The sequence below is a fragment of the Rhizobium sp. BK316 genome (genome assembly GCF_014193695.1).
In the GTDB taxonomy this organism is placed as follows: Bacteria; Pseudomonadota; Alphaproteobacteria; order Rhizobiales; family Rhizobiaceae; genus Rhizobium.
In genome coordinates this window covers 394,370-508,516 of the sequence record NZ_JACHZR010000002.1, presented here as the reverse complement: position 1 = coordinate 508,516, position 114,147 = coordinate 394,370, and the positions used below count along the sequence as shown (strand labels likewise).

At 60.9% G+C, this 114,147-nt stretch carries 108 protein-coding genes, 2 tRNA genes, 3 pseudogenes and 1 riboswitch (2 of these 114 only partly in view); of the genes and pseudogenes, 55 read left to right on the top strand and 58 right to left on the bottom strand.

Annotated features, from left to right (window positions below):
* From FHT87_RS11040 to FHT87_RS11030, 3 genes are all read right to left on the bottom strand, one after another.
* A protein-coding gene (locus FHT87_RS11040; RefSeq protein WP_183801799.1) for a 3-hydroxyacyl-CoA dehydrogenase NAD-binding domain-containing protein crosses the window boundary here: on the bottom strand, positions 1-838 show its start. 1,376 nt of this gene lie to the left of the window's left edge; 838 of the gene's 2,214 nt are visible here — the first part of the coding sequence; the start codon lies at positions 836-838; its stop codon lies off the left edge, out of view.
* Positions 839-850: 12 nt separating this feature from the next.
* Entirely contained in the window at positions 851-2,059 is a 1,209-nt protein-coding gene (locus tag FHT87_RS11035; RefSeq protein WP_183801796.1) for an acetyl-CoA C-acetyltransferase, read from the bottom strand.
* A gap of 138 nt (positions 2,060-2,197) precedes the next feature.
* Positions 2,198-3,991: an acyl-CoA dehydrogenase C-terminal domain-containing protein gene (locus FHT87_RS11030; RefSeq protein ID WP_183801793.1), complete on the bottom strand. Its 1,794-nt coding sequence runs from the start codon at positions 3,989-3,991 to the stop codon at positions 2,198-2,200.
* A 222-nt stretch (positions 3,992-4,213) separates the two neighbouring features.
* On the opposite strand from FHT87_RS11030, the gene FHT87_RS11025 reads away from it, so the two are divergent.
* The 8 genes from FHT87_RS11025 (at position 4,214) to FHT87_RS10990 (ending at position 13,364) form a co-directional block, all read left to right on the top strand.
* Positions 4,214-4,603: a hypothetical protein gene (locus FHT87_RS11025; RefSeq protein ID WP_183728348.1), complete on the top strand. Its 390-nt coding sequence runs from the start codon at positions 4,214-4,216 to the stop codon at positions 4,601-4,603.
* Between the two features lie 72 nt (positions 4,604-4,675).
* Positions 4,676-5,359, top strand: coding sequence for a DNA-3-methyladenine glycosylase I (locus FHT87_RS11020; RefSeq protein ID WP_183801790.1), 684 nt, complete (start codon positions 4,676-4,678; stop codon positions 5,357-5,359).
* A 78-nt stretch (positions 5,360-5,437) separates the two neighbouring features.
* The gene (locus FHT87_RS11015; RefSeq protein WP_183801787.1) at positions 5,438-6,139 is read left to right on the top strand and encodes an SDR family NAD(P)-dependent oxidoreductase; all 702 of its coding nucleotides are present in this window, start codon (positions 5,438-5,440) and stop codon (positions 6,137-6,139) included.
* A gap of 88 nt (positions 6,140-6,227) precedes the next feature.
* A complete protein-coding gene (locus FHT87_RS11010) occupies positions 6,228-6,593 on the top strand; it encodes a VOC family protein (protein WP_183728339.1) in 366 nt (121 codons plus the stop codon).
* A 286-nt stretch (positions 6,594-6,879) separates the two neighbouring features.
* Entirely contained in the window at positions 6,880-10,617 is a 3,738-nt protein-coding gene (locus FHT87_RS11005; RefSeq protein ID WP_183801784.1) for a peptidoglycan-binding protein, read from the top strand.
* Positions 10,618-10,841: 224 nt separating this feature from the next.
* Positions 10,842-11,765 (top strand): sulfite exporter TauE/SafE family protein, encoded by a 924-nt coding sequence (locus tag FHT87_RS11000; protein ID WP_183728333.1) that lies wholly within the window; start codon positions 10,842-10,844, stop codon positions 11,763-11,765.
* Entirely contained in the window at positions 11,765-12,565 is an 801-nt protein-coding gene (locus tag FHT87_RS10995) for a TIGR02186 family protein (RefSeq protein ID WP_183801781.1), read from the top strand. Before FHT87_RS11000 ends, FHT87_RS10995 begins: the two co-directional genes overlap by 1 nt.
* Positions 12,566-12,803: 238 nt before the next feature.
* Positions 12,804-13,364, top strand: coding sequence for a dihydrofolate reductase family protein (locus FHT87_RS10990; protein WP_183801778.1), 561 nt, complete (start codon positions 12,804-12,806; stop codon positions 13,362-13,364).
* On the opposite strand, the pseudogene FHT87_RS31200 reads toward FHT87_RS10990, so the two are convergent.
* Positions 13,365-13,463, bottom strand: a pseudogene (locus tag FHT87_RS31200) (TetR family transcriptional regulator); the annotation flags it as partial.
* 1 nt (position 13,464) lies between these two features.
* Here FHT87_RS31200 and FHT87_RS31195 point away from each other — a divergent pair.
* A pseudogene (locus FHT87_RS31195) lies at positions 13,465-13,587 on the top strand (alpha/beta hydrolase); the annotation flags it as partial.
* A 57-nt stretch (positions 13,588-13,644) separates the two neighbouring features.
* Positions 13,645-14,226 carry a transglycosylase SLT domain-containing protein gene (locus FHT87_RS10985; RefSeq protein WP_183801775.1) on the top strand — a complete coding sequence of 194 codons (582 nt, stop codon included), beginning with the start codon at positions 13,645-13,647 and terminating at the stop codon, positions 14,224-14,226.
* Here FHT87_RS10985 and pdeM read toward each other — a convergent pair.
* Entirely contained in the window at positions 14,223-14,948 is a 726-nt protein-coding gene (gene pdeM / locus FHT87_RS10980) for a ligase-associated DNA damage response endonuclease PdeM (RefSeq protein WP_183802668.1), read from the bottom strand. The two genes, FHT87_RS10985 and pdeM, sit on opposite strands and share 4 nt — an antisense overlap.
* Positions 14,949-14,983: 35 nt before the next feature.
* The gene (locus FHT87_RS10975; RefSeq protein ID WP_183801772.1) at positions 14,984-17,494 is read right to left on the bottom strand and encodes a ligase-associated DNA damage response DEXH box helicase; all 2,511 of its coding nucleotides are present in this window, start codon (positions 17,492-17,494) and stop codon (positions 14,984-14,986) included.
* Between the two features lie 96 nt (positions 17,495-17,590).
* Here FHT87_RS10975 and FHT87_RS10970 point away from each other — a divergent pair, with 96 nt between their 5' ends.
* On the top strand, positions 17,591-18,091 hold the full coding sequence (locus FHT87_RS10970) for an Rrf2 family transcriptional regulator (protein ID WP_183728312.1): 501 nt from the start codon (positions 17,591-17,593) through the stop codon (positions 18,089-18,091).
* A gap of 49 nt (positions 18,092-18,140) precedes the next feature.
* Positions 18,141-18,602 (top strand): carboxymuconolactone decarboxylase family protein, encoded by a 462-nt coding sequence (locus tag FHT87_RS10965; RefSeq protein WP_183801769.1) that lies wholly within the window; start codon positions 18,141-18,143, stop codon positions 18,600-18,602.
* 64 nt (positions 18,603-18,666) lie between these two features.
* On the opposite strand, the gene FHT87_RS10960 is transcribed toward FHT87_RS10965, so the two are convergent.
* The 3 genes from FHT87_RS10960 to FHT87_RS10950 form a co-directional block, all read right to left on the bottom strand.
* The gene (locus FHT87_RS10960; RefSeq protein WP_183802735.1) at positions 18,667-18,837 is read right to left on the bottom strand and encodes a hypothetical protein; all 171 of its coding nucleotides are present in this window, start codon (positions 18,835-18,837) and stop codon (positions 18,667-18,669) included.
* A gap of 108 nt (positions 18,838-18,945) precedes the next feature.
* A complete protein-coding gene (locus FHT87_RS10955; RefSeq protein WP_183801766.1) occupies positions 18,946-19,581 on the bottom strand; it encodes a YitT family protein in 636 nt (211 codons plus the stop codon).
* 195 nt (positions 19,582-19,776) lie between these two features.
* Positions 19,777-20,709, bottom strand: a complete 933-nt coding sequence (locus FHT87_RS10950; protein ID WP_183801763.1) for a methyltransferase — start codon at positions 20,707-20,709, stop codon at positions 19,777-19,779.
* A 140-nt stretch (positions 20,710-20,849) separates the two neighbouring features.
* Here FHT87_RS10950 and FHT87_RS10945 point away from each other — a divergent pair, with 140 nt between their 5' ends.
* The 3 genes from FHT87_RS10945 to FHT87_RS10935 are packed head-to-tail and all read left to right on the top strand — an operon-like array spanning position 20,850 to position 22,993.
* Entirely contained in the window at positions 20,850-21,116 is a 267-nt protein-coding gene (locus FHT87_RS10945; protein ID WP_007821228.1) for a DUF6460 domain-containing protein, read from the top strand.
* 1 nt (position 21,117) lies between these two features.
* Positions 21,118-21,615 carry a CAP domain-containing protein gene (locus tag FHT87_RS10940; RefSeq protein ID WP_183801760.1) on the top strand — a complete coding sequence of 166 codons (498 nt, stop codon included), beginning with the start codon at positions 21,118-21,120 and terminating at the stop codon, positions 21,613-21,615.
* Positions 21,616-21,646: 31 nt separating this feature from the next.
* Positions 21,647-22,993, top strand: coding sequence for an MATE family efflux transporter (locus FHT87_RS10935; protein ID WP_183728300.1), 1,347 nt, complete (start codon positions 21,647-21,649; stop codon positions 22,991-22,993).
* Here FHT87_RS10935 and FHT87_RS10930 read toward each other — a convergent pair.
* Together FHT87_RS10930 and FHT87_RS10925 are read right to left on the bottom strand one after the other, a co-directional pair.
* The gene (locus tag FHT87_RS10930) at positions 22,969-24,057 is read right to left on the bottom strand and encodes a quinone-dependent dihydroorotate dehydrogenase (protein ID WP_183801756.1); all 1,089 of its coding nucleotides are present in this window, start codon (positions 24,055-24,057) and stop codon (positions 22,969-22,971) included. The two genes, FHT87_RS10935 and FHT87_RS10930, sit on opposite strands and share 25 nt — an antisense overlap.
* A complete protein-coding gene (locus FHT87_RS10925; protein ID WP_183801752.1) occupies positions 24,054-24,407 on the bottom strand; it encodes a DUF952 domain-containing protein in 354 nt (117 codons plus the stop codon). Before FHT87_RS10925 ends, FHT87_RS10930 begins: the two co-directional genes overlap by 4 nt.
* A 133-nt stretch (positions 24,408-24,540) precedes the next feature.
* Here FHT87_RS10925 and FHT87_RS10920 point away from each other — a divergent pair, with 133 nt between their 5' ends.
* The 5 genes from FHT87_RS10920 to FHT87_RS10900 all read left to right on the top strand — a co-directional run bounded on the left by FHT87_RS10920 (position 24,541) and on the right by FHT87_RS10900 (position 27,684).
* Positions 24,541-24,939 (top strand): hypothetical protein, encoded by a 399-nt coding sequence (locus FHT87_RS10920; RefSeq protein WP_183801749.1) that lies wholly within the window; start codon positions 24,541-24,543, stop codon positions 24,937-24,939.
* Between the two features lie 89 nt (positions 24,940-25,028).
* On the top strand, positions 25,029-25,676 hold the full coding sequence (locus FHT87_RS10915) for a response regulator transcription factor (protein WP_183801747.1): 648 nt from the start codon (positions 25,029-25,031) through the stop codon (positions 25,674-25,676).
* Between the two features lie 116 nt (positions 25,677-25,792).
* Positions 25,793-26,461 carry a helix-turn-helix transcriptional regulator gene (locus FHT87_RS10910; protein WP_183728284.1) on the top strand — a complete coding sequence of 223 codons (669 nt, stop codon included), beginning with the start codon at positions 25,793-25,795 and terminating at the stop codon, positions 26,459-26,461.
* 11 nt (positions 26,462-26,472) lie between these two features.
* Positions 26,473-27,222, top strand: a complete 750-nt coding sequence (locus FHT87_RS10905) for a thermonuclease family protein (RefSeq protein WP_183801744.1) — start codon at positions 26,473-26,475, stop codon at positions 27,220-27,222.
* A 48-nt stretch (positions 27,223-27,270) separates the two neighbouring features.
* Positions 27,271-27,684 carry a tellurite resistance TerB family protein gene (locus FHT87_RS10900; RefSeq protein ID WP_183801741.1) on the top strand — a complete coding sequence of 138 codons (414 nt, stop codon included), beginning with the start codon at positions 27,271-27,273 and terminating at the stop codon, positions 27,682-27,684.
* Between the two features lie 98 nt (positions 27,685-27,782).
* Here FHT87_RS10900 and FHT87_RS10895 read toward each other — a convergent pair whose 3' ends face one another.
* Entirely contained in the window at positions 27,783-28,658 is an 876-nt protein-coding gene (locus FHT87_RS10895; RefSeq protein WP_183728277.1) for a transporter substrate-binding domain-containing protein, read from the bottom strand.
* A 433-nt stretch (positions 28,659-29,091) separates the two neighbouring features.
* Here FHT87_RS10895 and FHT87_RS10890 point away from each other — a divergent pair, with 433 nt between their 5' ends.
* Both FHT87_RS10890 and FHT87_RS10885 read left to right on the top strand, forming a co-directional pair.
* Complete coding sequence (locus tag FHT87_RS10890) at positions 29,092-31,092, top strand: methyl-accepting chemotaxis protein (protein ID WP_183801738.1); 2,001 nt, start codon at positions 29,092-29,094, stop codon at positions 31,090-31,092.
* Positions 31,093-31,409: 317 nt separating this feature from the next.
* The gene (locus tag FHT87_RS10885) at positions 31,410-31,691 is read left to right on the top strand and encodes a hypothetical protein (protein ID WP_183728268.1); all 282 of its coding nucleotides are present in this window, start codon (positions 31,410-31,412) and stop codon (positions 31,689-31,691) included.
* A gap of 10 nt (positions 31,692-31,701) precedes the next feature.
* On the opposite strand, the gene FHT87_RS10880 is transcribed toward FHT87_RS10885, so the two are convergent.
* Positions 31,702-31,775, bottom strand: a tRNA-Gly gene (locus FHT87_RS10880).
* Positions 31,776-31,834: 59 nt separating this feature from the next.
* Entirely contained in the window at positions 31,835-32,929 is a 1,095-nt protein-coding gene (locus FHT87_RS10875) for a 2'-deoxycytidine 5'-triphosphate deaminase (protein ID WP_183801735.1), read from the bottom strand.
* 73 nt (positions 32,930-33,002) lie between these two features.
* Positions 33,003-33,081, top strand: a riboswitch (SAM riboswitch).
* A 46-nt stretch (positions 33,082-33,127) separates the two neighbouring features.
* On the opposite strand from FHT87_RS10875, the gene FHT87_RS10870 reads away from it, so the two are divergent.
* Positions 33,128-34,312, top strand: coding sequence for an O-succinylhomoserine sulfhydrylase (locus tag FHT87_RS10870; RefSeq protein ID WP_183801733.1), 1,185 nt, complete (start codon positions 33,128-33,130; stop codon positions 34,310-34,312).
* 187 nt (positions 34,313-34,499) lie between these two features.
* The gene (gene apaG / locus FHT87_RS10865) at positions 34,500-34,892 is read left to right on the top strand and encodes a Co2+/Mg2+ efflux protein ApaG (protein ID WP_183801730.1); all 393 of its coding nucleotides are present in this window, start codon (positions 34,500-34,502) and stop codon (positions 34,890-34,892) included.
* Here the strand turns inward: apaG and FHT87_RS10860 are convergent, their stop codons facing one another.
* From FHT87_RS10860 to FHT87_RS10850, 3 genes are all read right to left on the bottom strand, one after another.
* Complete coding sequence (locus FHT87_RS10860) at positions 34,893-35,885, bottom strand: Hsp33 family molecular chaperone (protein WP_183728251.1); 993 nt, start codon at positions 35,883-35,885, stop codon at positions 34,893-34,895.
* A 91-nt stretch (positions 35,886-35,976) separates the two neighbouring features.
* Positions 35,977-36,894: an ornithine carbamoyltransferase gene (argF, locus tag FHT87_RS10855; protein ID WP_183728248.1), complete on the bottom strand. Its 918-nt coding sequence runs from the start codon at positions 36,892-36,894 to the stop codon at positions 35,977-35,979.
* 45 nt (positions 36,895-36,939) lie between these two features.
* Entirely contained in the window at positions 36,940-38,139 is a 1,200-nt protein-coding gene (locus FHT87_RS10850) for an aspartate aminotransferase family protein (RefSeq protein ID WP_183801727.1), read from the bottom strand.
* Between the two features lie 424 nt (positions 38,140-38,563).
* Here FHT87_RS10850 and FHT87_RS10845 point away from each other — a divergent pair, with 424 nt between their 5' ends.
* Positions 38,564-39,094: a GcrA family cell cycle regulator gene (locus FHT87_RS10845; protein WP_183728242.1), complete on the top strand. Its 531-nt coding sequence runs from the start codon at positions 38,564-38,566 to the stop codon at positions 39,092-39,094.
* Positions 39,095-39,396: 302 nt separating this feature from the next.
* Positions 39,397-40,163, top strand: a pseudogene (locus FHT87_RS10840) (pyrroline-5-carboxylate reductase).
* 133 nt (positions 40,164-40,296) lie between these two features.
* On the opposite strand, the gene phoB reads toward FHT87_RS10840, so the two are convergent.
* The 7 genes from phoB to phoR all read right to left on the bottom strand — a co-directional run bounded on the left by phoB (position 40,297) and on the right by phoR (position 48,217).
* Positions 40,297-40,980, bottom strand: coding sequence for a phosphate regulon transcriptional regulator PhoB (gene phoB, locus FHT87_RS10835; RefSeq protein WP_004672768.1), 684 nt, complete (start codon positions 40,978-40,980; stop codon positions 40,297-40,299).
* A gap of 226 nt (positions 40,981-41,206) precedes the next feature.
* On the bottom strand, positions 41,207-41,920 hold the full coding sequence (phoU, locus tag FHT87_RS10830) for a phosphate signaling complex protein PhoU (protein ID WP_007821274.1): 714 nt from the start codon (positions 41,918-41,920) through the stop codon (positions 41,207-41,209).
* Between the two features lie 44 nt (positions 41,921-41,964).
* The gene (gene pstB, locus FHT87_RS10825) at positions 41,965-42,780 is read right to left on the bottom strand and encodes a phosphate ABC transporter ATP-binding protein PstB (protein WP_183728236.1); all 816 of its coding nucleotides are present in this window, start codon (positions 42,778-42,780) and stop codon (positions 41,965-41,967) included.
* 14 nt (positions 42,781-42,794) lie between these two features.
* Positions 42,795-44,117 (bottom strand): phosphate ABC transporter permease PstA, encoded by a 1,323-nt coding sequence (pstA, locus tag FHT87_RS10820; protein WP_183728233.1) that lies wholly within the window; start codon positions 44,115-44,117, stop codon positions 42,795-42,797.
* Positions 44,114-45,595 (bottom strand): phosphate ABC transporter permease subunit PstC, encoded by a 1,482-nt coding sequence (pstC, locus tag FHT87_RS10815; protein ID WP_183728230.1) that lies wholly within the window; start codon positions 45,593-45,595, stop codon positions 44,114-44,116. Before pstC ends, pstA begins: the two co-directional genes overlap by 4 nt.
* Positions 45,596-45,760: 165 nt before the next feature.
* The gene (locus tag FHT87_RS10810; protein WP_183801723.1) at positions 45,761-46,795 is read right to left on the bottom strand and encodes a substrate-binding domain-containing protein; all 1,035 of its coding nucleotides are present in this window, start codon (positions 46,793-46,795) and stop codon (positions 45,761-45,763) included.
* Positions 46,796-46,993: 198 nt separating this feature from the next.
* A complete protein-coding gene (gene phoR / locus FHT87_RS10805) occupies positions 46,994-48,217 on the bottom strand; it encodes a phosphate regulon sensor histidine kinase PhoR (protein ID WP_183802665.1) in 1,224 nt (407 codons plus the stop codon).
* A gap of 245 nt (positions 48,218-48,462) precedes the next feature.
* On the opposite strand from phoR, the gene ppk2 reads away from it, so the two are divergent.
* Positions 48,463-49,344: a polyphosphate kinase 2 gene (gene ppk2, locus FHT87_RS10800; RefSeq protein ID WP_183801720.1), complete on the top strand. Its 882-nt coding sequence runs from the start codon at positions 48,463-48,465 to the stop codon at positions 49,342-49,344.
* A 39-nt stretch (positions 49,345-49,383) separates the two neighbouring features.
* Here the strand turns inward: ppk2 and FHT87_RS10795 are convergent, their stop codons facing one another.
* On the bottom strand, positions 49,384-50,631 hold the full coding sequence (locus tag FHT87_RS10795; protein WP_183801717.1) for a hypothetical protein: 1,248 nt from the start codon (positions 50,629-50,631) through the stop codon (positions 49,384-49,386).
* A gap of 327 nt (positions 50,632-50,958) precedes the next feature.
* On the opposite strand from FHT87_RS10795, the gene FHT87_RS10790 reads away from it, so the two are divergent.
* Positions 50,959-51,918 (top strand): nitronate monooxygenase family protein, encoded by a 960-nt coding sequence (locus FHT87_RS10790; protein ID WP_183801714.1) that lies wholly within the window; start codon positions 50,959-50,961, stop codon positions 51,916-51,918.
* Positions 51,919-52,058: 140 nt separating this feature from the next.
* Positions 52,059-52,134 (top strand) — tRNA-Thr (locus tag FHT87_RS10785).
* A 513-nt stretch (positions 52,135-52,647) separates the two neighbouring features.
* Here the strand turns inward: FHT87_RS10785 and FHT87_RS10780 are convergent.
* Positions 52,648-53,109 (bottom strand): hypothetical protein, encoded by a 462-nt coding sequence (locus tag FHT87_RS10780; RefSeq protein ID WP_183801711.1) that lies wholly within the window; start codon positions 53,107-53,109, stop codon positions 52,648-52,650.
* Positions 53,110-53,345: 236 nt separating this feature from the next.
* Between FHT87_RS10780 and FHT87_RS10775 the strand changes: the two genes are divergently transcribed.
* Positions 53,346-53,933 carry a hypothetical protein gene (locus FHT87_RS10775; protein ID WP_183801708.1) on the top strand — a complete coding sequence of 196 codons (588 nt, stop codon included), beginning with the start codon at positions 53,346-53,348 and terminating at the stop codon, positions 53,931-53,933.
* Between the two features lie 94 nt (positions 53,934-54,027).
* Here FHT87_RS10775 and FHT87_RS10770 read toward each other — a convergent pair whose 3' ends face one another.
* From FHT87_RS10770 to FHT87_RS10750, 5 genes are all read right to left on the bottom strand, one after another.
* On the bottom strand, positions 54,028-54,408 hold the full coding sequence (locus FHT87_RS10770) for a DUF5615 family PIN-like protein (RefSeq protein ID WP_183801705.1): 381 nt from the start codon (positions 54,406-54,408) through the stop codon (positions 54,028-54,030).
* Between the two features lie 15 nt (positions 54,409-54,423).
* A complete protein-coding gene (locus FHT87_RS10765; RefSeq protein ID WP_246699600.1) occupies positions 54,424-55,203 on the bottom strand; it encodes a DUF433 domain-containing protein in 780 nt (259 codons plus the stop codon).
* Positions 55,204-55,546: 343 nt separating this feature from the next.
* Complete coding sequence (locus tag FHT87_RS10760) at positions 55,547-58,024, bottom strand: VapE domain-containing protein (RefSeq protein WP_183801700.1); 2,478 nt, start codon at positions 58,022-58,024, stop codon at positions 55,547-55,549.
* 266 nt (positions 58,025-58,290) lie between these two features.
* A complete protein-coding gene (locus FHT87_RS10755) occupies positions 58,291-58,470 on the bottom strand; it encodes a hypothetical protein (protein WP_183801697.1) in 180 nt (59 codons plus the stop codon).
* 23 nt (positions 58,471-58,493) lie between these two features.
* A complete protein-coding gene (locus tag FHT87_RS10750; protein WP_183802662.1) occupies positions 58,494-60,497 on the bottom strand; it encodes an EAL domain-containing protein in 2,004 nt (667 codons plus the stop codon).
* A gap of 260 nt (positions 60,498-60,757) precedes the next feature.
* On the opposite strand from FHT87_RS10750, the gene FHT87_RS10745 reads away from it, so the two are divergent.
* Complete coding sequence (locus FHT87_RS10745) at positions 60,758-61,798, top strand: class I SAM-dependent methyltransferase (RefSeq protein ID WP_183729197.1); 1,041 nt, start codon at positions 60,758-60,760, stop codon at positions 61,796-61,798.
* Between the two features lie 41 nt (positions 61,799-61,839).
* On the opposite strand, the gene FHT87_RS10740 is transcribed toward FHT87_RS10745, so the two are convergent.
* Positions 61,840-62,343, bottom strand: a complete 504-nt coding sequence (locus FHT87_RS10740; RefSeq protein WP_183728199.1) for a hypothetical protein — start codon at positions 62,341-62,343, stop codon at positions 61,840-61,842.
* A 77-nt stretch (positions 62,344-62,420) separates the two neighbouring features.
* Positions 62,421-63,263, bottom strand: coding sequence for a glycosyl transferase (locus FHT87_RS10735; RefSeq protein ID WP_183801694.1), 843 nt, complete (start codon positions 63,261-63,263; stop codon positions 62,421-62,423).
* A 376-nt stretch (positions 63,264-63,639) separates the two neighbouring features.
* Between FHT87_RS10735 and FHT87_RS10730 the strand changes: the two genes are divergently transcribed.
* Positions 63,640-65,133 (top strand): MDR family MFS transporter, encoded by a 1,494-nt coding sequence (locus tag FHT87_RS10730; RefSeq protein WP_183801691.1) that lies wholly within the window; start codon positions 63,640-63,642, stop codon positions 65,131-65,133.
* 240 nt (positions 65,134-65,373) lie between these two features.
* On the opposite strand, the gene FHT87_RS10725 is transcribed toward FHT87_RS10730, so the two are convergent.
* Positions 65,374-66,267, bottom strand: a complete 894-nt coding sequence (locus tag FHT87_RS10725; protein ID WP_183801688.1) for a GntR family transcriptional regulator — start codon at positions 66,265-66,267, stop codon at positions 65,374-65,376.
* A gap of 248 nt (positions 66,268-66,515) precedes the next feature.
* Between FHT87_RS10725 and FHT87_RS10720 the strand changes: the two genes are divergently transcribed.
* The 7 genes from FHT87_RS10720 (at position 66,516) to FHT87_RS10690 (ending at position 74,481) form a co-directional block, all read left to right on the top strand.
* A complete protein-coding gene (locus tag FHT87_RS10720) occupies positions 66,516-68,018 on the top strand; it encodes an altronate dehydratase family protein (protein WP_183728187.1) in 1,503 nt (500 codons plus the stop codon).
* A 40-nt stretch (positions 68,019-68,058) separates the two neighbouring features.
* A complete protein-coding gene (locus FHT87_RS10715; protein WP_183729194.1) occupies positions 68,059-69,078 on the top strand; it encodes an aldo/keto reductase in 1,020 nt (339 codons plus the stop codon).
* A 9-nt stretch (positions 69,079-69,087) separates the two neighbouring features.
* Positions 69,088-69,534, top strand: a complete 447-nt coding sequence (locus FHT87_RS10710; RefSeq protein WP_183801685.1) for an RbsD/FucU domain-containing protein — start codon at positions 69,088-69,090, stop codon at positions 69,532-69,534.
* Positions 69,535-69,745: 211 nt separating this feature from the next.
* Entirely contained in the window at positions 69,746-70,735 is a 990-nt protein-coding gene (locus tag FHT87_RS10705) for an ABC transporter substrate-binding protein (RefSeq protein WP_183728181.1), read from the top strand.
* A 104-nt stretch (positions 70,736-70,839) separates the two neighbouring features.
* Complete coding sequence (locus FHT87_RS10700) at positions 70,840-72,393, top strand: sugar ABC transporter ATP-binding protein (protein ID WP_183728178.1); 1,554 nt, start codon at positions 70,840-70,842, stop codon at positions 72,391-72,393.
* Between the two features lie 27 nt (positions 72,394-72,420).
* Positions 72,421-73,395, top strand: coding sequence for an ABC transporter permease (locus tag FHT87_RS10695; protein WP_183728175.1), 975 nt, complete (start codon positions 72,421-72,423; stop codon positions 73,393-73,395).
* Positions 73,396-73,461: 66 nt separating this feature from the next.
* Complete coding sequence (locus tag FHT87_RS10690) at positions 73,462-74,481, top strand: zinc-binding alcohol dehydrogenase family protein (protein ID WP_183728172.1); 1,020 nt, start codon at positions 73,462-73,464, stop codon at positions 74,479-74,481.
* On the opposite strand, the gene FHT87_RS10685 is transcribed toward FHT87_RS10690, so the two are convergent.
* Complete coding sequence (locus FHT87_RS10685; RefSeq protein WP_183801682.1) at positions 74,478-75,200, bottom strand: copper homeostasis protein CutC; 723 nt, start codon at positions 75,198-75,200, stop codon at positions 74,478-74,480. The genes FHT87_RS10690 and FHT87_RS10685 overlap by 4 nt on opposite strands.
* 32 nt (positions 75,201-75,232) lie before the next feature.
* Positions 75,233-76,447: a LysR family transcriptional regulator gene (locus FHT87_RS10680; RefSeq protein ID WP_183801680.1), complete on the bottom strand. Its 1,215-nt coding sequence runs from the start codon at positions 76,445-76,447 to the stop codon at positions 75,233-75,235.
* A 419-nt stretch (positions 76,448-76,866) separates the two neighbouring features.
* Here FHT87_RS10680 and FHT87_RS10675 point away from each other — a divergent pair, with 419 nt between their 5' ends.
* Genes FHT87_RS10675 through FHT87_RS10650 form a run of 6 tightly spaced genes read left to right on the top strand, consistent with a single transcriptional unit; the run spans position 76,867 to position 83,598 of the window.
* Positions 76,867-77,775, top strand: coding sequence for an ABC transporter substrate-binding protein (locus FHT87_RS10675; protein WP_183728164.1), 909 nt, complete (start codon positions 76,867-76,869; stop codon positions 77,773-77,775).
* A gap of 57 nt (positions 77,776-77,832) precedes the next feature.
* Complete coding sequence (locus tag FHT87_RS10670) at positions 77,833-78,999, top strand: ABC transporter permease (RefSeq protein ID WP_183801677.1); 1,167 nt, start codon at positions 77,833-77,835, stop codon at positions 78,997-78,999.
* Positions 78,996-79,940, top strand: coding sequence for an ABC transporter ATP-binding protein (locus tag FHT87_RS10665; protein WP_183801674.1), 945 nt, complete (start codon positions 78,996-78,998; stop codon positions 79,938-79,940). Before FHT87_RS10670 ends, FHT87_RS10665 begins: the two co-directional genes overlap by 4 nt.
* Positions 79,937-80,686 carry an ABC transporter permease gene (locus tag FHT87_RS10660; RefSeq protein WP_183801671.1) on the top strand — a complete coding sequence of 250 codons (750 nt, stop codon included), beginning with the start codon at positions 79,937-79,939 and terminating at the stop codon, positions 80,684-80,686. Before FHT87_RS10665 ends, FHT87_RS10660 begins: the two co-directional genes overlap by 4 nt.
* Before the next feature lie 49 nt (positions 80,687-80,735).
* Positions 80,736-81,131: a VOC family protein gene (locus FHT87_RS10655; RefSeq protein WP_183801668.1), complete on the top strand. Its 396-nt coding sequence runs from the start codon at positions 80,736-80,738 to the stop codon at positions 81,129-81,131.
* A gap of 16 nt (positions 81,132-81,147) precedes the next feature.
* Entirely contained in the window at positions 81,148-83,598 is a 2,451-nt protein-coding gene (locus FHT87_RS10650; protein WP_183801665.1) for a glycoside hydrolase family 2 protein, read from the top strand.
* A 49-nt stretch (positions 83,599-83,647) separates the two neighbouring features.
* On the opposite strand, the gene FHT87_RS10645 is transcribed toward FHT87_RS10650, so the two are convergent.
* Complete coding sequence (locus FHT87_RS10645; RefSeq protein ID WP_183801662.1) at positions 83,648-84,040, bottom strand: PRC-barrel domain-containing protein; 393 nt, start codon at positions 84,038-84,040, stop codon at positions 83,648-83,650.
* Positions 84,041-84,307: 267 nt separating this feature from the next.
* Between FHT87_RS10645 and FHT87_RS10640 the strand changes: the two genes are divergently transcribed.
* From FHT87_RS10640 to FHT87_RS10630, 3 genes are all read left to right on the top strand, one after another.
* A complete protein-coding gene (locus tag FHT87_RS10640; RefSeq protein WP_183801659.1) occupies positions 84,308-86,008 on the top strand; it encodes a long-chain fatty acid--CoA ligase in 1,701 nt (566 codons plus the stop codon).
* A 140-nt stretch (positions 86,009-86,148) separates the two neighbouring features.
* Entirely contained in the window at positions 86,149-87,774 is a 1,626-nt protein-coding gene (gene pgi / locus FHT87_RS10635; RefSeq protein ID WP_183728140.1) for a glucose-6-phosphate isomerase, read from the top strand.
* Between the two features lie 116 nt (positions 87,775-87,890).
* On the top strand, positions 87,891-88,694 hold the full coding sequence (locus FHT87_RS10630; RefSeq protein ID WP_183728137.1) for an alpha/beta hydrolase: 804 nt from the start codon (positions 87,891-87,893) through the stop codon (positions 88,692-88,694).
* Positions 88,695-88,697: 3 nt separating this feature from the next.
* On the opposite strand, the gene FHT87_RS10625 is transcribed toward FHT87_RS10630, so the two are convergent.
* Positions 88,698-89,651, bottom strand: coding sequence for an acyl-CoA desaturase (locus FHT87_RS10625; RefSeq protein WP_183728134.1), 954 nt, complete (start codon positions 89,649-89,651; stop codon positions 88,698-88,700).
* A gap of 165 nt (positions 89,652-89,816) precedes the next feature.
* Here FHT87_RS10625 and FHT87_RS10620 point away from each other — a divergent pair, with 165 nt between their 5' ends.
* A complete protein-coding gene (locus FHT87_RS10620; protein WP_183728131.1) occupies positions 89,817-90,182 on the top strand; it encodes a metalloregulator ArsR/SmtB family transcription factor in 366 nt (121 codons plus the stop codon).
* Positions 90,183-90,292: 110 nt separating this feature from the next.
* On the opposite strand, the gene FHT87_RS10615 is transcribed toward FHT87_RS10620, so the two are convergent.
* The 3 genes from FHT87_RS10615 to FHT87_RS10605 form a co-directional block, all read right to left on the bottom strand.
* On the bottom strand, positions 90,293-91,219 hold the full coding sequence (locus tag FHT87_RS10615) for a carbohydrate kinase (RefSeq protein ID WP_183801656.1): 927 nt from the start codon (positions 91,217-91,219) through the stop codon (positions 90,293-90,295).
* A gap of 62 nt (positions 91,220-91,281) precedes the next feature.
* A complete protein-coding gene (locus FHT87_RS10610; protein WP_183801653.1) occupies positions 91,282-91,977 on the bottom strand; it encodes an orotate phosphoribosyltransferase in 696 nt (231 codons plus the stop codon).
* 75 nt (positions 91,978-92,052) lie between these two features.
* Positions 92,053-92,706, bottom strand: a complete 654-nt coding sequence (locus tag FHT87_RS10605; protein WP_183801650.1) for a TetR/AcrR family transcriptional regulator — start codon at positions 92,704-92,706, stop codon at positions 92,053-92,055.
* 99 nt (positions 92,707-92,805) lie between these two features.
* Here FHT87_RS10605 and FHT87_RS10600 point away from each other — a divergent pair, with 99 nt between their 5' ends.
* Positions 92,806-93,630 (top strand): NmrA family transcriptional regulator, encoded by an 825-nt coding sequence (locus tag FHT87_RS10600; protein WP_183801646.1) that lies wholly within the window; start codon positions 92,806-92,808, stop codon positions 93,628-93,630.
* Between the two features lie 2 nt (positions 93,631-93,632).
* Complete coding sequence (locus FHT87_RS10595) at positions 93,633-94,115, top strand: anthrone oxygenase family protein (RefSeq protein WP_183801643.1); 483 nt, start codon at positions 93,633-93,635, stop codon at positions 94,113-94,115.
* A 35-nt stretch (positions 94,116-94,150) separates the two neighbouring features.
* Here the strand turns inward: FHT87_RS10595 and FHT87_RS10590 are convergent, their stop codons facing one another.
* The 7 genes from FHT87_RS10590 to FHT87_RS10560 all read right to left on the bottom strand — a co-directional run bounded on the left by FHT87_RS10590 (position 94,151) and on the right by FHT87_RS10560 (position 100,989).
* Entirely contained in the window at positions 94,151-94,687 is a 537-nt protein-coding gene (locus tag FHT87_RS10590) for a glyoxalase superfamily protein (protein ID WP_183801640.1), read from the bottom strand.
* A gap of 187 nt (positions 94,688-94,874) precedes the next feature.
* Positions 94,875-96,053, bottom strand: coding sequence for a GGDEF domain-containing protein (locus FHT87_RS10585; RefSeq protein WP_183801637.1), 1,179 nt, complete (start codon positions 96,051-96,053; stop codon positions 94,875-94,877).
* Positions 96,054-96,230: 177 nt separating this feature from the next.
* Positions 96,231-97,271: a dihydroorotase gene (pyrC, locus tag FHT87_RS10580; protein ID WP_183801634.1), complete on the bottom strand. Its 1,041-nt coding sequence runs from the start codon at positions 97,269-97,271 to the stop codon at positions 96,231-96,233.
* Positions 97,272-97,335: 64 nt separating this feature from the next.
* Positions 97,336-97,968, bottom strand: a complete 633-nt coding sequence (locus FHT87_RS10575; RefSeq protein WP_183801630.1) for a nucleoside triphosphate hydrolase — start codon at positions 97,966-97,968, stop codon at positions 97,336-97,338.
* Positions 97,965-98,747, bottom strand: coding sequence for an ATP-binding cassette domain-containing protein (locus FHT87_RS10570; protein WP_183728103.1), 783 nt, complete (start codon positions 98,745-98,747; stop codon positions 97,965-97,967). The genes FHT87_RS10575 and FHT87_RS10570 overlap by 4 nt, the downstream gene beginning before the upstream one ends.
* A 2-nt stretch (positions 98,748-98,749) precedes the next feature.
* Positions 98,750-99,814, bottom strand: a complete 1,065-nt coding sequence (locus FHT87_RS10565; RefSeq protein ID WP_183801627.1) for an ABC transporter permease — start codon at positions 99,812-99,814, stop codon at positions 98,750-98,752.
* Positions 99,815-99,969: 155 nt separating this feature from the next.
* On the bottom strand, positions 99,970-100,989 hold the full coding sequence (locus tag FHT87_RS10560) for a sugar ABC transporter substrate-binding protein (RefSeq protein ID WP_037071865.1): 1,020 nt from the start codon (positions 100,987-100,989) through the stop codon (positions 99,970-99,972).
* Positions 100,990-101,223: 234 nt separating this feature from the next.
* Here FHT87_RS10560 and FHT87_RS10555 point away from each other — a divergent pair, with 234 nt between their 5' ends.
* Both FHT87_RS10555 and FHT87_RS10550 read left to right on the top strand, forming a co-directional pair.
* On the top strand, positions 101,224-102,471 hold the full coding sequence (locus FHT87_RS10555) for an ROK family transcriptional regulator (RefSeq protein WP_183801625.1): 1,248 nt from the start codon (positions 101,224-101,226) through the stop codon (positions 102,469-102,471).
* The gene (locus tag FHT87_RS10550) at positions 102,455-102,931 is read left to right on the top strand and encodes an RbsD/FucU domain-containing protein (RefSeq protein ID WP_183801622.1); all 477 of its coding nucleotides are present in this window, start codon (positions 102,455-102,457) and stop codon (positions 102,929-102,931) included. Before FHT87_RS10555 ends, FHT87_RS10550 begins: the two co-directional genes overlap by 17 nt.
* A 9-nt stretch (positions 102,932-102,940) precedes the next feature.
* Here FHT87_RS10550 and FHT87_RS10545 read toward each other — a convergent pair whose 3' ends face one another.
* From FHT87_RS10545 to FHT87_RS10530, 4 genes are all read right to left on the bottom strand, one after another.
* Complete coding sequence (locus FHT87_RS10545) at positions 102,941-103,978, bottom strand: 4-hydroxyproline epimerase (RefSeq protein ID WP_183801619.1); 1,038 nt, start codon at positions 103,976-103,978, stop codon at positions 102,941-102,943.
* Between the two features lie 87 nt (positions 103,979-104,065).
* On the bottom strand, positions 104,066-105,316 hold the full coding sequence (locus FHT87_RS10540; RefSeq protein ID WP_183801616.1) for an FAD-binding oxidoreductase: 1,251 nt from the start codon (positions 105,314-105,316) through the stop codon (positions 104,066-104,068).
* A 77-nt stretch (positions 105,317-105,393) separates the two neighbouring features.
* Positions 105,394-106,671, bottom strand: coding sequence for an alpha/beta hydrolase (locus FHT87_RS10535; protein WP_183728092.1), 1,278 nt, complete (start codon positions 106,669-106,671; stop codon positions 105,394-105,396).
* A gap of 385 nt (positions 106,672-107,056) precedes the next feature.
* Positions 107,057-107,887, bottom strand: coding sequence for an SDR family oxidoreductase (locus tag FHT87_RS10530; RefSeq protein WP_183801613.1), 831 nt, complete (start codon positions 107,885-107,887; stop codon positions 107,057-107,059).
* A 106-nt stretch (positions 107,888-107,993) separates the two neighbouring features.
* Between FHT87_RS10530 and FHT87_RS10525 the strand changes: the two genes are divergently transcribed.
* Entirely contained in the window at positions 107,994-108,911 is a 918-nt protein-coding gene (locus FHT87_RS10525; RefSeq protein WP_183728090.1) for a LysR family transcriptional regulator, read from the top strand.
* Positions 108,912-108,945: 34 nt separating this feature from the next.
* Here the strand turns inward: FHT87_RS10525 and FHT87_RS10520 are convergent, their stop codons facing one another.
* Both FHT87_RS10520 and FHT87_RS10515 read right to left on the bottom strand, forming a co-directional pair.
* Complete coding sequence (locus FHT87_RS10520) at positions 108,946-109,827, bottom strand: aldo/keto reductase (RefSeq protein ID WP_183728089.1); 882 nt, start codon at positions 109,825-109,827, stop codon at positions 108,946-108,948.
* A gap of 27 nt (positions 109,828-109,854) precedes the next feature.
* The gene (locus tag FHT87_RS10515; RefSeq protein ID WP_183728086.1) at positions 109,855-110,694 is read right to left on the bottom strand and encodes an oxidoreductase; all 840 of its coding nucleotides are present in this window, start codon (positions 110,692-110,694) and stop codon (positions 109,855-109,857) included.
* A gap of 129 nt (positions 110,695-110,823) precedes the next feature.
* On the opposite strand from FHT87_RS10515, the gene FHT87_RS10510 reads away from it, so the two are divergent.
* Positions 110,824-111,753: a LysR family transcriptional regulator gene (locus FHT87_RS10510; protein WP_183801610.1), complete on the top strand. Its 930-nt coding sequence runs from the start codon at positions 110,824-110,826 to the stop codon at positions 111,751-111,753.
* 74 nt (positions 111,754-111,827) lie between these two features.
* Here FHT87_RS10510 and FHT87_RS10505 read toward each other — a convergent pair whose 3' ends face one another.
* From FHT87_RS10505 to FHT87_RS10490, 4 genes are all read right to left on the bottom strand, one after another.
* Positions 111,828-112,520 carry a TetR family transcriptional regulator gene (locus FHT87_RS10505; protein WP_183728080.1) on the bottom strand — a complete coding sequence of 231 codons (693 nt, stop codon included), beginning with the start codon at positions 112,518-112,520 and terminating at the stop codon, positions 111,828-111,830.
* Positions 112,521-112,536: 16 nt separating this feature from the next.
* Complete coding sequence (locus tag FHT87_RS10500) at positions 112,537-113,202, bottom strand: methyltransferase domain-containing protein (RefSeq protein WP_183801608.1); 666 nt, start codon at positions 113,200-113,202, stop codon at positions 112,537-112,539.
* A gap of 382 nt (positions 113,203-113,584) precedes the next feature.
* Positions 113,585-113,866, bottom strand: coding sequence for a hypothetical protein (locus tag FHT87_RS10495; RefSeq protein ID WP_183801605.1), 282 nt, complete (start codon positions 113,864-113,866; stop codon positions 113,585-113,587).
* A gap of 155 nt (positions 113,867-114,021) precedes the next feature.
* Positions 114,022-114,147, bottom strand: the 3' portion of a protein-coding gene (locus FHT87_RS10490; RefSeq protein ID WP_183801602.1) for a cell surface protein. It continues 246 nt past the right edge of the window; 126 of the gene's 372 nt are visible here — the last part of the coding sequence; the start codon falls outside the window, past its right edge — the gene reads right to left on this strand; it ends in the stop codon at positions 114,022-114,024.

Sequence of the window (114,147 nt, the reverse complement as noted above, 5' to 3'; positions counted from 1 at the left end):
CCGTATCGAAGGGCACCTGCAGGCCTTCATAGACGCATTTCAGGATGGCGAGCGCGCCCGGATAATTGCCTGATGTTTCACGCCGCAGGATCGCTGGAGCCGCCGGCCAGAGCTGGGCGGCAGCAGGCGTCCAGATGCCGCCGCCGGGAACCTTGAAGCCCTTTTCGTCCCAGGGGGCGACAGGCTTCAGTCCATCCTTGATCATCTGTTTGGCAACCGGGATCAGTTGATCCGGCTCGACCACCTGATGGACTAGATTCATCGCCTTGGCGCGCGAAGCGTTCAGCGACTGGCCTGTCGTCATCATCTGCAAAGCGGACTGGGCATCCGTCAGGCGCGAGATGCGCTGCGTGCCACCGGCACCGGGAAAGATGCCGACCTTGACTTCCGGAAGAGCGATCTTGACGCTCTTGGCATTGGAGGCGACGCGGCCGTGGCAGGCGAGCGACATTTCCAGCGCGCCGCCCATGCAGGTGCCGTTGATGGCCGAGACCCAGGGCTTTCCGCAGGTTTCGAGCTTGCGGAAAAGGCCGGTCATGCGGCCGACGAGATCGAAGAGTTTTTGCGCGGCCCCTTCCGGGTTTGCCGACTTCTCCTGCTGGTAGAGGGTGAACATGGATTTGATCATCGACAGATCAGCGCCGCCGGAAAAGGAGGACTTGCCCGAGGTGATGACGACGCCTTTGACGGCGCTGTCGGCGACAGTGGCATCGATGATCGCATCGAGTTCGTTCATCACCTCTTCGGTGAAGACGTTCATCGACTTGCCGGGCATGTCCCAGGTGACCAGGGCAATACCATCCGCATCGGTCTCGACGGTGAAGTTGGTGTAGCTCATCGTCTCTCTCCCTTAGACGCGTTCGATGACGGTTGCCGTGCCCATGCCGGCGCCGATGCAGAGGGTGACCAGCGCGGTGTTCAGATCACGGCGCTCCAGCTCGTCCAGCACAGTGCCGAGGATCATGGCGCCGGTGGCACCGAGCGGGTGGCCCATGGCGATCGCGCCGCCATTGACGTTGATCCGGTCGTGATCGATATCGAAAGCCTGCATGTAGCGCAGGACGACGGCGGCGAAAGCCTCGTTCAGCTCGAAAAGGTCGATATCGGCAAGCGTCATCCCCGTGCGCTTCAGGAGCTTTTCCGTGACGTCAACGGGGCCGGTCAGCATCAGGGCCGGGTCGGAGCCGATATTGGCGAAGGCCTTGATGCGGGCGCGCGGCTTCAGGCCCATGCTTGCGCCCCCGGCCTTCGAGCCGAGCAGGACAGCAGCGGCTCCATCGACGATGCCTGAGGAATTGCCGGCATGATGGACATAATTGACACGCTCGACTTCCGGATGTGCCTGGATGGCGACGGCTTCGAAGCCGCCCATTTCGCCGGGCATCTGGAAGGACGGATTGAGGGAGGCGAGTGCCTGCATGTCGGTGCCGGGTCGCATATGTTCGTCATGGGCAAGGATGGTCAGGCCGTTCTGGTCCTTGACCGGGATGACCGAGTTCTTGAACCAGCCCTTTTCCCAGGCGTTCGCTGCACGCTTCTGGCTTTCGACGGCATAGGCATCAACGTCGTCACGCGAGAAGCCATATTTGGTGGCGATGAGGTCAGCCGAGACACCCTGGGGCATGAAATAGGCCGGGAAATTCACCGAAGGGTCCATGAACCAGGCGCCGCCGGACATGCCGAGGCCGACACGGGACATGCTTTCGACGCCGCCGGCGATGACGATGTCATCGGCGCCCTGCGCAATCTTGCCGGCACCGAAATTCACGGCGTCGAGGCCTGAGGCGCAGAAGCGGGAGATCTGCATGCCGGGCGCCTTTGTCGAGTAGCCGGCTTCGAAGGCAGCGGCCTTGGGGATGACGGCACCGGCATCCATGACCGGATCGACACAGCCCATGATGATATCGTCGACCGTTTCCGTATTCAGTCCGTTGCGGTCGCGGATCGCCTCCAGCGTCTTTGCCGCGAGACGTACGGAGGGCACTTCGTGGAGTGAACCATCCTTCTTGCCGCGGCCGCGGGGCGTGCGGACGTGGTCGTAAATGAAAACCTCGGTCATTGTCTCATCTCCCTGGCGGCGCATGGGCGCCGGTGAATTTCGTTCTTCCGGCAAGGCCGAAGCGGAGAAACCTGCGTCTGCGGCCCCCTCATCCGGCCCTTCGGGCCACCTTCTCTCCTTGGGGAGAAGGGGTCGCAATCAAAAGGCTTCGGCGGCCAGTTCCATCATCGTGTCGGCGCCGGTTTCGATGCGGGCTTTGCGCAATGTGGTTTCAGGCATCACGCGCTCCATGAAGAACTTCGCCGTGATCAGCTTGTTCTTCAGATAATCTTCGCGCGCATCGCCGGCGGCAAGGCGTTCATTGGCGGCTTTCGCCATGCGCGCCCACATATAACCGATGATGACGAGGCCGAAGAGGTGCATGTAATCGGTGGAACCGGCGCCGGCATTGTCGGGCTTGGCCATGGCATTCTGCATGAACCACATGGTCGCGCCCTGCACGTCGTTCAAGCCCTTTTTCAGATGCTTGGCGAAGAAGCTCAGCTGCTCGTCATTGCGGTTTTCCTCGCAGAAATCGCCGATTTCCTTGAAGAGCGCCATGGCGGCGCGGCCGCCGTTCAGCGCCAGCTTGCGGCCGACGAGATCGAGCGCCTGGATGCCGTTCGCCCCTTCATAGATCATGGCGATACGGGCATCGCGCACATACTGGCTCATGCCATGCTCTTCGATATAGCCATGACCGCCGAAGACCTGCTGGGCCATGACGGCGTGATCGAAACCCTTGTCGGTCATCACGCCCTTGAGGATCGGCGTGACAAGGCCGAGAATGTCATCTGCCGTCTGACGCTCTTTCTCATCGCTGGCGCGGTGGGCAATATCGGATTTCAACGCAGTCCAGAGCAGGAAGGCGCGGCCGGCCTCGTTGAAGGCGCGGATGGTCATCAGCGAGCGGCGGATATCCGGATGGACGATGATCGGATCGGCCTTCTTGTCCGGCGCCTTCACGCCGGAAAGCGAGCGGCCCTGGATGCGGTCACGGGCGTAGCTGGCGGCGTTCTGATAGGCGATTTCGGAAATAGCGATGCCCTGCAGGCCGACCATCAGACGGGCTTCGTTCATCATTACGAACATGGCGTTGAGACCGCGATTCTCTGCGCCGATCAGGAAGCCCGTCGCCTCGTCGTAGTTCATGACGCAGGTGGCGTTGCCGTGGATACCCATCTTGTGTTCGATGGCGCCGCAGGAAACGCCGTTGCGGGCGCCGAGCGCACCGTCCTTGCCGACGAGGAATTTCGGGACGATGAAGAGCGAGATGCCCTTGGTGCCCTCAGGCGCACCTTCGATGCGAGCGAGGACCAAGTGGACGATGTTCTCGGTCAGGTCGTGCTCGCCGGCGGAGATGAAGATCTTCTGGCCGGAAATCCTGTAGCTGCCGTCGCCCTGCGGCACCGCCTTGGTGCGCAGCATGCCGAGATCGGTGCCGCAATGCGGCTCGGTGAGGTTCATGGTACCGGACCACGTGCCATCCACCATCTTCGGCAGATAGGTATTCTTCTGTTCATCGGTGCCGTGGACGACGATCGCGGCGATGGCACCCTGCGTCAGCCCCGGATACATCATCAGCGACATATTGGCGGCCGACGTATATTCGCCGACCGCGGTATGCAGCGTATAGGGCAGGCCCTGACCGCCGAACTCTTCCGGCACGGCAAGCCCGATCCAGCCACCTTCCCGATAGGCCTGATAGGCTTCTCTGAAGCCTTTCGGCGTCGACACCGTGCCGTTGTCGTGGCGCGTACAGCCTTCCTGATCTCCGGAATAATTCACGGGGAACACAACTTCCTCGGCCAACTTCGCCGCCTCGCCCAGAATAGCCTCCACCATATCAGGCGTGGCATCGGCAAAACCCGGGAGATTGTTGTAGCGCTCGAGACCCAGTACGTCGTTCAGCACGAAGAGCGTGTCGTTCACCGGGGCCTTGTAGACTGGCATGGTTCGAATTCCTCCAATTCGGCAACCGGATCGCTCCGGCCTTGAGACTCTCTTACAAAATATTGACGTTTGCGTAAACGTCAAATTCTCGGTGCGCGCAATTTTGTGAAGTGGATGAAAGCAGGCGCGTCAAACAGAATGCTAGTTGCCCCCGTTTTCTTCTCCGGCTAAGCGCGCTACATTCATCCAGACCTGCAGAAACAGCTTGGGAGGAGCTATTTCATGAGAAGAATGTGGCCTGCGGAGTTCAATTCCATTTTCGATGCGGCGGAGGAAGTGACGATCGAACCCGTGGTGGTCGAGCCGGTCAATGGCGAAAGGTTGGTTGCGCATGATGAGCCGCCGGCTCCGCGCAAGGCACTGAGAGTGCGCATTCCCATGGAAACCTATGAGCGCATCTGGCCGCTCGCCGAAATGCGCTTCCGGCCGGCCGAAGGCCCCTATGCCGGCAAGGCGATAACGCTGATCGCCACCAATCCGCACTATCACCCCTGGCACCCCGCCGATGGCGGCTCAGAAGAGAAGGTCGGCGACAGCGGTCGCCACTACAGGACCGATTATCTGGTCGTGCATTTTCTGCTCGACGACGTGCGCGAACCCGTCGCCGCCTGAGCATTGATCTTGAAGAAAAGGCAGTTCCCGGAATAGGTTTGCGCCAGCAACCTCTATTCCGGGAGCCGAGCCTTGAGCGATTTCGATATCATCCGTCAGCGCGCCGAGCAGAGAAAAGGCGGCGCCGATGCGCTGAAAGCGATGCTGCCGGCAATGCCGGACAACGAGGCGTTGCGCGCCCTGCCTGACGACCGCATACTGTCGCAGATGACCAGGCGCATTTTCTACAGCGGCTTCGTGCACAAGGTGATCGACAATAAATGGCCTGGCTTCGAAGAGGCCTTCGATGGCTTCGATCCCGCCGCGCTCAACATCGCTTCCGACGAATATTGGCATGATCTGACTGTTGATGACCGCATCGTCAAGAATGGCGCGAAGATCATGTCGGTACGTGCCAATGCGGCCTTCGTGCGCGCGCTGGCGAATGAGGCGGGCAGTGCCGGCGCCTTCTTCGCCGACTGGCCGCGCGAGGATCATATCGGCCTGCTCGAGGCACTCAGCAAACGCGGCAACCGGCTGGGCGGGGCCACCGGTCAATATTTCCTGCGCGGCATCGGTCGCGACAGCTTCATCATGACATCAGATGTTCTGGCCTGCCTGCGGGACGCGGGCGTGCCGCTTTCGGCATCCGGAACCAGCAAGAAGGACCAGCAGCTGATCCAGCAGACCTTCAACCGGTGGGCTCAAGAAACGGAACTGCCGCTCACCTATCTCTCGCGCATTTGCGGGCTTTCGATCGACGCCCCCAAGGAATGAAATATTTCAGGCCGGCTGTTTTTTGGAAGGCCGGGACTGCCTACCTCTCCGAAAGGTTCATCCGAAGGAGAAGATCTCATGGCCGAGTTTCCCTATCGCAGCGCGCTGATTGTCGGCGCCGGTTCCGGCATCAGCGGTTCGCTCGCCCGCGAGCTTTCAGAACGCGGTGTGAAGGTCGGCCTTGCGGCACGCAATATCGGCAAGCTCGGGCCGTTGCTCGATGAAACAGGAGCCAAGGCCTTTGCGACCGATGCCGCGCAGCCGGCGGCAGTTTCGGCGCTATTCGAACGTGTCGATGCCGAGATCGGCGAGCCCGATATCGTGATCTATAATGCCAGCGGCCGCGTGCGCGGGCCGATTGCCGATCTGGATCCTGCCGACGTGGAACAGGCGATTGCGACGAGTGCCTTCGGCGGCTTCCTCGTCACGCAACAGGCGGCAAAACGCATGATCCCGCAGGGGCGCGGCGCGATCCTGCTGACAGGGGCGACGGCCAGCATCAAGGGCTATGCACAATCGGCGCCTTTTGCCATGGGGAAATTCGCGTTGCGCGGACTGGCGCAAAGTGCCGCCAGCGAGCTTTGGCCGCTCGGGATCCATGTGGCGCATTTCATCATTGACGGCGCCGTTCGCTCCGCCACAAGGCCGGATAGGGAAGACAAGCCCGACGGTACGCTTTCACCCGATGCGATTGCGCAGTCCTATATCGACGTGCTGCTGCAGCACCGTAGCGCCTGGTCGCAGGAGGTGGAGTTGCGGCCGTGGACGGAGAACTTCTGATCCAGCCGGTCTCATTGAGCATACATGCTTTCCCGAAGGCGTCGAAACCGGTAGGATCGGATCGGCTTCGACAGCCTGGGAGGGAACGATGCTGCGTCTGGACCATGTGACGATCGATACACGCGATGCGCCTGCCATGATCGCTTTTTTCGAGAACATTCTTGGCGTGAAGGAAGGCTATCGGCCACCCTTTCCCTCGCGCGGCCATTGGCTTTATCTCGACGACAAGCCGGTGATCCATTTGAGCCTGACGGAGCGGGCAGGTGATTTTCCACCCGGCATCTTCAATCATGTGGCCTTCAGCCTCTTCGAATTCGAACCGGCGCTCGCTCGCATCAAAGCCGGCGGCTATCGCTACGAATATCGCGATATTCCGGATACCGATCTCGGACAGGTCTTCATCTACGGGCCTGAGGGCGTGAAGATCGAGTTGCAGTACAAGCGGCCGCTCTGAAGGTTTCGACGCCCGGAACAGGCCCGAAAAGGGCAAAAGTTAAAAAATTCTCATTCCGGTTAACGAGTTCTTTACCACGTTTCGTAAAAGGTGCGCGGTGAGCATTGGCGATCTGCACTCCTTTTCTTTGTCTCGCGTTTCAGGAGTGCCGCCAAAAAACTATCCAGCTTGAGGAAAGTCTAATTGACTATTTCCTTACGGATGGCGCTCTCCCGACGTGTGCCCGGGTACGCTTCGGAAAAGGCAATGATCGAGCCCTGACCGGGCAATCGAAGCGAGCAAGAACATGAACGGATCGCGATCACATTCTTCCCGGCATTCCGACAGGACCTCGCTCGACGCGTTGAACCGCACCATCGAGGGGCTCGAAGCGCGGATCGAAGGCCTGATGGGCAGCGGACGCGAACAGCGGACGCGCAGCACAACGCCCGAACGCGATCTCTATGCCAGTTCCTCCGCGCCGCGCGCAGCCGATCCACTTGCGGAAATCCGCCAGCGCCAGCGCGCGCTCGACGCCACTAGAGAAAACCGCGAGCGGGCCTACGCGCGCGAACCAGCGCCGACCCTGCTGCGTGAATCGGTCCCTGCCCCGCAGCGCGCTTCGGCGCCGCAGCCGGTAACACCGCCCTACCGCGCATCCGACGACACGATGACGGAAATCGCGCAGGCGCTCGTCAACCTGCGGCAGGACCTGAAGCGCGACATTTCCGAAGGCGTGACGCGCGAAATGAACGCGCTGCGCAGCGAGCTGCGCGAGATCAAGACCAGCGCACAGGACCGGCATTTCGCCGACGACATCCGCGCCGACATGGGCCGCTTGTCGCAAAGCATCGCACAGCTCACCAGCCGCTCGGTCGGGCCTGAAGCCGCTGGCCTGCGCAACGAATTCGAAGAACTGCGTTCGCTGATGGACGGGCTGGCGCGCGAGGATTCGCTGCGCCACATTGAACGGCGCTGGGACAATGTGGAAGGCCGCCTGGCAGAGCTCGATACGGTCGGGCTCCAGGAAGAGCTGGTTTCGCTCGCCTACCGGCTTGATGACATCAAGCGCCATCTCGGCGGCATGGGCGAAAGCCCGGCGGTGCGGGCGCTGGAAGACAAGCTCATCACGATTGCCTCTGCCGTCGAGCAGTTCGGCAACATGATCCAGCCACACGACCGGATAATGTCCGAACAATTCGCGGCCATGGACACGAGGCTCGACGAGATCAGCCGCGCGATCGCCGCCAGCGGGCGTGTTTCCGCCGGCACCGACCCGGCGCTGATGCAGCGGCTGGAAAATCGTCTCTCCGCACTCGGCGAACAGATCGAGCTGATGGGCCGGGCCGCCATGAGCCGCCCCAACCCCGCCGATGAGATGGCGAGCCGGCTGGAGGCGCTGACGGCACGTGTCGAAGACCTTGCCAAGACCGAGGCGACTTCGCGTCTCGATGAGCGGCTGGAGCATCTTTCCTACCTGCTCGAGCGTACGCAGAAGGCTGCGCCGCAACAGGACCTGACCGGCGCTCTCTCCGACATCTCCCGCAAGATCGACGCGCTGGAAAGCGGCTCGGTCAACGATGCGCTCGCCAAGCGGCTCGATTATCTCGCACGGCGCATCGACGAGATGGAAATCCGCCCTACCCCTGCAGTGGAAATCGACGACAGCGCCTTCCGCCGTCTCGAAGGTCGGCTGAGCGACATCGCCGCTCGGCTGGAGGAAAGCACGGCGGCTGCGCCAACCGACGCGCGCGCGCTGAAGAACCTCGAGGACCAGATTGCCAATCTCTCCGAGCTCTTGAGCACGCCGCGCGAAAACGCCGAGGTATCGAATCTCGACCGCCGCATGGGCGCGATCGAAGACTATATCGCGACGAACGACGAATATATCATCGAAGCCGCGCGACAGGCGGCGGAGGCCGTGGTCGACGCCTATTCGCGCAACGGCGGGGTACAGGGCACCGCTCCGGCGGCAGCCGATATGTCGGCGCTGGCCGCGCTCGCCGAAGATCTGCGGCATCTCGAAGACTTGAGCCGGGACGGCGAGGAGCGCACCCACAAGACCTTCCAGGCCCTGCACGAGACACTGGTGCATATTGCCGACCGGCTGGACACGATGGAAGAGCGGGTGCGCCCTGCCGCCAGGATGCCGGCTGCCGATGTCGATTTCGATTTCGATCCCGACGCGCTGGTCGATGCCGGCAGGGAGCCGGCCATAGCTCCGGTGATGCAGGCGCCGAAGGCTTCGCCGGTGTTGCATACGGCTGATATCGCCGAAGAGCCGACAGGCCGCATATCGGAAGCGGCATTGGCCGACAGCACCAGCGCGATCGCCATCGAAGCCATCATCCAGCCGGAAAAGCCGGCCGTTCCCGCCAAAGGCAGCCTGCTCGCAAGCCTCGGCCGCAAGCTGATGCCTGCCCGCAAAACAGAAACAAAGGCTGCCGAGCGCACGGTTATCGATCCGGCTCCATCGATCGATCCCGTCGATGTGGTGCCGGCCGAAGCGGCAAACGAGCTGCTGGAACCTGGCTCCGGCGCTCCCGACGTGAAGAAGATCCTGGAGCGCGTACGCGCCAGTCAGAATGCCCAGCGCGGCAAGCCGGCCACCGAGAACGATCGTGCGGACTATATCGCCGCCGCGCGCCGCGCCGCGCAGGCCGCCGCCACGGAAATCGACAGCAACGCAAAGCCGGTGACGCGCGCCGAACGCCGCGCCGCAAAGCCGGAAAAAGCCGGCAAGGGCGGCGCCTTTGCGCGCTTCCGCCGGCCGATCCTGCTGGCAGTCGGTGCCGTGCTGCTCGCCATCATGGCTTTCCCGCTCGCCCGCACGCTGACGACAGGCGAAAAGGCCCCGCCGCCGGCTGAAGTCTCGGCCCTGACCGGCGCCACCGAAACACCGCAGGCCAATATGGCAGCCCCAATGCCGGTTGCGCCGGAAGCATCGGCACCGGAAATGGCCGCCCAGCCGCCGGCAATCGCACCGGAGACAATTCCTCCCGAGGCGACTGCTCCCGCAGCGCCCGATCACCTGACCGACACCGCGCCGCTCGACGGCGAAGGTGCGGAAGGATTCGACCAGGCACCGGCACAGGATGCCTCCGGCTTCGTTCCGAATACGCCTGCCGCACCAGCAGCGACGCCGACCGCTCCTGCAGCTGCCTCGATCATCGTTCCCGACACGATCCAGCCGCAGCCGCTTGCCGATGCGGCACGCAACGGCGATGCACTGGCGCTCTTCGAGATCGGCGCGCGTTATACGGAGGGCCGCAACGGCCTCGCCGCCGATCAGAAGCAGGCAGCGAGCTGGTATCAGCTTTCGGCCGACAAGGGCTTCGCCCCGGCGCAATACCGCCTCGGCAGCCTGTATGAGAAGGGCAACGGCGTCGATCGCGACGTGCAGAAGGCCAAGGCTCTCTACGAGCAAGCCGCAAGCCAGGGCAATGCCGGCGCCATGCACAATCTCGCAGTGCTTTACGCCTCCGGCGCGCTCGGCCAACAGGATTATGCGACGGCGGCCTCCTGGTTCCAGAAGGCGGCCGATCTCGGCATCACCGACAGCCAGTTCAATCTTGCCATCCTCTGCGCTCGCGGCAATGGCGTTCCGGCCGATCTGGAAGAATCCTACAAATGGTTCGCGATCGCTGCCAAAGCCGGCGACAAGGACGCCGCCCAGAAGCGCGACGAAGTGGCCAATGCCATGAAGCCGGACCAGCTCGAACGCGCCCGCGCCAAGGCCGACCTCTGGAAGCCGCAGCCGCTCGATAACAAGGCGAACGGCATCGAAATCCCGGACACTTGGGCAAGCGGCGCTGCCCCGAAGACGGCAACCGTCGACATGAAGAAGGCGATCCGCAACATCCAGGCGATCCTCAACAATAACGGCTTCGACGCCGGCCCGCCCGACGGCGAGATGGGCGCCAAGACGGTGACCGCCATCAAGAACTTCCAGAAGTCGATCGGCCAGGAACCGACCGGCAAGGTCAACGACGATACCGTGAAGGCGCTTCTGGAACGCAACAAACCGGGCGCCAAGGCCATCTAAGACACCCTGGCGACACACCGCCACAGGGCTTCCGGCTTTTGGAGCCGGCTGTCACAAAACCTGAAAAAAGCCGGATTATGCGGGACATATCGGGGCCTGCATCCGGCTGGTCGCGCTTTTTTCCTTCGAAAGCCTCTGGCAACGATTTCACAGTAGGATGCGCCATTCGAACGGGAACGTGATACAGGCCGCCGCGGCGGGCGCGGCGATAATCGGGGTCGGCTTTGACAATCTATCTGCCCATCGCAGAATTGTCGGTGAACATCTTCATCATTCTCGGCATGGGGGCTGCCGTCGGCTTCCTGTCCGGCATGTTCGGCGTCGGCGGCGGCTTTCTGATCACCCCTCTCCTGATCTTCTACAATATTCCGCCGGTCGTCGCCGTCGCGACAGGCGCCAACCAGGTGGTGGCTTCCTCGATATCGGGGGCGATCACGCATTTCCGGCGCGGGACGCTGGACATGAAGCTCGGCTCGGTGCTTCTCGTCGGCGGTCTGTCGGGGGCGACAGTCGGCATCTGGATTTTCTCGCTGCTGCGTGCAATCGGCCAGCTCGACCTCTTCATCTCGCTTCTCTACGTCGTCTTCCTCGGCACGGTCGGCGGGCTGATGCTGTGGGAGAGCGTCAACGCCATGCGCCGCGCCGCCCGCAACGAGCCACCAGTTCCGCGCCGGCCCGGCCATCAGCACTGGGTGCACAAGCTGCCGCTCAAGGTGCGCTTCAAGAAATCGAAGATCTTTCTGTCGGTCATCCCGATCGTGACGCTCGGATTTGCGATCGGCATCCTCACCTCGGTCATGGGTGTCGGCGGCGGCTTCATCATGGTGCCGGCGATGATCTACCTGCTGCGCATCCCGACCAATGTGGTCGTCGGAACCTCGCTCTTCCAGATCATCTTCGTGACCGCCTATACGACGATCGTGCAGGCGGCGACCAACTATTCGGTCGATATCGTGCTCGCCTTCTTCCTGATGCTCGCCGGTGTCATCGGCGCGCAATATGGCGTGCGCGTCGGGCAGCGGCTGCGCGGCGAACAGCTGCGCGCGCTGCTCGGTCTCCTGGTTCTTGCGGTGGGCTTACGGCTCGCCGTCGCACTGGTCGTGACGCCTGAAGATATCTATTCGGTGGTCATGGGAGTGGGGAACTGATGCCCAGGCGCGTTCTGTCCTTGCTGCTTGCTCTTCTGCTGCCATCGCTGGCGGCGGCGCAGATGCTGCCTGGACAGGGGACGCAGGCCGAGCGCGAGGGGCTGGAAATCGGCACCTCTACCAGCGAAATCGCCATCACCTCCGATTTCCGCGGTGCGGATCTGACGATTTTCGGCGCTGTGACGAACACAGACGACCTGCTGCTCGCCATCGGCCAGTATGACGTTGTCGTGGTTCTGGAAGGTCCACGCGAAGACGCCACTGTGCGCAGGAAAGAGCGGGTTTTCGGCATCTGGATCAATGCCTCGTCGATGACCTTCGCCGACGTGCCGCATTCCTATTCAATGTCGAGTTCGCGCTCCATCGACGATATCACGACGCCGCTCGACCTGACAGGAGAGGGTATCGGCATCGATCATATTCCGCTGCGGCCGATCGATTTTGCCGGCAACTTCAACAGTCTCAACGAATTCCGCACTGCCTTCCGGCGCCTGCAGCAGGTAGGCGGGCTTTACGAGCGTGACCCGAGCGGCGTTCGCTTCGTCTCCTCCAATCTCTTCAAGGCAAGCCTGCGGTTGCCGGCGAACATTCCGAACGGCGTGCACACCGTACGCGCCTATCTGTTCAAGAGCGGGAAGTTCGTGACGCAGAAGTCGCAGCCATTGCGCGTCATCAAGACGGGTATCGAGCAGACGATCACCGATGCGGCACATGAGCAGCCAATCTTTTATGGCTGCTTTGCGGTGCTGCTGGCCGTGCTGACGGGATGGGGCGCCAGCCTGATCTTCCGCAAGGATTGATCGGGCGGGTTTCCGTCGTCCGGCGACGATTTCAGACAGGCTTCAATCAAACATCCGAGCACGAATGGCCTGCCCGGCGGCAGAAGCTTGTCCAGATACTCTGGTGCAGCTCGACGTAAGGCTTTTCCACCTTCCTTCTCCGATACCGCTTGCATTTCACCATCAGTCGAGTTAGCTTCAAAACCAGTTTCTGATAGCAACTGGTTTTGAAGAAGGCACGGCCTGGAAGGAGGATGAGATGAGGAAGCTTGTTGTCTGGAACCTGATGACACTGGACGGCTATTTCGAAGGGACGAAGCCGTGGGACATCGAATTCCACAATCTGGCCTGGGGGCCGGAACTCGAAAAATATGCCGAGCAGTTCGGCGAAGAAGGCGATCTGCTGGTCTTCGGCCGCAAGACCTATGAGGGCATGGCGGCCTATTGGCCGAGCGCCGAGAGTGAAGACAAGATCAAGGCCTATATGAACGGTATCGCCAAGATCGCCGTCTCGCGGAGCATGGAAAAGGCGGACTGGAACAATACGCGCGTCGTCAACGATCCGGTGTCCGAACTCAAGGGACTGAAGGAGCAGGACGGCAAGACGATCTTCATCTTCGGCAGCGCCGAGCTTGCCGATACCCTGCTGAAGGCGGGGCTGGTGGATGAAATCCGCATCTGCCTCGTTCCCGTTATTCTCGGCAGCGGCAATCCGCACTTCAAGCCGGCGGACGCGCAGCAACCCCTGAAACTGCTCGACTCGTCTGTGACGAAGAGCGGCGCGGTGATCCTGCGCTACGAGCCCGTCAGGGCAGCTTGATCATCTGTTTTTACCGGCTGCAGCCGCCAGGGCTGTGGCCGCTTCACCCGCCGTTTCCATATAGGTGGGATCGCGATGCAGGAGCACGGCAGCAAAGGAGCATTTCGATCTTTTCCACGCGCGTCACGCCGCCGGCTTCTGGCTCGATACTGTGCTCTGGCTGCGGGACGGCACCAATCCCTGGCCTGGTAAAAAGCCGCCGGAACATCTCGTATTCGCATAAAAACCGCTCTTTAACGTTTACGAGTTAGTAATCTCTCGGAAACGAGAGGTTTGTATCATGCGTACTCGTATCGTGCTTGCGGTCATCGGGCTGGCCCTCCTTGCCGGCTGCGCGACAGCGCCCCGCCAGACGAGAAATATCTGCGCCGTCTTCGACCAGAAGGACGGGCTCTTCACAAGCTGGCAAGGGGCTGCGGAGCGTGCCGAGAAGAAATACGGCGTGCCGGTACCGATCCTGATGGCGACCATGTATGTCGAGTCCGGCTTCCAGCCCTATGCGCGGCCGCCGCGCACGAAACTCTTCGGCTTCATCCCCTGGACGCGGCCTTCGACGGCTTACGGCTATTCGCAGGCGCTGAACGGGACCTGGGACCACTACCAGTCCGAAACCGGCAACTGGTCCGCGCGTCGCACGAACTTTGCCGACGCGATCGATTTCATCGGCTGGTACCACTACAGCAACGGCCAGGCGACGGGCATTCCGCTCAACGATGCCTACAATCTCTACCTCGCCTATTATTCCGGCCCGACCGGATACAAACGCGGCGACTGGCGCAGCAATGGTCAACTGCAGCAGACGGCGCGGAAGTTTGCGCGGATGGCAGGGACCTATCAGCAGCAATTGCAGGGATGTAATTAGCCCCGCAGATTGGCGTAGCGCACCGAATAGATCCGGTCGCGGCCAAGCAGATGGGCGATGAGTGAGGCCTTGTCGAAAAGGCCCTTCATTGCGTTGTGGCCGAGATCCAGGCCACCGCTCATAACGCCGAAGGCGGGCATCAGCAGGCGGCCGCCATCTGTCGCGAAACACGGACGGCGGACGGATTTCTCGCGGCGGCGGACGGTAGCAGCAGGATGCAGATGGCCAGCGATCTCGCCTTTCTGCAAGCCGTCGCGCGGCTCATGGCGGAAGGTCAGGCCGGCATAATAGAGCTCGTCCGAACAGGTGCCGGGCAGGTCGACGGTGCCATCGGGATCATGGTTGCCGTTGATCCAGATCCATTCGCGGCCACGGGCCATTTCGACGATCAGCGTGCGGAAGGCATCCGGGAGATGTTCGGAGCCGACGCGATCGTGAAAGTTGTCGCCGAGCGAAATGACGATCTGAGGGTCGTAGCGGGAGACGACGGCGGCAAGCACTGTCAGTGTCGCCAGCGTATCATAGGGCGGCAGCATCATGCCTCGGCGGGCAAAAGCGGCGCTTTTTTCCAGATGCAGGTCGGAAACGACGAGAATGCCGGCATCCGGCAGATAGAGCGCGCCCAAGGGATCACAGACGGCAGCGACACCGTGAACGGCGGTTTCGACGCCCGGTATTGCGGCAAGACCAGTCACGTCGCGCGCGAGCGCCAGGCGGTTCATCACTCTCGTATTCCCAATAATTCAGGCCCGATTTCTCAGGACATGGCCTCGGCGATCAGATCGTCCGCGGCTTCGGCAAGCAGCGCATCGTGGGCCTGACCCGGCACCGATTCCCGGCCGATTTCCAGCATGACCGGGACGGCGAGCGGCGAAATATGGTCCAGCGCCCGGTGGGTGATATGGCCCTTGATTCGCTTCAGCATATCGCCAAGACGGGAAATATCCAAAAGGCCGGTCGAGGCATCCTGCCGCGTTGCCTGCAGCAGGATATGGTCGGGCTCGTGGCTTCGGAGCACATCGTAGATCAGATCGGCGGAGACGGTAATCTGCCGGCCGGTCTTTTCCTTTCCCGGATGACGCCGCTCGATCAATCCCGCAATCACGGCGCAATTGCGGAAGGTGCGCTTCAAAAGGAAGGATTCGTTCAGCCAGGATTCCAGATCGTCACCCAGCATATCCTCGTCGAAGAGGTCGGAGAGGCTGAGGTGGCCATTGGCGATCCTGAGGCCTAGATCCTCCAGGCCCCATATGGCGAGGGAATAATCGGTTGCGACGAAACCGAGCGGTTTTGCCCCTACCCTGTCCAGCCGGCGTGTGAGCAGCATGCCGAGCGTCTGGTGCGCCAGCCGCCCCTCGAAGGGATAGATGACCATGTAGCCGCGGCTACCGCGCGGGAATGTCTCGATCAGCAGCTCGTCGCGCTTCGGCAGCAAGGATTTTTCCTTCTGCAGCGAGAGCCAGTCGCGCACCTGATCCGGCAGGCGGCGCCAGCGGTCGGGATCATCCAGCATCGAGCGGACCTGATCGGCGAGATAGGTCGAGAGCGGGAACTTTCCACCGGCATAGGAGGGGATTTTCGGATCGAAGGAATAGGCCTGGCTGACCAGAGCCTCGTTTTCCCGGATGCCTTCGAAGCGCAGAACCTTGCCGGAGAAGATGAACGTATCGCCAGGGGCGAGCTGTTCGAGGAAATATTCCTCGACCTTGCCGAGCACGGCGCCTGGACGGCCGAGCCTGCCGCCCTCGCCGCGCTTGGCCATACGAATGTTCAGCATCGGATCCTCGACGATGGTGCCGAGGTTCAGTCGATATTGCTGGGCGACCTGCGGATTGGAGACGCGCCAGCGGCCTTCCTTGGTCTTGCGGATGCGGGCATAGCGCTCATAGGTGCGCAGGGCGTAGCCGCCGGTCGCGACGAAATCGACAACGCGCTCGAATGTCTCCCAGGCAAGATCGGCATAGGGCGAGGCGCTGGTGATCTCGTCATAGAGCTCCAGCATGTCGAAGGGTTCGGCACAGGCCATGCCGAGCACGTGCTGGGCGAGCACATCGAGCCCACCTCGGCCAACGGGCGGCGTATCCTGTGCGCCGATATAATTCGCATCGAGCGCTGCCTGGCACTCCATGACCTCGAAACGGTTGGCGGGAACGAGGATCGCCTTCGATGGTTCGTCCATGCGGTGGTTGGCGCGGCCAATGCGCTGCGCAAGGCGCGAGGCGCCCTTGGGAGCGCCGACATGGATGACGAGATCGACATCGCCCCAGTCGATGCCGAGATCGAGGGTCGATGTGGCGACGACGGCCCGCAGCCGGTTGGCGGCCATGGCGGCTTCGACCTTGCGACGCTGGGCAACATCCAGCGAACCATGATGGAGCGCGATTGGCAGGTTTTCCTCGTTGACCGTCCAGAGTTCCTGAAAGAGCATTTCCGCCTGCGAACGTGTATTGACGAAGAGCAGCGTCGTCTGGTGGTCGATGAGCTGGCGGTAGACATCGGGGATCGCGTATCTGGCGGCATGGCCGGACCAGGGGATGTGCTCCTCGGTATCGAGAATGGAAATGTTGGGCTTGGCGCCGCCTTCGACAAGGATGAGGCCGGCATGGTTTTCCTTGCCCTCCTCCTGTGCCACCAGCCATCTCTGCAAATCCAGGGGTTCGGCAACGGTAGCGGACAGCCCGATGGTCTTCAGATCGGGTGCCAGCCGGCGCAGGCGGGCAAGGCCGAGCGAGAGCATATGGCCGCGCTTGGAGGTGACGAGCGAGTGGAGTTCGTCGAAGATGACATATTTCAAATCCCCAAAGAAGCGTTCGGCTTCCCGGTTTGCCAATAGCAGGGCGACCTGCTCCGGCGTCGTCAGCAGGATATCGGGCGGGTTCAGCTTCTGGCGCTGGCGCTTGGCGTTCGGCGTATCGCCAGTGCGGTTCTCGATCGATATCGGCAAGCCCATCTCGGTAACGGGCTTCATGAGGTTGCGCTCGATGTCGACGGCGAGTGCCTTCAGCGGCGAGACGTAGAGCGTGTGGATGCCGGTAAAGGCCGAGCCCGGCGGGATCTTGCCGCGTCGCGTGAGGTCGGTCAGCGACGGCAGGAAACCGGCAAGTGTCTTGCCGGCGCCGGTCGGCGCAATCAGCAGCGTGCTCTCGCCGGCTTCGGCGCGCGACAGGAGCTCGAGCTGGTGGGCGCGGGGACGCCAGCCCTTTTCCGCAAACCAGCGGAGGAAGGGAGCGGGCAAGGCAAGGCTGAGGTCGGTTTCAATCTGATCCACGGAGCAAATGTAGTTCAAACGCCGACGAATAGAAGCGCTATTGACTCCTCGCGATAATCATAGATAAATAATATCCACGATTAAAGGAGATCGGCTGTGAAACTTGGTGACGGCGTCGAACAGAGCATTCATTGCACGGCGGTCCTATCAGGGCTTTCGACTGGCGGCGTGCTTTCGGCTGCTGCGCTTGCCGAATATCACGGCGTGTCGACGAGCTATCTCTTGAAGCACCTGCAGGCGCTTTCGGGAGCCGGAATTTTGGAGACAGTGCCGGGGCCGAAGGGCGGTTACCGGCTGGCGAAGAAGCCGGAAGACATTTCGCTGCTCGATATCGTGCTCGCAGTCGAGGGACCGGCACCGGCTTTCCGCTGTTCGGAGATCCGCCAGCGCGGACCGAACCCGCTGCCGCAGCGCTATTTCACCAAGCCCTGCCAGATCACGGCGGCAATGCTGAGGGCCGAGCGTGCCTATCGCGCCGAACTTGCAAACACCAGTATCGCCGACATCCTGGCCGAACTTTCCGCAGATGATGACGGCGGGATCGCCGCCAGAGGCTGCGCCTTCATGGAAATACACGAGAGAAAAGCGGCTCGCTGAGCCGCGATACAAACCCCAACCCCCAATTCCAAACCTAAGGAGACATATCATGCAAGCACGTTTCAACTTCGGCAAAGCCGCTCCGGATGCCTACAAGGCCGTCGCCGCACTGGAGCAATATGTTCAGGAATCCGGACTGGATAAGCGCTTCATTCACCTGATCAAGCTTCGCGCTTCGCAGATCAACGGCTGCGCCTATTGCGTCGATATGCATTCGAAGGAAGCACGCCATCACGGCCTTTCCGAACAGTGGATCAACCTGATGTGCGTCTGGCGGGAATCTCCTGTCTACGACGCCCGCGAACGCGCCCTGCTCGGCTGGGTCGATGCGGTGACGAAGATTGCGGAGACCGGTGCACCGGATGCCGATTACGAAGCCTTGAAGGCGCATTTTTCCGAAGAAGAAATGACCAAGATCACGGTTGCGATCGGCACGATCAATATCTGGAACCGGCTTGCCGTCGGCTTCCGCAGCCAGCATCCGATCGATGCGCCGCAGAAGGCGGCCTGATATCTCTTTGCTGGTAGAAAGCTTTGTCGGTGACCGACCCGAGAGATCGGGTCGGTTGAATATTTCATCGTCCGTGGTGCGTATCGGATCTCATGGCAACAGCTTCAGGCAATTTGCCCGAAAGATCGATGCTGTTGAATATGTCGCGAACGACCTTGGCGATTTCCTTTGCGGAAGAGCCTTTGGCATATTCTTCCTGCATGCGGCGTCTGACAAGCTTTTCCAACTCTGACATAGCTCACCTCATCATATCCGGCGCGAGGAGAAGTGTCGCGCTGGGGTCGATCACAGGCAAGTTACGTTTTGTTTATAATGGCTTACCGATTTGTAAGGTTAGAGCTGCCTAGAGCGCAATGTAGCGGTCGGCGCGGTGGTTGATCGCGACGAAGAGGTTGAGGACCACGGCACCGAGCACAGAATAGAAAACGACCGGTGGCGTGGTGACGCAGAATGCGGCGGCCAAGACGCACATGTCGATCGCAAGCTGCACGAGGCCGGCGCGGATGCCGAAACGCTCCTGCATATAGATGCCGAGAATGCCGACGCCGCCGAGGCTGGCGCGATGGCGATAGAGCGCGAGAAGGCCGTAACCCAGCAGCATGCCGCCAAGGAGAGCCGCCCAGGCCGGATGAATGGCGGCGATTTCCATGACCTTCGGCTGCAGGCTGGTCAGAGCCGAGGTCAGGCCGATGGCGATGAAGGTCTTGATCGTGAAGGCCGTGCCGAGGCGCTTCCACGAGAGATAGAAGAAGGGCAGGTTGAGCAGGAAGAAGGCGAGGCCGAAGTTCACGCCGAAGGCATAATGCAGCAGGAAGGCAATGCCGGCGGTGCTGCCGGTGAGAAGGCCGGCGCTGGCAAGAATATAAAGACCGAGCGCGGAAACGAGGCTGCCGGAGAACACACCCTGCACATCCTCGACCGGCGTGTGACGTGTCGCGGTGGTATTCCAGAACCCGAGGGCACTGACGATCTGGATCATGTCGCGATCTCCGATAGCGGTCGCTCCGGACAGGCCGGAGGAAGAGGAAATGTCTGGGTGGATGCGGCGCGTGTTACGCTCCGGGGAGCGCGGCGCTTCTCGCTGAATGGCCGTATTATCAGGCCTTCCACGGTTGTGCGCAAGCGAAATACGTAAGCAATGCTGACCTATTTCAAAATCGCAAGAAATATGCGTTCAGGCGGTCTTGCGTGTAAGGAACAGAATGCCGGAAACCGGTTTGCCGCCATCTTTGCGAATGGTGGTTTTGACCGTCTTGAGGATTTGGAGCCGATGGGCCACGGCAAGCCCTTCGACATAGGTCTCGGAGTGGGCGTAGCGCAGCGACGGCGCCAGATGAAAACCATTTCCTTCGCCACCGTCCTCCACGGAAATGGCGAAGTCGGCACCAGGAGCCAGGAGCTCGTCGAGGATCGCGAAGACACTTTCCAGATTGCCGAGATACATCAGCACATCGGCGGCGGTTACGAGGTCGGCGCGATGCCGGGCGCCATCTGCAAAGAGGCCGGAGGCTTCGGGCGACAGCGACAGGTCCGCCTGCGCGAGATGATCGTAGACGTGCTTTTCGGCAGCCTTCACCAGCATGTTCTGCGAGAGGTCGAAGCCTTCGAGCTGCGCGACCCGGGTACGGATTTCAGGGCCGAGCAGGCCCGTGCCACAGCCGAGATCGACAGCGTATTGATATTGCCGGCCGGTGGACGCGACGAGTGCTGCGAGCTTCTGCGGGACGGAATAATCCAGCTTCTCCACGAGGGATGTCTCGAAACGATCGGCATAATCATCGAAGAGGCGCTCGACATAGCGGCTCGACGGCTGGGCTGGCGTCTCAGCGTCGCCGAGCAAGGCGAGCTTCAAGCCAGCGCCGAAAATATCCTCGGGGTCGAGTTCCAGCGTGCGGCGGTAGGCTTCGACGGCAGCGTCCGTCTTGCCTGCCTTTTCGCGGTATGTGGCGAGGCGATACCAGCCTGCTGCCCAGGCCGGCGTCAGCTCCAGTGCCTGCTCCATCAGTTCGGCGGCGGCATCCGGCTCGCCACCCTCGTCGAGCATCTTGGCGTAATCGGCGCGGCGGTCGGCGATGACGTCGCCGGAGGAAAGCTGGCTTGGCTGCATGATTGGACCCTTTGGCTGGCGGCATTTGGCTTCGGCCACAAAAAAACTCAAGTCCTATTTCAGAGGCGGTGCTGTCTTGGCGGAAAAGGCTTGCGGGCGAATCGCCGCGACCGTATCTCAAGGCAAACAGGAGATGGCGCATGTCCGATCAGGTGAACAGGTTCCTCGGCGATTCCATTGGCCGCACGATCATCAAGCTCTTGGTGGTTTCGCTGATCGTCGGCTTCGTCATGGCCATCTTCGGGCTGACCCCGTGGGAACTCATCTACAACTTCCGTGATTTCGTGATCCATCTATGGCGGCAGGGCTTCTCTGCGCTTGGCCGCGTCGGCGACTATCTGATCCTCGGCGCCACCATCGTCATCCCGATCTTCATCATCATCCGTCTCTTCAGCTATCGAAAATAACATGGCTTCAATCATTCTCTCACGCCGCGGTATGCTGCAGCTTTCCGGCCTTGCCCTAGCCGCCGGCATCGCCGGCTGCACGACGACCCCGAAATTTGCGACCACGCCTTCCAATGCGGCAGACGAGACGGCTTCTGCATTGCCGCTCGTCAACCAGCTTCGCGCCAGGAACGGCCTGCCGCCGCTCAGCGTCGATCCGCATGCAAGTGCCGCCGCGATCTTCCAGGCCAAGCGCATGGCAAGTGCGGGCAGGATGAAGCATCTGATGGGCATGACCGACAGTTTCGGCGCCCGCGTGAAGGCGAGCGGTGTTGCCCTGCCGGCCGCCGAAAATATCGCTTCTGGCCAGCAGAGCGTCGATGCGGTCGTCACCGCCTGGATCAACTCCCCCCACCATCTGGAAAACATGCTCGGGCGCTATAGCGGTCTCGGCGTTGCCGTTGCACATAATACGTCTTCCAGGAACCTGCCCTATTGGGCCATGGTGCTTTCCAGCTGAGGCGATTCCGCCTCTCTCCCAAGAGGCGAATATGGATACCGGCAGACCCAGAAACGCACTGGCATTCGACGTGACGCACCGGCTGGTGCTGTCGATCGCCATTCCGATGACGCTCGGTTTCATGACCACGCCACTGCTCGGCATCACCAATACTGCCGTCGTCGGCCATATGGGCGATCCGGAAGCGCTGGCGGGGCTCGCCATCGGCGCCATGCTGTTCGACCTCATCATGGGCAGCTTCAATTTCCTGCGGGCGTCCACGACCGGGCTGACGGCGCAGGCACTCGGGCGGCGGGACGCGCATGAGCAGCAGGCTGTCTTCTGGCGGGCGATCGTCTCGGCGCTCGGCTCCGGTCTGGCGCTGCTCATCCTTTCGCCGCTGCTGATCCTCGTCGGGCTGAAGCTGATGGGGGCCGAGGGACGGATTGCCGAGGCGACCAGCACCTATTTCTCGATCCGCATCCTCGCCGCACCGGCAGCACTTGCCAATTACGCGCTGCTCGGCTTCGTGCTCGGCCGCGGACAGGGCCGAACCGGGCTTCTGCTGCAGGCGCTGATCAACGGCATCAACATCCTGCTTTCCATCTATCTCGGCCTGTCGCTCGACTGGGGTGTTTCGGGTGTCGCCTGGGGCACGATGGCGGGCGAAACGGCGGGCGCGCTTGCCGGTCTCTTCATCGTGCTGCGCAGCTTCGATCGGGCACATCGGCCAAATCGGACGGAGGTGTTTTCGCGAGCCAAGCTTGCCGAACTTTTCGCACTGAACCGCGATATCCTGATCCGCACCTTCGTACTGATCGGCTCCTTCGCGATCATGACTCGCATCGGCACCAGCTTCGGTGCCATTACCCTTGCGGCCAATGCAGTGCTGATGAACTTCTTCCTGTTGTCAGGCTACTATCTCGACGGTCTTGCCAACGCCGCGGAGCAGATCACCGGGCGGGCGATCGGCGCGCAATATAGGCCGGCCTTCGATCGTGGTCTGAAGCTGACGACGTTGTGGTCCTTCGGGCTCGCGGCAATCATTTCCGCCTTCTTCTATTTTGCCGGTCCTACGCTCATTGCCGGGCTGACGAGTTCGCCGGAGGTACAGGCAGCCGCCGAGACCTATATGCCCTGGGCGGCGGTGACCGGACTGACCGGCGCGCTCGCGTTCCTGATGGACGGCGTCTTCATCGGCGCGACATGGTCCGTCGACATGCGCAACCGCATGCTGATGTCCTTTGCGGGATATCTCGCCATGCTCGCCGTTTTCGTGCCGCTCTTCGGCAATCACGGCCTGTGGCTGGCGATGAACGCCTTCCTGCTGTTTCGCGGTTTCTTCCTGGCAATGCTGGTGAAGCCGCGCGCGGCTCAGACGTTCCGCGCCGCCCAGTAATCGACGCTGATATCCCTGAGGTCACGGATCGACGCGAGTTTTTCGCGGTCGAGCAGTTTCGACAGGCCGCGCACGATCGTGCCGGGAAGGCCGGGGCCTTCATAGACCATGCAGGAATAGAGCTGTACGAGATCGGCCCCTGCTCTCACCTTTTCCAGCGCCGTTTCGGCCGAGCAAACACCGCCGACACCAATGATCGGCAGGGACGGACCGACGCGCTTGCGCATCTTGGCGAGCACGACCGTCGATTTTTCGAAGAGGGGCGCGCCGGAGAGGCCACCGGCCTCCTTCGCCTGGAGCTGATCTTTCAAGCCGTCGCGCGAAAGCGTCGTATTGGATACGATGAGACCATCCAGCGCATGCGACAACGCCTCCGCAGCAATGTCATCCATGCCCTCCTCCGTAAGATCAGGGGCGATCTTCAAGAAGACCGGGATTTTTCGGCCGGCCTTTTCAGCTTCCTCGTCGCGTGCCGCCAGCACGGCCGACAGGAGAGCGGCGAGGCTTTCACGCGCCTGCAGATCGCGCAGACCCGGCGTGTTGGGCGAGGAAATATTGGCGGTGAAATAGCGGGCGACGGAATAGAAGCGACGGATACCGGCGACATAATCGGCGATACGGTCCTCGCTGTCCTTGTTGGCACCGATATTGACGCCGACAATGCCGGCGCGGCCGATCTGCGAAAGACGGCGGAAGGCTGCTTCATGGCCTTCATTGTTGAAGCCGAGGCGGTTGATGACGCCTTCATCTTCCACAAGGCGGAAAATGCGTGGGCGCGGATTGCCGGATTGCGGCTTCGGCGTGACGGTGCCGATCTCGGTGAAACCGAAGCCGAGCTTCAGCAGCGCTTCCGGCACTTCGGCATTCTTGTCATAGCCCGCGGCCATGCCGAGCGGGTTGGGAAAGTCGATGCCTGCAACGGTCTGGCGCAGGCGCGGGTCCGGCGCGATGCGGCAGGCAGGCACAACGCCCGATTTCAGCGCCGCAATCGACATGCCATGCGCGGTTTCGGGATCAAAGAGAAAGAGACCGCGGCGAGCGATGCGCTTGAAAGGATCGATCACGGTACGAGCTCCGGAAAAATGTGGGCGCCTGCATCATCGAGCGGCAAGGCCACCTCCCAAAGCACAGCCGAAAGCGGCAGATCGGCATAAAGATGCGGGAAGAGCGCGCCGCCGCGCGAGGGTTCGAAAAGCAGTTTGTCGCCGAAATTGCTGATATCGACGGCGACGAGGACAAGATCGGTCTGACCGGCAAAATGCAGGGCTGCGGTCTGCTTGACCTGATCTGCCGTCGAGAAATGGATGAAGCCGTCCTTCTGATCGATGCCCGCGCCATGAAAAACGCCGGTTTGTCTGGCTTCCTGCCAGAGCGCCTCCGGCACGATCTTGTAAAGGGTCGGTGTCGCGGTCATGATGATCCCGTTAGTGGCCTTGTTGAGAAGGGGGCTGACCTTCCTGATGAGGGCTTTGCCCCAAAGAGACGGCGATGTCCACGCCTCAGGGCGCAAAAACGGACAGGCACCATGCTTTGCGGAGGATGAGACGATGAAGGCATTTGCAATCACGCTTGCCACCGGTCTTCTGCCGCTTGCGGCAATGGCAGCGGAGCCCGATGCGACGCGCTTCCAGCTTGAGCGCAGCGGCGACCATTTCGTGCGCCTCGACCGGCAAACGGGGGCCATGTCGCTCTGCACCGAGAAGGACGGGGCGTTGGTCTGCCGCATGGCGGCCGATGAACGCGCTGCCTACGAGGACGAACTCGACCGGCTTGCCGACCGGGTGAGCGCGCTGGAGAAGAATACAGCCGCCCGGCCCGCCTTGCCGACGGATGCGGAAGTCGACCGCTCGATCGGCATCATGGAGCGGATGATGCGCAGTTTCATGGGTATAGTTCGGGAATTCCAGGCGGAAGACGAGGCCAATCCCCTTCCGCAGCGGAGTTGATCTGGTTATATTCATATAAGTAGAGGGTCATGTTCGTGCGGGGAGCCGGACAGGACTGACGAGATCGAGCTCTTGGGAGGGAGTTTTCGATGCAGGAACAGACCATCATCATCGCTGACGACCATCCGCTGTTCCGCGACGCGCTGCGGCAGGCGGTGATCGGTATGGAAGGCCGGCAGACAATCGTCGAGGCCGGGGATTTTGCCGCAGCAAGGAGGGCGGCGGCGGCGCATCCGGATGCGGACCTGATGCTGCTCGATCTCGCCATGCCTGGAGTCAGCGGTTTTTCCGGCCTGATGGCGCTGCGCTCCGAATTCGTCAGCCTGCCGATCGTCATCATCTCGGCGACCGATGACACCACGACGATCCGTCGGGCGCTGGAGCTCGGCGCTTCCGGCTTCATTTCGAAATCCTCAGGTATCGAGGATATCCGTCGTGGCATTCAGACGGTGCTGGCGGGCGATATCGCCACGCCGGAGAGCTATCGAGACGGGCAGGAGCAGGACCCCGATGTCGCCGACCTCATCCATCGCCTGCACACGCTGACACCGCAGCAGAGCCGAGTGCTGACCATGCTCGGCGAAGGACTGCTGAACAAACAGATCGCCTATGAGCTCGGGGTTTCCGAAGCGACGATCAAGGCGCATGTCTCGGCGATCCTCCTGAAGCTCAACGTCGACAGCCGCACGCAGGCGGTGATCCAGCTCGGCAAGATCAACATGGCGATGGTCGCCTGAGTTCAGGCATCCGCCAGACAGGATTTTATTCCTCATTTCCACTTTACTCGGGGAGATGCCTCGGTTAATCTGCCGGCGATAGAAAGCGGCCGGATGGACCGCGGAACCGGACGCATATGCTGTCACATGACCAGATCTGGGGGGCGATCGACGGGCTTGCCGAACGGCATGACCTGACGCCGTCGGGTCTTGCGCGGCGGGCGGGACTCGATCCGACCTCCTTCAATAAATCCAAGCGACTTTCGGCGGATGGACGCCTGCGCTGGCCTTCGACGGAATCCATCGCCAAGGTGCTGGAGGCGACGGGGGCGAGCATGGAGCAATTCATGGGCTTCATGCGGCCGGCGGGTGCCGCCGCCGCCAGCCTGCCGGACGGTATTTTTGCGTCGCGGGGAAGCTCCATTCCCCTGCTCGGCTTTGCGCAGGCGGGCGCTGGCGGCTTTTTCGACGATGGTGGCTTTCCGGCAGGTCAGGGCTGGGACGTGGTGGAATTTCCGGCTGGTCCCTCGCAGAAGGCGGGCGTCTATGCGCTGGAAGTGCAGGGCGAGAGCATGATGCCGCTCTATCGCGACGGCGATGTGCTGATCGTGGAGCCCGGCGCGCAGGTGCGCCGCAACGACCGTGTCGTCGTCAAGACACGCGAGGGCGAAGTCATGGCCAAGGTGCTGTTGCGCCAGAGCCCGCGCTCCATCGAGCTGTTGTCGCTCAATCCCGAACATCCCAACCGGACGATCGAGCTTTCCGACGTCGAATGGATTGCCCGCATCATCTGGGCCAGCCAATAGGAAAATAATCCATGCGCCCTGCAGCCTTCATCACAGGTATCGCGGGGATGGCGATCGTGATCGGCCTGCTGCTGGCCGGGCAAGCGCGGCTCAACAGCGGCGACGGAGCGGCACCTGACGCAGATGCCGGAAGCGTGACCGCCGAGTTGCCCGATGCGGATACCGATAGGATAAAACCGCCTGCATCGCTCACGGACGAGGATGCGGCGTTGATTGCCCGGGCAACAGAGCCTGCGGCAGCCCCCTCCCCGCCTCCCTCCGAAAATGCGACAGCGAAGGAAACGGCGCAGAGCGAACCGGCGCCCGCCGGGACGCCGCCGGCCACAGCTGCTGGAAAAGACAGTGTTGAGCTGTTACGGCCGACGGTGGAAAACGCCGGCCTCCTTTCCTTCGGCAAACGCCGGCTGCAGATTACCGGCATCATTGCGACGCCCGCCGACAAGAGTTGCGGCTCCGAGGGCAAGCAATGGCCGTGCGGCATGATGGCGAAGACGGCGCTGCGGCTTTTCCTGCGCAACCGCGCGATCGATTGCGACCTGCCTTCCGATGCATGGGAAGACATGGCAAGCGCCGCCTGCCGGCTGGGGCAGCAGGATATCGGCACATGGCTGGTGGAAAATGGCTGGGCGGAAGCGCAGCCGGGCTCGCCGCTTGCCGCCGCCGGTGAAAAGGCAAAGCAAGCGAAGGAAGGCATTCACGGCGAGGATCCGCGCCGCAGGCCGGCGGCAGCGCCCCCGCCTGAACCCGCAGATCCCTTGTAATGACGGCTGCCAATTCCTAATCTCCGCTCATTCAAGAGGGAATCAGACATGAACAAGCCGCTTTCCGCCCACGACGCGCTGATCTATGTGATGGTGATGGCATCCGCCGTCGACAGCACCATGAACGACCGGGAAATGGAGAGGATCGGCCAGCTCATCGGCTTCCTGCCGGTGTTCCGCGATTTCGACGACAACAATCTGATTTCCATCGCCCGTGACTGCGCCTCGCTGCTGGCCGGTCCGGAAGGGCTGGATGTGGTGCTGGAGACCGTTCGCGACACGCTGCCTGCCCGTCTCTACGACACCGCCTATGCGCTGGCAGTCGAAGTCGCCTCCGCCGACCTTTCCGTCAAGGCCGAAGAATTGCGGCTGCTCAGCCTGCTGCGCGACCGTCTCGGCCTCGACAAGCTGACCTGTGCTGCCATCGAGCGCAGCGCAATCGCCCGTTTCCGCAAGGGTTAAAGCATGTCGCGCAAAAGTGTGCAGCGGTTTTGCGATAACGACATGCGAAAACAAGAACCTAAAGCGCGACAAGCGAATCTTGGAGATCGCGACGCGCTTTAGTAGAGACCGTAAGGGAAATAACGCAGATAAATCTCCTGCAGGCGGCCATTGCGCGAGAGCGTTGCCAGCGCATGGTCGATTGCTGCCGTCAGCACACTGTCGTTCTGGCGCAGCATGATCGTCATTCCCTCGCCCAGGAAATGCTCCGACATATAGGGACCGTCGAACAGGGCACAGCATTTGTCCGAAGCGGGCGACGCCACCCAGAAGGAAAGCTGCAGCGCATCGGCAAAGGCAGCATCGACCTTCCGCTCCTTCAAGGCCGTCAACAGCGCTTCCTTGTTGTCAAAAGGCTGAGCCTTGATGGCCGGGAAAAAGGCTGCGAGCATCGCCTCGTGAACGGTGCCCTTGACGATGCCAACGGAATGGCCGGCGAGGCCGGCAGCCGTCGTTCCGGTCACGGCGGCCGCCGTGTTGCGCACGAAGCGGGCCGGCAGCATCAGATAGGGACGGGAGAAGAGGAACTCGCGGCGCAGCTCCGGCGTGACGGCAAGGCCTGCGATGACGGCATCGCCCTGCGAGCCGGCAAGCGCCTTCTGCAGGTCGGCGAAGGGCAGCGCCTGGATCTGGCACTTGTCCGCAATCTCCAGCTCGGAACAGATCTCGCGGGCGAGATCGACGTTAAAGCCGGAGAGCTTGCCGTTCTGGTCCGTAAAATTGAAGGGCGGAAAGTCCACCGAGGTCAGGAAACGCAGGCGCACGAGCGAGGAGAGGTCGGGCTTGGCCAGGCGTTCACGGGAATCGAAGAGCAGCGGCACGGACGAGCCGGATTGCTGCGCAAAAACAGAAAAAGCCGAAAGCAATACAATCGAGACCAGGCAAAGGATTAAAATTCCTCCGGAAGCCAGAAACGCCGGTTTAGACTGCACCATTATGACCTGCCTAGAGATTACACGCGAGCCTGCCGCTCGGCCGAGATGTAACAGAATCAACCCCATCGGGGAATATGGCCGAGCCGCGTCGCAAGCAGCGAAACGAAAAGGCCCCGGTCTTCAAAGTGGCCTCTTCAAGAGCAAGCCCCTAAACAAGCCGCCCGGACATTCAGCATAGACTGTATTTTTGCAATCTATACGGGGATAACAACCGAGCCCCTGAAATTAATAGGAATCGCACGCCCCCGTTAGCTTGGAATTAAGCAATATCCCATCTTATTTGTCGCGACGACATCGACCCCTCCGGCCGACCGCATGATGCACATGTCGAACCTCTTAAGGTATCCCCCAGCGCAATACCGAAGAATCGTTCTACAATAAATGATTTCAAAAGCACCGGGTCCGCAACACGCCCGGCCAATCGGGTAACTCCATGCTGAAACATCTGAAAATCCGTACAAAGATCATATCGGTCGTGGCACTCCTGGGGCTCATCACGATGACCGGACTGATCTATGTCATCTCCGAGTTCCGCCGAGCGGACGCGGCCTACAGCGCCTTCATCGATCATGAGGCGCTGGCCTCGATGCAGAGCGCGCGCGCCAGCGCGTCGGCCGTCGCCTCGGTGCTGCAGGTGAGTCTGCTTGCCAACATGAAGCCCGATACGCCGGCATTCCAAACGGCACTCGCTACACCGAGCAAGCTGCCGCAGGCACGCGATCGCATGAATCAGGCGCTGACGCTTGTGCCCAGCCGCAAGGCCGCCATCGATGAAATCCAGGCCGGCATCGATGAAATCGAAACTCTGGCGAACAAGATCGTCGAGCAGAGCAAGGCCAAAGACAGCGCCGGCGCGCTGGCGAACGTCGCTCTGATCAATGCCAAGCTCAACGCGCTGACGCCGAAGATGATCGCCAACAACGATGCGATGATGGCGATGCTCAATGACGGCGGCGACGCGCTCTCGGCTTCCGTCAACGATCGCATCAACCTCTGCTTTGCCTTGATCGGCCTAGCCGTCGTCAGTGCCATCGGTCTCAGCATCGTCGTCGCCCAGATTGGCATCACGACCCCTATGGCAAAGCTGCGCGAGCGCATGACCGGCCTGGCAGAGGGTGACACGGACAGCGAAATCGTCGGCCTCGACCGTCGCGACGAAATCGGCAAAATGGCGGAGGCCGTCGCGGTCTTCCGCGACAATGCGATCGAACGCATCCAGCTCGAAGCCCGCGCCGAAGCCGATCGCAGCCTCAGCGACAGCGAACGCCGCGAACGCGAAGCACAGAAGGCCGCGGAAGCAGCCGATCTGGAACGCGCGGTCAATGCACTCGGCGACGGCCTGCGACGGTTTTCGGCGGGCGACCTCGTCTCGCATATCGAAACGCCTTTCGTCGCGCATCTCGACGCGCTGCGCCAGGACTTCAATAACTCGGTCGAAAAGCTCAACGAGACCATGAACACGGTCGGCTCCAATGCCCGCGCCATCAGCGCCGGCGCCAACGAGATCCGGTCGTCCGCCGACGAACTTTCGAAGCGCACCGAACAGCAGGCCGCTTCCGTCGAGGAAACGGCAGCAGCCCTCGAAGAAATCACCACGACGGTAAAGGACGCGGCAAAGCGTGCCGAAGAGGCAAGCCAACTCGTCGCCCGTACTCGCCTTGGCGCCGAGAAATCCGGCGACGTCGTCCGCAAGGCTGTCGCTGCCATGCATCAGATCGAGCAATCCTCCGTCGAGATCAGCAATATCATCGGCGTCATCGACGATATCGCCTTCCAGACGAACCTCTTGGCGCTCAACGCCGGTGTCGAAGCTGCGCGCGCCGGTGAAGCCGGCAAGGGTTTTGCGGTCGTCGCACAGGAAGTCCGAGAACTTGCCCAGCGCTCGGCAAACGCCGCCAAGGAAATCAAGGCGCTGATCACCACATCAGGCACGCATGTGCAGACCGGTGTCTCGCTGGTCGGCGAAACGGGCAAGGCGCTCGATGCGATCGTCCACGAGGTGCAGGAAATCAACCAGCACGTCCATGCGATCGCCGAAGCCTCGCGCGAGCAGTCGATCGGACTGCAGGAGATCAATACCGCCGTCAACAGCATGGATCAGAGCACGCAGCAGAATGCGGCGATGGTCGAGGAATCCACCGCGGCAAGCCACAGCCTTGCAACGGAAGCGACGGCACTCAACAACCTGCTCGGCCAGTTCCGCCTGACGGGCACCGGCGGCTTCGTTGCAGCCGCGCCGATCCAGACGACATCGGCCGCACCGCGAGCCGCCGCACGGCCGGCCGCCAGAGCCCCGGTGCGTGTAGCCGAAAGCACGGCACGCCCGACGGCTTCGCCGGCGCGCGCCCTCGGCCAGAAGATCGCCAGCGCCTTCGGCATGAACAGCAGTGCTGCCCCGGCCGCCAGCCAGGAAGCCGACTGGACGGAGTTCTGAGCTGACAACCTGATCGAATGAGAATGGGCGGCTCCGGCCGCCCATTTTCGTTTCAGGCCTTTTCAGGCTTGCGGCCGCCAGCCGATCTCGACGAGCACGTTACCGGGCGCCGTGCAATAGAACAGCCAGCCACCGCAGATCGAGCCGAAAGCGGCAATAAGGCCGGCCGAGCGACTTCAGAGGAGTGAAATCAGACCGATGGCGACCTTTACCAAAGCTCTTCTCGAAGGGTTGAAGACATGCGTGCCGTTTGTGTCATGAGCTTTCCGCGATTTGCGGTACAATGACACCGTGCCGCGGACAGAAAGGCTCCGGATATGAAACTGATCGCATTTAGCCTCATCGGCGCGCTGGCGCTCGCCGGCTGCACCACCGTCGACTATACCGGCCCCGGCATCGAGCCCATTCCGGGCAGCATCACCTATAACGGTCAGCCGCGCACGAAACTGACAAAGTCGCCGATTGGATCGACCTTCCCGCACAATTTCATCGACCAGTACGGCCGGCAGGTCGAGGAAACCTATATCATCCGTCCGGACCGTTCGCTGGCGATCGCGCACCGCCAGTACCGGCCGATCAATATTTTCGGACGCGATTGAGGAGGGAAGCTGGAGCGGGTGAAGGGAATCGAACCCTCGTATTCAGCTTGGGAAGCTGCTGCTCTACCATTGAGCTACACCCGCCAACCACTTGAGACTTCCAACAGATGGCCGCCGCTGTCAAGTCGCGGCATCACCGCATATCAGATGCGGAAATGCTTCGAAAGCTTGAGGCCCTGGGCCTGATAGTTGGAACCGAGACCCGAGCCATAGAGGCTTGCCGGCTGCTCCTGCATATGTTCGTAGATCAGGCGGCCGACGATCTGGCCGTCTTCCAAGATGAAGGGCACTTCGTGGCTGCGCACTTCCAGCACCGCGCGGCTGCCGCGCCCGCCGGCGGGCGCATGGCCGAAGCCCGGGTCGAAGAAGCCGGCATAGTGGACGCGGAATTCGCCGACGAGCGGGTCGAAGGGTGTCATTTCCGCCGCATAGTGCGGGGGAACGTGCACGGCCTCACGCGAGACGAGAATGTAGAATTCATCCGGATCAAGGATCAGCTCGTTGCGGCCGCGGCTATAGAGCGGCTCCCAGAAGTCGAAAATATCGTGCTGGGCTTTCTTGTCGACATCGACGACGGCCGTGTGGTGTTTGCCGCGATAACCGATCAGGCCTTCATCGTCGCCCGTCAGATCGATCGACAGCGCGATACCGCCGCCGGAGACGTTCGGCTGCTTGGCGGCGACGAGCGTTTCCGTTGCGTGCAACTTCAGAAGCTCCGGCTCGCCGAGAACCGAATGTCCGACGCGGAACCGGATCTGCGACAGGCGCGAGCCGCGGCGCACGACAATCGGGAAGGTGCGTGGGCTGATTTCGAGATAGAGCGGGCCGGAATAACCTGATGGGATCTTGTCGAACTCCTGCGCGTAATCGGTGATGACGCGGGTGAAGATATCGAGCCGGCCGGTCGAGCTTTTGGGATTGGCCGAAGCCGACATGTCGGCCGGCAGATCGAGGCGCTCCATCAGCGGCACGATGTAGACGCAGCCGGTTTCCAGCACCGCGCCTTCGCTGAGATCGATGACATGCAGGCTCAGCCGATCGAGCTTGTCGGAGACGAGGTGAGAAGGGCCGGGCATGAAGCTGGCGCGCACCCGGAAAGCCTTGGCGCCCAGCCGCAGATCCAGGCTTGCGGGCTGGATCTGGTCACGGTCCAGCTCGCGCTCGCTTTGAAGACGCCCCGTTTCAAACAGCGCGGAAATCGCGCGGTCGGCCAGAATTCCAGTATCGCGAGCCATCATGCTCCATCCATAATCTGCCGCCGACAAAACCAAAGTCGGGGAATTGACGCAAGCGCAGAACGGCAGTATTGCAAATTTATCCCGTGGTGATTTGGCCGGTCGGCTTGCAGCCACGTTAAATAAGTGGCTAAAAAGACCGGGTATGAAACCGGTCTGCTTTTGCGGCCGGTTTTTTTGTTGTTTGAAAGTGGTGATGGCATGAGCAAGACTTGGCGCCCGGCAACCCAACTCGTCCACAGCGGAACGCTGCGCTCGCAATATGGCGAGACGTCTGAGGCAATCTATCTCACGCAGGGCTTCGTCTACGATACGTCCGAGGCAGCAGAGGCGCGCTTCAAGGGCGAGACGGACGGATTTATCTATGCCCGATACGGCAGCCCCACCAACGACATGTTCGAAAAGCGCATGTGCGCGCTCGAAGGCGCTGAAGATGCCCGCGCCACGGCTTCCGGCATGGCCGCCGTCACCGCCGCCATTCTCTGCCAGCTGAAGGCCGGCGATCACATCGTTGCAGCGCGTGCCCTCTTCGGCTCCTGCCGCTGGGTGGTCGAGACGCTGGCGCCGAAATACGGCATCGACTGCACGCTGGTCGACGGCCGCTACCTCGAAAACTGGGAAAAGGCGATTACGCCGAAGACCAAGGTGTTCTTCCTGGAAAGCCCGACCAACCCGACGCTGGAAGTAGTCGATATTGCCGGTGTGGCCAAGCTCGCCAACCAGATCGGCGCCAAGGTCGTCGTCGACAACGTCTTTGCAACGCCGCTCTTCCAGAAGCCGCTGGAACTCGGCGCGCATATCGTCGTCTATTCCGCGACCAAGCACATCGACGGTCAGGGCCGCTGCCTCGGCGGCGTGGTTCTCTCCGACAAGGAATGGATCGACGAGAACCTGCACGACTATTTCCGCCACACCGGCCCGGCCATGTCGCCCTTCAATGCCTGGACACTCCTGAAGGGCATCGAAACGCTGCCGCTGCGCGTCAAGCAGCAGACGCAGAATGCGGCTGATATCGCCGATTTCCTCGCCGATCAGGGCAAGGTCGCCAAGGTCATCTATCCCGGCCGCAAGGACCATCCTCAGGCCGATATCATCGCCAAGCAGATGTCGGGCGGTTCGACGCTCGTCTGCTTCGAGCTGAAGGGCGGCAAGGAAGCGGCCTTTGCGCTGCAGAACGCGCTTGAGATCGTGAAGATCTCCAACAATCTCGGCGACTCCAAGAGCCTGATCACCCATCCGGCCACGACGACGCACAAGAACCTGACGGACGAGGCCCGCGCGGAACTCGGCATTTCGCCGGGCACGGTGCGCCTCTCGGCCGGTATCGAAGACACGGATGATCTCCTTGAGGATTTCGCCCGCGCGCTCGCCAAAGTTTCGGCCTGATCACCAAACCACGGCCGCGGAAAGCACCCCGGCCGTGGCATTTGCCTTGAAATTAACATTGAGAGTTAGGCTTAATGAACGAAAGACCGCCCAACCGGGGTGGCGGGGCCGCGATCACTGTCCCATTTCTTGACGGATGGGGCCTCTTATAAGATACGGGTAACATATCTTGACTAAGGTGTAAGGCATGTATCGCGCCCTCACACGAGACATCGAAGTGGTTGTCGAACCCTTTTATCTGGAGGAGCAATCCGATCCGGACGACGATCGTTATGTCTGGGGTTACCGCGTCGTCATCGCCAACAACTCTGACATAGCCGTGCGCCTCATCAACCGCTACTGGAACATTACCGACCAGAACGGTCAGATCGACGAGGTCAGCGGCCCCGGCGTCGTCGGCGAGCAGCCGCGGCTGCAGCCAGGCGATACCTATGAATATTCATCCGGCTGTCCGCTGGATACGCCGTCCGGCCTGATGTTCGGCCACTATCAGATGGCGACAGACGAAGGCGAGTTGTTCGATGTCGACATACCCGCCTTCTCCTTGGATTCACCCGGCCTGCTGCGGGTCCTCAACTGATCACTCCGCCGGTGCAACCTCGTTCACCGGGAAGCGATAGGTCGTGGAGCAGAATTCGCAGGTCACGGCAATCTCGCCGTTTTCCTGGCTTTCCTCCACTTCCTCGGCACTGAAACCCTTCAGCACGTTGCCGATCTTTTCCCGCGAACAACTGCAACGGTCGAAGACCGCGCGCGGATCGTAGACGCGCACGCCGCGTTCGTGGAAAAGGCGGAACAGCAGGCGTTCAGTGCCGACCAGCGGATCAGTCAGTTCATCGGCATCCACGGTTTCGACGAGCGAGCGGGCTTCCGCCCAGGCATCGTCCTCGAGATGGGCGCGTTCGCCCGTATCGCCATCGCCGCCGTGAAGATCGGCCTGGCGCATACGCTCCGGCGCTTCCGGCAGAAACTGGGCAACGAGGCCCCCTGCCCGCCAGCGGTGACGCGGCTTGCCATGATCGTCACGATCGAAGAGCTCGGCGGCGGCAAGGCGCACACGCGTCGGGATCTGCTCCGATTGGCGGAAATAGACGCCGGCAATGTCTTCCAGCGAGGTACCGTCAAGTGCCACGATGCCCTGATAGGGCTGGCTGAACTTGCCCTGGTCGATGGTGAAGGCGAGCACGCCTTTGCCCAGAAGCTGTTCCGGCTCGGTTTCACCTGCCGCAATCGCCTTGTCGAGCAGGGCCTGATCGAAGCGGGCATAGGCCCGGACGTTTTCCGGCGTCGAGAAATCGGCGACGAGCAGATCGACAGGACCGTCGCTCTTGGTCTGGACGGTGAACTTGCCGTCGAATTTCAGCGAGGTGCCGAGCAGCACCGTAAGCACCACCACTTCCGCCAGAAGGCGGGCGACGGGCGTCGGATAGTGATGGCGTTCGAGGATCGAATCCAGCATCGGACCGAGCTGGACGGCGCGACCGCGCACATCAAGCCCTTCGACTTGGAAAGGGACGACATGGTCATCGCCGGCGAAATCGAACTCGCCGAGGGCGGCGGCAGCTTCTGCCATGGCTTTCACTCCTGTTTTGTCAGAGCAGCCGGCTAGCGCGCCGGCTGCTTGCGCAGCCGCGAGTTTTGGACTCGCGACATCCGATTATGGTTCAGATCGCGCCCAGGCACCAAGCAAGAATCGACTTCTGCGCATGAAGGCGGTTTTCCGCTTCATCGAAGACCACGGATTGCGGGCCATCGATCACCTCGTCCGTCACCTCCTCACCGCGATGAGCGGGAAGGCAATGCATGAACAATGCGTCTTTGCCGGCCTGCGCCATCAAATGCGCGTTGACCTGATAAGGCTGGAAGACATTGTGACCGCGAGCCCGATGTTCCTGATTCATGGAGACCCAGGTATCGGTCACCACGCAATCGACGCCGGCGACCGCACGGTCAGCATCATGGTAGAGCATGATTTCGGCGCCCTCATTGCGGGCCCAGTTCAGATAGTGATCCTTCGGCTCGGAACCAAGGGGTACGGCCATGTTCATGCGGTAGCCGAAACGGGCGGCTCCTTCCACCAGCGAATGCAGCACGTTGTTGCCATCTCCGGTCCAGGCGATCGTCTTGCCCTTGATCGGGCCGCGATGCTCTTCGAAGGTCATGACATCGGCCATGATCTGGCAGGGATGGGTATCGTCCGTCAGCGCGTTGATGACAGGCACGGTGGCATGCTCGGCAAGCTCCAGCATACGGCTGTGCTCGGTCGTACGGATCATGATCGCATCGACATAGCGCGACAGCACCTTGGCAGTGTCGCCGATCGTCTCGGCGCGGCCGAGCTGCATCTCGGTGCCCGACAGGAACAGCGTCTCGCCGCCGAGCTGTCGCATGCCGACATCGAAGGAGACACGGGTTCGGGTGGACGGCTTCTCGAAGATCATGGCGAGCATCTTGCCGGCGAGCGGCTTGTCGGCCGTACCGGCTTTGAAAGCCTGCTTTCGCAGCTTGGCGTCATCCATGATGGTTCTGAGGTCGGATGTGGTGACTGCGGAGAGATCGAGGAAGTGTTTCGGGGAAGCCATCGTTCGTTACCTGCTACGCCCGCCGGCGGGCGGGGCATTGTCCTTTCAAGCGGTCTTCTTGACCTTGGCGGCGCGGATGCTTTCGGCGGCATGCTCGATACGGGAAATCCCTTCGCGCACCTCCTCTGCGGTTACGACCAGCGGCGGAAGCAGACGGATGACGTTGTCGCCCGCTGGGATTGCCAGAAGATGTGCTGCGCGGATCGCCTGTAACAGCTCAGCCGAGGGAACAGCGGCCTTGATGCCGAGCAGCAGACCTTCGCCCCTGACATCCTCGATTACGTCAGGATAACGATCCTTGAGCGAGGCAAGGCCCTGACGGAAAATGAGGGTAACATCACGCACATGCTGCAGAAAGCCGTCGGCCAGGATGATATCCAGCACCGCGCTGCCGACAGCCATGGCAAGCGGGTTGCCGCCATAGGTTGAGCCATGCGTGCCGGCCTTCATGCCGGAAGCAGCCTCTGCCGTTGCAAGGCAGGCACCAAGCGGGAAACCGCCGCCGATACCCTTGGCGATGGCCATGATATCAGGCGTGATACCCGACCACTCATGGGCGAAAAGCTTGCCGGTGCGGCCGACACCTGTCTGGACCTCATCGAGGATCAGCAGCAGGCCGTGCTCGTCACAGAGCTGGCGGAGCGCTTTCATGAATTCTGACGTCGCCGGGCGGACACCGCCCTCGCCCTGCACGGGCTCGATGAGGATGGCGGCCGTGTTTTCAGTGATCGCGGCGCGGACAGCCTCGATATCGCCGAAGGGTACCTGATCGAAGCCGGGGGTCTTCGGACCGAAACCTTCGAGGTATTTCTCCTGGCCACCAGCGGCGATGGTCGCCAGCGTACGGCCGTGGAAAGCGCCTTCGAAGGTGATGATATGGAAGCGCTCAGGACGGCCCTTGGAGAACTGGTAGCGGCGCGCCGTCTTGATGGCGCATTCCAGAGCCTCGGCGCCGGAATTGGTGAAGAACACCTTGTCAGCGAAGGTGGCATCCGTCAGCCGCTTGGCAAGCTTCTCCTGGCCGGGGATCTCATAGACGTTCGAAAGGTGCCAGACCTTGTCAGCCTGATCCTTGAGCGCGGCCACGACATGCGGATTGCCATGCCCTACGGACGTGACGGCAACGCCGGCTCCGAAATCCAGGTATCGCTCGCCGGTTTCGGTGATCAGCCAGACGCCTTCACCTCGCTCGAACCGCAATGGGGCACGAGAATAGGTGTCATAAAGCGGCGAGGCTTCAGCCATGGCGCGATCTCCTGATCAGGTTCCGGGGCACCGGACTCCGGCTAAGAAAACCAGGTCCGAAAAATTAAAAATGCCGCCTTTCGGCGGCCTGAACCACTATTTACTTTTCGCACTGCAATGTCAACAAAACTGAGGATTTAGCGCATGCGTCAAGCCCGCATTCGGCTTTACAGGTCTATCAACAGCTAATGTTGCAGAAATGACTCTCCCGGGAAGCAAGTTGGGGAAAACTACGAATTCGGATTCATCGGATTCCTGCGACTCTTGTCACAGAGTCAGGCTCACACTAGGTTAAAGTTCAATTACTAGACTGCATGCGGCGGAACTAGTCACCAAAATAGATCAGGCGTTTCTTGCGTCGGAGGCTTCCGGGGCAACGGTGAGGGATTCTGCCATCACCAACGCGAAAGGTGGAGACAGGGCAATGAACTGGACAGACGAGCGTGTCGAAAAGCTCAAGAAGCTTTGGTCGGAGGGGCTGAGCGCCAGCCAGATCGCTGCGCAGCTTGGCGGCGTCAGTAGAAACGCTGTCATCGGCAAGGTTCACCGGCTCAGTCTTCCTGGCCGCGCCAAGGCCGGCGGCACGGCAACCGCTGCGCGTGCACCGAAGCGCAATACCTCCGCTCCCCGCGCCCCGAACTATGCGTCTCGCATCACCACCCGCACCGTTACCCGCCAGCAGGGCGCAACTGTCCTGAAGGAAGAGATCGAGATCGAAACGGTCGAGGAAATGGAATACGTGCCGGCCAAGAACGTGGTCGTGCCGATCTCCCGCCGCCTCGGCCTGACGGAACTGACGGAACGCACCTGCAAGTGGCCGGTCGGCGATCCGATGAAGGACGACTTCTACTTCTGCGGTTGCGACTCCCCGGATTCATCGCCCTATTGCAACTATCATCAGCGCATGGCCTACCAGCCGGTGAGCGAGCGCCGCAAGGCAGTCCGGGTCGGCTGATCTGCGATTTTCCAACAGACGCAACGTACCGTCACCCCTCCTCGCCGATGCGCGGAGGGGTAATTTTTTGCTGGGATAGCAGGGCTGGAAAGCGGCTCGCGGCCACGACTATCTGCCGGAGACTGATCCTTGCCGGCCGTTCACCATGCAGCCAACGCCATCAAGGCGTTTCAGCCCTCAACAGGCATGGAAGGCGGTCATGGCGCTGTAACGCAATTTTCTGATACAGATGCGCTATTCTCGTCGAGCAGCGCGGCGCAAACAGTCGCTCAGGGGTGCCAATGGAGATCGATCCAAAGCAGATGACAATGGGGTTCGTCGGGACGGGCACGATTACCGAGGCCGTCGTCACCGGATTGGGCAAGACAGCGTTTCGCGACACACCGATCGTGCTGTCACCGCGCAGCGCAGGCGTCGCCGCCCGCCTTGCGGCGGCAAACCGGAATGTATCGATCGCTGTGGGCAACCAGGATGTTCTCGACCGCTCCGATCTCGTATTTTTGGCAGTGAGGCCGCAAATTGCCGAGGAGGTCATCCGCTCGCTCCGATTTCGGCCGGGCCACCATGTCATCAGCTTTGTCGCGGCCACGCCCATGGATCAATTGCTGGCGTGGATCGATCAGTCGGTTCGCCTGAGCCTGGCAATTCCACTTCCGTTCGTCGCAGATCTCCAGGGCGCGACCGCGATCTACCCGCCCGACGAGGTTTCCACACCCTCTTTTCGGCGCTCGGAACGGCGATCCAGGTTGAAGACAAGCAGGAGTTCGAACTTCTCGCGGTGGCGAGCTGCCTGATGGCCACCTATTTCGGCATCCTGGACGCAACGTCGACCTGGCTGCAGAGCAAGGGGCTCTCGGGAACGGCTGGCGACGCCTACCTCCGTCAATTGTTTTCCGGCCTCGCCCATGCTGCCCGTTCAAAACCTGTCGCGAGTTTCGATGAACTCATCGCCGAGCATTCGACCAAGGGCGGATTGAATGAACAGGTGCTCGAAGACTTTCGCGCGTTTGGCGGCGCGGCGGCTCTGAAAAAGGCTCTTGATCGAATTCTTGTGCGCATCCGTCTGTAGAAGGCAGATCCTCTCGAGGTTGGCTTTCGGCGCCTGGTGTCGGCTTTCACAAGAAGCTGGGGCTGCCGGATAGACAAACGGGCCGCCCGGCAAGCGAGCGACCCGTCTGGACCTCCGATCACTCGGATTAAGCTTAAGCTTCCATGGAATATCCCGCGCCGCGGACGGTGCGGATGACATCCTGCATGTTGGAGAAGTTCAGCGCCTTGCGCAGGCGGCCGACATGGACGTCGACCGTGCGCTCGTCCACATAGATATCGTGGCCCCAGACGCCGTCCAGAAGCTGCGAGCGGGAGAAGACCCTGCCCGGCGACGACATCAGGAATTCGAGCAGGCGGAATTCGGTCGGGCCGAGGCGGACTTCGCGGCTCTTGCGATGAACGCGATGGGTTTCGCGATCGAGCTCGATATCCCCGCACTTCAGAACGCTGGAAAGAACCTCCGGACGAGCACGACGCAGCATCGCCTTGACGCGGGCAACGAGTTCCGGCGTGGAGAAGGGCTTGACGACATAGTCGTCCGCGCCAGTCGAGAGACCGCGAACGCGTTCGCTCTCTTCGCCGCGCGCCGTCAGCATGATAATCGGCAGACGTTCGGTCTCCGGCCGCATGCGCAGCCGGCGGCAGAGCTCGATACCGGAAACACCCGGCAGCATCCAGTCAAGGATGAGCAGGTCCGGCGTGCGCTCCTGAAGCCGGATTTCGGCCTCGTCGCCACGAAGGATCGTATCCACCTCGAAACCTTCCGCTTCGAGGTTGTAGCGGAGAAGCACGCTCAGCGCCTCTTCATCTTCAACAACTGCAACTCTTGGGATCATGCGTGTCAGTCTCCTAATGCATGATCCTTAAACCGGGGGTGATTTAAGCAAGGGATCATGCAGGAACTCGGAATTGGCTGCACTTAAAGCGTGTCGCGATCATTCGGATTCGCTGCCGCGCTTTAAGCTTTTTTCGCATGTCGTTATCGCAAAACCGCTGCACACTTTTGCGCGACATGCTTTGGCGCGCCCCGCATGGGACGCGCATGCAATCGGCGGATCAGGATTACTCCGTTACCGCACCGACGGTATTGGAGCTGTCGTCCTTCGGACGCTCGCCCTCCGGCTGGGCGCCGGTCGCCATGTAGTAGATCGTCTCGGCGATGTTGGTCGCATGGTCGCCGATGCGTTCGATGTTCTTGGCGCAGAAGAGAAGATGCGTGCAGCTCGTGATGTTGCGCGGATCTTCCATCATGTAGGTCAGGAGTTCGCGGAACAGCGAGGTGTACATCGCGTCGATCTCGTCGTCGCGTTCGCGGATGGACTTGGCCTTGTCAGCGGACCGCGTCGTGTAGACGTCGAGCACTTCCTTGAGCTGGACGAGCGCCAGTTCGGAGAGATGCTCGAGACCGCGGGCGAGCTTGCGCGGAACGCCGGTGCTTTGCACGGCGATGACGCGCTTTGCGGTGTTCTTGCCGAGGTCGCCGACGCGCTCGAGGTCGGCGGCGATGCGGATCGAACCCATGATCTCGCGAAGGTCGGAGGCCATCGGCTGGCGACGGGCGATCGTGACGATCGCCTTGTCGTTGATCTCACGCTCGGCGTGATCAAGGATCACGTCGTCGGAAATGACCTTCTGAGCCAAGGCGGTATCGCCGTTGACCAGGGCGCGAACGGCCTCGCCGACCATCTGTTCGGCAAGGCCCCCCATCTCGGAAATGCGCCGGGACAGGAATTTCAGATCGTCGTCATAGGCGGAAAAAATATGTGTCGATGCCATGGGGCGTTGTCCTCGAAAATCGGGAAGGCTTCACATCGCCAAAATCAGCCGAACCGGCCCATGATATAGTCCTGGGTGCGCGGATCGTCCGGATTGGTGAACATCTTGTCGGTATCGTTTTCCTCGACCAGGTTGCCGAGGTGGAACATGGCCGTACGTTGCGATACGCGGGCGGCCTGCTGCATGGAATGCGTCACGATGACGATGGTGTAGTTTTCACGCAGCTCGTGGATCAGCTCTTCGACCTTTGCAGTCGCGATCGGGTCGAGCGCCGAGCAGGGCTCGTCCATCAGGATGACCTCCGGGCTGACGGCGACAGCGCGTGCGATACACAGACGCTGTTGCTGACCGCCGGAAAGGCCGGTACCCGATTCATGCACGCGGTCCTTGACTTCGTTCCAGAGGCCGGCGCGCTGCAGGCTCGTCTCGACGATCTGGTCGAGGTCTGCCTTGGACTTGGCGAGGCCGTGGATGCGCGGGCCGTAGGAGACGTTCTCATAGATCGACTTCGGGAACGGGTTCGGCTTCTGGAACACCATGCCGACGCGGGCGCGGAGTTCGACGACGTCGATATCGGGATCGTAGATGTCATCGCTGTCGAGCGTGATCTTGCCGGTGACGCGGCAGCCGTCGATCGTGTCGTTCATGCGGTTCAGCGAACGCAGGAAGGTGGACTTGCCGCAGCCCGACGGGCCGATCAGGGCGGTCACGGTGTTTTCGCGGATGTTCAGATTGACATCGAAAAGCGCGCGCTTCTCTCCGTAATAAACGGAGACATCCTGACCGATCATCTTATACGGGACGTTGTTCATTTTCTGGTCCAGCGCCTTCTCGACTGCGGCTTCCGTCAACATGTTCATGATCTTTACTCCGTTTACCAGCGGCGCTCAAAGCGACGACGCAAGAGGATAGCTCCGAGGTTCATGACGATCAGGAACAGGAGCAGGACGATGATGGCACCCGAGGTTCTTTCCACGAAGGCGCGCTCGGCTTCGTTGGCCCACATGTAGACCTGCACCGGAAGTGCGGTGGAAGGATCGAGCGGCGTGGTCGGCGCCTGGGCGACGAAGGCGACCATGCCGATCAAGAGCAGCGGCGCGGTTTCACCGAGTGCGTGGGCAAGGCCGATGATCGTGCCGGTCAGGATGCCGGGCATTGCAAGCGGCAGCACATGGTGGAACACCATCTGCATCTTCGAGGCACCGAGGCCGAGTGCGGCCGCGCGGATCGACGGCGGCACGGCGCGCAGAGCCGCGCGGGTGGCGATGATGATCGTCGGCAGCGTCATCAGGGTCAGCACCAGGCCGCCGACCAGCGATGCCGAACGCGGCAGGCCGGCAAAGTTGATGAAGACCGACAGGCCGAGCAGACCGTAGACGATCGACGGAACGGCTGCGAGGTTGTTGATGTTGACCTCGATCAGGTCCGTCAGCTTGTTCTTCGGCGCAAATTCCTCGAGGTAGATCGAAGCGGCGACACCGATCGGCAGCGAAAGGACGAGAACGATCAGCATCAGGTAGAGCGAGCCGATGAGAGCGACGCCGAGACCTGCAGCTTCCGGACGGCTGGAATTGCCGTTGACGAAGAGGCCTGTGTTGAACTGCTTGTGGAGAGCGCCGCTCGCCTTCAGCTCGTTCATCCAGGCAACCTGCTTGTCGTTGACCTTGCGGTTCTTCTCATCGACCGTAAGGTCGATCTGGCCCTTGTTGGCGCTGTCGATATTGGCGTCAGCCAGCACCGTCACGTTGACGGTCTTGCCGATGATCTGGGGGTCGGCGACGACCATATCGCGCAGCTGAATGGGCGCACCCTTGGACAGCATGGCGGAGGCATCGCGCACGTCAGGACGGCTCGAGGCATTGATGCCGAGCTGCTTGACGATCGCATCACGCAGCAGAACCGGATAGTTGGCGGCGATCAGAACCGAAGGATCGGTCGCGCGCTTGTTATCGGGGTCGATCGTCTTCTCTGTGAACTCGATCGGCAGCGTGATCGCGGTCTGCTGGAAGGCGGTATAGCCGTTGCTGATAACCGTCCAAAGCAGAATGAAGAGGAAGACGAGGCCGAATGCTATGGCTGCGATGCCATAGGCCTGGAACCGGCGCTCGGCAGCGTAGCGGCGCTTGATGCCGATATCGCGACGCGCGGGCGCCGTGGAAACGCTGACGCCGGCGACGGGGGAAACAATATTCGTCATTCGTACTGCTCCCGGTATTTGCGCACGATGTAGAGCGCGTAAATGTTGAGGCAAAGCGTGATGCAGAACAGCGTGATGCCAAGGGCGAAGGCAACCAGCGTCTGCGGCGAGGTGAACTCAAGGTCGCCGGTCAGCTGGTTGACGATCTTGACGGTCACGGTCGTCATCGGCTCGAAGGGATTGATCTGGATACGGGCGGCGACACCGGCGGCCAGCACGACGATCATGGTTTCGCCGATGGCGCGCGAAGCGGTCATCAGCAAAGCACCGACGATGCCCGGAAGTGCTGCCGGCAGGACGACCTTCTTGATGGTTTCGGAGCGGGTGGCGCCGAGACCGAGCGAGCCGTCGCGGAGCGCCCGCGGAACTGCGGTGATGATATCGTCCGACAGCGAGGAAACGTAAGGGATCAGCATGATGCCCATGACGATGCCTGCGGTGATGACGCTCTGCGCCTGGATGAAGTTCGCATAGTTGCCGGTCAGGAGACCGCTGATCTGCGCCGAGAAATCACGCAGGAACGGCCCGACGGTGACGAGGGCAAAGAAGCCGTAGACGATGGTCGGAATGCCGGCAAGCACTTCGAGAAGCGGCTTGGCAAGCGAACGCACCCTCGGGGAGGCATACTCGGCCATGTAGATGGCGGCAAAGAGACCGACCGGCACGGCAACGAGCATGGCGACGAAGCCGATATAGAGCGTACCGAGCAGCAGCGGGATGAGGCCGAACTGACCGAAGGAGGAGCTGCCAGCACCGGCAAAGCGCGGATCCCAAACCGTTCCGAAGAAGAAGTCGGCGAAGGGAATGACCGCGAAGAAGCGGGTCGCTTCCGACAGCATCGAGAGCACGATGCCGATCGTCGTCAGAATGGCGATGGAGGAGGCGACGAGCAGCGCCCAGAGCATGACGCGCTCGACACGGTTGCGGGCGCGGAAGCGCGGAGCAACGGAGCGCAGCGCGTAGAAAGCGCCCGCAACGGAGATCAGCAGCACGATCGCCGTCATGATGAGGCGGCTCGTCATGCTCTCCGCGTTCAGGGTCTTTGCAGCGGCGATCATATAGGGCTGCGGCTCGCCGGCGAGCGGTACGCCCTTCTCGCTGAGCTTTGCCTGCAGACCGGCGGGATTGCTCGACAGGGAGGAAACCTCATCCGACGTCAGCAGGTTCATGCCGCGGGCAACCGTGGCGACCATGCTGTAGGCGAGGTCCTGCTGGACGGCCGGTTGCGCCTTCACGTCATCGGGAAAGGTGCCGCGAACGGAGGAGGATATGATGCCGGGGCTGACAGCCAGCCAGGCACAGAGGACGATCAGGGAAGGCAGAACAGCCCAGATCGCGGCATAGGAGCCATAATAGGCCGGCCGCGAATGCAGGGCAGCAGACCTGCCTCCGGAAAGCGCGTTGGCGCGGCTGCGCGCGGCCACATAGGCAACGGCGCCGATCACCACCAGGCACAAGAGTATGATGGATGTGCTCATTCGTTACGTCCCCAGGCCCACAGCCCCCAAAGAGCCCGGCAGCTCCAGGAGCATGCCATCGGCTTCAATATCATGGAGAAGAAGTTCATCCGCACGGCACCTGGCGATGCCGGGCAGATAAGGCGATGCCGGCGCGACACCCCAAGCGTCGCGCCGGCAAAGTCATTACATGGCCTTGCCAGCCTCTACGGCCTTACGGATCGCTTCGCGCTCTGCATCCGGAGCGGCAACGAGACCGTATTCGACGAGCGGGCCATCAGGGCCGATCATCTGGTCGGATACGAAGAAGTTGACATATTCCTTCAGGCCGGGAACAGCGCCGAGATGTGCCTTCTTGACGTAGAAGAACAGCGGGCGGGAAACCGGGTAGGTGCCGTTAGCGATGGTTTCCGTCGAGGGAACGATGCCGCTCATGGTCGCAACCTTGAGCTTGTCGGCGTTGTTTTCGTAGAAGGAGAGGCCGAATACGCCAACGCCGGTCTTGTTGGCAGCGATGCGTGCCAGCGTTTCCGGATAGTCGCCGTCGATGTCAACAGCAGCGCCGTCCTTGCGAACTGCGACGCAAGCCTTGGTCTGGGCTGCCTTGTCGGTGATTTCCTTGGCGATGACGTCAAGAGCGCCGGAAGCCTTGCAGCCGGCAGCGAGAACGTTCTGTTCGAAGACTTCGCGGGTGCCGTGCTTTTCGCCCGGGATGTAGGCGGCGATATCAACAGCCGGAAGCTTCGGGTTGACTTCAGACCACTTCTTGTAGGGGTTGGCGACGAGCTTGCCGTCAACGACAACCTGGGCAGCGAGGGCCTTGTAGATGTCGGCCGGAACGTAGGCAACATCAGGGTTGGACGAGTCGGTTGCGAAGACGATGCCGTCATAACCGATCTTGACTTCCTGGATGTCGGTTACGCCGGCAGCCTTGCAGGCTTCCGCTTCATTCTTGTTGATCGGGCGCGAAGCGTTGGCAATGTCGATCGTGTCTTCACCGACGCCCTTGCAGAATTCCTTCAGACCAGCGCCCGTGCCGCCGGATTCGACGACCGGCGTCTTGAAGTTGGAGAAGGTTTCGCCGAAGGACTCGGCGACGATCTTTGCGTAGGGCAGGACGGTGGAGGAACCAGCAACCTGAATCTGGTCGCGGGCAACGGCAACGCCAGCAAAAGCGGCGGTTGCAGCGAGCGCGGCAACAGTAAGTTTAAAGGTGTTCATTTGAATCTCCCGGCATTTGGGCTTGTGTGAGTGCGGCCTCGAAGAGGCCCTCGCATTGCCTTTTTTCATCGGCAGGACTCTCTTAGCGCCTTAAGCGCCCTCCTTTTATGTCAGATCGATGAAACATTTATGACAAGATAAGCTGTTGATTTTAAATGTGAAAATATAGCCGTATTAAATCGTTTGCGACATATTGCGTCAGAAACGGACGGTAAACTCCGTTCCCTTGCCCACCTCGGATTTGACGATCAGCCGTGCACGATGGCGCGTCAGAATATGCTTGACGATGGCAAGCCCGAGGCCCGTGCCCTTCTTGGAACGGCTGTCTTCGATGCTGACGCGATAAAAACGCTCCGTCAGGCGCGGCACATGTTCGGCCGGAATGCCGGGTCCCCTGTCGACGACGCTGACCTCCACCGGCTGGCCCGATCCGTTCCTCAGCCAGACATCGACAACTTCGCCTTCCTGGCCGTATTTGCAGGCGTTCTCCATCAGGTTCTCGAAGACCTGGACGAGTTCGTCACGATCTCCCAGCACCTCGACCCTGCCCTCCGGCAGATGCAGGTTGATCGAGACGCCGACCTCCCTTGCAAGCGGCACGAGCGAATCCCTGACATGGCCGAGAAGCGGCACCAAATCCACCTTCTCGTCGGGGGCGATATGCGACTTGAGCTCGAGCCTTGATAGAGACAGGAGATCGTCGACAAGCCTGCTCATGCGGGTTGCCTGGTCGAGCATGATGCCGAGGAAGCGCGCCTGCGCCTTCGGATCGTTTTTTGCCGGCCCCTGGATGGTTTCGATGAAGCCGCGCAGCGAGGCAAGCGGCGTGCGCAGCTCATGGCTGGCATTGGCGACGAAATCCGAGCGCATGCGGTCGATGCGGCGCACTTCGGAAATATCGCGGAAGGAGAGGATGTAATAGCGCTCGTCGCGGCCGTCATCATCCTTGAATTCGACCGGGGCGCTGCGAACGATATAGACGCGCTCGGAAGGCAGGCGCTCGGAATGTTCGATCTGGTTCGGCGCGTTGGTGGCGATGGTTTCGCGCACCATGTCCAGCACGCCGGGAGACCGCAGCCTCGCCGAAATATGGGAGCCGAGCGCCACCTCGCCGAAGGCCTTTTCAGCCGCGCGGTTCTGAAACAGCACCGAGGCATCCTGCGAGAGCACCATGACCGGGATATCGAGGCCGGCGAGCGTAGCGGAGACCTCCGGCAGGCGGCTCTGAGGCACTTCAGGCTCGGGTTCGACCGGCTCGACGACATCAGGCTTGATGACCGGCGCCTCGTGGAAAAGCGCGGTGACGATCATCATGAGCAGCAGGGCGAGCACGATCCATTTGTTCATGCCCGCGGCAAGCGCCACCAGCGCGCTCAGCAGCGTTGCCAGCAAAACCGGGCGTTCGCGCCGGATGCGCGCCAACAGGCTTGTCGTCCATGACGTTTCGTCTTCCAAAGCGCCCCTCACGGCATCGATTCGTTTTCTTTATATTCAAACTCTGCCTGATAGCCGGCTTTCATGACAGAAGTTTTCCGTTTGAGAAACTTCCGCGAAAAGCCGCAGCCGCGCGGCACCGCATTACGCTTTGCTTACGCAGCGGATTTGATTTTCAATGATAAATATGTTCGCCTGCTGAAAAACGAAATCATTGTACGCAGGAGAGGACGATGGCCAAAGACGTCGAAAGCAGAGCCTTGGAACTGGAGATCAGGGGCAAGAAGCACGTCTTCGATATCGACGATCCCGCCCTGCCCGACTGGGTGGATGAACATGCGCTGGAGTCCGGCGGCTATCCCTACAAGGAGAAGCTTGAGGAAGACGAGTATCTCAGGGAGCTCAAGAAGCTGCAGATCGAGCTCGTGAAGGTGCAGTTCTGGCTGCAGGCGACGGGCAAGCGGGTGATGGCGCTCTTCGAAGGGCGCGACGCGGCCGGCAAGGGCGGCGCGATCCAGGCATCCTCGGCGCACATGAACCCGCGCCTTGCCCGCACCGTTGCGCTTGCCAAGCCCACCGAGCGGGAACAGGGCCAATGGTATTTCCAGCGCTATATCGCGGAGTTTCCGACATCGGGCGAGTTCGTGCTCTTCGACCGCTCCTGGTACAACCGTGCCGGCGTGGAGCCGGTCATGGGCTTCTGCACGCCGAAACAGTATGAGGATTTTCTGCACCAGGCGCCGCAGCTCGAAAAGATCATTGCTCACGAAGGCATATTCTTCTTCAAGTTCTATCTCGATATCGGCCGGGAAATGCAGATCAAGCGGTTCCACGACCGGCGGCACGATCCGCTCGCCGTCTGGAAGCTCTCCTCGATGGATATAGCCGCATTGACCAAATGGGGCGACTACAGCGAGAAGCGCGACCGCATGCTGAAGGAGACCCATACGCAGTTCGCGGCCTGGAGTGTCATCCGCGCCAACGACAAGCGCCGGGCGCGGCTCAACCTCATCCGCCACATGCTGAAAACCATCGATTATGACGGCAAGGACAAGAACGCAATCGGCTCCTTGGACGACAAGATCATCGGCTCCGGTCCCGGCTTCCTGAAATAAATTTCCCGAAATAACCGGGCCGCTTACTCTCCCGGCAGCTTACTGGCCCGGCAGGATCCGCACGGCAAAGAGATTGATGCCGCGGGCCTTGCCGTCGACATCGCTGTTGATCATCAGCCGACCGGGCGAATTCGGCGCCAGCGAGCGGTCGAAGCGCAGCTGCAGCAGCGCGTCCGATTTTTCACGCGTGACGTTGAAACGATGGCGGGCGCAATTGCCGAGCGACTGGAAATCGCACTCGACCGTGATCTGCGTGGGCTCGTCCGTGGTGGACTGCAGGGTCAGCGCGATGGTGGAGGACTTGCCGGCGAGCTGCTGCAGGACATTGGCTGGAACGCTGATGGAGACATTGCCATCCGTGTTGGCGCTCTCAGAGGTCAGGCGGACGGCCGGACCTTCGGTTTCGGTGACATTTTCCGTGCGCGCCCGCGGACCGGCCTGGATCTTGTCGGCATCCGAGGGCTTGAAGACCTCGATCCAGTCTGCCGAGAAGCTGTTTTGCGGGTCGATCGCCACAGGTTGGTCGCCATCCGAGTGGGTGCTGTTACCGGCACTCTCCCCGCCGTTGAAATCTTCCGGCTGGGTGCTCGCGGGCGGATTGGCAACGCTGGTATCGCGCTCAGCCGCCGTCTTTAGCAGACCTGATGTATAGACCCACCAGCCACCGGTGCCGATGAAGGCGAGAGCCACGCACCAGACGAGCAGGCGCGAGAAGAACTTGCGCGGCTTGCGGCGGACGGCGGCCCGCTCGGGGCGGAAATCCATGCCGCCGCGCCTGTCCGGCGTCGCGCGCGCCTCTGCCCGCATCTCTCTATCGGGTGCCGCCCCCAGCTGATCGTAGTTGCTGGCCCTGATATCATCCAGGCTTGCATCGTCCGTACGCCCAGCGGCGTTATAGCCGCGCGTTTCACCTGTTACGGCCAGGTTGTCATCCTCATGCGCGCGATAGACGGGCTCTTGCGCACGATAGGCAGGCTCTTCCACGTGATGCGCGGGCTCTTCTACATGATGCGTGGGTTCGGGCATCTCGACAACGGGCGGGACCGGAACTTCCGGAGGCCCTTGCCGCGGATGAAGGCGGGTACGCTCTTCGCTCTCGATCGTGTGGATCGTGGTTTCCAGACGATGGCGGTGATGGGCCACCACATCGGCATCGGTGATATCCTGCTTGCGCAGACCGGCTTCCAGCGCCTGACGCGCGGACTGATAGATGCGTGCACGAACTTCCGCACTGTTGCGGTCGGAATTCTCCAGCGCAGTTCTGATAGCCGTTTCTAGTCCGCTCACATCAGGCCCTTCACGTTTCGTGCCGGCATCAACACCAAAAAATTGAATGCCTGTCAAAGTTCGGTAACGGCAAGTGCGGCAAACCGCAAGCCTTGCAGCCCTTCCGGAGCGCATCGGCGGCGGGATAAGCGATAATGCCCAGCGCTCCGAAGCGCTGTTTTCGCATGTCGTCCGCCCGCACAGTTCTGCGTGACATGCATTAGATATTCCGAAAGTGGACAGGATTACGGAAAGAGTGCGAGCTTCTTCCGTTCTCGCTCTTTTCCTGAGGCGCCGGCTCTGCTAATCAATTGACGTTTTCGTAAACGTCAAAGAAGCGGTGAAAGCATGGCCCTGCCCCCGATCCTCAAGGATAATCTGAGACTGCCGGTCATCGGCTCGCCGCTTTTCATCGTCTCACATCCGGCGCTGACACTGGCGCAATGCAAGGCCGGCGTGATCGGCGCCTTTCCGGCCTTGAACGCGCGGCCGGAAAGCCAGCTCGACGAGTGGCTGGCGATGATGTCAGAAGATCTTGCCGCGCATAATGCGAGCCATCCGGAACGGCCGGCCGCCCCCTTCGCGGTCAACCAGATCGTCCATATGTCGAACAAGCGGCTGGAGCACGATCTGATGCTCTGCGTGAAATACAAGGTGCCAATCGTCATTTCCTCGCTCGGCGCCGTGCCGGAAGTGAATGCAGCGGTGCATTCCTATGGCGGCATCGTGCTGCACGACATCATCAACAACCGCCACGCCAATTCGGCAATCCGCAAGGGTGCCGACGGGCTGATTGCCGTTGCAGCGGGCGCGGGCGGACATGCGGGGACGCTTTCTCCCTTCGCGCTGGTGCAGGAGATCCGCGCCTGGTTCGACGGCCCGCTGCTGCTTGCCGGCGCGATTGCGACCGGCGGCGGCATTCTCGCAGCGCAGGCCATGGGCGCCGACATGGCCTATATCGGCACGCCCTTCATCGCGACCGAGGAGGCGCGCGCTTCCGATGCCTACAAGCAGGCAATCGTCGAGGGCGCGGCTGCCGATATCGTCTACTCCAACTATTTCACCGGCGTGCACGGCAACTACCTGAAACCCTCCATCCGCGCGGCCGGCCTCGACCCGGACAACCTGCCTGACGCCGATCCCTCGAAGATGGATTTCGAACAGGCAACCGGCGGCGCAAAGGCCTGGAAGGATATCTGGGGCAGCGGCCAGGGCATCGGCGCGATCAGGGCCGTGGAACCGGTCGCCAAGCTGGTCGACCGGCTGGAAGCGGAATATCACGCCGCCCGCACCCGGCTGGCGCTGTGACGTGCTTGCCTGCTGAAGTGGGGCCTTTCCACAAGCTTCAGCTTTTTTGCCATGGGGCATAAGAGGGTGCTTGAAATCTTCAGACAATGCCTGTATCAGCCCCATGCAAATCGCGGGCCGCATGCTTCGCCCGCCGGATTGCCGCTTTAGCTCAGTCGGTAGAGCACATCATTCGTAATGATGGGGTCACGTGTTCGAGTCACGTAAGCGGCACCATTTTTTCTCCCAAGTGCTTGGCCGACAATCTCGCCCGAACAAAAGCCAATATTGCGTTTTATGCCGCAGCATCAACTCTTCGGAGCTTGCGCTCCTGAGCATCGCTCACTAATCGGGTTTGGTCTGGAAGCGTTACGGACATAGAGGCGAGGCGGCTTGATCGCCGGATTTGGCCGCCAGATTTGAGGCGGCGAAGGCTTCCGGGCTCCCCGCCGCTTTGCTTTCGGCTCAGTGCGCAACCGCTTCTTTCGCTTCGGCACAACGAAATTATCGATCAGCCATCACCAGTAAACCAGTAAGCAGGCTGGCAAACGGCGTCAGGCGGCGCGCTGTGGACACGCCGACTTCCGTCATGCCGGGGCCACCGGTCATCCGCAGCAAGCGACCCACGAGTAGTTCAGTCCGGAAACGCCAACACCTCCCATTCCAGGTCCGTCATGGCGCTGCCCTGTAGGTCGGTATGATCATTGAACAGATTCGCGTGCTGAACCAGCAGTCTCCGCGTACGCCAAATTACACCGCTGACCGATCGGGGATATTCATCCCAGCGACCATGAACCTTGCCATCGCCGATTCACAAATCGATAGGAAGCCCTTGAACATATCCGAGGTCGCCACGAGGTTATCGAGCGTGGCGATCAGCAAGTTATTCTCCCCATCCTCCTCTGCAATCATCTTTTCGACCATCTCGATCAACTCCTCTTTGGTCTTATGAAGGGTTAACCAGGCCACGCGAACCATTATCAGATGAGGATTGGCTAACCGTGCCCACTGCTCGTTGGTCGGGGGTGTCCACTCACCTTCCTCGTGTTTCCAAGGCTCGAACTCGCATGCGGCAAACTCTTGATCGCTCATATCGCGTGATTGTTCGTCACTGACCGCGGCGACCATAGTTGCGATGCCGGCAGCAATTCGCTCTCCGTCGCTGGCAAACGCGGAACTGTCATGTTGATGCTGCTTGAAGGCGCCGGACATTTTGAAACCCTTTCCGTGTTGATTTACTGACGGAACCATTTCAGCATCGCGATCTGCGCTGCACTACAGCAACATCCGAGGAGGGTTTCGCAGCGTCTAAAATCCACAGGTCACTGGCCGGCTATGAGGCAGACAGTGGAAAACTAACAGAGTGGTCGGCACAGAACCTATGTCGAGGATCCGAACCGCCGCGCCGAATATGACGACAACGGCAACGAGATAGAAGAGTAACGACGATGGATATTGGGGAGGACTTCTTTGAGACAGCGGCGGGGCAAACCATTGCTGGCGCACATCGCTATCTGAGCGCCACTAGGGTACTGCGGTATTCCAAAGAATGGGGACCGCTCATTCAAGTCCCGACTTTGAACCTTCTGGGACACGGTATCGAATTGCTATTCAAGTTCCCGCTTCTCGCTGGTGGCATGTCTGCAAAGGATGTTCGGAAGGGATATGGTCACGACCTCACGGCCCTCTGGAACGACGCACATAACGACGTGTTGCGCCGCGCTGCTCTCGATCAAGCCGAGCGGGCCTTGGCGGAGGCAAAGGCTTCCGGGAAATGGCCCACTGCTGCCTTTGGCGATCAGCCAGCCCGTCAGGAACTGGTATATGCCGTCGAGCATATGTCGTATCTTCACGGCGCAGAGAGTGACTACGCCCTTCGCTACATCATCACGCCGAACACCTACGCTCCTCGCCCAGCATTCCTGATTGACGTCTTCGGCGCGCTCGCCGAGCAGCTTGTCAAAAATCCGAGGCTGTTGCAGTTGTGGCGCGAAGATATCGACAAGCCTCGCGATGACGACGGCTTCCGAAATTAGGTGCCACAAGCGCCACGTCCATTGATTTCATTACATTATTCCTTAACACATACTTCAGACTTAACACTTGTATGTGCCGCAAATTGCCGATCCTTCAGCGCTGCGTCGTAATCTGATGATTGGATATTTCGACCAACAAGCGGCGTCCCACCTTCTGTTTCGAGTAGCCCCATTCATGCTGAATGAGTGAGAGTGCCTGCGATATCCTGGCCGAGGACATCGGGATGCTACAACCGCAGAAGACCATGGATAGGTTCTTGAAGCGTTCGTCAGTGACCCCGAACCGCTTGGTCAACTGTTTCATGTCCTTATCGACCGCTACCAGTATCGCCTCGTTGGCCAGTGCCGTTTGGCACACGACTGGATCCTTCGTGCCATCCGCGAGTGCGTCTCGATGGAAAATGACCTCGTGCCCGGCCGCGGCCAGGACATTGCCAACAGAATCGGGCACACTCGCATCAAGAAAGAAGCGCAACCCGATGTCCCCTGATCAAGCCGCGACCTCATAGTTGATTGCGGCTCGAATGTCGTCAGCGGTTAACGTCGGATACTCGTTCATAATTTGCTCAACCGAGTACCCCGCGGCAGCAAACTCCTTGATCGTATCGACGGGAATACGCGTACCCGCGATGACAGGCCTGCTGTTCGCAATGCCCTTCTTCGACTCGATCTTGCCGATCGATGAATTATCGCGCGCTTTGAGCTTCGCGACGGCGTCTTTCATGTTGCCCGTCACGACCTCCAATGGGATTTGGAGGACGCCCTGACCGGACAGAACCTCTTCCTTGGCTTTCGTCTGAGGATTGTCGAAGACCACTTTCTTCTTGAGCACGTAGAGTGTCGTCTTCGACCATAGGTCGTCACCAAGGTGGGCAAGCTTGTCCTTGACACCGCGAAGATGCTGCAGCGAGACCTTTGAATCATTCCGGAGCGCGTTCAGGATTTTCAATGAAACCAGATCGCGAAACGAATACAGCCTGCTGAACGGTTGACGCCTGTCTTCGTAGGCTAGGCTGGGGATAAAGAAACGCGTTGAATCCCAGTGCTTAAGCTGGCGCACGGTAACGCCAGTCAGCCGTTCAACCTGTTCCTCGGTGAACGCCGATATGACCGGATTCTTTTCATTCTTCGCCATTGTTGCGCCTCTACCTGAAAGACATAGTCTTATTCGGTTAAACTTTCCACCCACCCACCAGCGGATGGTTCCGGCGTTGGCGGTCGCACCAGAAAGGGCGATGACCGTCAGCTCCTCGTCGGTTAACCGCGCCATCGATCCATGGCGGAGGTGGCGGAGGTTAGAACGCATTTTCCAAGACTAGCCGGAAGCACGCTGTATTTCGCCGTAAATAGGCCGGCATAAGCCGCTTCCGACACCTTTCAGCAAACAACCTCCGCCACCTCCTCCAGTGGAAAATAACAATACCAAATCAATATTTTAACCCGGAGGAGGTTACCTCCTCCATAACCCCCTCCAGCGCTATGAACCTCCTCCAGAAACTGCCTTCACTGGCGGAGGTTCCACGCCTGGAGGAGGTTGCCTGGCGGAGGTTCGCCATTCGTCGGCAAACAAAAAACCCGGCTCGGCGGCCGGGTTGTCAGGGTGTCGGTGCGCGTCAGAAAGTCGAGCCGTAGCCATATGCCGGCTCATGCCTGTCAGGGCTCCATTCCCGAGCCTCGTCAGGATCACCGCGAACATAAGCCGTCTTTCTCTCGCCGTCGCGAAAGCGAATGCCTTTGTCGTTCTTCTCAAACCCGAGGCCGACCATCGCCGCGCGCATATGGGCGTGATGAGCCTTCGTCAGCTTGTTGATGGTTTCCGGGCCATCGAAGCCGACCAGCTTCCAGACATCGGTCGCCTTGATCTTCAGCGGACCTTCGGGAATGCGCTCGCCAAGGATCTCCAGCCACGGACCGAAATCTGACGATTCATGGGCAACACCAGCCGCTGCATTCCGCAATGCCTGATTATCCAGACACAGGTTCTCACCCGCCTCCCTCTCCGCAGCCTCCGCCCATAGCTGGTCTCGCGCCGCCGCAATGCCCGAGGGATCGGCAGCCGTGGCGCGGACGATCCAGAAGCGGCGGTTGCCGGTGGTGTCGGTCAGGTAGCGGCTTTCATTGGTGGTGCCGAAGAGGATGAATTGCCGGGGGCGGTCGCTCCTAAAGCGGCCGTAGGAGAGCCTGGCGCTGTCTTCCTGCGTGGGGATGAAGGATTTGACACGGTTGGTGTCGCGGCGGCTCAGGCCGTCGAGTTCGGGCATTTCCAGGATCCAGCGGCCGGCGGTTTTTTCGATGGTCACTTTGGCGTCGGCGCCGATCTCGAGCTGGTCGGTGAACCAGTCTCTGTCATGGCAGAGCGCCAGGATGGCCGAGGATTTGCCGATGCCCTGGGGGCCTTCGACGACGAGCATGTGATCGAATTTGCAGCCCGGATGCCTGACGCGGCGAACGGCGGCGCAGAGAATCTTCCGGCCGAAGGCGCGGTTGAGCGGCGTGTCCTCGGCGCCGAAATAATCGACGAGCCAGGTGTCGATGCGCGGCTTTCCATCCCATTTGACGCGGGCGAGATAGTCGTGCACCGGATGATAGGCCCGCCGCTCGCCGATCAGCACCAGGCCATCGACGATGTTGTCCTTGGACGGCTCCCTGCCCTGGGCCGCACAGGCGAGCTCGAAGCGAATTTCCGCCAGCCGCGCGTCGCTCATGGCAACGATGCCGCTGTCACGATGGATCTCCAGCTCGCCCGAAAGCAGGTTGAGCTTGATGAACCATTGGCGATCGACCAACCATTGTTCGAGTTCGATATCGAAGCGCGCGATGCCCATCAGGCGACCGAAATGGCGGGGCGCATCCGCGGCAGGCGTGATCGCCCGCGTCGGCTCATCTCCTTGGACCAACGCATCCGGCACCGGTGCGGGACGTGCGCTTGTGGAGGCCTGCACGGAAACTGCCCGCTTGAACTGCACGACGCGCGCCTCTTCCATCTCAGCAACGGGCATCTCGGCAACGGGCTCCGGCCTCCAGTCGCGAAGCGTGGCACTCATGAAGGCGTCGAGCTGGCTTTGCGTCCATCCGGCATCGACGGCGTCGGCGCTGTCCCAGCCGCGGCGTGGAAAAAGGCCTGACTGCCAGTCTGCGAAGCTGTAGCGCTCGATATCGGATGCGTGCGCCGCATCCGTGAAGCCGACGCATTGGACACGCGCGCCGAGCGCGGTCAGGCGGGCGGCGATATCATCGGCAGCCGTCAGGCCCGGGCCGTCGAAATCCGGCCAGATCAGCACGTGCCGGCCCGAGAGCGGCGACCAGTCCGTGTGCTTTGCGCCTTGGGCTCCGCCCGGCCAGGAGACGACGGTTCGCTTGGCTGCCTGGCTGAGCCGGTCGCGGCACTTCTCGCCCTCGACGATCACCACCTGCTTGCCGTCACCGATCGTTTCCAGGCCGTAGAGCGGCCGCGGCTTCGGGAAGGGGAAACGCGACCATGTCTCTTTGCCATCGGCGAGGCGAACGAACATGACCATCGGCGTTTCCTTGCCGCCGTCGGGCAGATCGCGGCGCAGGACATAACCTGACAGCGAGCCATCGGCATTCCGATAGGGAAACACCATCGATGGGGCGAAGGTGCCCCACTCCGAGGGCGTCCCCCGGCGTTTCGGATTATAGAGCGTGATGCGCCGGCCGGCCTGAAGCAGACCGACCGGCGGCGGAAGGGGCACTATTCCCTCATAGATGTTCCCTGCCTGGACATGCCGAGGAGGGACGTTTGGCCTGATGTCGCCGCGGCCGCCGAGAATGCGGATCGCTTCGGGAAGATCGACGCCTCTAAACTCCTGCATGAAGTCGAGGACATCGCCTTTTCTGCCGCAGCCGAAGCAATGGAAACGCTCGATGCCATCCTGGCCGGCGAAGATCGTGAATGAAGGGGTGTCTTCAGCGTGGAAGGGGCAGCAGGCGGAAAATTCCCGCCCGCTGCGGATGAGTTTGCAGCCATATTGCGCCGCTGTCGAAGACAGGGACACGTCGCGGCGCAGCCGCTCGACACAGCCAGAGACGCCCGCCCCCGGCGATGGCGCGTATTGCGAGATTCTATCCATGGATTTTCCGATGAAACTGGGGGCCGACGCTTATTCGCGTTCCTGAGAAGGGGCTTTCGGATTTGACGCAACGCGCCTCAAGGACATTTCATCCATCCAGGCACCGACTTCGTCAGACCTCCAGAAATTGTTTTTCGCGACCTGTATGGGCGCGGGAAACCTGCCGTCCCTCACCCAGCGCCAGAGCGTCACGTTCGAAACCGGCGCAATCTTCTGAACGTCGCTCGTGCTTAAAAGTGTGTAGGGGATTGTCTTGCCCGTCATGCTCATTCCTCTAAGCTTCCGATCAAAGGCAGAATGCGCGACGACGGTTGTTCGTAATAAATGCAATGCAGTTCAATAGGATACAGGCCGAGCCCAGGCGGCGTCCACCGCCGCTGCAGATCGATGCGGCTCGTCAGCGCCGAAGGCAATGCGGGCAGGAAGACGCGGCAGCCGTTGTTCATGGAGGTCCTGAAGCGGGCTGAACCTATGGCCCATTCCGGAACAGGCGTTTTGAATCAAGGTTCCTGACCATGCTGAACGGCAGCACGTTATCAGCTTCGAGCTGGGCTGCCGGCGCGGGCCTTGCAATGAAATATCCCTGGATCTGGTTGATCCCGTACTGCTGCATCAGCCGCTGATGTTCGATGGTCTCGACGCCTTCGATGAGGATCCTCACGCCGCGATTGCGCAGCAGGCTGATGATGTCGAGCAGCATCCGCTTGCCCCTCTCCGTGTTGCAGTCATGGAGGAAGGAGCGGTCGATCTTGACGGTGTCGAACTCTATGAGACGGAGCCAGGAGAGACCTGCGAAGCCTGTGCCGAAGTCGTCGAGCCAGACCTGAGCGCCGAGCTTTCTCAGGTCGCTGATGCACCGAACCACATCCTGATCGATTTCCAGCTCCACGCCTTCGGTAATCTCGAAAGCAAGCCGGGCGCCGGTCACGCCGAATTCCGCCAGTGTTGCCGCCACATAGGTGGCGAAACCCGGCATCTTGAGTTCAATCGGGGAAACGTTGACGCTGGCAACCTGCACGAAGTCGGTCGCCAACAGATCCCGGCAAACAGTGCGGATTGCCCACCGGCCGAGTTCGACGATCGAACCCGTCCTTTCCGCAACCGGGATGAATTTATCAGGCGATACGGGCGTTCCATCCAGCATGCTCAGACGCATCAAAGCTTCGACAGCGTCCGTCTTGCCGGTCTGGACGTTGCGGATCGGCTGGTAGACGAGGGAGACGAGGCGGTGTTCAAGCGCGATCTTCAGGGTCGCGGCAATGTCCTCGCTGTCATCGCTGCTCTCTGGATCGTCCGGATCGAAGACCACGAGGGTGTTGCGGCCCGCAGCCTTGGCGGCGTAAAGCGCGCGATCAGCTTCATGAATGACCTTCTCGACCTGCCTGCTCTCGTCCCGCGTATGGGACACGCCGACGCTCACGGTGATGACAGTGGTCCCGTCTCGCCTGTGTTCGTGTGGCCAGGCCAAGCCCCTGATGGCAGCACACATGGCTTCTGCAAGCTCGACCGCGCGTTCTAAATTCGGCATCGGTGTGATGACGATGAATTCCTCACCGCCGTATCGCCCGATGACCGAGCCCCATGACTCGGCCACGCTTTGAAGAAGCTCGGAGACGGCTATAAGACAGCGGTCGCCTTCCTGATGACCGTAGCAGTCGTTATAGCGTTTGAAATAATCCACATCGACAAGCAGGACGGCAAAGGGCACCCTGTCGTCCTGCCAGCGTTGCCAGCAATCACGCAGGCGTTGATCGATCGCCCGGCGATTTTCGAGGCCGGTCAACGAGTCCGTGTTCGAGAGGTGCAAAAGAGCCCTGCCTCTTTCGTCGGCGGCAGCTTGCTGCAAACTGGCTTCAAATGCATTGAGGAAGACTTTGTAGCGCTCCCTGTTGAGCTGAAGATTCACGTAAGACGTGAAAACAAAGCAGGAAATGCAGAACGCGCCGAGGATGAGCTTGTGGAGAAGCAACATGGGCGCGAACAGAAAGAGCGCGCCGATAAAGATGAGCACGTTCGTTGCGGAGGCCGCAAGAGCAACCGGAAACCGGAAACTGAAGAACAGGTTGACGCTCATCATGAAGATCGCGCCAAACACCATATAGTATGAGAACGCATCCCCAGCCGCGGTCATCTGGGCGGTGAGAAGCCAGACAAGATAGGCTGCGAGCACGGACACCGCCGCGGCCATGTCGACCGTATCGGCTTTTGCCTTGCGGCAGAGCAGGAATTCCAGCACGCATAACGCGCTGACGCCAACCGCCAGCCGGCCGGCGACCGTGTACCGGACGACATCGCCGATAAAGAGATAGTCCGTGAAGGAATATGCAAGGTAAACAGCGACCGCTGTCCAGAGGCCTTTGCGCGTCGCGCTCTTTCGGCCGCTCTCGCTCTTCTCCTCATAAAGGCAGCGCAACTCTTCTGGCGACAGCGTCGGCAGCACGGTAGCAGCTGCGGTCTCGGCTAACACGTGCATCATGCCCCTGCCACCCAACATCTTGCAGCAGCTGCCCTCCGCAGACTGCCAACTGAAGCTGGATAGCCGCACCCAGACTCCACATCAACCGATAACGCTCGAATGGCCCCAAAGCGGGCGGTCTATCTTTCGGGTTCCCTAATATTTTCTAAAGCTAACACGTGCATTGCCTCCGATGCCCAACCTTAACGCTTGACTTGCGTGAAAATGATGAGGATTTTACGCAATGTTTTAAGTTCTTATTCACCAGTGAGGTTTCAGTGGCTCAGCCGCTCTTTTCTCTTGATGGCCAAAGCCTGATCACGCCGCAGTCCTTCAGCAATAAGCTTCCCTCACCGAACCGAGATGACGAAACAGACCTCCTGCGAACCGCGGAGGCTGAGTTTGCGATCGTCATCAACATCGCGATACAACGGTTCTCTGCGGGCACGAACCTGCCTGATGCCGTCAGGTGGCTGATCGGCCAGCTTCATGATGTCCGTCACAAATTCGGTGCTGCCGTGTGGCAGAAGCTCATCCCGATCATTCAGGCTCATCCCTCGGCAAAGATCCTCCAGCAGTGCCCGTTCACCCGTTGGTCCTTTGACAAACCCCGCGGCTATTCCGGTGATGCCAGTCTTATCGACTTCATTTACGGGCATCCGGCGGTGGCCGAAGAAGTGGCCAGATCCACCCGTCTCGGCCTTGACATCTTCGACTACACGATAAACGCTCCCGGCCCGGTTGCAGTAAGAGAACGTCGCGACATCCTGACCCGCTACGTCGACGAGACCGCTGCGCGAACGGGTCCGGATACCGAGGTCCTGGCCATCGCTGCCGGTCACCTGCGCGAAGCGGAGGCATCGAAGGCACTTGCGGAAGGCCGCCTCAAACGCTGGGTCGCTCTTGATCAGGATCCGGAAAGTATCGGCTCGATCTCAAGCCAATTCCATGGAACGTCCGTCGAGCCTATCAATGGATCCGTGCGCGGCTTGCTCGCACGAAAGCATCAGATCGGCACTTTCGATCTCATCTATGCAGCAGGATTGTACGATTATCTCACCGATAAAGTGGCAATCCGGCTCACGCAGATCTGCATGGACATGCTGAAACCGGGCGGCGTCTTTCTATTTGCCAACTTTTCCGACGAGATGGCCGATGACGGGTACATGGAATCCTACATGAACTGGGAGCTCCTCCAGCGTTCCGAAGCCGACATGTGGCGTATTTCCCATCGCAGTGCGACGGACGACACCGATAAGACGGTCTGGTTCGGTGCCAACCGCAACATCATCTACGCCACCATAAGGAAGCGGTCGTAAGCCCCGACGAGCCGGGCGCATCGCAAAATCCGAGACACGGATTACTGCCGCTGCAGATCAATGCGGCTCGTCACTACGGATCGGCCCGAGGCGGGGTCGCGATCAACGGTCTGCAGGCGAAGCCCGTTCTGCCCCACCTTCTCGATCATCATGATTGCATTTCGGTCGCCATTGGTGACGCGAGCCCAGGTGACATTGAAGTTGAGAGCGTCGCCTTTCCTGCTGCCGACAAGCCTGGAAGGCTGGCCCGATGGTCCCGTGTAGTTGCCGGTATAGCGTTGACCGGCCGCCTTTACATAGGCCGAGAAGCTTCTTGTGAGGACGGCGAGAGCGCTACAGCTGCCATTCATCGAAACTGAGGAAGCACTCGCGCTGGATTTCAGATTGCACGACACATTGACCTTCTTGCCGCCGATCTTGGTCAGGACCATTCCGCCTCCATCCCAGTCGCCTGCAAGCGAGTTCAGAAAGTCCGCGTCGGCCGCATTCGCGTTGGCAGACAGACATGAAAGCGAGAGCAATGTTGCGAACAGACGAGGACGCATGAGAGCACCCAAGTTTTTCCTGGGCTGAAAACATTCAAACGGGGAAATTGTTCCGTTCTGCTGGCGAACTTGCGTTCTTACTCATGCCAGTGATCCGCTACCCACGGCGTGGGGAGAATATAATGGCGCAGGTAGCGGAAGGGCTGCTTGCCGCCACGTTTGCTGACATCGAAGACGCCCTTGATATGATCGAGCCTCGTTTCGGCCCGGCCTTTCGGGCCGAATTTCCCTTCGATGGCGTTCTGCGGGTGGAAGCCGCGCGGGAAGAGGACGACGCGGGCGCTGGACGGCAGGCGCGGGGCGAAAAAATAGTTCAGCGGGAAAGCCCAGTGGCAGTCCTGCCGGAAATGCAGAACCCAGTTGCGCGGGTAGAATTTCACGCCTCCGGGCGCATTGCGGGTGACGAAACGCTGCTCGTACTGATACTCATCGGCCACTTTCTGCGGGTCGGCCCTGAACTTTTCCTGCAGCGGCAGGAGCTTGCCGACCGGAAATCGAAAGAGCGAGCTCTGGCCGAGCCTTTCGAAAGGCGTCGTCTGGTTGCGGGCCATGACGACGTCGTCAGGCCCTCCGACTTCGAAAAAGTCATCGAGGGAGGCAACGATAACAAGGTCGAGGTCCAGATAGAGGACCGGCCCGCTCAGACTTCCGAGCTTCGGTCCCCAAAGCCTCGCCTTCGGCCAGATGCCCCTCGTGTTGACGGGCATTTCGACATCCAGAGGCGGCAGGTCCTCGCACAGGATGTCGGAATGCAGGTCGTCCCGGCAATCGGTGAAACAGGTGAAGGTAAAGGGCGGCGTGATGTTGCGCTTCACCATCGCATAGAGCCGGTTGATGAAGGTCGGCCCGTATCGTGTACCCCAATTGATGCAGATTACCTGTTTAACCCCGCCGGTCGCAGCCAAAACATGCGTCATCATAGCTCGCCATTTCCGTGCCCGGATCCGGAACCCTCGCATCCGCGATGGAGCGGTTCACAGGCCTGCATCAGATTTTCAGTTGGGAATAAGCTGGCGGAAATGCAATCCTGACATCCGGGAGCCCTGGCCTGCCGGATCTCTTTTTTCCGGCCGGCACCCAGCGAAACTTCCTTCGCGAAATGCCTTGTATTTTAAATTCGCCAGGGCCGGAAGCGGTCTGAAGCGTCGACACAAAAGAAAACATATCACCTGCGCTTTACCTGCTATCTGCAGGAGCATAAAAGACTGCCGACATCACGCACGTTGCACCTGCCCCACCAGAGTGTAGCCGACAGCGGTTTTCCCGTTTCACGGAGAAGGCCCCGAGAGGTTCATCATGTCCGCACCATCGAAGCAATCGAACCGCACGCTCGTCGTTGCCACGATCATGCTCGCGACCTTCATGGTGGCGATCGAGGCCACGATCGTGGCGACCGCCATGCCGCGGATCGTCGGTCAGCTCGGCGGCTTCACCTATTACAGCTGGGTCTTTTCCGCCTTCCTGCTGGCGCAGTCGACGACCACTGTCATCTACGGCAAGCTTTCGGATATTTTCGGCCGCAAGCCGGTGCTGATCGGCGGCATCCTGGTTTTCCTCGTCGGCTCGCTCTTCTGCGGGCTTGCCTGGTCGATGGCCTCGCTCATCGTGTTCCGTCTGGTGCAGGGCCTTGGCGCCGGCGCGATCCAGCCGGTGACGATGACCATCATCGGCGACCTGTTCAAGCTGGAGGAACGCGGCAAGGTGCAGGGCGTGATGGCGACGGTCTGGGCGACGTCTGCGGTCGTCGGGCCGCTTGCCGGCGGCATTATCGTCGATACGATCTCCTGGGCCTGGATCTTCTGGATCAACCTGCCGATCGGCATCTTCTCGATCATCGCCTTCCTGTTCTTCCTGAAGGAGGACGTGGCGCACAGGCAAGCCAAGATCGATTATCTCGGCGCCATCCTGTTTTCGATTTCCATCATCGCGCTCTTGACGATCCTGACGGAAACGGATGCGCCGGCCTGGGTTCTCCTATCGCTTGCCGCCGTCTTCGTGGTCACCGGTATTCTCTTCGTGCTGCAGGAGAAGCGTACGCCGGAGCCGATCATTTCCATCGCACTCTGGAGCCGGCGGCTTGTGGCGACCAGCAATGCCTGCATGCTGCTTGCCGGCATGGCGCTGATCGGGCTCTCGACGATCCTGCCGATGTATGTACAGGGCGTGCTCGGCCGCTCGCCTATCGTCGCCGGTTTCACGCTGACCATGCTGGTGGTCGGCTGGCCGCTGTCGGTGATGCTCTCCAGCCGCTTCTTCAGGGCATTCGGCATCCGCAATACGCTGCGGGTCGGCAGCTTCATGTTTCCCTTCGGCGCCTTTTTCCTGCTGTTCCTCACGCCGGAAAGCCACGCGGCGGTCGCCGGCGCCGGCTCCTTCTTCATGGGCTTCGGCATGGGGCTCATCAACCTCACCAGCATCGCGCTGGTGCAGGACAGCGTCGAATGGTCGATGCGCGGCAGCGCCACGGCCTCGATCATCTTTGCCCGCAGCCTCGGCAATACGCTGGGTGCCACCGTGCTCGGCGCGATCCTCAATGCCGGGATCAGTCACTATGCGACGGGGGATGTGGCAAACCGCCTGCATCATGTCCTGAACGAGCCGACCGGCCTTTCGGAGCTCGCGGGCGATGCGACGGTGCGCGGCATCTTTGATGCGGCACTGCATTGGAGCTTTTGGGGTGTCGTGGTCGTGGCGGTGCTTACGTTTGCGACGACCTGGCTCATTCCGATCGGCCGTGGCGTGAGGACGGGTGGGGCTGGTAGTGCGGCGAGCGAGGCGGCGTCGCGTTAGAGTGGGCTGATTGCGGCTGGCGTCGGAGCGTGTGCCCCCCTCATCCGCCCTTCGGGCACCTGACCGGGGTCGAGCCACGGGTCTCGACCCGTCCTTCGGACCCCCGATGGGTAGAAGGGGTTTTGCCGCAGCGTCTCGATTCCCTCTTCTCCCCCACGGGGAGAAGATGCCCGTAGGGCAGATGAGGGGGCCACACGGTACACCCTTCACGGCCATCTTTCCGGGCGCCGACGTCCGCGCTCAGGCGCTTTCCGTCTGCGGCAGCGATTGCAACAACGTCTGGCGGGCCGAGCGGAGGTGGACGCGACAGGCGGCCTCGATCCTCTCCTGATCGCGGGCTTCCAGCGCTGCGATATAATCGAGATGTTCGTGGATCGCGCGCTCGTTGCGTTGACGGGCGGCCGTCTTGTTCCATTGATAGTGATAGTGGAAGATGATGGCGATCGCGTCGTAGAAATCGGCAATGAAACGGTTCTTCGAGGCGCGATGTATCAAGAGGTGAAAGCGCTCGTCGAGGACCGAGAATTCCTTGAAGCGGTTATTGATATCGGAAAGCATGGAGAGGTGATCTTCCTTGATAACAGCAAGATCGGCCCAGGCTTGATTTCCCGCAGGAAGCTTGCCGAATTCGGCGGCCGAATGCAGTTCGAACATTTCGCGCACATCGGCGAGTTCCAAGGCGAATTCGCGGGTAAAACCCTTCAATGTCCAATGGCTGTTCGGCCGTTTTTCGATCAGCCCGAAGCGGGAGAAGCGGATCAGGAATTCACGCACGCTCGTGGTACCCGTGCCGATCTCGCGGGCAAGCTCCAGCTCGTTGATCTGCATGCCGGGGGCTGCTTCATCCGAGAGGATGCGCTGCATGAAGCTGCGCTCGATGATGTCGTGCAGTGAATCCGTCTCCTCCGAGGGAAAAAAGTCGCGGTCGATCGGCTGGCGCAGCACGATCTTCTGGCGCTTGTTCCAGCGGATGATGCCCTCATCGCTGAGCCGGGTCAGGATGGCGCGTGCCGTGCTGCGGCTGACGCCGAGCTGGGCGGCAATCTCCGGCTCGGAGGGCAGCGCGGTATCGGTGCGCAACGCTGCCGCATATCGATTATAGGCTTCCTTGAAGACCGTATTCTGCCTTGCCATCAGACCCTGCTTTCCGCCCAAGCGATACGGCGATGATCCCCGCTGCCAACAACGGGTACAGCCGGACCAGGAGCCTCTTCAGGCGACCTTTATCTTATTTTCGGTCGCCTGCGGCCGTTTGCCTCCCTCGTCCACAGGATCAATATTCCCGTTGACTTGAAAATGTTTATTGTAGATAAAAAACAAAATCAATGCGCATTCGTCGATGTAACGGGCGCAGAAGCGAACGTTTCGTCAGGGAGATGAAATTGGACAGACAGAATTGGATCATCCTGTCGGCCGGAGACAATGTCGCGGTCGCGACGGCGCCGATTGCTGAAGGATCTGATGTTGCGGGTGTGACGACGCGCCAGAAGATCGACCCCGGCCACAAGATCGCCCTTACCGATATTCCGCAGGGCATGCCGGTCGTGAAATACGGCCAGGCGATCGGCCGCACGACTGATGATGTGAAGGCCGGCGACCACGTTCACAGCCATAATCTGCATTTCGAAAACGATCGCCTTGCTGCAACCGCCAACTCGGCTCCCGAAGAAGCGAGCGCTGAGGACAGAGCGCGGACCTTCATGGGTTATCGCCGCGCCGACGGGCGGGCTGCGACACGCAACTATATCGGCATCATCGCCAGCGTGAACTGTTCGACCACGGTGTGTCGGGCGATCGCCGACGAGGCCAACCGCACCATCCTGCCGCATTATGACGGGATCGACGGCTTCGTGCCGATCGTTCACGACCAGGGCTGCGGCATGAGCTCGACGGGTGACGGCATGAACGTGCTGCACCGCACACTTGCCGGCTACACGCGCCATGTGAATTTCGGCGGCGTGCTGATGATCGGGCTCGGCTGCGAGGTTAATCAGCTCACCCTTTACGGCCAGAGCGGTGCGGGCGCTTCCAAGCGGCATTTCAACATTCAGGACGCGGGCGGGTCCCGCCGGGCGGTCGAGCGCGCCATGGGCGTGCTGCGCGAAATCGCCGCCGATGTCGGCCGCGAAAAGCGCGTGCCGATGTCGATCGGCGAGATCATCATCGGGCTGCAGTGCGGCGGCTCCGACGGTTTTTCGGGCATTACCGCCAATCCGGCGCTCGGTGTCGCGGCCGACCTGCTGGCGGCTGCCGGCGGTACGGCGATCCTTTCGGAAACTTCCGAGATCTATGGTGCCGAGCATCTGCTGCGCAGCCGCGCGGTCAGCGAAGAGGTCGCCAGGAAGCTCGATGAGAAGATCGCCTGGTGGGAAGACTATGTCGCCCTGCATGGCGCATCGCTCGACAACAATCCGTCTCCGGGCAACAAGCGCGGCGGCCTGACGACCATTCTCGAAAAGTCGCTCGGCGCCGTTGCCAAGGGCGGCCGCTCGCCGCTGACCGCCGTCTATGGTTATGCCGAGCGGGTCACGGCCCCCGGCCTCGTCTTCATGGATACGCCCGGATACGATCCGGTTTCCGCAACCGGCCAGGTAGCAGGCGGCGCGAACATGATCGCGTTCACGACTGGCCGCGGCAGCTGCTTCGGCTGTCGGCCCGCCCCCTCGCTGAAGCTCGCCAGCAATTCGGCGCTTTATACCTCGATGGAAGAGGATATGGACATCGATTGCGGCACGATCGTTACAGGTGACGCGACGATCAGCGGCAAGGGCCGCGAGATCTTCGATCTGATCGTCGATACGGCCTCCGGCAAGAAGACCAAAAGCGAAATTTTCGGTTACGGCGATAACGAATTCGTTCCGTGGCATCTCGGCGCCACGCTCTAAATAAAACATACTGAGTTTCAGGTCTTCACGAGGAGGAATGATGAAGACGAGGAGAATTGGCAAGACGGCGCTGGAGGTGACCGAAATCAGTTTCGGTGCGGCAGCGCTCGGCGGCCTTTACCGCGCCTGCCCGCGCGAGCAGGCGATGGAAACGCTGGAAACGGCGTGGGACCACGGCATCCGCTATTTTGATGTGGCGCCGTGGTATGGCCTCGGACTTGCCGAACGGCGCGTCGGCGATTTCCTGCGTGACAAGCCGGAAAACGATTATGTGCTGTCCACCAAGGTCGGCCGCCTATTGCGCCCGGTGCCGACTGGCACCGTTCCCGACTACAGCTATGTCGATCCGCTCTCCTTCGATGCCGATTACGACTATTCCTATGACGGCATCATGCGATCGGTGGAATTCAGCTATGCACGCCTTGGCTTGAACCGCATCGATATCCTCTTCGTTCATGACATCGGCGCCTATACGCATGGTGCGGCCAAGAATGCCGTGCATCTGAAGAATTTCCTCGATAGCGGCGTCAAGGCGCTGGAACAGCTGAAATCCTCGGGCGCGATCAAGGCTTTCGGCCTCGGCGTCAACGAGGTGCCTGTCTGCCTCGACGTGATGCGCAATGCCGACATCGACACGATCCTGATGGCCGGTCGCTATACCCTGCTCGACCGGTCGGCTGTTGCCGAACTCATTCCGCTCTGCCGGGAGAAGGGTACCTCGCTCGTCGTCGGCGGCGTGTTCAATTCCGGCATTCTCGCAACCGGCCCGGTGCCGGGCTCGCATTTCGATTATATGCCGGCAACCGAGGAAGTACTCGCCAAGGTCGGCGCAATGGAAGAGGTGGCCAAGCGTCACGGCGTGCCGCTTGCCGCCCCTGCCCTGCAGTTTCCGCTGCGCGACCCGGTCGTCTCCTCGGTGCTGATCGGCACGGCGAAGCCTTCGAGCCTTACGCGCAACATGGAAAATTTCGAACCGCAGCTTCCCGCCGACATCTATCCCGAATTCGAACCCTATACACTGGTCGCCGCACCGCTCGGCGAAGAAGCCGTGCGGGTCTAAGGAGACACCATGCTTAAAGGTATTCATCCGCTTCTCGGCCCCGACCTGCTCTCTGCGCTGAAGAGCATGGGGCATGGCGACGATATCGTTATTGCCGATGCCAATTTCCCTGCCAGCAGCATGGGGCCTGATGTCATCCGGGCCGATGGCGTCAGCGCCACTGCCATGGCCGAGGCGATCCTCACCCACATGCCGCTCGATACGTTCGTGCCGCAATCGGCATGGCGGATGGAAGTGGTCGGCGATCCCAAGGCCGTGCCGGAGGTTTGCGCCGAATTCCAGGAAATCGTCAGCCGGCGCGCCGGCGATTTTTCCATCGCATCGGTGGAACGCTTCGCCTTCTACGAGATGGCACGGAAGGCCGCCTATATCGTTGCGACCACCGAGTTCCGGCTCTATGGCAACCTGATTTTGAAGAAAGGCGTGGTGCACCCGCACGAGGTGCAATTCGACTGAGGACCGTATTTTAGGTCCTTATGTATTGGAAACGAAAACAAGTGGTTGGGAGAGAATTCAGCGGCTCAAAAAGGTGAAATCGCACACTTGCAATTTGCCTGCGCCTCGGCTAGCTTCCCATCGTAAATGTTTTTTATCGATAAAAATCGTCCGCCTGCGTTCAGCGGTCCGGTTTCATTGGAGGAGAACGCACCCTGAGAGGAGAACCCTTATGAGTATCGTGAAATCCATTCTGTCTCGCCGCGCCTTTACGGCACTTGCAGGCGCTGCCGTCATCGCCACGGCAATGCCGGCCGCGTCCTTTGCCGCCGAGGTAACGATCCCGATCATCGTCAAGGACACGACGTCCTTCTACTGGCAGATCGTTCTGGCCGGCGCTCGCCAGGCCGGCAAGGATCTCGGCGTCAACGTGCCGGAACTCGGCGCCCAGGCCGAATCCGACATCAACGGCCAGATCAGCATTCTTGAGAACGCCGTTGCCGGCAAGCCGGCCGCCATCGTCATCTCCCCCACCGAGTTCAAGGCACTCGGCAAGCCGATCGATGAAGCCGCCAAATCCGTTCCGATCATCGGCATCGACTCCGGCGCCGACTCCAAGGCATTCAAGTCGTTCCTGACGACCGACAACGTCCAGGGCGGGCGCATCGCTGCCGACGGTCTTGCCGCCGCCATCAAGGAAGCGACCGGCAAGGAAGAGGGCGAAGTCGTCATCCTGACCAACCTTCCCGGCGTCGGCTCGCTGGAACAGCGCCGCGAAGGCTTCCTGGATCAGGTCAAGACCAAGCATCCGGGCCTCAAGGTTATTGCCGACAAGTACGGCGACGGCCAGGCAACGACCGGCCTCAACATGATGACCGACCTGATCACGGCAAACCCGAATCTCGTCGGCGTCTTCGCCTCGAACCTCATCATGGCGCAGGGTGTCGGCCAGGCGATCGCCGAAAACAAGCTCGGCGACAAGATCAAGGTCATCGGCTTCGACAGCGACGACAAGACAGTCGGCTTCCTCAAGGATGGCGCGATTGCCGGCCTCGTCGTCCAGGACCCCTATCGCATGGGTTATGACGGCGTGAAGACCGCTCTTGCCGTGTCCAAGGGCGAGAAGGTTCCGGAAAATGTCGATACCGGCGCAAACCTCGTCACCAAGGCGAATATGGCCGATCCGAAGATCGACGCGCTGCTGAATCCGAAGATCAAGTAAAACGACAGGCGGGCCGCGCCGGCTTCAAAAACCGGCGCGGCTTTTTTCATCCATGGTATGGTTCACCAGGGATGGAGCAGAAGCGAGAAGAGGAGGAGAGGTCCATGGTCGGACTGGAAGAGGTCAGTCATCGCCACGATGACAGCGCGACGCTGAAAGAAGCCAATCGAATTCCCACCGGATCGCCCATCCTCGAACTGAAAGGCCTGCAGAAGAATTACGGTCACGTGCAGGCTCTGAAGCCCGCGACCATGACCTTCCTTGCCGGCGAAATCCACGCCATCGTCGGTGAAAACGGCGCCGGCAAATCCACCCTCATCAAATTGCTCACCGGCGTCATCACCCGCACGGCCGGCGAAGTGCTGTGGTGCGGCCATCCGGTGGGGCTGTCGACGCCAAACGAGGCAATCGCCCGCGGCATCAACGCCGTCCACCAGGAGGTCGTGCTCTGCCGGCATCTGACCGTGGCTGCCAATCTCTTCCTCGGCGACGAAGTCAACCGCTTCGGTATCATGCGCAAGAAGCAGATGGAGAAGATGGCGCAGGCCGTTCTCGACGATCTCGGCTTCGGCCTGCCGGCCGGTGCGCTTCTGAGTTCACTGACGATCGGTCAGCAGCAGCTCGTTGCCACCGCGCGCGCGGCCATGCGCGGCACGCAGTTCCTGATCTTCGACGAGCCGACCGCCTATCTCACCCGGCAGGAATCCGCACAGCTCTTCAAGCTGATCCGCCGCCTGCAGGGCGAGGGCGTCACCATCGTCTATATCAGCCACCGCATGGAGGAAGTCTTCGAGCTTGCCGACCGCGTCTCGGTGCTGCGTGACGGCACGCATGTCGGCACGCGCCTCATCGGCGAAACCAATGACGCCGAGCTGATTGCGCTCATGATCAACCGCTCGATCGAGCAGATCTACCACAAGGAAGACATTCCGATCGGCGAGACGATCCTCGACGTCAGGGGTCTTACCGGCCCGGGCTTCGAAGACGTGTCGCTGAGCGTCAAGGCAGGACAGATCGTCGGGCTCTATGGCCTGATCGGCGCCGGGCGCAGCGAATTTGCGCTCGGGCTCTACGGGCGCCAGCCGACAAGTGCGGGCGAGATCCACTGGATGGGCAAGCGCGTCGATATCAGGAACGAACGCACCGCCATGGAGCTCGGCATTGCGCTGGCGCCCGAGAGCCGGCGCGACCAGGGGCTCTGCCTCAACCTGCCGATCGGCCTCAACATCAACCTGCCGGTGTTCGGACGCCTCAGCCACGGTCCGGTCATCAATCACGCGCGCGAATCGGCCAATGCCGACAAGCAGATCCGCGATCTCAGCATCAAGACGCCGAGCCGGCGCGTTCCGGCCTCCAGCATGTCGGGCGGCAACCAGCAGAAGATCGTCATCGGCAAGTGGCTGAGCCACGGCGCCCGGCTGTTCATTTTCGACGAGCCGACCGTCGGCGTCGATGTCGGCACCAAGGCGGAAATCTACCGGCTCTTCGCCAAGCTGCTGAAGGAGGGGGCCGGCATTATCCTGATCTCTTCCTACCTGCCCGAGGTCTACGAACTGGCCGACCGGCTGCACGTCTTCCGCAGCGGCAAGCTCGTTGCAAGCCATGATTTCCACGCGGCGACGCATGAAGAAGTGCTCAGTGAAGCGATCGGCGTCTGAGCCAAAAGAATAAGAGGGAGAAAACTCATGACTGTCACCCCCACCGAAATCGTTGCGCCGCCGCCGCGTCGGAAGATGAACATCCTGTTCGGCCTGACGCTGATCGGCTTGCTGATCTTCCTCTGGATCGTGCTCGGCTTCGCGACAGCCAGTTTCTGGACGCCGCTCAACATCTCCAACCTGCTGCGCCAAGGCGCGATGACGGCGATCCTGGCGCTCGGCCAGACCTTCGTCATCATCACCGCCGGCATCGACCTTTCTGTCGGCGCAATCGTCGGCTTCTGCACCGTCATCATCGCCTGGCTGCTGCAGGCCGGCGTCCCGCTCTGGGGGGCGATCGTGCTGACGCTCGCAATCGGTGTCGCGATCGGCGCCTTCCATGGCTTCGGCATCGTGCATATGGGCCTGCCGCCCTTCATCATCACGCTGGCGACGCTGACATCGCTGCGTGGCATCGGCCTACTGATCACCAACGGCTCGACCATCAGCATCACCGACGAGGGCTTCAGCAATTTCGCACGAGCTGATTTCCTCGGTATCCCCAGCCTGTTCTGGATGGTGATCCTGATAGCGATCCCCTCCTTCGTCTTCCTGCATCTGAGCCGCTGGGGCCGCTATCTCTTCGCGGTCGGTTCGAATGCGGAAGCCGCGCGTCTTTCCGGCGTCAACGTCAAGGGGATGATCTATCTCGCCTATATCCTGTCGGCCTCGTTCGCCGCCTTCGTCGGCGTGCTGCTCGCCTCGCGTATCGCAATCGGCAACGCGACACAGGCCGACGGCTGGGAACTGCAGGCGATCGCTTCCTCCGTCATCGGCGGCACGTCGCTCTTCGGAGCCGTCGGCTCCGTGCATGGTCCGCTGATCGGCGCCTTCATTCTGGCGACCATCAACAACGGCGCAAACCTCCTGAACGTCAACTCGTTCTGGCAGCGCATCATTACCGGCCTGCTGATCATCGTGATCGTCTATTTCGACCAGCTTCGCCGGCGCCGGGCGGGCTGAGCGAGATACAAAACGAAGCCGGCCCAGAGGGCCGGCTTTCTTCATTTCAGCAATGCGAGAACCACCATGAAAGCAGTCCTTTGCCGCGAACCCGGCGTCCTCGATCTCGTCGAGCGCCCCTCTCCCGAAAAACCTGTTGCCGGTTGGGTACGGCTTGCCGTCAGCCATGTCGGCATCTGCGGCACGGATTACCACATCTTCGAGGGCAAGCACCCGTTCCTCGAGTATCCGCGCGTCATGGGCCATGAGATCTCGGCGACCGTGCTGGAAGCCGGTGACGGGGTGGCGATGGCCATTGGTACACCCGTGATCGTCAACCCTTACCTCTCTTGCGGGAGCTGCGTCGCGTGCCGCCAGGGCAAGCCGAACTGCTGCACCAATATCAAGGTTCTCGGGGTTCATACGGACGGTGCTTTCTGCGAGGAGATCGTGGTGCCGGCCAGCAATCTCTATGCCGCCAAGGGACTGAGCCTGGAGGCGGCCGCGACCACCGAATTCCTGGCGATCGGAGCGCATGCCGTGCGTCGCTCCATGGCATCAGCCGGTTCGCGCTCGCTCGTTATCGGCGCAGGTCCGATCGGCCTCGGCGCGGCAATCTTCTCACGCATTGCCGGTCATGATGTGACGCTGCTGGATACGAGTGCGGAACGGCTGCAGATGGCGTCGGAACGCTTCGGGTTCGCGTCAGGGATCGTCGCCAATGATGGGACAGCCGATGCCGTGAAGGCGAAAACGGATGGTGATGGCTTCGATGTAGTGTTCGACGCGACGGGCTATGGGCCGTCGATGGAAAAAGCCTTCAGCTTTGTGGCCCATGGCGGCGCACTGGTGCTCGTCAGCGTCGTGAAGGACGATATCCGCTTTTCCGATCCGGAATTCCACAAGCGGGAGATGATGGTCATCGGCAGCCGCAACGCGACGCGCATCGATTTCGAGCATGTTGCAGATTCGATCGCCAAGGGCCTGGTCCCGGTCGACAAGCTCATCACCCACCGCACGACGCTTGCCGATGCGCCGCGCGACCTTGCGCGCTGGGCGCATGAGAAGAGCGGCCTGATCAAGGCCGTCATCAAGGTCGCGGCTTAAACGGTCTCGATTGCGGCGCGCATCTGGCGGACGACATCGACGTCCGTCCGGTTTGAGGTCGGCACATCGAAGCCGAAGGAGACGGCGCGCGGATCGGCGCTGGCAACGGCCGAGCTGCAGGAGCCGTGAACTTCGTGCGCGCCCGTTGCCCGCAGGATCTCGACGACATTGGCCGGGCGCACGCCGCTGCCCGGCATGATGGAGATGCGGCCGGCAGCCTTGGCGGAGATGCGCTTCAGCGTTTCGAGCCCATCCATTGCCTTCGGCACACAGCCCGAGGTGAGGATGCGCTCGCAGCCGAGTTCGACCGCCTGCTCCAGTGCGACATCCGGATCCGGCACGAGGTCGAAAGCGCGATGCAGCGTCGAGCCGAGGCTCTCGGCATGCGCCTTCAAGCGGTGAATGAGCGGCATATCGAGCGTGCCGTCCGGTCGGTTGGCGCCGATGACGACGCCGGCGAGGCCTGCAACCCCGACAGCATCGATATCGGAAAGCATCGCCTTCTCATCCGTCGCGTCGAAGATGAAAGGGCCGGCATGCGGGCGGATCATTGCATAGACGGGAATCGGGGCTTCGGCGGCAATCCGCATCAGGCTCGGGAGCGGCGTCAGCCCGCCAAGCTCGAGCGCCGAGCAGAGCTCGATACGGCCGGCGCCGCCCTCGATCGCAGCCGCGAGGCCCTGAGCGCTATCGACGCATACTTCCAGCAAAACCGTCATATCTCGAATCCTTTTCGCTCTGCGTAGTCTGTTTAAGCGACGGCGAGATTTTGCGCGACAGGCGCCGGGATAATTTTTGCCGCGGTCGCGATCAGCAAGTCACAAGCGTCAGCCGCGGCTTTCCGATGATTGAAGGCCACGTGGTAGGACATCAGCATCGGCTCGGCGAGTTCGACGATGCGCACCCGATCGGCAATCGGCATGGCGCTGACGCGGCCGAGGAAGGAGACATAGCCGTGATTGGCGACGAGATCGACGATGACGGGCAGCGAATCCGCCGCGGTGATGTCGCGGTCGCGAAGGCGGCGATGCAGGGTGCGGTCATAGCCGAAGGTCATGGCGGCATGGCCGATGCCGGTGCGCGGACTCGGCGTGCAGATGGGATGGCTGGCGACGAGGTCAGCGGCGGTTGCTTCCGTACTGTCAGGCGGGGCGATCGCCACCATTTCGGTGCGCAGCAATTCGCGATGGCGGAAACTCTCAAGGCCGAAAACGGAATCCAGGATCGCAACGTCGATACGCCCGGATTTGAGCGCTTCGCGCAGATCGTCGGCGGTCATCGAAACGAGCGATAAAGCATTCTTGTTGCGGCCGGCATTCCACTCGGCAACGAGACTACCCAGGCAGCGCGCGACCCAGCTTTCCGAGCCCGTGGGGATGATGGCGCCGATGCGCAGTGAACGAGCGGTGCGCTGGTAGCGTTCGTCTGCTGTGGATTTCAGTTCGTTCCAGGCGAGGCTGATGGTCGAAAAGACCGTATAGGCGAAGCGGCCTTCCTCCGTCAGCGCCGAGCCTTGCGCCTGACGCTCGAAGAGCCTGCCTCCGAAGAATTTCTCAAGATTGGCAATCTGCAATGAAAGCTGCGGCTGACCAAGGCGAAGGCGGCGGGCCGCGCGATTGATGCTCCCCTGATCGGCAACCTCGAGGTAACGTTCCATGGTGACGAGCTTGACGGGGATGCGGGCGGCCCATTGTCCGTAAGCTTGCGGTTCACGATGACCAAGCTTGTCGCCAAGCTGGCCTGTTGCAGCAAGGATCGGCGCCAGTCCCTCCAGCACTCTGCCTCCGGCAAGCAGAATGACCAGTTCGCCCGAGGAACGCTCGGCGAGCTTCAGGGCCAGCTCCGTCTCCAGATTATCGATCGCTGCCGATACGGTCGAGACGGAGATGTTGAAGCGACGCGCAGTCTCGCGCATCGAGCCTGAGGACAGGACCTGGCTTGCGATGAAGAGGGCGCCGAGATGCAAGGCTTTCTCCGGAAACTACTGAAAAGGCGGAGGATATGACGTGTTCGTGAAAAAAGATATCCCTGCCCATGGAGGTGCAGGCTATCGTTCACTCAATCAAGAAATCCGGGCGGCGACAGAACCGATCAGAAGCACCGGAACACCGTGGAAACACGCAAGGGGACAAAAACAAATCGCGCCGACCCTGGAAAAGGGAATGCAATTCCGCGCGCGGACCTGCATTGACAGCCATAATCGCGCCGCGAGAGCGAATACTGGAGGGGGATTGCATCGATTTTTCGGTGATGCACACTATTTCCATGACGCACGTATTTCCGGCATGATGGCCTCTGGCTTGCCTGCCGGCAGGAATTGGTGCGCGCAGGCTTCACGTTCGGGGTTTTCGCGCCGTTTATCGGTGTTCAACCAAGGGGATAATCATGCTTACGAAAATCGCACTTGCCGTTTCGCTTTCCGTCTTTGCGGCCGGCGCGGCGCACGCCGCAGACGTCGTCGTTTCATCGAAGATCGATACCGAAGGCACGCTGCTCGGCAACGTCATCGCGCTCGCGCTGGAAGCCAACGGCATCAAGACGCAGGACCGCATCGCGCTCGGCGCAACGCCTGTCGTACGCAAGGCGATCACCGCTGGCGAAATCGACATCTACCCGGAATATACGGGCAATGCCGGCTTCTTCTTCAACAAGGCCGATGACGCCGCGTGGAAGAACCTCGAGCAGGGTTACCAGGAAGCCAAGAAGCTCGACTACGACGCCAACAAGATCGTCTGGCTGACGCCTTCGCCGGCCAACAACACCTGGGCGCTCGCCGTGCGCAACGACGTTGCCGGCCCGAACAACCTCAAGACCATGTCCGACTTCGGCAAGTGGGTTTCGGGCGGCGGTGCCGCCAAGCTTGCGGCTTCTGCCGAATTCGTGAACTCGGCCGGCGCCCTGCCCGCCTTCCAGACCACCTATGGCTTCACGCTGAAGCCGGACCAGGAAGTCGTGCTTTCGGGCGGTGACACGGCTGCAACCATCAAGGCTGCGGCCGACCAGACCAACGGCGTCAACACCGCCATGGTCTACGGCACGGATGGCGCTATCGAAGCGGCCGAGCTGACGGTTCTCGAAGACGACAAGAGCGTGCAGCAGGTCTATGCCCCGACCCCGATCATCCGCGAAGCGGTGCTGCAGGCAAACCCGAAGATCCAGGAAATCCTGGCTCCGATCTTCCAGAGCCTGACGGCAGACGAGCTGCGCAAGCTCAACGCCAAGATCCAGGTCGATGGCGAGCCGGCCAAGTCCGTTGCCGAAGCCTATCTGAAGGAAAAAGGCTTCCTGAAGTAATTGCCTGATGCCCCGCCTGACGATCGGGCGGGGCACTTTCCGGACAGGGTTGGATCGATGGAAGAAACCTTAGCGGTCCGCAAGCTGGATCGGCTCGGCGTGGTACTGGTGGCAGGCGGCATTGTGGCGACGGCGCTTCTGCCTTTCATCTATGTGAAGGCAAACCGTATCGCCGCCGGCAAGCCGATGCTGCTGACGCAGCTTCTTCCCCAGACTTCCGTCGTCATCCTGTTGGCTCTGCTGGTTGCCACAGCCTTGGCAACGCTCTTCCTGCGCAACGCTTTCATCCGGCTCGCCCTCGGCACGCTTTGCCTTGCGGGGCTGATCGCCGCCATCGGGCTGACGGCGACGGCTGCGACACCGCCCGGCAGCACCGTGGCACGCATGACGCCCGGCGGGAGTTTCTGGGTGCTGTTCGGGGTCATCGGCCTCATCATCTCCGACGCGCTGGTGAAGATCCGGCTGACGCCGTGGATGCGGGTTGCAGCACTTGTCGCCTATACGGCTCTGCTCGGCATCTGCCTCTCCTCCGGACTGCTCGACAGCCTGTCGATCCTCCGGGAGTTTTCCACGCGCTCGGCACAGTTCTGGACAGAGGCGTATTCCCATCTGCTTCTCGCCTTCGGCTCGCTTGCAATCGCCATCGTCCTCGGGCTGCCGCTCGGCATCCTCTGTTTCTGGGTGCCGAAGCTGCGCGCCATCGTGCTGCAGACGCTGAGCCTGATCCAGACCATCCCGAGTCTGGCGCTTTTCGGCATATTGATGTTGCCGCTCGGTTACCTGGCCACGCATGTACCGCTTGCGGCCGATATCGGCATTCGCGGCATCGGCACGGCGCCGGCGCTGATTGCGCTCGTGCTCTATTCGCTGCTGCCGATCGTCGCCAATACCGTGGTCGGCCTCGAAGGCGTCGATCCCTCGGTGCGTGATGCCGCGGCCGGCATGGGGTTGACGCGCCGGCAGATCCTGACCGGCATCGACCTGCCGCTTGCCTTTCCCGTCATCCTCACCGGTATCCGCATCGTGCTCGTACAGGCGATCGGCATGGTGACGATCGCCGCGCTGATCGGCGGCGGCGGCTTCGGCATCTTCATCTTCCAGGGCCTTGGCCAGACGGCCATGGACCTCGTCCTGCTCGGCGCCGTGCCGACCGTTTTCTTCGCCTTCTCCTCGGCCGTCATCCTCGATGCGGTCATCGAAAGCATCCAGGGGCCAGCCGCATGAGCATGATCGAGATCAGGAACGTCACCAAGCGCTACGGCTCGGCAACCGTCGTCGACAATGTCTCCGTCAGTGTCGAGAAGGGCTCGATCACCGTCATCGTCGGCACGTCGGGCTCCGGCAAATCGACGCTGATGCGGATGATCAACCGGCTGGTGCCGATCACCGAAGGCCAAATCTTCGTCGGCGGGCAGGATATCATGGACGTGCCGGCGACGGAGCTGCGCCGTAAGATCGGTTATGCGATCCAGGGGCATGGCCTGTTTCCGCACCGGACGGTCGCACAGAATATCGCGACCGTGCCGCAGCTGCTCGGCTGGGATGCTGATCGTACCGACAAGCGTGTGAAGGAGTTGCTTGGCCTCTTCAATCTCGACCCGGCAAGTTTCGCGGAAAAATATCCGCATCAACTATCGGGTGGCCAGCAGCAGCGCGTCGGCGTCGCCCGGGCGCTGGCCGCCGAGCCGGAACTGCTTTTGATGGATGAGCCTTTCGGGGCGCTTGATCCGGTCATCCGCGGCAAGGCGCAGGACGATCTGCTGGCGATCCAGAAACAGTTCGGGACGACCGTTGTCCTCGTCACGCATGACATGGACGAGGCCTTCCATCTCGGCAACCAGATTGCTGTCATGAGCGGCGGCAAGATGCTGCAATGCTCAACGCCGGAGAAGATCCTGACCGAGCCGGCCGATCCTTTCGTGCAGCAACTGACCGGCACGTCCGACCGGGCACTGAAACTGATGTCGCTGACGCCGCTGAAGGACAGCATGGAGCCTGCCAAGCCCGGCTTGCCCTATTCGCTGGCGCAGTCGCTGACCCTGCGCGATGCGCTGGCCGAAATGATCTGGCAGGGCGTGGATGAGGCGGCCGTGCAGGATGCCAACAAGGCGCCGGTCGGTTCGATCTCCATGGAGCGGCTGCTCGAACTGGGCCGCAAGGCATGAAATTTCTCGTCGCCAACCTCTTTCGCGTACTGGCGCTTGTGGTGCTGCTCATCCTGATCTTCAGGACGGAATGGCTCTCCTTCATGCTGGTGCCGCTGACCAACAACAACGCGCCGCCCGTCTATATGCAGAACAGTCTCGCTTCGCTGGCGCTCGGCCATCTGGAGCTGGTTTTCGTCTCCATCATCGGCAGCGCGGTGTTGGCCGTCCTCGGCGGAATTTTCGTCACGCGCCAGAGCGGAGAGGACTTTCTGCCGCTGTCGCGGGCCATCGCCAATGCCGGCCAGACCTTTCCGCCGGTCGCCGTGCTTGCACTTGCCGTACCCGCCACCGGCTTCGGTGCTGCGCCGACGCTGATCGCGCTCTTCCTCTACGGGTTGCTGCCGATCTTCGAGAATACGGTCGCGGGCCTCAAGCAGGTGTCGGCACAGGTGCTGGATGCCGCTGATGGCATGGGCATGAACGGCACGCAGCGTCTCTTCAAGGTCGAACTGCCGCTGGCCTTGCCGCTGATCCTCGAAGGGCTGAAGGTTGCGACGGTCATCAACATCGGCACGGCGACGATCGGCTCGACCGTCGCGGCAAAGGGTCTCGGCGAGGTCATCATTGCCGGCCTCATCTCCGACAACACGGCCTTCATCCTGCAGGGCGGCTTGATCGTTGGCCTGATGGCGGTGCTGATCTATGATGTCGTCGGCATGCTCGAAGGCGCGATCACGCGCAGAATGGGCTTGCGTCCGGCTTGAGAGGACGGCTACCAAGGCTGCTGAAGATATCAGCGATTGGGAGACCGCCTTGGCGAAGATGATCCATTCCATGATCCGCGTTCTGGACGAGGCGCGCTCGGTCGATTTCTACAGCAAAGTCTTCGGGCTCAAGGTCGCCGACCGCGTCGATTTCGAAACCTTCACGCTGATCTACATGAGCAATGACGAGACGGGTTTCGAGCTGGAACTGACAGTCAACAAGGGCCGTATCGAGCCCTATAATCTCGGTGACGGCTATGGCCATCTCGCCATTTCCGTCCAGGAAGTGCAGGTCGAGCACAAGCGGCTGACGGATCTCGGCCTCAATCCAGGCAAGCTCGTGGAACTCAACCGCGACGGCAAGCTCTTCGGGCTGTTCTTCTTCATCACCGACCCTGACGGCTACAAGATCGAAGTGCTGCAGCGCCACGGCCGTTTTCAATAAAACATAAGAGGCTGAAATGATTGGGAGGAGACACCTTCATAACGGCTGGGCGCTTTCCTGTAACGATACAGGAAGAACTGGCCTGCCCGCTTCGATTCCAGCAACCGTGCCTGGCTGCGTGCATCTCGACCTGCTCGCAAACCGGCTGATCCCCGATCCCTATCTCGACATCAACGAGATCACCAATGACTGGATCGGCAAGACGGAATGGGTCTACCGGCTGGATTTCGAAGCCGAGCCTGATGCCGGCCAAGTGCAGGAACTGGTCTTCGACGGTATCGACACGATCGCGACGATCCGCCTGAACGGCGAGGAGATCGGCCGCACCTTCAACATGCATCGCACCTATCGCTTCGACGTTTCGTCGCTGCTCCGGCATGGTGAAAACGAGCTCAGCGTCACCTTCCATTCCGCCTATGCCTATGGCGCCGAAATGGAAAAGCATTACGGCTACCGGCCCAACAACTATCCCGGACCGGGCAATTTGATGCGGAAGATGGCCTGCAATTTCGGCTGGGACTGGGGTCCGACGCTGGTCACGGCCGGGCTCTGGAAACCGGTGCGGCTGGAGACCTGGGATCGGGCGCGGCTTGCCGATGTCAGAGTTTCTGCCACGCTTGCAGGTGGTGATGGACTGGTCAGGGTGCATGCACGGGTGGCGAGACATGGCGAGGCTGTGCCGGCGACTTTGACTGCGGAGATTGGCGGCGTGACGCAGACTGTTGCGATCGATGCCGGTACGGACGAAGTATCCTTCGACATCCGTGTGCCCTCGCCGCAGCTCTGGTGGCCGCATCATCTCGGCGCGCAGCCGCTTTATCCGCTCGACATCCGGCTGCTGGACCTCAGCGGCAATTTACTTGACCTCTATTCCAAAGAGATCGGCTTCCGTTCGCTGCGGCTCGATACCGCACCGGATGCCCACGGCTCGGCCTTCACCTTTATTATCAACGACGTGCCGATCTTTGCCTGCGGCGCCAACTGGATACCGGATGATTGTTTCCCTTCACGCGTGACGGCGGAGCGTTATGCAGCGCGGATCGACGAGGCGAAGGCCGCCAACATCAACCTGCTGCGCGTCTGGGGCGGCGGCATCTTCGAGCGGGACGAATTCTACGAGGCCTGCGACCGGGCGGGCACGCTCGTTTGGCAGGATTTTCTTTTTGCCTGCGCCTCCTATCCGGAGGAGGAGCCGCTGCGGGGTGAAATCATCGCCGAGGTGCGCGACAATGTCGTGCGGCTGATGCCGCATGCATCGCTGATCATCTGGAACGGCAATAACGAGAATATCTGGGGCTTTGACGAGTGGGGCTGGCGACCGATCATCAAGGACGGTGTCAGCTGGGGGCTCGGCTATTATCTCGATGTCCTGCCGAAGCTTTGCGCTGAACTCGATCCCGACAGGCCCTACTATCCCGGCAGCCCCTATTCGGGCTCCATGGATATCGAGCCGAACGACGACCGGCATGGCTGCAAGCATATCTGGGATGTGTGGAACGATGTCGGTTACGAAGTCTACCGCAATTACATTCCGCGCTTCTGCTCCGAATTCGGCTGGCAGGCGCCGCCGGCATGGGCGACGCTGCAGGAAAGTGTGCATGACGAACCGCTGACGCCGGAATCGCGCGGCGTCTTCCATCACCAGAAGGCGACGCAGGGCAATGACAAGCTCATCAAGGGGCTTGCAGGACACCTGCCGGTGCCGCAGACGATGGATGACTGGCATTTTGCAACACAGCTCAATCAGGCCCGCGCCATCCGCTTCGCGATCGAGCACATGCGCTCGCATCGCGATATCTGCAAGGGCGCGGTCGTCTGGCAGTTCAACGACTGCTGGCCGGTCACGTCATGGGCAGCTCTCGATTCCGCCGGGCGCCGCAAGCCGCTTTGGTATGCGATGCAGCAGGCCTTCCACCCTCGCCTGCTGACGATCCAGCCGCGCGGTAAAGGCCTTTCGGCCGTCGCCGTCAACGAACAGACCCTGTTCTGGCGCTCGAAGATCAGCGGCAAGCGCATGCGGCTTGACGGTACGGTGCTGGCGGAATTCGAATTCTGGCGGCTGCTCTGCGACCGGTTCGAAGCGAAGGAATTTGTTCTGCCTGAGGATATCGCAACAGCCGGTTTGGCGAATGAGGAAGTCATCGTCGTCCAGATGCTGGACAAGCGCGCCTTCCACTATTTCGTCGAGGATATCGAGTTGAAGCTCCCCGCACCGGAGCTTGGTATTTCGGTGGCAAGGTCGGTTGACGGCTATGAAGTTACTGTCGCGGCGAAGAGCTTCCTTAAGGATCTCTGTCTGATGGCGGACCGGCTTGATCCCGCGGCCGTGGTGGATTCGATGCTGGTAACCCTTCTGCCCGGCGAAAGCCATGTCTTCCGCGTGGCAACCGACAAGCAGCTCTCGGTGGAGGATATCGTTGTCGGCACGGTGCTGCGCTCAGCCAACGACCTCGTGACCGCAAAATGAAAGGCCCCGCTCTCGCGGGGCCTCATCCGGCTCGTCCTCGCGGGCGACGTTACATCCAGTAGGGCGGCACGCCATAATAATCATACACGCGGCGGCCATTATCGTTGTACCAGGTGTCGTCGTCATCCGCGTAGCTCGGCGCGCCTTCGATCTGGTCCTTGGTGAGATCGATGCGGTAGCCGTCCAGCTGGGTATCGTAGGTCAGCTTTTCCCAGGGCAGCGGATAGTGATCATTGCCGATGCCGAGGAAGCCGCCGAAACTCAGAACAGCGTAAGCAACACGACCGTCCTGCTTCCCGAGGATGAGACGTTCGATGGAACCGATGTGCTTGCCATCGGCGCCATAAACGCGGGTGCCTTCAACGCGGTCGCTGGCGATCAGCGTCGGCGTATCCTTCACGTTCGGGTCACGGCGGGTGACGTCAGTATCCTGATTGAGCATTACGCACCTCCTTTTCGTCGTTTCCTCGTGGGTTCATCCACGCTTGATTCATCCACACTGGCAAAACGTGCCCTGCGTTTCAAAGTTCCCTGTTGCACACTATTCACGGCGGCTATTGCGATATTGACGTTTACGTCAAGGTTATTGTAGCCTCAAGTTGCTTGAACCCTTCAAGCAATGGCATAAGCTGCCTTGACGGGAGATGGAGGAATCTCCCGATCGATGCCGGTGCAAACCCGGTTTCGGCGGCCGAATGGGAGAGAGAAAATGAACAGCATTTCCGTCCACCCAAGCGGTGCGAAACCGGAAAAACCATGGCTTGCCACCTATCCGGATGTCGTTCCGGCCCAGATTCCCCCACTGGAATTCGCATCGCTGCCGGATCTCCTGGAAAAGAGCTGCACGCGCTTTGCCGATCGGAAAGCCTTTTCCAGCATGGGCAGGACGATGACCTATCGCGAGCTCGAAGCGCAGACCCGCAAGGTGGCCGCCTGGCTGCAGAGCGTCGGCCTGCAGAAGGGCGATCGTGTCGCCGTGATGATGCCGAATGTGCTGCAGAATCCCGTCGCCGTCTATGGCATCCTGCGCGCCGGCCTCGTCGTAGTGAACGTCAACCCGCTCTATACGCCGCGCGAGCTCGAGCACCAACTCAACGATTCCGGCGCCAAGGCGATTTTTGTTCTGGAAAACTTCGCGCGCACCGTCGAGCAGGTCATCAACAAGACCGACCTGCGCCATGTCGTCGTCACCTCTCTCGGCGAAATGCTCGGCCCCAAGGGGCATATCATCAATTTCGTCGTTCGCCGGGTGAAGAAGCTGGTGCCATCCTGGTCCATCCCGCAGCACAAGAGCTTTGGGCAGGTGCTTGCGGAAGGGGCGAAGAAGACGCTTGCGCCTGTCGCACTCTCAGGCGGCGACATCGCCTTCCTGCAATATACGGGTGGGACGACCGGCATTGCCAAGGGTGCAGTGCTGACGCACCAGAACCTGCTTGCCAACAAGATGCAGCTGCAGCTCTGGCTGAAATCCGCCTTCGACAAGAAGAAGCAGCCTGACGTCCTGAATTTCCTTTGCGCCCTGCCGCTCTACCATATCTTCGCGCTGACGGTGAATTCGCTGATGGGCATGTCGCTTGGCGCCCATAATGTGCTGATCGCCAATCCGCGCGACATTCCGGGGCTGGTGAAGGAATTCCAGAAGTCGAACATCCACATCTTCCCCGGCCTCAATACGCTGTTCAACGCGCTGCTCAACAATGCCGACTTTGCCAAGCTCGACTTCTCCTCGCTCGTCATGTCGCTCGGCGGCGGCATGGCCGTGCAGCGGCCTGTGGCGGAACGCTGGCTGAAGGTCACCGGCTCGCATGTTACCGAGGGCTACGGTCTCTCCGAGACGTCACCGGTGGCGACGGCCAACCGCTTCGATTCACCCGAGTTCACGGGCTCGATCGGCCTTCCCATACCGTCGACGGAACTCGACATCAGAGACGAAGACGGCAATTCGCTGCCGCTTGGCGAGATCGGCGAGATCTGCATCCGCGGGCCGCAGGTCATGGCCGGTTACTGGAACAAGCCGGAGGAGACGGCGAAGGTGATGACGCCTGATGGCTATTTCCGCAGCGGCGACATGGGTTTCATGGACGAGCGCGGTTACACCAAGATCGTCGACCGCAAGAAGGACATGATCCTCGTCTCCGGCTTCAACGTCTATCCGAACGAGATCGAGGAAGTGGCGGCCATGCATCCCGGCATCCTCGAGGCTGCGGCGATCGGCGTTCCGGACGGGCATTCCGGTGAGGCGGTAAAACTCTTCATCGTGCGCAAGGATCCCGCTCTCACCGAAGCCGATGTGAAGGCCCATTGCGCGGCCAATCTCACCAATTACAAACGGCCGCGTTTCATCGAATTCCGCACCGAACTGCCGAAGAGCCCCGTCGGCAAGATCCTGCGCAAGGACCTGCGCGGCTGAATTTGACGGTCTCGTGAAATTGAGGGCCATCCGCTTGTCGCGGGTGGCTTTTTTCATATTTGGTCAGATGGCTGAACTTGATTTGGCTGCGGGAAAGAGAATAGTTTCCGTGACCCTCTCCGCCTCCAAAGGAGCCTCCCATGAATGCCATCGTCGAACAACTGAAGAGCACTGCGGCCGCCACCAAGGCCACCGATCTGCGCGCCGCATTTGCAGCCGATCCGCAGCGCTTCCAGCACTTTTCCGTATCGCTTGACGACTTGCTGATGGATTATTCCAAGACGGCCGTGAACGACGAGATCCTGAAGCTTCTGGTGAAGCTCGCCGAAGAAGGCGGCGTCGAGACGAAGCGTGAGGAGATGTTCTCCGGCAAGGCGATCAACTTCACCGAGGACCGCGCCGTGCTACACACCGCGCTGCGCAACCGCTCCAACACGCCCGTTCTGGTCGACGGCAAGGATGTCATGCCTGACGTCAACGCCGTACTGACAGCCATGGGCAAGTTTGCCGACGGCGTGCGTTCCGGCGCGCTGAAGGGCGCGACCGGCAAGAAAATCACCGATGTCATCAATATCGGCATCGGCGGATCGGATCTCGGCCCTGTCATGGCGACGCTGGCGCTCGCCCCCTTCCATGACGGCCCGCGCGCCCATTTCGTCTCCAATATCGACGGCGCCCACATCGCCGACGTCCTGAAGCTGGTGGAGCCGGAAACGACGCTCTTCATCGTCGCCTCCAAGACCTTCACCACGGTCGAGACGATGACCAATGCGCAGACGGCGCGCAAGTTCATCGCCAGCGCGCTTGGTGAAGCTGCCGTTCAGCACCACTTTGCCGCAGTTTCGACGGCGCTCGACAAGGTCGCGGCCTTCGGCATCGAAAGCGAACGTGTCTTCGGCTTCTGGGACTGGGTCGGCGGCCGCTACTCGATCTGGTCGGCCATCGGCCTGCCGCTGATGATCGCTGTCGGCCCGGAGAATTTCGGCAAGTTCCTCGATGGCGCTCATGCCGTCGACAATCATTTCCGTAAGGCGCCGATTACCGAAAACCTGCCGATGCTGCTCGGCCTCATCGGCTTCTATCACCGCAACGTGCTGGGTTACCCGACACGCGCCATCCTGCCCTACGACCAGCGCCTGTCGCGCTTCCCGGCCTATCTGCAGCAGCTCGACATGGAATCGAACGGCAAGGGAGTCACCATCGACGGCACGCCGGTCGAAGGCAATTCCGGCCCTGTTGTCTGGGGTGAGCCCGGCACCAACGGTCAGCACGCCTTCTACCAGCTCATCCATCAGGGCACGAGCATCATCCCCGCCGAATTCATGATCGCCGCCAACGGTTTCGAGCCGGAGCTGCGCCATCAGCATCAGCTCCTAATGTCGAATGTCCTCGCCCAGTCGGAAGCGCTGATGAAGGGCCGCACTTTCGCGGAAGCCAAGAAGCAGCTGACCGACAAGGGCATGGACGACAAGAAGGCCGATTTCATCGCCCCGCACCGCGTCTTCACCGGCAACCGCCCGTCGATCACCTTCGTCTACGACAAGCTGACGCCCTATGCGCTCGGCCGCCTGATCGCGCTCTACGAGCACCGCGTTTTCGTCGAAGGCGTGCTCTTCCGCATCAATTCGTTCGACCAGTGGGGCGTGGAGCTCGGCAAGGAGCTGGCGACTGGCCTGCTCCCGGTCGTCGAAGGCAAGGAGAGTGCCGCCGGCCACGATTCCTCGACTCAAGGGTTGGTCGCGGCACTGGCAAAACTCGCCAAGTAATTCGCGATCGCGCTGCTATCGAAGCCCATCCGTCACGCGGGTGGGCTTTTTTATTTGACCCTGTCGAATTGCAGAACATCTCGTCGTCTATAAAGAGAGTGACGGAGGAGGAGCCGATGACTGCAACGGATGATGAGCTGGTGAACTTCGAGGCAAAGGGTGCGCTGCCATTGCCGCCCTCGGATGAACAGGGCTTCGTCGAGAACAAGGGCGCGCGCATCTGGTATGCTAGTTACGGCGCCGGTCCAGCCGTCATCCTGCTGCATGGCGGGCTCGGCAATAGTGGCAACTGGGGTTATCAGGTTCCCGATCTTGTCGAGGCCGGTCATCGCGTCGTGGTGATCGACAGCCGCGGTCATGGCCGCAGCACGCGTGACCACCGCCCCTACACCTATCACCTGATGGCTTCCGATGTGCTGGCCGTCATGGATCATGCCGGGATCGAGGAGGCGGCTTTCGTCGGCTGGAGCGATGGCGCCTGTACATCGCTGATCCTGGCCGACCAGCACCCGGACCGCGTCTGCGGTGTCTTCTTCTTCGCCTGCAACATGGACCCCAGCGGCACCAAGGAATTCAAGGCGACTCCCGTCATCGACCGCTGTTTCAGCCGCCACAGGAAGGATTATCAGGCACTATCGGCGACGCCTGATCAGTTCGAGGCTTTCGTTGGCGATGTCTCGAAAATGATGGCGACGGAGCCCAACTACTCGGCGGAGCAGCTGGCCGGCATCAAGGTGCCGGTTTCCATCGTGCTCGGCGAGCATGACGAGTTCATCAAGCCTGAGCACGCCGACTATCTGGCAAGGACGATCCCGGATGCGGAATTCGTGCTCATGCCCGGTGTCAGCCATTTCGCGCCGTTGCAGCAGCCGGACCTCTTCAATCGCGAGGTCCGCGCCTTTCTCGACCGGATCGAATGAGCCTCAGAGGCCGATTTCTCGAGCCCAGGGCGGGTTGGCGCGATCATCAGGCGTTTCGGATGCGTTGACGCGTTTCAAACCTCGTCTTGGCGCAATCGTGTGTGGGAGCTTGATTGCCGAAGCCAGGCGGAGACTTGCCAGCAGCCGGATGAAATACCAACCGAGATCCGGCTGCCCCGGCTCGATGCCGAGCCGGGCGGATTCTGGAAAGGCATGATGGTTGCCGTGGAAACTCTCGCCAAAGGTCACCAGCCCGAAACGCGGCAGGTTATAACCCTGCACCGCTACATCATCGACACTCCAGCCCTGATGGCCGTCGCGATGGGCAAAGTGGCCGACCAGCCAGTGTCCGGTCAGCGACACCGATATCCGCACGGCAATACCCCAAACCACCCACGGCAATCCGCCCAGCGTGAAGAGCACGAGCGCCAGGGGAAGCTGCTGCGCCATCCATGTTGCCTCCAGGAAGCGATAGAAGCGATCGCGCCGTTCTCGCTCGCCAAGGACGAAGCGCGGCGGGTGGTCCAGCGCCACCGTGCAATGCATCTGCCAGAAGGCATCGATGAAGAAAGGCCGCCGATGGGCAAAGAGATCATGGCAGTCTCGCTGCCGTTGCGCCCAATCACGAATGTCATGTGCGTAGATCATGCCAAAGGGGCCGGCCATGCCGACCAATGTACCGAGATAGACGAGAAAGTGCTCCATCCAGATATGCGTGCTGAATGACCGGTGGATCAGCAGCCGGTGCATGCCGACCGAATGACCGAGGCAGATCGTGACGGCGGTCAACAGGATGAAGACGGCAAAGGTGCTCCACGTAAAGGTCAGCGGCCCGCCAATTACGGCAATCGAGGTCATGGCGGTGATCCAGATCGACTTTGCGGGTATCCAGACCACCCTGCCCTTCACTGGATCGCTGTTGTCATCGATCATGCGTCCGGTGGAAATACTGCTCATGGCAAACTCCTTCCGGGCGCATTCAACGCTTGAACATCGCCCACCAATTCATTATTTAAGGAATTATCTAATTACTTTGCACGAAGAGAAACAATTAAGCAATGCGTTAATTGCTTAATTGTTTAACGGATCGATGCAACTATGCCGCAGGCACGGAGATCAGACTTGGAAGAAGAAACTTTCGATGACGCTGCAGAAGACGGATCCGTCAGCGCCGCCCAGCGGATATTTCACGCGCTTTCCAGTGCGCCGCGCCGGAAGATCCTGGCCTATCTCTCTGCATCTAGCCTTACGGCTGGCGAGATCGCCGACCGGTTCAGCATGTCCAAGCCAGCCGTCTCGCAACATCTTTCCGTCCTTGAGACGGCGGGGCTGATCCGGCGAGAGAAACAGGGGCAGTTCGTCCACTATTCCCTGATCGAGAACAATCTCGTCAACACGCTCAACGGCTTCGTGCAGGAGGTCTGCCCGGTCGGTCGGCCGATCAAGAAGGAAAGCCAGACGCGCGCACGCGCGAAAGAATTGCCTTGAGCACCGGACAGATCCTGCGCTCGCGTGGCGCGAGAAACAGGGCGTCGATACGTTGTGGCTTATCCCCTTCTCTTCCGGGAGAAGGGAATCGAAAGACTGCGGCTCCGGCTTTAGAGCCCGATTTCGCGTGCCCAGGGCGGATTTGCACCGGCGCGCGAGACGGTCACCGCGGCAGCCTTGGCGCCAAGAGCCAAAGCATTGCGCAGGGCCTGCTCATCGAGATTGGCGACCTGCGACTTGGTCAGCAGGTTATCCATCTTCAGCGAGGCGAGGACGCCGGCATCGAAAGTGTCGCCGGCGCCGACCGTATCGACGACCGTGACGCGCTCGCTCGGCACGGTGACCTTGCGCGCATTAGTGTAGCCGGTGGCGCCTTCTGCACCCTTGGTGATGACGACGAGCTTGGCGCCGTGGTTCAGCCAGTGGGCGGCCAGCGTATCGTGATCGCCTTCCAGGCCGAACCATTCGAGATCCTCGTCGGAGAATTTCACGATGTCGGACTTGGCGGCCATGCGCTTGATGCGGGCCATGTGCGCCGGCTTGTCCTTGATGAAGCCGGGGCGGATGTTCGGGTCGAGCGAGATGACGCGTGTGGCGGCTTCACGGTTCAGCAGCGCCTCGTAGGTTTCGCCGCAGGGGCTCGGGATGAGGCTGATCGCGCCGAAATGCAGCGCTTCGCAGTCAGCGCCAAGGGTCGGCAGGTCATCTGTCGTGATCATGCGGCCGGCCGTGCCCTCGTCGTAGAAGGCATAGGTCGCCTGACCATTGACGAGCTTGACGAAGGCGATCGTCGACGGGCGCGGCGTGATGGCGCACGGGCTGTAATCGACATTGCTCGCCTTCAGCGTATCGAGCAGGATTTCGCCCATCATGTCGTCGGCAATGCCGGTGAAGAAAGCCGTCGGAATGCCGAGGCGGCCGAGCGCAATCGCGGTATTGAAGATCGCGCCGCCGGCATAGGGCGCAAAACCCTTTTCGCCCAGGGTCGTATCCCTCGGCAGCATGTCGATCAGAGCTTCGCCGCAGCACAAAATCATCGAATTCCTCCCAACAGGACTTACGCGTTTCTCAATCGATTAAGCGAGCTTTTGTCAAAAGGCTAGAGCGAAAGCTCACTTACGCCACCATTCCTTGCCGACCATGCGAGCGGCGCATCGAGGAAGGCCTCGACTTCCTGCAGCGTCCTGTCGTCGAAGAGCTTCTGCTGCCTGGCAATTGCCAGAACCTCGCGCCAGGTGGCGATATAATGGAGCTGGACCTTGCCATTGGCAAAGCGCTGATGTGCCTCCGGGAAGATTCCGTAGAAGAAGAGCGCGATACCGTGATCGACGACACCGCCGGCGGCTCTGATGGCATCGATGAAGGTGAACATGCTGCCGCCGGCCGTCGTCAGGTCCTCGATGATGAGGACACGTGCACCTTCCTTCATGTCGCCTTCGATCTGGGCATTGCGGCCGTGGCCTTTCGGCTTCTTGCGGACATAGATCATCGGCAGGCCGAGGCGATCGGCAAGCAGTGCGGCAAAGGGAATGCCTGCCGTTTCGCCGCCGGCGATGCAATCGAACTGTTCGAAGCCGGCATCGCGCAGCAGGGTGCTGGCGGCAAAATCCATCACGGTCGAGCGGATGCGCGGAAAGGACAGGAGCTTGCGGCAGTCGATATAGACCGGGCTCATGATGCCGGAGGCGTATTTGTAGGGCGTCTCGGCGTTGAAATGCACCGCCTTGATCTCCCAGAGCATCCTTGCCAGCAGCTCTGCCATGACGGCGCGATCAGGGAATGTGGTCTGGATCATGCGGCTCTCTCCTTCGACTGACGTTCCAGCGGCAATAGCAGCAAGAGCGGCCGGTTTCCAGATGGAAGGCGGCCATCAGCCGAGCAGGCGGCCGATATCCGCAACCTGCATCTTCTTGAAGAGCGCGATCGCCTGAGTGCCCTCTTCCTCATCCAGCGAAACCGCATAGCGGACGGCAGCAGCAAGAAGCTGCATCGTCAGCCGGGCGATGGCCAGCAGCTCGGCCTCGGTCCCTGCGGGCCATAGCTGTTGTAACACCGAAAGCAGGGCCTGGGCATGGAATTCCATGTCTTCGGCATCGACCTCTTGAAGAAGCTTGTCCGTATGGGTCGCGTGCCAGATATCGCGCATGACGGGCTCGCGACGGAAGAAGGCGTAATATTCATCCGCGATGACGCAGAGCGCAGTGCGCAGATTATCCGCGGTCGTCACCTTGGCCAGTTCGGCGGCCACGCATTGACGGCCTTCCTCGTTGAAGCGTTCGGCGAGCGTGCGGATAATCGAGGTCTTGTCCGGGAAATATTGGTAGAGGGCACCGAAGGAAAGATCAGCCTTTTCAACGATCTCGCTCATTTTCAGGGCATCGCTGCCATTCTTTTCGATGAGCTCGGAAGCAACCGCCAGGATTTTTTCGAAGCGTTCGCGGCCGCGCTGTTGGCTCGGGATGCGGCGTGGCTGGCCGGTTGACTCCTGCTGGCGCCTGCGCCGTGCGATCACTTCTTCTGCCATCTTCCGCTTCCTTCGACTGTTGACAAAGAAAATAAGAGAGTTTATCTCATTTTGCAAATGAGAGAGTTTCTCTTATTTTAACCGAGGAGGAGTTTCGATATGCAGAATTCCGAAATCGTTCTGATCGGCGGATCGGGCAAAACCGGTGGCCGCATTGCCGACAGGCTGGAAGAGCTGGGACTTAACGTGCGCAAGGCGTCCCGCTCCACGATACCCGTCTTCGACTGGGAGGATCGTTCGACCTGGCGCGATGCGCTGACGAGTGCGACGAGCGCCTATGTCGCCTTCCAGCCGGACCTTTCCGTCTTCTGGGCGGCAGAGGCCATCGAAACGCTTTCAAAGCTCGCGAGGGAGTGCGGGCTGCAGCATATCGTGCTGCTTTCGGGCCGAGGCGAAGAAGGGGCGCAGCGGAGCGAGGAAGCGCTCAAGGCAGCGGGGATCGACTACACGATCCTGCGCGCCTCCTGGTTCTGCCAGAATTTCAGCGAGGGCGCTTTCGTGGAGCCGCTGATTGCCGGCAGGCTGGAGCTGCCGGCTGGCGATATCCAGGAGCCCTTCGTCGACGCCGATGACATTGCCGATGCGGCAGTGGCGGCACTGACCGACATCAGGCATCGCAACAGGATCTATGAGCTGACCGGCCCTCGCGCCCTGACCTTCCGCGAAGCCGTTGCCGAGATTGCCGCAGCCGCGGACCGTCCGATAGAATATCGGCAGGTATCGATGGCGGATTTCAAGGACGAACTTGCCGCTGTGGGAACGCCGGCACCGATCGTGGCACTTCTGGAAGAACTCTTCGGACAGGTGCTCGATGGGCGCAATTCGCAGGTGATGGGTGGTGTGACAGAGATACTCGGCCGCCCGGCAAGGGATTTCAGCCAATATGCGCGGGAGACCGCGGCAACCGGATTGTGGAGCGCCTGACCATGCAGATCCTCCTCGTCATTTCCCTTATTGCGGCGGCGATCGGCAGCGGTCTTGTCGCCGGCATCTTCTTTGCCTTTTCCACCTTCATCATGACTGCTTTTTCGCGCATCCCGCCCGAGCAGGGCATCGCAGCGATGAATTCCATCAACGTGACCATCGTCCGCTCGCCCTTCATGCTGCTTTTCGTGCCGACGGCGATCCTCTGCGTCGTGATCGCAGTGCTGGCCTTCCTGAACTGGCGCGGCGGCGCCTCTTCGATGATGCTCGCCGGCGCAGCACTCTATGTCATCGCATCCTTCCTCTCGACCATCGTCTTCAACGTGCCGATGAATGACGCGCTGGCGAAAGTCAGCGGCAACGGGCCAGACGCGGTGCAGCTCTGGACGACCTATCTCAGGGACTGGACCTGGTGGAACCATGTGCGCACCATCGCCTCGCTGCTGGCCTCGGTCGCGTTCGTGCGGGCGCTCATGACCATTTGAAAAGGGCGGAGGGAATATCCCTCCGCCCTCGCCAATCAATTCTGTTGGCAGAAGGTGATGCGGTTGTTGAAGGGGTCGATGACGCCCATTTCGAGGCCCCAGGGCGCTTCCTCGATGCCTGGATTCATGTATCGATATTTCTTGGCGGCGAGTTCTGCCTGATAGGCTCTGACATCCCTCACCCGTACGAAGGCTCGCGCGCCGGGGCTGGCATCGCCGGAATGCTCGCTCAGGTGCAGTTGCATATTCTCGCGCGAGACCTGGCAATAGAGCGGGGAGTTTTCGCCGAAACGATGCTCCCAGTCGAGCGTGAAACCCAGGAAGCCGCAGTAGAATTCCATCGCCTTCTCGACCGAGAAGATGCGGAAGATCGGCACCGGCGGCTCGATGCCGATTGAGGACCTTGCCCCTTCCGTCTCGTCCAGTTTTGCGGAAAGAATATTCCACTGGTCGAGGCCGAATTGTCTGGCGACAATCTCCAGGGTTTCGCTATGGGTGAGGGAAATATCGCGGTCGGCAAGTGCCTGCCGCAGGGTTTTTGCCATAAGCTTGGCATCGCGAAAATCGCGCATTGTTCATCCTTCCGTCGGCGGCAAACAGGAAGATCAGTGCCCGCGTCTGCTGACCCGTTCGCCATCGATTGCCAGAGCAAGGATGTGAAGGTGGATTTGGATGCATTCACCATATGCTTGCGCATCGCGGGGCGGCTGGCTGCATCCGGCCGACCGACTGTCAACTTACGAAAGGTCGGAAGAGGGATCAAGAGGCCGAGCGCGCATCCCCTGCCGGCACCGAATGAAGGTGGCTGGCGAGCTCGACACGGTTGCGGCCGGCGCGTTTGGCGACATAGAGCGCCTTGTCCGCCTCTCCCAGCATGGCATCGAAATCGAGCGGCTTGGAGCGGCCGGGGGCGACGCCGACACTGACGGTGCATTTCAGCACCTCGTCGTCGACATAAATGTCGCGATCCTCGAAGGCCTTGCGGATACGCTCGGCGGCAAGCTCGGCGCGGCCGGGCATGATTTCCTTCAGCACCAGAGCGAATTCTTCACCGCCGAGACGGGCGGCCGTATCGCCGCTGCGGCAATTGGCCGAAAGTTCGCCGGCAAAGACCTTCAGGACATGGTCGCCGACTGCATGGCCATAGCGGTCGTTGACCGATTTGAAATGATCGATGTCGAAGAGGATGACGGCGGTCGAAACACCCATGGTGCGAACGCCATATTGGTCGAACAGCGCGCGGCGGTTCAGCAAGCCGGTCAGCGGATCGGTGATCGCATCGATGCGGTGACGGGCGGCAAGCCGCCATTGATGCAGCGCCAGCGATAGGGCGCCGATGCCGGTCATCCCGGCAATGCATATGGCAAGGCTCAGGTCTTCCGCCCAATTGCTGGGTGCGGCGCCAAGCACCAGTTTGCCGTCCCAGATCAACACGGCAGCGCAGAGGACGAAGGAAATCGCCGTCAACGTGTAGAGGGCGGTGATGCCTGATATCGGCGCAGGTGCTTCGGCGCGGTCGAGCCAATATTGCCAGGCGGTCGTGAAGAGCAGAAAGGCGATGGCGAGATTATCCGCCATGAAGGCCAGACCATCCAGCCCGGCGATCATCGGCGGAATGGATATGGCCATCGCGACAAGCGCACGGACGACGATGCCTGATATCGGGAGCCGGCCGGTGCGGAACTGATAGCCAGCGCCCCAGATGGTGGCGAAGCCGGCATGGAACAGCACGAAATTGCCGACGCCGAGCACAGGCCCGGGCTGTTCTACATAAAAGGCGTAGGCAAAAATGCCGGCGACGACGAGAACGAGGCCGAATGCGCCGGTGAGAAGAAAGGTTTCGGCCCGGCGCACGAGCCAGCTTCCCATGAGCGTCACGGCAAGGCAGGTTGCTGAAACGCCAAGCGCCAGCAGCAATGAATTATAGTCAAGCATCATGCTTTAAATCTCCGCGGCTCCTGCCGCGCCGATAACGTTCTGAAATCTATCTCGTCATTGCTGACGAATGTCTTACGCATTCCGTTAAAAAACATCGGTTCTGCAGCCGAGCGTTACAAATTCAACATCCAGCAGCAACTATAAGGAGAATAATATTTAAGCCTGCAACGTCTTTTCTCAGGCTTTGATCTGCCAATGCAGCGCAAACATCGGATCGAAGACGGTGACTGGACCGGCGCCGGTCTCAATCCTGGCGGGGAAGACCATCGGTTCGGCCTGACGCTCCAGCGTGATGCGTTCCTCGTTGGGCGCCAGCCCATACCAGGCGGGGCCATTCAGAGAGGCAAAAGCCTCCAGCTTGTCGAGTGCGCCATCCTGTTCGAACACATGGGCAAGGCAGCTCATCGTGTTGATCGAGGTATAGATTCCTGCGCAGCCGCAGGCGCATTCCTTGAGCGGGTCGACATGGGGCGCGGAATCCGTGCCGAGGAAGAACCTGCTATCGCCGCTCGTCGCCGCGGCCCGGAGCGCCAGCCTGTGGTTTTCGCGTTTTGCGACCGGCAGGCAGTAATAATGCGGGCGAATGCCGCCGACGAGGATGGCGTTGCGGTTGATGATCAGGTGATGGGTGGTGATGGAACCGGCGAGATTGGCCTTGGCCGACTTGATATAGTCGATGCCATCTGATGTCGTGACATGTTCCATCGTCACCTTCAGTTCCGGCAGGCGCTTGCGCAGCGGGTCGAGCACCGTCTCGATGAAGACAGCTTCGCGATCGAAGATATCGACATCAGGTGTCGTCACCTCTCCATGGACGCAGAGCGGCAGCCCGATCCTGGCCATGCGCTCCAGCACCGGCATGGCCTTTTCCATGTCACGCACGCCACCGTGCGAATTCGTCGTGGCGCCGGCCGGATAAAGTTTGACGGCGGTGACGAGGCCGCTCTTCTTTCCCTCTTCCACGTCGTCGGGGCTCGTATCCTCGGTCAGATAGAGCGTCATCAGCGGCTGGAAGCGGTGGCCAGCAGGAAGCGCCTTCATGATGCGCTCGCGATAGGCGGTCGCATCCGCGGTCGTGACGACGGGTGGCACCAGGTTCGGCATGACGATGGCACGCGCGAAGGTGCGGCTCGTATCGCCGATCACACCTTCCAGCATGGCGCCGTCGCGCAGATGCAGATGCCAGTCGTCAGGACGGCGGATGGTGAGCGATTGCATGGGAGCCTCCGAAGCGATGCGGGTTTCGCCTCGATAGCATCAACACCGGTACGGAAACAACTGTTCAGGCCAGCGCGATTTCCAATGTGATATCGGCAGGCCGGCGATTTTCGAGGATGAGACGGCCGTTCGGCAGGTCGTTGCCATAGACTTTGGCACTTGCTTCTTCCTCGGTCAGCTTATAGCCGCGCCAACGATCCCAGAGGCGCTCTTCCAGAACCTCCATCGGCGGGGCGAGCATGATCGTGTAATCGAAGATACCGTCGAGTTCAGCCCATTTGCCCTCAGTGAAGAGCAGATAGTTGCCCTCGATGATGATGAAGCGGTCCTTGGGATCGATCGGCCGGGCAGAGGCGATGGCAAGCTCACGCGAACGGTCGAAGACGGGAACGAGAACTTCCTGATCGGCGGGGCGCACGGCTTTGACGATATCGAGGAAGCCGCGCACATCGAAGGTTTCCGGAATGCCCTTGCGGGCCAGCAGACCACGCTCGATGAGAATGGCGTTGTCCATATGGAAGCCGTCCATGGGCAGCACCGCAGCACTCTCGCCCTTCGCTTTAAGGCCGCTGGCGACTTTGTCAGCCATGGTGGATTTGCCGGCACCCGGCGGGCCGGCGATCGCGATGAGGAAGCGCCTCGTATTGCCGGCGCGGTTCAAGACCTCGCCGACTATGTCGTCTATTCTTGCATTCATGCAGCGACGGGCTCCGCAGGGACCGCCTTGGCGCCGGTCATGAAGGCGACGGCGTCGGACATCGTGTATTCCTTGGGGTTGATGACCGTCAGGCGGCGCCCAAGGCGATGGATATGGATGCGGTCCGCCACCTCGAAGACATGCGGCATGTTGTGCGAGATGAGCACGATCGGAATGCCGCGGGCGCGCACGTCGAGGATCAGTTCCAGCACGCGACGACTTTCCTTAACGCCGAGAGCGGCAGTCGGCTCGTCCATGATGATGACCTTTGAGCCGAAGGCTGCCGCACGGGCAACGGCGACGCCCTGGCGCTGGCCGCCGGAGAGCGTTTCCACCGCCTGATTGATATTCTGGATGGTCATCAGGCCGAGTTCGGACAACTTGTTGCGCGCCTGCTTTTCCATCGTCGGCCGGTCGAGCATGCGGAACCAGGAGCCGAGCGGACCCGGTTTGCGGATCTCGCGGCCGAGGAACATGTTGTCGGCGATCGACAAAGCCGGCGAAAGGGCGAGGTTCTGATAGACGGTTTCGATGCCCGCATCGCGCGCTTCCATCGGCGATCTGAAATGCACCTGCCGGCCTTCCAGGGTGATCACCCCTTCGTCGGGGGTGACGGCCCCAGATATCGCCTTGATGAGCGAGGATTTACCGGCACCGTTATCGCCGATGACCGCGAGGATTTCGCCCGGATAGAGGTCGAAATCGGCATTGTCGAGCGCTGTCACACGTCCATAACGCTTGACGAGGCCGCGGGCGGTGAGAATGGGTTCGACAGCCATGGTTACACCGAAACCTTTCTGATCCACTGATCGATGGCGACGGCGGCGATGATCAGCACGCCGGTCAGCAGGACTTTCCATTGCGGGTCGGCGCCGAGCATATTGAGGCCCATCGACACGACGCCGACGATCATGGCGCCGAAGAGCGTGCCGAGAATGGAGCCGCGGCCACCGAACAGCGAGATGCCGCCGATCACGGTCGCGGTGATCGCCTGGAGATTGTAGTCGGTGACGGCCGAGGATGGCGAGATCGAGCCGTTGCGGCCGATCGAGACCCAGGCCGCGAAGGCGGCGATGACGCCCGATATGGTGTAGACGGTCAGCAATACCTTCTTGGCCTGGATGCCGGAAAGCTTGGCTGCTTCCGGATCGTCGCCGACCGCATAGACATGCCTTCCCCAGGCGGTGTGGTTGAGCACATACCAGAGTAGAAGAACGAGCAGCACCATGGCGACGACACCGAGCGTCAGCACGGCACTGCCGAGCTTGAAGCTCGCGGCGAAAAGATGCAGCAGCGGCGCCTGTTCGTCGACATCGGTGTCGCGGATCGTCTCGTTGGCCGAATAGATGAAATTCGTCGCCATGACGATGTTCCAGGTGCCAAGTGTCACGATGAATGGCGGCAGTTTCATGTAGGCGACGAGGAAGCCGTTCAGCAATCCGCACAGGCCGCCGACGAGGAGGCCAACAATGACCGCGATCGGTGTTGGTATGCCGTAGGTGATGGCGACATTGCCCATGATGACGGCCGAGATCACCATGATGACGCCGATCGACAGATCGATGCCGGCGGTCAGGATGACCAGCGTCTGGGCCGCGCCGAGAATGCCGACGATGGCGATCTGCTGCAGGATCAGTGTCAGGGTGTAGGACGAGAAGAATCGTCCGCCAATCGTTATCCCGAAAATGATGATCGCCAGCACCAGCACGATCAGCGGCACGGCGGCCGGTGTCGAGTGCAGAAAATGCTGGGCGCGCTTGATCAGCGAGACGGTCTCGTGCTCGAACGAGGCGACGTTCTTGTCGCTCTTGTCGAGGACACGTTCAAATTCCTGTGCTCCGGTCATTGTTCCTCCTTCGCATCCGCGCGCCGAACCCACGCGGAAGCCGCGGCCGATATACTTCCGGTCTTAATCAGCCGGTTTGTCGGGCGACGGCATATCGTCTGCCCAAAATGGCCGGGGATCAAGCCCCGGCCTTTCTGATGTCAATCAGGCAGGGCTCAGCCCCAGCACTTGTCCGTGCCTTCCTTGGTGTCGATCGACTTGACGCCGGAGACCGGCTTGTCGGTGACGAGCGAAACGCCGGTGTCGAAGAAGGACTTGCCTTCGGTCGGCTTCGGCTTTTCACCGCTATCGGCGAACTTCTTGATCGCCTCGATACCGAGCGATGCCATCAGCAGCGGATATTGCTGCGAGGTGGCACCGATGACGCCTTCCTTGACCGACTTGACGCCCGGGCAACCGCCGTCGACCGATACGATCAGCACGTTCTTTTCCATACCGACGGCCTTCAGCGCCTGATAGGCGCCGACAGCGGCCGGTTCGTTGATCGTGTGGATGACGTTGATGCCAGGATCCTTCTGCAGAAGGTTTTCCATGGCCTTGCGGCCGCCTTCCTCGTTGCCGTTGGTCACGTCATGGCCGACGATGCGCTTGTCGTCTTCGTCGCCGATCTTGTTCGGGTTCTTCGGGTCGATGCCGAAGCCGATCATGAAGCCCTGGTCACGCAGAACGTCGACCGTCGGCTGCGACGGCGTCAGGTCGAGGAAGCCGACCTTAGCGTCCTTGGCCTTGTCGCCGAGCGTTTCCTTGGCCCACTGGCCGATCAGCTTGCCGGCGAGCAGGTTGTCGGTGGCGAAGGTGGCGTCGGCGGCATCGGCCGGCTCAAGCGGCGTGTCGAGCGCGATGACCAGCAGGCCGGCATCACGCGCCTTCTTGACCGAAGAGACGATGCCCTTGGTGTCGGACGCGGTGAGCAGGATGCCCTTTGCGCCGTCGGCAATGCAGCTTTCGATCGCTGCGACCTGGCTTTCGCTGTCGCCGTCGATCTTGCCGGCATAGGACTTCAGCGAAACGCCGAGTTCCTTGGCCTTGGCCGTAGCACCTTCCTTCATCTTGACGAAGAAGGGGTTGGTGTCGGTCTTGGTGATCAGGCATGCAGAAACATCTGCCGCCATCGCCGGAGCGGAAAAGGCAACGCCGAGCGCGAGAGCGCCGAAAGCGAGAACTGATTTCTTCATGAATTCCTCCCAGAGATTAGCCGACCCGCCCCCAAGGCGGTGCCGGAATTCATGCACAGCGAGACTTGCGGAATGTGACATGAGCCCCTCCCAAAGCCGTCCCGTGCCGTTGACGATGGCAATTAAGAGCGAAAGAAAACGGCTTGTCAATAAATAAATCCAATTGAATTATTAATTCGATGTGGCATGCTGGCGAGAAATCGGGCATAGGCCGTTAATCGGGAGGAGTGGCCAATGTCGTCCTTGGATGGTCCGGATTCGATGCCGGCCCCGCCGCCAATTCTGAATCCGTCGGGAGGTGCAAACCAGATCAGGGTGCGCGCCTATAACGAACGGCTCGTGCTGTCGCTGGTGCGCCTCTATGGTGCCCTGTCGAAGGCCGATATCGCACGTCGTAGCGGGCTGTCTGCCCAGACCGTCTCCGTCATCATGCGGGTACTGGAGAAGGAAGGGCTGCTGTCGCGCGGGGAGCCCATTCGCGGCCGCGTCGGCCAGCCATCCATCCCGATGCGGCTCAATCCGGATGCCGTCTATTCCTTCGGCGTAAAGATCGGCCGACGGAGCGCCGACCTCGTGCTGATGGATTTCGTCGGCAGGATCCGGCTGCAGCTGCACAGGATCTATGCCTATCCCCTGCCCCACGAGATCCTGTCCTTTGTGACGCAGGGGATCAAAGAGCTGGAGGGAAAACTCGAGGAGCGCGAGCGCAGCCGCATCGCCGGCCTTGGAATTGCAGCACCTTTCGAACTTTGGAATTGGGCCGACGAAGTGGGGGCGCCTGAAGGAGCCATGGAAGTCTGGCGCGACTTCGATCTGCAGGCCGAAATCGCGGAACAAGTCTCTTATCAGGTCTTCCTGCAGAACGACGCCACCAGTGCCTGCGGCGCGGAACTGGTGTTCGGCGTCGGTCCCTCCTATCCGGATTTCGTTTATTTCTTCATCGGCTCCTTCATCGGCGGCGGGATCGTGCTGAATTCATCGATCTTTTCCGGCAAGACGGGCACGGCCGGCGCGATCGGCCCGCTGCCGGTGCGCGGCAAGAATGGCGAGACGCTGCAGCTTCTTGAGATCGCATCCATCTTCGTCTTGGAAAACATGCTGCGCGAACGCGGCATCGACCCGCAGCCGCTCTGGTATTCGGCCGACGACTGGGTGGATTTCGGCGAACCGATGGAGGCCTGGATCCAGGATACGGCCAAGGCGCTGGCACAGGCGATCGTGGCCGCGGCCTCGATCATCGACTTCAGCGCCGCCGTCATCGATGGCGGCTTTCCCGACTGGGTGCGCCGGCGTATCGTACAGGCGACGATCCACGAGGCTGAAAAGCTCGACCTGCAGGGCGTCGTCATGCCTGACATCGTTGAAGGCGTGGTCGGCGCACAGGCGCGTGCCATCGGCGGCGCCAGCCTGCCGATCTTCGCGCGTTATCTCACCGACCAGAATGTACTTTTCAAGGAGATCGACAATGCTGAAAGGGCTTGACCCGCTGCTGAGCCCGGACCTGCTCGCAACACTACGCGGCATGGGCCATGGCGACGAAATCGCCATCGTCGACGGCAACTATCCGGGCATCGAGCACGCCCGGCGACTGATCCGGCTCGACGGGCACCATCTCATTCCGGTTCTCGATGCCGTTTTGAGCGTCCTGCCAATCGACGACTTTGTGGACGAGGCGATCTTCCGCTCGACCGTGAAGGCCGAACGCGACAAGCTCGACCCCGTGCACGAGGAAATGATCGCCTGCTGCGCCAGGCACGAGCCGGATCGCGAAGTCATCCCACTCGTCGGGCAGGATTTCTATGGCCGCGTGCGGGCGGCCCATGCCGTCATCCAGACCAGTGAGCCGCGGCTCTACGCCAACATCATCCTGCGCAAGGGCGTCATCTATCCCTCGGCCAGTGACGAACCTGCCAAGGCCGAGGTCGATCCCTTCGTCTATTGATATCGGTTTTCAGATCTCGCCGGCAGACGGCCCCCAGACATCCGTCAGGGCAAAGCCGAGGGGATGGGGATCGAAGGGATCGAGGGCGACCTGCGACAGGCCGAAGGTAAAGCCGCGGCCTGATATCGTCGGGATGACGGCGGGCTTACCGGCCACTTCCGCCAGCGCCTGCAGACCGACCTCGAATTCCGAGCCGATGATCGACTTCGATTTGAAGGTGTCGCCGACCTTGGCCTTTCCGCGGGCGTAGAGGGTCGCCAGATTGGCCGAATTGCCTGTGCCGCATGGCGAACGGTCGGCGCGTCCCGGCCACATGGTGGTGCAGGTGCGCACCGTGCCATCAGCCTCGATATCGCGGAACATGACATAGGCCACGCCTGAGATCGCGGGGATTTCCGGATGCACGACGTGCATATTGCGGTTGATGAGATCCTTGAGGATCATGCCCGCCTGCACCAGTGCCGCGGCATTCGCCTTCTCGATCGTCAGGTTGATCTGGCCGACATCGACCAGCGCGTAGAAGATGCCGCCATAGCAGATGTCGGCCGTGATCTTTCCCCAATGCGGCGTGTCGATCTCGACATCAAGCTCGTGGACGAAGGACGGCACCATGGTGAGTTTCACCTTTTCACAGCGGCCATCATGGCAGGTAGCCGTCGCCTTCACCAAGCCGGCTGCGGTTTCCAGCGTGACGATGGTTTCCGGCTCCTTCATCTCGACGATGCCGGATTCCAGGAGAGCGGTCGTCACGCAGATGGAGTTCGAGCCGGAACTCGCATGCGCCTGATCGGGCTGGAGGATGATGAAGGCGGCATCCGCGTCCGGATGCTTCGGCGGCAGCAGCAGGTTGACCGACCCGATCGGCGCGCCGCGCGGCTCGAGGCAGAGGAAGCGACGAAGCTCCTGGCCCTTCGGATCGGTATTCAGCCAGTGAAGCTGAGCGGCGACCGTCTCGCCCGGAATCTTCGGCACGCCGCCGATCGCGACCTTGCCGATTTCACCTTCGGCGTGGACATCCAGAAGCTGGATCGTACGCTTCCATCTCATCTTGCAAACTCCAATCAGACTTAACGCGAGATGCCGTCATCAACGCGGATATTCTGGTCGGCGACGGAGCCGCCGACATCACTGCTGTTAGTATCTATCGATACGGAATGGCTTGATATCAACAGGCGTTTTGCCGCCCATCACCATATCGGCGATCAACCGCGCTGTCGTTGCCGAATAGGTCAGGCCGAGATGGCCGTGGCCGGTGGCGTAAAAGACGCCTGATATTTTCGAGGAGGGCGAAATGATCGGGATCGTATCGGGCAGCGCCGGGCGGTGGCCCATCCATTCGCTGGTGTCCTGAACCTTGAGATCGGGCAGGATGCGTTGCGCATGGCGCACGAGCACACGCGGCCGACGGAAATCAGGCGCGGCCGTGAGTCCAGCCAGCTCGACATTGCCGCCGACGCGGATGCCGCCTGCGGTCGGCGTGACCATGAAGGCGCGATGCGGCCAGATCACCGAATAGCGCATGGAAATACCAGGCTGCATGATCTGCGTATGGTAGCCGCGCTCGGTTTCGAGCGGGATCGGCTCGCCGAGGGCCTCGGCGAGGAAACGGGTATGAACGCCAGCGGCGAGAATGACGTTATCGGCCTCGATGCGACTGCCGTTTTCGAGAAGGACGGCGATCTTTCCATCACCCCTGCGCTCCACACTCTTTACCTCGCCGGAAACGAAGTTGGCACCGGCGGCCTTCGCGGCATCGGCGAGCTTCACGACAAGCTTGTAGGGATCGCGGATCGACTTGTTGTCCGGCAGCAGCACCGCCTTGGCGATTTTCGGCGAAAGGGTCGGCTCGTAATACTGGATCGCGCCATTGCTCAGCACTTCGAACTCGAAGCCATAGCGACGCATCAGTTCGAGATGGCCGCGGTCCGCATCGAATTCGGCCTCGGTCTCATAAATCGCCAGGCAGCCCTCTTCGGTCATCAACTCGGGCGCGCCGATTGTATCGAGCATGGCGCTGATATCGCCGAGAGCAATCTTGGAGAGGCTCATGCCGGCATCCTCGATCTCCCTGAGGCGCGAGGGACGGCCGGCGGCGAGGAAACGCAGGAACCAGGGCAGGATTTTCGGCGCATAGGAAGGCCGCAGCCAGACCGGGCCTTCCGGATCGATCAGCCAGCGCGGCAGTTTCTTCCAGGTCGCAGGACCGGAGCCGGCTGCGAAGTCAAGCGCGATGCTCGCCATATTGCCGTAGGAGGTTCCCCTGCCCGGCTCGCCCTTATCGATTAAAGTGACCTGAAAGTCGCGCCGCTGCAGCTCGAAAGCAATGGAAGCGCCGACCACACCGGCGCCGACAACGGCCACCGTCTTATTCGTTTCATTCGCCATGTCTTGTCCACCACACGGCAGAGTCGATTGCCGTTCAGGGTGTGATATATCACAACAAAGCGAATGCCTATGATTTTTTACTGTGCCTCTTCCGGCAATCCGGCACCGACGCTATCGCCCACGGACCCGACCGTATTGTTCATCGATTGACCGAGACGGCGCACCTGGGCATCGTAGTTGCGGCGGGTGCGGGGATCGAAGATGGCGATCGGCGTGCTGACTGCAAGGCTGACCGCGCTGCCGGCCGTCTGGGCTGCACCGATGGCAACCGCACCGACCGCTTCACCGAGCCCGACTTCGGAATCGGTGATGGTCTGGCCGGCAATCAACCGGTCGCCAATAAGCTTTACCACTTCGGGGCTCTCAGCAAATTTGCCATGGTTCAGGCGGTCGCCGGTCTTCAGCTTGGTCAGATCGAGCACGGTGATACCGGCCGCTTCCAACTTGCTGCGATAAGGCTCGGCGGAAGGGTCGATCTGGCCGAGGCGATCGACATTGCCAGAGATGCGTCGCGAGAGTGCGAGCGCGCGATCATCCTGGGATACGAAGATGGTGAAGTGCGGTTTGTCCTTGCCGAGGCTCTGAAATTGACGGCCGAACACGTCGACATCGAGATCAGGCGAGGCAAGGATGACATTGTTGATCTTAGAGGCAACGTGGCCGTCGCGGATCGCCATCTGGCGCAGAGCCTCGACTGTCAGCCACGTGCCCATGGAGTGAGCCATGACGGTGATGTCGCCGACGGCTGGATTGTTGGCCGTGCGCCGCAACAGCTCTTCGAGTGCATCGCGCGAATAGTTGGTGCTTTCCTTGTCGTAGTTGTAGTCGAAGATGCTGGCGCGGGATGGCCAGGTGAACACGACGGGCGCGACATCGGCATGCGAATCATGGACGATCTGCGCGAAACGATAGACCGCATCCTCGTAGCGATTGTTGAAACCATGCACGAAGATGAGCACGCGCTTGCTCTTCGGCATATGCGTCCTCAGCCAGTTCTCTCCCGCCTTCTCCCCATCCAGCGGATCGACCGCGACGGTGACGAAGTCCTTGAGGGGGTCGGCGGGCAGACGGCGAGGCCATTGCACCTGCCCTGCCTTGCGGTTGGCTTCCGGCGGAATGGAGACATCGACGGCATCGACCATCAGCCCGGTGCCACGCTCGCCGGAGAAGAGCACGGCCGGATTTTCGTCAGCAGCCCGCGTCGTCGCCACCAGCAGGTCGACGCGCGAGGTCCCCGGCGGAACCGTGCCGGCCGCCTGCATCACGCCGATCGGCCGCCCGCAGGAAGCGAGGCCGACGCAGAGGACGAGCAGGGCTGCAAGGGCTTTGCGAGAAACGCCGCATCCGCCGATCATGACATCTCCGCAGGTTCAGGCGTCATCGCGCCAAGCCACCGACATGCGCTTGACGCGCGCTTCCAGTTAGTCCGAGCCCGTGAGCCAAGTCAATTTCACGAAGGTTTCAGGAGGGATATGGTCCGGAAAAGAAAAGAGCCCGACGCGGGAGGAGGTGCGTCGGGCTCTTGATCCTGACTGACAACTGGGAGGAGGAGTGTTGTCAGTCCGATGAAAGGAAGCGCTGGGAGGAGGAGTGCGCTGCCTTCGGGATTATTAATACCCAATTCATTTGATGGAGAATAGCGAAATTACCGCAATGCAGCAATGCATTCGGCGCAATGCTTGCCTCATAGGCGTCACGCGGGCGCCTCATTTTGCAGCACCTTTGACCAGATGATCAAAATTATTCGGCAAATTGCGCCCGCATGAAGTCCATATAGGCCTGATCGTCCATGCTCCGGCGCGCTTTCACGAATCCGCGCGCATCATCACCGACGAGATAACGCAGCTGGTCTTTGCCGTCGGTCGCAGCTTCATAGACTACCCTGGCAACATCCGAAGACGTCATCATTTTCGCGGCGACCATCGCTGCAAAGGCCCGCTGAGCACGCTGCAGGAATTCATTATAATCAGGCAGGCCCGAGGGATCGATGGCAAAATCGGCGCCGGCGCGCTCCTGGAAACTGGTCTCCGCCACACCGCCGTGCGGAATCACCGACTTCACGCCGACGCCGAGTCCCAGAAGTTCGTAGGACAGTGCCTCTGTGAAGCCTTCGAGCGCGAATTTCGAAGCACAATAGATCGACAGGGTCGGCAGGGTGAAGAGGCCGGCGCCCGAGCTGACATTGATGATCGTGCCGGCCTTGTTTGCCCGGAAATGCGGCAGGATCGCCCTGGTCACATCCATGACGCCGAAGACATTCACGTCGAACTGCTGCTGGATCTTTTCGCGCGAGGTTGCCTCGAAGATGCCGTTCTGGCCGTAACCGGCATTGTTGACGAGCACGTCGATGCGTCCGAACTGTTCGATGCCGGCCTTGATGGCGGTATCGATGCTGCCGCGATCCTGAACGTCGAGCCTGACAACGAGGATATCGGCAAGTTCGGTCAGCTCGCTTTCCTTTTCAGGGCTGCGCATGGTGGCGATGACATTCCAGCCATTGGCATGAAAGAGCCTGCCTGCCGCCTTGCCAATGCCGGAGGACGCGCCGGTGATGAGAACTGTCTTTTTCATAATCTGCCTCACGGGTTTTGAGTTTGATCCCGGAGGCTAGATAGTTGCGGCCCATTGTCCTTATAATCCACATATTCAAGGATGAGCTCTTGCGGGATTTGGGACAATGCAGAAGACCGGACTGATTGAACTCAATGCGGTCGTTGCCGTCGCGGCGGCGCGAAACTTCCGCGCGGCCGCCGCCGAACTCGGCATGTCGACCTCCGCGCTCAGCCATGCGGTGGCGGCATTGGAGAACCGGATCGGCGTCAGGCTGTTCAACCGCACGACCCGCAGCGTTTCGCTGACCGAAGCGGGAGAGCAGTTTCTCGGCAAGATCGGCCCCGCGCTGAAAGACATTTCGGCTGCGATGGAGGCGGCGACGCAGGCGCGCGCCACGCCGGCAGGAACGCTGCGCATCAATACATCGGAGGGCGGCGCGCGGCGGATCCTGATACCGATCGTGCTTGAATATGTCAGGCGCTTTCCCGATGTGCATGTCGATATCGTCAGCGACGGGCGCATGATCGATATCGTCGCCGACAGTTTCGATGTCGGCATACGCCTCATCGAAACCGTGCCGCAGGACATGATCGCCGTGCCGCTGAAGGCCGAAGAGCGTTTCTTCGTTGTCGGCGCTCCCTCCTATTTCGAAAAACATGGAAGGCCGCAGACGCCGAACGACCTTCTGCGCCATGCCTGCCTGCGGTTGAGGCTGCCGAGCGGTGCGGTCTATCGCTGGGAGTTCGAGCGGCACGGTGAGGAAATCCGGCTCGATGTGAAGGGGCCGATGACGCTGCAGAGCATGGATCTGATGCTGGAAGCAGCCGTCGGCGGCGCGGGGCTTGCCTATATGACCCAGCAGAATGTGGAGGCCGATCTTGCGGCTGGCCGGCTGACTACAGTGCTCGAAGACTGGACGCCGCCCTTCCCCGGCCTCTGCCTCTACTATTCCGGCCACCGGCATGTGCCGGCGACATTACGCGCCTTCCTGGATGTTGCGCGCGAGATGACGCGAGCGCGAAAGGAGAACGGCCGCGGCTGAAACCGCGGCCGTTTTGTGTTCTGTCTTATGACGATCAGGCAGCCTTGAAGAGCTTCTTGCCTTCGGCGTCGAGGGCGGTGAACTCCTCGTCCGACAGCGTGATATCAACGGCTGCAACGTTTTCTTCGAGATGCTTGACCTTCGACGTGCCGGGGATCGGCAGCATGACGGGGCTGCGCTTCAGCACCCAGTCCAGCGCGATCTGACTCGGAGCGGCATTGTGCTTCCTGGCGATCGTATCGAGCAGCGAGCCGGGCTTGGCGAGATCACCGGCAGCCAGCGGATACCAGGGGATGAAACCGATATTGTGCTTGGCGCAATAGTCGAGCACATCTTCGCTGGTGCGGTCGACGAGGTTGTAGCGGTTCTGGACGGTCGCGACCTTGAAGACCTTGGAAGCTGCTTCGATATCGGCCACCGAGACTTCGCTGAGGCCCGCATGACGGATCAAGCCGGAATCGAGCAGCGACTTGATGGTGTCGAACTGCTCCTTGGCCGGAACCTTCGGATCGATGCGGTGCAGCTGCCAGAGATCGATCTGTTCGACGCCGAGATTGCGCAGGCTCTTGTGCACCTGCTGGATCAGATATTCCGGACGGCCGAGCGGCAGCCAGATATTCGGGCCATGGCGCGTGAGGCCGCCCTTGGTGGCGACGACCAGACCCTTTTTATAGGGGTGAAGCGCTTCCTTGATCAGCCATTCGGAAATGTCAGGACCGTAGGAATCGGCCGTATCGATGAAGTTGACGCCGAGTTCCGGCAGCCGCTTCAGCGTGCGGATCGATTCATCGTGATCGGCTGGATTGCCCCAGATACCGTCGCCGGTGATGCGCATGGCGCCGAAGCCGAGACGGTTGACCTCCATGTCGCCGCCGACCTTGAAGGTGCCGGATTTCGCTGCATTGTAATCGCTCATCGTCTTTTCCTCTCTTGGTCAATAAAATCACTCAAAATCGGTGGAGCTGGAAAGCTGCTCCCAGGCGTCGAATTCGGTCTTGAGAGACCCAAGCTTCTCGCGAACGAGGCTGATCGCATCACGCCCGAGCAAGAGATGGGCCGGCGGATTGTCGGATGCAATGAGCTTCAGCATTGCAGCCGCTGCCTTTTTCGGGTCGCCCGGCTGGTTGCCATTGCGTTCGAGGCGGCGCTGGCGCAGGGGCTCGAAGACCTCATCATAATCTGCGATCGAACGCTCTGCCCGCACCATCGAGCGGCCGGCCCAATCTGTGCGGAAGCCGCCGGGCTCAACGGCGGTCACGTGGATGCCGAAGCTCTTGACCTCCTTGCCGAGGCTTTCGGAAATACCCTCGAGGGCGAACTTGCTGCCGTGATAGAATGCGATGCCCGGCATGGTGATGATCCCGCCCATCGAGGTGACATTGAGAATGTGGCCGCTACGGCGCTTGCGCATATAGGGCAGCACCGCCTGCATGACAGCCACCGGCGCGAAAACATTGACCTCGAACTGGCGGCGCAGCTCGTCCATCGTCGATTCCTCGACGAGACCTTCATGGCCGTAGCCGGCATTGTTGACGAGAACATCGATCGGACCGATCTCTTTTTCGATCTCGGCGACAACAGGCGCAATCGCTGCGGTATCGGTGACGTCGAGAAGCTTACCGAAGGCAGAACCGGGCTTCAGCGCCTCGAACTCCTTGAGGGCTTCTTCATTGCGAAGGGTGCCGACCACCTTGTGACCTTCAGCGAGAGCGGCTTCTGCAAGGGCGCGGCCGAAGCCGGTCGAAACGCCTGTTACGAAAAGGATTTTGGACTTCGATGTCATGGCCTTCACTCCGTGGGCTGTTTGATGGAGGCGAAGGTAGGCTCATCCGATAATTTCGATAACCTCATTAAATGACGATAGCCTTTTTAGAGAAACTTATTAATCTCGGACTTGAAAACGGAGATCCGAATGCGCCAGGACATGCTTGACGGCATGGTGACTTTTGTCGTCGTCGCCGAGGAAAAGAGCTTTTCAGCCGCTGCCGTCCGGCTTGGTGTGTCGCCGTCCGCCATCAGCCAGACGATCAGCAAGCTGGAGAGCCGTCTGCGGCAGCCGCTCTTCAACCGGACCACTCGCAGCGTGAGTTTGACGGAAGCAGGCAACCGCTATCTGGAGCGGATACTTCCCGCTTTGGGTGAGCTTGCCGACGCCAGCAAGGATCTTGACGCAGATGTCGGCCGGCCGGCCGGTCTTCTGCGGCTGAATGTGCTGCGCGCCGGCTATATGATCGCCATCCAGCCGCTGCTTGGCGATTTCCTGGAGGCCTATCCCGACATTCAGGTCGAGGTGAAGATGGAAGCCTCGATGAGCGACATTGTCGCCGAAGGCTTCGATGCCGGCATCCGCTTCGGCGAGACGGTGGCCAAGGACATGGTGGCCATTCCGATCGGCCCGCCGATCCGTGCCCATGTGATCGCCTCGCCGGAATATCTCGGCCGGCGCGGCATGCCGAAACATCCGCGCGACCTGCTGCAGCATGATTGCATCGGCTTCCGCTTCGTCACCAGCGGCCAGGTCGAGCGCTGGGAATTCGAGAAGGATGGCGAGCGCATCGATATTACGCTCCATCCGCGGCTGATCCTCAACGATTCCGCAGCACTCACACAGGCAGCCCTCGATGGGATCGGCATTTCCTACATGATCAACGGCTATATCGAGCGCTTTCTCGAAGACGGTCGGCTCGTGCGGATCCTTGCCGACTGGAGCCCACCGCTGTCAGGCCTGACGCTCTATTATCCGGATCGCCGGCGGGTGCCTGCCAAGCTGCGCGCGCTCATCGATTTCCTGAGAAAGCATCGATCCGAAGCGCCGCCGGCAACGGAAAGCGTGATTATCTAGAGCATTTCCGTTTATCTCCGAATCACGGAAATGCTCTATCTCTTTGTTTTCACGCAATTCCGGACGCAAAACCGCTACGCACTTTTGCTAGAATTGCTCTGGCGTATGGAATTGCTTTGGAGGCGGGTTTTCGTCTCTTCGCCGAATTCGGCCAGCATCTTCCAGAGTTCGCCAAAGATCTCGCGTGCGAAGGCTTCCATTGAAGCGCCTTCCATCAAAGCATCCTGGGCGCGCGCGCGCCAGACCTCACTGCCGACGCGCAGCGCGCCGATGACGATCGTCGAAAGCAAATGCATATGCGTCCGCACGTCCCGATCGCCGCCCTTGCGGGCAATCAGCGCCTCGGTCAGCTTCTGCTCCAGCTTGGCATATTTGAGCTGATCGCGTGCCTTGAGGGTCGGCGTGCAATGGATGAGTTCGCCAAGCGCCATGGCACGCTCGTCAATCGAAGCGGTGACGGTGACGATCAGGGCTTCCTCGACCGCCTTGACGGAGGATTCACTGGCTGGCCGCTCGGCAATCGCCGCCATCAGGCGGTCGGCGAAGGAATCCTGCCAGGCGAAGACGACCTCTTCCTTTGACGGGAAATAATCAAAGAAGCTGCGCTTCGAAACATCGGCAGCTTCAGTGATCTCCTCAATGGTGGTGGCGTCAAACCCGCGCTCCAGAAAGAGGCTCATCGCTGCCTGCTCGATGCGCTCGCGGGTCTGGCGCCGTTTGCGCTCGCGCCTGCCCTCGACGGCTTCAGGCTGTTTCTTCTCGGTCATTTCCATCAGGTGTCATTCAGTCATCCGCTTCGGAGAAAGCGGCGATCTCCATATCCACTCCGCCGGTGCGATATTTGAAACGCTCACGTGAGAGTTCAAGCGGCTTGCGGCGCGAAATCCGGTAGACGGACGCTGGCGGCAGGTTGCGGACCGTGCCGCCGATGCGCGTCGCTTTCAGGCCCAGGCGGTCGAGGATCGGGCGCGGCACGGGACAGCGCGGCCCGTAGGTGAACTGATAGAAAGCACCGCCGGCCCGCATATAGACAAAAGCCCCTGCAAGGATCGAGGCGATCTTGCGCGGCGACATGGAAAGCAGTGGCAGGCCGCTGACGACAGCGCCGACGGGTTCGCCCTCGAAAATATCAGCCTGCGCCAGATGGGCTGCGTCCATCTGCAGGATACGCGCATCGGGGAAACGCTTCTGGAGCGATCCTATGAATTCAGGACCATATTCGATGAGCGTCAGGTCGCACTCGCTGATGCCACGCGCAAGCAGTGCGCGGGTGAAGACGCCGGTGCCTGGCCCGAGCTCGATAATCGGGCCGTCCAGCGCAGCGATCTCGCTTGTCATGATCCGGGCGAGCGAGTCGCCGGAGGGCGCAATCGCGGCAACCCTCAACGGGTTGTTCAGCCAGGAACGGAAAAAATGCAGGAAATCGGAATATGCACTCTTTGCTATCATGATTATCCCACCTGGCTGAAACGTGATTGACTGTTGATGCGACGATCTCCCCCAGCATGGCAATTCCAAGGCAGGCCCGTCAATCCATCGTTTCTTCGCAGGTCGTCCTCCTCAACATTTTGTGTATTTTTGTATCTATTGCATTTTTGCACTTAGTGCAATGTATTATATGGATCCGCAATCGGCCCGAACCGTCAACTCCACAATGGGAGCTTCCATGACTGGCTGGGCGGGAGGGGCGTGCCGGACCAAATGGGCCGGCCTTCCCTCGACAGCGTGACCAAAGCACCCTTGGAACGAAAAAGGCAGCCGTGCAGGCTGCCCTCTTTCGAGGTAGAGACTCCAGCCCCCTTTCCTCTCGCCTTATGCCATCAAACTGCTTTTAATAGTTGCAGCCCGAGCTGCTGGTCGGGTTGAAGCGGAGGCCGCAGGCCATGTTGAGCGGCTTCTTCGGGCTGTACTGGTAGGGCATGGAGCTGCTGGATGCACCGTTGACCGAACCGGTCGTGCGGGGCTCCTGGCGAGTCTTGGTGTTCTTCTGCTGCTTGGTGATCTGATGCTGCGGCTGTTGAGCCGGGGCTGCGTCGGCAGATGCGAAAGCCGAAACGCTGACGATTGCGCCAAAGGCGGCGGCCACGAGGCCATTCTTCACTAGGTTGATCACTTCTTGTCTCCTTGGGAGGGTGGTTTCGAATTACGCCAAGGAGCTAGGAAGCGGATTTGTCATATTCTACTGTGCCGCAACAGCGATCACGGATACGTGAGTTCCGATTGCGGACACGAAAAAGGCGGCTTTTGGCCGCCTTTTTCTTTGCCGGCTCAGTAGCCGTTGTCGCACGGCATGCTGCCGGGTCCGATCGTGCCGGTAAACGTGGGGTTGCACATAGTTTTGGGTGCAGGGCGATTTTCGGGTTGGCGGACAATCGAGCCCGTGGTGCCGGCTTC

Bases quoted from the DNA above. Each gene is read 5' to 3' on its own strand.
- FHT87_RS11035 (WP_183801796.1), bottom strand. From the start codon at position 2,059: ATGACCGAGGTTTTCATTTACGACCACGTCCGCACGCCCCGCGGCCGC.
- FHT87_RS11030 (WP_183801793.1), bottom strand. From the start codon at position 3,991: ATGCCAGTCTACAAGGCCCCGGTGAACGACACGCTCTTCGTGCTGAAC.
- FHT87_RS11025 (WP_183728348.1), top strand. From the start codon at position 4,214: ATGAGAAGAATGTGGCCTGCGGAGTTCAATTCCATTTTCGATGCGGCG.
- FHT87_RS11015 (WP_183801787.1), top strand. From the start codon at position 5,438: ATGGCCGAGTTTCCCTATCGCAGCGCGCTGATTGTCGGCGCCGGTTCC.
- FHT87_RS11010 (WP_183728339.1), top strand. From the start codon at position 6,228: ATGCTGCGTCTGGACCATGTGACGATCGATACACGCGATGCGCCTGCC.
- FHT87_RS11005 (WP_183801784.1), top strand. From the start codon at position 6,880: ATGAACGGATCGCGATCACATTCTTCCCGGCATTCCGACAGGACCTCG.
- FHT87_RS10995 (WP_183801781.1), top strand. From the start codon at position 11,765: ATGCCCAGGCGCGTTCTGTCCTTGCTGCTTGCTCTTCTGCTGCCATCG.
- FHT87_RS10990 (WP_183801778.1), top strand. From the start codon at position 12,804: ATGAGGAAGCTTGTTGTCTGGAACCTGATGACACTGGACGGCTATTTC.
- FHT87_RS10985 (WP_183801775.1), top strand. From the start codon at position 13,645: ATGCGTACTCGTATCGTGCTTGCGGTCATCGGGCTGGCCCTCCTTGCC.
- pdeM (WP_183802668.1), bottom strand. From the start codon at position 14,948: ATGAACCGCCTGGCGCTCGCGCGCGACGTGACTGGTCTTGCCGCAATA.
- FHT87_RS10965 (WP_183801769.1), top strand. From the start codon at position 18,141: ATGCAAGCACGTTTCAACTTCGGCAAAGCCGCTCCGGATGCCTACAAG.
- FHT87_RS10960 (WP_183802735.1), bottom strand. From the start codon at position 18,837: ATGTCAGAGTTGGAAAAGCTTGTCAGACGCCGCATGCAGGAAGAATAT.
- FHT87_RS10955 (WP_183801766.1), bottom strand. From the start codon at position 19,581: ATGATCCAGATCGTCAGTGCCCTCGGGTTCTGGAATACCACCGCGACA.
- FHT87_RS10950 (WP_183801763.1), bottom strand. From the start codon at position 20,709: ATGCAGCCAAGCCAGCTTTCCTCCGGCGACGTCATCGCCGACCGCCGC.
- FHT87_RS10945 (WP_007821228.1), top strand. From the start codon at position 20,850: ATGTCCGATCAGGTGAACAGGTTCCTCGGCGATTCCATTGGCCGCACG.
- FHT87_RS10940 (WP_183801760.1), top strand. From the start codon at position 21,118: ATGGCTTCAATCATTCTCTCACGCCGCGGTATGCTGCAGCTTTCCGGC.
- FHT87_RS10935 (WP_183728300.1), top strand. From the start codon at position 21,647: ATGGATACCGGCAGACCCAGAAACGCACTGGCATTCGACGTGACGCAC.
- FHT87_RS10925 (WP_183801752.1), bottom strand. From the start codon at position 24,407: ATGACCGCGACACCGACCCTTTACAAGATCGTGCCGGAGGCGCTCTGG.
- FHT87_RS10920 (WP_183801749.1), top strand. From the start codon at position 24,541: ATGAAGGCATTTGCAATCACGCTTGCCACCGGTCTTCTGCCGCTTGCG.
- FHT87_RS10915 (WP_183801747.1), top strand. From the start codon at position 25,029: ATGCAGGAACAGACCATCATCATCGCTGACGACCATCCGCTGTTCCGC.
- FHT87_RS10910 (WP_183728284.1), top strand. From the start codon at position 25,793: ATGCTGTCACATGACCAGATCTGGGGGGCGATCGACGGGCTTGCCGAA.
- FHT87_RS10905 (WP_183801744.1), top strand. From the start codon at position 26,473: ATGCGCCCTGCAGCCTTCATCACAGGTATCGCGGGGATGGCGATCGTG.
- FHT87_RS10900 (WP_183801741.1), top strand. From the start codon at position 27,271: ATGAACAAGCCGCTTTCCGCCCACGACGCGCTGATCTATGTGATGGTG.
- FHT87_RS10895 (WP_183728277.1), bottom strand. From the start codon at position 28,658: ATGGTGCAGTCTAAACCGGCGTTTCTGGCTTCCGGAGGAATTTTAATC.
- FHT87_RS10890 (WP_183801738.1), top strand. From the start codon at position 29,092: ATGCTGAAACATCTGAAAATCCGTACAAAGATCATATCGGTCGTGGCA.
- FHT87_RS10885 (WP_183728268.1), top strand. From the start codon at position 31,410: ATGAAACTGATCGCATTTAGCCTCATCGGCGCGCTGGCGCTCGCCGGC.
- FHT87_RS10875 (WP_183801735.1), bottom strand. From the start codon at position 32,929: ATGATGGCTCGCGATACTGGAATTCTGGCCGACCGCGCGATTTCCGCG.
- FHT87_RS10870 (WP_183801733.1), top strand. From the start codon at position 33,128: ATGAGCAAGACTTGGCGCCCGGCAACCCAACTCGTCCACAGCGGAACG.
- apaG (WP_183801730.1), top strand. From the start codon at position 34,500: ATGTATCGCGCCCTCACACGAGACATCGAAGTGGTTGTCGAACCCTTT.
- FHT87_RS10860 (WP_183728251.1), bottom strand. From the start codon at position 35,885: ATGGCAGAAGCTGCCGCCGCCCTCGGCGAGTTCGATTTCGCCGGCGAT.
- argF (WP_183728248.1), bottom strand. From the start codon at position 36,894: ATGGCTTCCCCGAAACACTTCCTCGATCTCTCCGCAGTCACCACATCC.
- FHT87_RS10850 (WP_183801727.1), bottom strand. From the start codon at position 38,139: ATGGCTGAAGCCTCGCCGCTTTATGACACCTATTCTCGTGCCCCATTG.
- FHT87_RS10845 (WP_183728242.1), top strand. From the start codon at position 38,564: ATGAACTGGACAGACGAGCGTGTCGAAAAGCTCAAGAAGCTTTGGTCG.
- phoB (WP_004672768.1), bottom strand. From the start codon at position 40,980: ATGATCCCAAGAGTTGCAGTTGTTGAAGATGAAGAGGCGCTGAGCGTG.
- phoU (WP_007821274.1), bottom strand. From the start codon at position 41,920: ATGGCATCGACACATATTTTTTCCGCCTATGACGACGATCTGAAATTC.
- pstB (WP_183728236.1), bottom strand. From the start codon at position 42,780: ATGAACATGTTGACGGAAGCCGCAGTCGAGAAGGCGCTGGACCAGAAA.
- pstA (WP_183728233.1), bottom strand. From the start codon at position 44,117: ATGACGAATATTGTTTCCCCCGTCGCCGGCGTCAGCGTTTCCACGGCG.
- pstC (WP_183728230.1), bottom strand. From the start codon at position 45,595: ATGAGCACATCCATCATACTCTTGTGCCTGGTGGTGATCGGCGCCGTT.
- FHT87_RS10810 (WP_183801723.1), bottom strand. From the start codon at position 46,795: ATGAACACCTTTAAACTTACTGTTGCCGCGCTCGCTGCAACCGCCGCT.
- ppk2 (WP_183801720.1), top strand. From the start codon at position 48,463: ATGGCCAAAGACGTCGAAAGCAGAGCCTTGGAACTGGAGATCAGGGGC.
- FHT87_RS10790 (WP_183801714.1), top strand. From the start codon at position 50,959: ATGGCCCTGCCCCCGATCCTCAAGGATAATCTGAGACTGCCGGTCATC.
- FHT87_RS10780 (WP_183801711.1), bottom strand. From the start codon at position 53,109: ATGTCCGGCGCCTTCAAGCAGCATCAACATGACAGTTCCGCGTTTGCC.
- FHT87_RS10775 (WP_183801708.1), top strand. From the start codon at position 53,346: ATGGATATTGGGGAGGACTTCTTTGAGACAGCGGCGGGGCAAACCATT.
- FHT87_RS10765 (WP_246699600.1), bottom strand. From the start codon at position 55,203: ATGGCGCGGTTAACCGACGAGGAGCTGACGGTCATCGCCCTTTCTGGT.
- FHT87_RS10760 (WP_183801700.1), bottom strand. From the start codon at position 58,024: ATGGATAGAATCTCGCAATACGCGCCATCGCCGGGGGCGGGCGTCTCT.
- FHT87_RS10755 (WP_183801697.1), bottom strand. From the start codon at position 58,470: ATGAACAACGGCTGCCGCGTCTTCCTGCCCGCATTGCCTTCGGCGCTG.
- FHT87_RS10750 (WP_183802662.1), bottom strand. From the start codon at position 60,497: ATGCACGTGTTAGCCGAGACCGCAGCTGCTACCGTGCTGCCGACGCTG.
- FHT87_RS10740 (WP_183728199.1), bottom strand. From the start codon at position 62,343: ATGCGTCCTCGTCTGTTCGCAACATTGCTCTCGCTTTCATGTCTGTCT.
- FHT87_RS10735 (WP_183801694.1), bottom strand. From the start codon at position 63,263: ATGATGACGCATGTTTTGGCTGCGACCGGCGGGGTTAAACAGGTAATC.
- FHT87_RS10730 (WP_183801691.1), top strand. From the start codon at position 63,640: ATGTCCGCACCATCGAAGCAATCGAACCGCACGCTCGTCGTTGCCACG.
- FHT87_RS10725 (WP_183801688.1), bottom strand. From the start codon at position 66,267: ATGGCAAGGCAGAATACGGTCTTCAAGGAAGCCTATAATCGATATGCG.
- FHT87_RS10715 (WP_183729194.1), top strand. From the start codon at position 68,059: ATGAAGACGAGGAGAATTGGCAAGACGGCGCTGGAGGTGACCGAAATC.
- FHT87_RS10710 (WP_183801685.1), top strand. From the start codon at position 69,088: ATGCTTAAAGGTATTCATCCGCTTCTCGGCCCCGACCTGCTCTCTGCG.
- FHT87_RS10705 (WP_183728181.1), top strand. From the start codon at position 69,746: ATGAGTATCGTGAAATCCATTCTGTCTCGCCGCGCCTTTACGGCACTT.
- FHT87_RS10700 (WP_183728178.1), top strand. From the start codon at position 70,840: ATGGTCGGACTGGAAGAGGTCAGTCATCGCCACGATGACAGCGCGACG.
- FHT87_RS10695 (WP_183728175.1), top strand. From the start codon at position 72,421: ATGACTGTCACCCCCACCGAAATCGTTGCGCCGCCGCCGCGTCGGAAG.
- FHT87_RS10690 (WP_183728172.1), top strand. From the start codon at position 73,462: ATGAAAGCAGTCCTTTGCCGCGAACCCGGCGTCCTCGATCTCGTCGAG.
- FHT87_RS10685 (WP_183801682.1), bottom strand. From the start codon at position 75,200: ATGACGGTTTTGCTGGAAGTATGCGTCGATAGCGCTCAGGGCCTCGCG.
- FHT87_RS10675 (WP_183728164.1), top strand. From the start codon at position 76,867: ATGCTTACGAAAATCGCACTTGCCGTTTCGCTTTCCGTCTTTGCGGCC.
- FHT87_RS10670 (WP_183801677.1), top strand. From the start codon at position 77,833: ATGGAAGAAACCTTAGCGGTCCGCAAGCTGGATCGGCTCGGCGTGGTA.
- FHT87_RS10665 (WP_183801674.1), top strand. From the start codon at position 78,996: ATGAGCATGATCGAGATCAGGAACGTCACCAAGCGCTACGGCTCGGCA.
- FHT87_RS10660 (WP_183801671.1), top strand. From the start codon at position 79,937: ATGAAATTTCTCGTCGCCAACCTCTTTCGCGTACTGGCGCTTGTGGTG.
- FHT87_RS10650 (WP_183801665.1), top strand. From the start codon at position 81,148: ATGATTGGGAGGAGACACCTTCATAACGGCTGGGCGCTTTCCTGTAAC.
- FHT87_RS10645 (WP_183801662.1), bottom strand. From the start codon at position 84,040: ATGCTCAATCAGGATACTGACGTCACCCGCCGTGACCCGAACGTGAAG.
- FHT87_RS10640 (WP_183801659.1), top strand. From the start codon at position 84,308: ATGAACAGCATTTCCGTCCACCCAAGCGGTGCGAAACCGGAAAAACCA.
- pgi (WP_183728140.1), top strand. From the start codon at position 86,149: ATGAATGCCATCGTCGAACAACTGAAGAGCACTGCGGCCGCCACCAAG.
- FHT87_RS10630 (WP_183728137.1), top strand. From the start codon at position 87,891: ATGACTGCAACGGATGATGAGCTGGTGAACTTCGAGGCAAAGGGTGCG.
- FHT87_RS10625 (WP_183728134.1), bottom strand. From the start codon at position 89,651: ATGAGCAGTATTTCCACCGGACGCATGATCGATGACAACAGCGATCCA.
- FHT87_RS10615 (WP_183801656.1), bottom strand. From the start codon at position 91,219: ATGATTTTGTGCTGCGGCGAAGCTCTGATCGACATGCTGCCGAGGGAT.
- FHT87_RS10610 (WP_183801653.1), bottom strand. From the start codon at position 91,977: ATGATCCAGACCACATTCCCTGATCGCGCCGTCATGGCAGAGCTGCTG.
- FHT87_RS10605 (WP_183801650.1), bottom strand. From the start codon at position 92,706: ATGGCAGAAGAAGTGATCGCACGGCGCAGGCGCCAGCAGGAGTCAACC.
- FHT87_RS10600 (WP_183801646.1), top strand. From the start codon at position 92,806: ATGCAGAATTCCGAAATCGTTCTGATCGGCGGATCGGGCAAAACCGGT.
- FHT87_RS10595 (WP_183801643.1), top strand. From the start codon at position 93,633: ATGCAGATCCTCCTCGTCATTTCCCTTATTGCGGCGGCGATCGGCAGC.
- FHT87_RS10590 (WP_183801640.1), bottom strand. From the start codon at position 94,687: ATGCGCGATTTTCGCGATGCCAAGCTTATGGCAAAAACCCTGCGGCAG.
- FHT87_RS10585 (WP_183801637.1), bottom strand. From the start codon at position 96,053: ATGATGCTTGACTATAATTCATTGCTGCTGGCGCTTGGCGTTTCAGCA.
- pyrC (WP_183801634.1), bottom strand. From the start codon at position 97,271: ATGCAATCGCTCACCATCCGCCGTCCTGACGACTGGCATCTGCATCTG.
- FHT87_RS10575 (WP_183801630.1), bottom strand. From the start codon at position 97,968: ATGAATGCAAGAATAGACGACATAGTCGGCGAGGTCTTGAACCGCGCC.
- FHT87_RS10570 (WP_183728103.1), bottom strand. From the start codon at position 98,747: ATGGCTGTCGAACCCATTCTCACCGCCCGCGGCCTCGTCAAGCGTTAT.
- FHT87_RS10565 (WP_183801627.1), bottom strand. From the start codon at position 99,814: ATGACCGGAGCACAGGAATTTGAACGTGTCCTCGACAAGAGCGACAAG.
- FHT87_RS10560 (WP_037071865.1), bottom strand. From the start codon at position 100,989: ATGAAGAAATCAGTTCTCGCTTTCGGCGCTCTCGCGCTCGGCGTTGCC.
- FHT87_RS10555 (WP_183801625.1), top strand. From the start codon at position 101,224: ATGTCGTCCTTGGATGGTCCGGATTCGATGCCGGCCCCGCCGCCAATT.
- FHT87_RS10550 (WP_183801622.1), top strand. From the start codon at position 102,455: ATGCTGAAAGGGCTTGACCCGCTGCTGAGCCCGGACCTGCTCGCAACA.
- FHT87_RS10545 (WP_183801619.1), bottom strand. From the start codon at position 103,978: ATGAGATGGAAGCGTACGATCCAGCTTCTGGATGTCCACGCCGAAGGT.
- FHT87_RS10540 (WP_183801616.1), bottom strand. From the start codon at position 105,316: ATGGCGAATGAAACGAATAAGACGGTGGCCGTTGTCGGCGCCGGTGTG.
- FHT87_RS10535 (WP_183728092.1), bottom strand. From the start codon at position 106,671: ATGATCGGCGGATGCGGCGTTTCTCGCAAAGCCCTTGCAGCCCTGCTC.
- FHT87_RS10530 (WP_183801613.1), bottom strand. From the start codon at position 107,887: ATGAAAAAGACAGTTCTCATCACCGGCGCGTCCTCCGGCATTGGCAAG.
- FHT87_RS10525 (WP_183728090.1), top strand. From the start codon at position 107,994: ATGCAGAAGACCGGACTGATTGAACTCAATGCGGTCGTTGCCGTCGCG.
- FHT87_RS10520 (WP_183728089.1), bottom strand. From the start codon at position 109,827: ATGAGCGATTACAATGCAGCGAAATCCGGCACCTTCAAGGTCGGCGGC.
- FHT87_RS10515 (WP_183728086.1), bottom strand. From the start codon at position 110,694: ATGACATCGAAGTCCAAAATCCTTTTCGTAACAGGCGTTTCGACCGGC.
- FHT87_RS10510 (WP_183801610.1), top strand. From the start codon at position 110,824: ATGCGCCAGGACATGCTTGACGGCATGGTGACTTTTGTCGTCGTCGCC.
- FHT87_RS10505 (WP_183728080.1), bottom strand. From the start codon at position 112,520: ATGACCGAGAAGAAACAGCCTGAAGCCGTCGAGGGCAGGCGCGAGCGC.
- FHT87_RS10500 (WP_183801608.1), bottom strand. From the start codon at position 113,202: ATGATAGCAAAGAGTGCATATTCCGATTTCCTGCATTTTTTCCGTTCC.